Origin of the sequence: Streptomyces sp. MAR4 CNX-425, assembly GCF_048656465.1 — a bacterium.
Taxonomy (GTDB): domain Bacteria; phylum Actinomycetota; class Actinomycetes; order Streptomycetales; family Streptomycetaceae; genus Streptomyces.
The window spans coordinates 340,236-452,966 of record NZ_JBMDLF010000002.1 but is presented as its reverse complement, the minus strand read 5'-3'; the positions used below and the strand labels follow the sequence as shown (position 1 = coordinate 452,966).

Genomic DNA, 112,731 nt, shown 5'->3' with positions numbered 1-112,731 from the left:
CCCCGGTGACCGAGCAGCCGAGGCCGTCACGGCCGTACTCGTGGACCGGCGGCACGTGGTTCGCCGGCTCCTCACCGTCGAAGACCTCCGAGCCCTCCATCCGGCCCCAGCCGTAGTTCTCGCCGCCGGGGCTGCCGGCCGGGGCGTGGTCGATCTCCTCGACCCGGTTCTGCCCGACGTCGCCGATCCACAGGTCGCCCGTCCCGGCGTCGAAGGAGAACCGCCACGGGTTGCGCAGCCCGTACGCCCAGATCTCGCCGCGCGCCTGCGGGTCGCCGGCGAAGGGGTTGTCCTCGGGGATCGCGTACGGGTCGCCGCCGGACGGGTCGATCCGCAGCAGCTTGCCGAGCAGGGTGCCGAGGTTCTGGCCGTTGTCGTGCGGGTCGCCGCCCGCGCCGCCGTCGCCGAGGGCGATGTAGAGCATCCCGTCGGGGCCGAAGGCTATCTGGCCGCCGTTGTGGTTGGAGTACGGCTGCTCCTGGGTGAGGACGGTGCGCCGCGAGTCCGGGTCGAGCGCGCCGTCGGCCGCGACGGCGAACTCGTCGACGGTGCTGGTGCCCTCCCGGTCGGTGAAGGAGAGGTAGAAGTGCTCGAAGGCCGGGTCGAAGGCGATGCCGAGCAGCCCGCGCTCGCCGGTGACGGTCGTCTCGTCCGAGATGTCGAGCACGGGTTCGCCGAGGCCGGAGTCGTCCAGGACCCGTACCGTGCCGGCGCGTTCTGCGATCCAGACGGTGCCGCCGGGGCCCGCGGTGCCCGCGGTCGGGTTCCGGGCCTCGGCCACGGTCGTCAGCTCGACCGCCGCCGGCGCGGTGTCGGCGGGCGGGTCCGCGCTGGCCGCGGACAGCGCCACGCCGGAGACGGCGAGGCAGAACCCGGCGGCGATCGCCGAGATGGTGCGCACTCTCATGGTGACCCTCCTGGGGTGGGGTTGAGGGCGTCGTGGGGGAACGGTGCGTGCGCTCGCACTGGCGGGGGGATGCCCCTGGTGGGCAGGAGGATATCCCGCGCGCCGGTCCCGATGAATACCGCAACCCCGGCCCGGGAGGGCCGAGTCCGCATGCCGTGGTCCGCCGTGCCTGCCGTGGGCGGAGTGGAGCGCCGCGCGCCGCGGGGGACTTCGTACCGACGGGAGGGGCAGGTGGTTCCCGCGGCCCGGCCGCGGCGCGCGGCGCGGTCTCTCGGAGGCTGCCGGTCAGAGGTTGCCGACGCCGGCGCCCTCGGTCACGGCGGCCTTGACGCCCTCGGCCGGCTGCACGTCGTAGTCGTACGGGATGTCCGCGACGGAGCCGCCGGCCTCGCCCGTGCCGGAGCTGGCGAAGTGGTTGTCGCGGGCCTCGATGGTGCCGGGGCCCGAGTCGCCCTCGCCGAGGTGGAAGGGGTCCTCGGTGTTCTCGAAGTAGTTGCCCTCGATCAGCACGCCGGCGTCCTCGGTGGAGGCGACGCCGTAGGAGCCGATGTCGTCGTAGTAGTTGTTGAGCACGTGCACCGGGTTGCCGAAGCGGACCCGCGGGTTGCGCTGGTTGGTTCCGTCGAACCAGTTGAAGGCGTACGTGACGTGCAGGGCGTCCGCGTCCTCGTCGCCGTTGTCGTCGCTGTGGCCGAGCAGGGCGTTCTTGTCCTGGCCGTGGAAGTGGTTCCAGGAGACGGTGATGCCGTCCGACGCGCGCTTGATGTCCAGGTTGCCGTCGCCGGCGTCCGTGAGCGTGTTGTGGTCCAGCCAGACGTCGGTGGCGTACTGGACGTTGATGTTGTCGTCGTCGCTGCCGGAGATCGTCATGTTCCGCACGACGACGTTGCCGACCTCGCTGATGTTCAGCCCGCCGCCGCTGATGCGGCCGCTGGTGCCCACGCCGACGATGGTCTTGTCGGACGCGACCTTGGTCATGCCGTCCAGCTCGACGGTGCCGTCGACCTCGACGACGCGCGGGCCGTCGCCCTGCACCGCCTCGGTGAACGCGGCCGCGTCCGAGACCCTGACGGTCTCGCCGCCGGCCCCTCCGGTGGCGCCGGCGCCGAAGCCGACGGGCGACGCCGCGGCCGGGGCGGGCTCGCCGGCCGTCGCGCCCGGGATCAGCAGGGCGGCGGTGGCGGCGGCGGTGGCCGTCGCGGCGGCGGCGACGAGCCCGGTGCGGGGCTTCCTCCTGTGCGTGCGCATGTGGTGCTCTCCGTCCGGTACGGGTACGGGTGGGGGGATGCGCCCGCCTGCCGGCGGCACGCTCCGGCCGTGGGTCGCCGCCGGACGGCGGGAGGTTGCCGGTCGCCCGGCCCCGGTGCCGCGGGCCCCGCCCCGCCCGGCCCGGCCCGCGGCTCCGGTCCGGGCGGGGCTACGGCCGGGCGGGGGCCTCCGCGGGCGCCGCCGTGCTCTGCCGCACCACCAGCCGGGTGGCCAGCTCCATGCGCAGCTCCCCCTTGCCCGGTTCGCGCGGGCGCAGCAGCATCTGCGCCGCCTCCTCCGCCATCTGCCGCAGCGGCTGGTGGACGGTGGTGAGCGCGGGGCTGGACCACTGCGCGAGGGGCACGTCGTCGTAGCCGACGACCGACAGCTCGTCCGGCACGCTCAGCCCCTTCAGCCGGGCCGCCTCCATGACCCCGAGCGCCTGGAGGTCGCTGCCGGCGAACACGGCGGTGGGCCGGTCGGGCCCGTCGAGCAGCTCCCGGGCGTGGTCGAAGCCGCCCTGCACGTGGAAGTCGCCGTAGCGGATGTGGGCCGGGTCGGCGTCGAGGCCGGCCATGGCCATCGCCGAGCGGTAGCCGTCGAGCCGGGCGAGGGAGCACATCATGTCCTCCGGGCCGGTGATGATGGCGATCCGGCGGTGGCCGCGTTCGATGAGGTGGCGGGTGGCGGCCATGCCGCCGGCCCAGTTGGCGGAGCCGACGGAGGGCACGTCGGGCTCGGGGTCGCCCGCCGGGTCGACGATGACGAACGGGATGGCGCGCGAGCGCAGCTGCTTCTTGACCCGGTCGGGCAGGGTGGAGAAGACCAGCACCACGCCCAGCGGCCGGCGCCGCAGGACGCCCTCGATCCAGTCCGGGTCGGGCGCGTGCCGCGTACCGCTCTCGGTGAGCACGACGCTCGCCTGGTTCTGCTTGGCGACGTTCTCCACGCCGCGGATCAGCTCCATCGCCCAGACGCTCTCGAGCTCGTGGAAGACCAGCTCGATGAGCGGGGCCTGCGGGGCCGCCTGCGCCCGGCGGCGGTAGCCGTGCGTCTCCAGCAGCCGCTCGACTTTCGTGCGCGTGGGCCGGGAGACGTCGGAGCGCCCGTTGAGAACTTTCGAAACCGTCGAGAGTGACACCCCGGCCTGGGTCGCTACCTCGGCCAGGGTCACACGGCCGTCCACGTCGTCGTCTTCACGCATGGTTCGAAGGATAAGGCACGGTCAGCGGTAACGGTTTGGTCGCGCGGCCACGGGCCCGTTGACCGCCCGCGGCGGCTCGCCTACTGTCCAGCCCTACATCGACTTTCGGTGTTCGGGACGAAATTTTCGAGAGGCATACGTATGAAGACTCGAAGGCGGATGCCCCGCATACTCGCCGGCGGCTGCGCGCTGGGACTCGCGCTGACCGTGGCGGCGTGCGGCGACGACGGCGGATCGGGCTCCGGCGAGAACGAGTTCACCGTGCTCGTCTACGGCGACGCCACCAACGAGGTGGAGAAGGAGCTCGTCGCCGAGTTCAACAAGACGTCCGAGGTCAAGGCCCGCTTGGACACCATCCCGGGCGCCGACTACCAGACGAAGCTACAGACGATCATCAGCACCCCGCAGGCCCCCGACGTCTTCTTCCACTGGGGCGGCGGCAGCATCAAGCCCTTCGTCGACGCGGACCTGCTGCTGCCGCTCGACGACTTCATCAAGAAGGACCCGGGCCTGAAGGAGAACTTCCTGCCCTCGGTCTTCGACGCCTCGGTCGTGGACGGCAAGGCGTACGGCATCCCGATGCGCGGAACGCAGCCCGTGCTGCTGTTCCACAACAAGAAGGTGCTCGACGAGGCCGGGGTGCAGCCGCCCGAGACCTGGGAGGACCTGCTGGCCGCGGTCGAGAAGCTGAAGGACTCCGGCGTCACCCCGATCGCGCTCGGCGGCGGCGACCAGTGGCCCACGCAGATGTGGTTCCAGTACCTCTACGACCGCATCGCCGGCCCCGAGCTGTTCCAGAAGGCGCTGAGCGGCGACAAGGAGGCGTGGGCGAGCGAGGACAGCCGGCGGGCGCTCGGCATGATCCGGGAGCTGGTCGACACCGGCGCCTTCGGCGACGCGTACGACTCGGTGAAGTACACCAACAACGGCTCGGTGCAGCTGGTGGCGGAGGGCAGGGCCGCCTTCGAGCTGATGGGCTCCTGGTACTACTCCGCCCAGCAGAGCCTGAACGAGCAGTTCGCCGCCGAAGACCTCGGCTACACCTCCTTCCCGACCATCGAGGGCGGCAAGGGTGACCCGGCGAACCTCGCGGGCAACACCAACAACTACTACTCGGTGATGAAGAAGGCCGAGCACCCCGAGGCGATCGCCGAGTTCCTGAAGCTCATGTACTCCGACAAGTTCGTGAAGGACCAGCTGTCCATCGGCAACCTGCCGACCACGACCAACACCCCGGAGTTCCTCGACGAGTCGGCCAGCCCGGACTACTCGAAGTTCCAGTACGACCTGGTCGAGAAGGCGCCGCACTTCCAGCTCTCCTGGGACCAGGCGTACCCGCAGTCCGCCGCCACCGACATGCACAAGGCCGTTCAGCAGTTCTTCAACGGACAGCTCGACGAGGACGGCTTCATCTCGGCCATGCAGGCCCTGCCGATCTCCTGACGACTCCATGACCATACAGAAGACGCGCGTCCGCCCCGCCGCTCCGCCCGCGAAGCGGCGGCGGACGCCGACCACGAACGTGGCCGACGTGGGCCGCCCGGGATTCCTCTGGGCGGCCCCCGCCACGCTGTTCTTCGGCGCCTTCGCCGTCATACCGCTGATCATGGTCGCGGTGCTGTCCTTCATGTCCTGGGACGGCATCGGCGACCCCGAGTTCGCCGGGCTCGACAACTGGCGGCGCATCCTCGACGACCCCGTGATGATCGAGAGCATCTGGCTGAGCCTGCTGCTCACCGGGCTCGGGGTGGCGCTCCAGACGCCGCTGAGCATCATGCTCGGCGTCTGGGCGGCGGGCCAGCAGCGCAACCGCGCGGTGCTCTCGGCCATCTACTTCGTCCCGCTGCTGCTGTCCGCCACCGCCGTCTCCGTCGTCTGGCGCGCCCTGCTCGACCCCAACTTCGGCGTGCCCGCCGAGGCCACCTGGCTCTTCGGGGACGGCAACCTCTTCGGCGAGCAGGCGTCCGCGATCGGCGTGCTGGCCTTCGTCAGCACCTGGCAGTTCACCCCGTTCCACACCCTGATCTACCAGGGCGCGGCGCGGGCCATCCCGCCGGTGCTCTACCAGGCGGCGGAGATCGACGGGGCCGGGCGCTACCGGCAGTTCTTCCACGTCACGCTGCCGCAGCTGCGCAACGCGATCATGACGTCGATGATCCTCATGGTCGTCGGCGGCCTCACCACCTTCGAGACCGTCCTCATCCTCACCCAGGGCGGCCCGGGGACCGACACCACCATCAGCGCGTACTACATGTACGAGAAGGCGTTCAAGAGCTTCGACTACGGCGCCGGCGCGGCCATCGCGCTCGTCCTGGTCCTGGCCGCGACGGCCATCTCGCTGATCATGGTGCGGCTGTCCGGCTACGACAAGATGCGCAGCACCACGGAGGGCCTGTGATGAGGCGACGTCCCCACTACCTCGCCGGCGCGGGCTCGCTGATCTGGCTCTTCCTCATCGGCCTGCCGCTGTACGTGATGGTCACGGCGACGCTGAAGACCCAGTCGGACTTCGCCGACACCGGCCCGCTGGGCCTGCCCAGCGACGTCACGTTCGACAACTTCACCGGCGCCTTCGACACCGGCTTCGGCCGGTACTTCCTCAACACCCTGATCGTCACCGTCTGCGTCGTCGGCATCGTGCTGCTGCTCGTACCGCCGCTGTCGTACTCCATCGTGCGCAGCCGGGGCCGCATCACCACCGGCGTCTTCCGGCTCTTCCTCCTCGGCCTCGCCATCCCGCTGCAGGCCGTGATCGTCCCGATGTTCTACCTCATCAGCGAGGCCGGGCTCTACGACAACCTCATCGGCGTCATCCTGCCCACGGCCGCCTTCGCCCTGCCCGTCTCCACGCTCATCCTCAGCGGGACCATGCGGGACATCTCCCGGGAGCTGTTCGAGGCCATGGCCATGGACGGCGCCACCCCCCGGCGGATGTTCTTCCAGCTGGTGCTGCCGCTCTCCCGGGGCGGGATCGCCACCATCGTGGTCTTCTCCGCCCTCCAGGCGTGGAACGGCTTCCTCTTCCCGCTCGTCCTGACCCAGTCCGAAGAATCCAAAGTGATCACGCTCGGCCTCTACAACTTCCAGACCGAGCGCGGGATCGACGCGCCCGGGCTGCTGGCCGCCGTGCTCCTGTCGATGATCCCCGTCCTGCTCGTCTACCTGTTCGCCCGCCGGGCCCTCGTCCGGGGCCTCATGGGCGTCGGAGGAAAGTGACCGCGAACGTGGCAGTTGAGACACCCCGGGCAGACGCCCCGGACACGGCCACCCCCGTGTGGAACGACCCGGCCCACGACGTCGACACCCGCGTGGCGGCGCTGATGGCCGCCATGACCGTGGAGGAGAAGGTCGCCCAGCTCTTCGGGGTCTGGGTCGGCGCCTCCGCGGAGGGCGGCGAAGTGGCGCCGTACCAGCACGAGATGGAGGAGGTCGTCGACCTCGACACGCTGCTGCCGGCCGGACTCGGGCAGCTGACGCGGCCGTTCGGCACCGCGCCGGTCGACCCCGCCCTCGGCGCGCTGTCCCTGATGCGCACCCAGGCGCGGGTCGTGGCCGCGAACCGCTTCGGCATCCCCGCCCTCGCCCACGAGGAGTGCCTCGCCGGCTTCGCCACCTGGGGCGCGACCGCCTACCCCGTGCCGCTGTCCTGGGGCGCGACGTTCAACCCGGCGCTGGTGCGGCGGATGGCCGCGGCCATCGGCCGGGACATGCGCGCCGTGGGCGTGCACCAGGGCCTCGCGCCGGTGCTGGACGTGGTACGGGACGCGCGCTGGGGGCGGGTGGAGGAGACCGTCGGCGAGGACCCGTACCTCGTCGGCACCGTCGCCACCGCGTACATTCAGGGCCTGGAGTCCGCCGGCGTGCTCGCCACGCTCAAGCACTTCGTCGGCTACTCCGCCTCCCGCGCCGGCCGCAACCTCGCCCCGGCCGCGATGGGCGAGCGCGAGCGCGCGGACGTGCTGCTGCCGCCGTTCGAGATGGCGCTGCGGGAGAGCGGCGTGGGGTCGGTGATGAGCTCGTACACCGACACCGACGGCGTGCCGGCGGCGGCCGACGCCGCGCTGCTGACCGGGCTGCTCCGGGACACCTGGGGCTTCGACGGCACCGTCGTGGCCGACTACTTCGGCATCTCCTTCCTGCGCACGCTGCACGGCGTCGCGGACGACTGGGCCGGGGCCGCCGGCGCCGCGCTGGCCGCCGGGGTGGACGTGGAGCTGCCCACGGTCAAGACCTTCGGCCCGCCGCTGCTGGCGGCGCTCGCCGACGGCCGCGTCGACGAGGCGCTGGTCGACCGCGCGCTGCGCCGGGTGCTGGCGCAGAAGACCCGGCTGGGGCTGCTCGACGGCGACTGGTCGCCGGTGCCGCCGGCGCTCGCCGCCGCCGGCGTCGGGAGCGCCGCGGCGGCCGACCCGGACGCGCTGCGCGGCAGCGTCGACCTGGACCCGGTCGGCAACCGGGAGCTGGCGCGCGAGGTCGCCGAGCAGGCCGTGGTGCTGCTCGCCAACGACGGCACGCTGCCGCTGCGCCAGCCGCGCCGCATCGCGCTCGTCGGCCCCAACGCCGAGGACCCGCACGCCGTGCTCGGCTGCTACTCCTTCCCCGTCCACGTCGGCGTCAAGCACCCCGAGATCCCCGTCGGGATCGGGCTGCCCACGCTCCACGAGGCGCTGCGCCGGGAGTTCCCCGCCGCCATCGTCACCGTCGCCGCCGGCTGCTCGGTCGACGGGCCGGAGACGGACGGCATCGCCGCGGCCGTACGGGCCGCGCGCGAGGCCGACGTCGTGATCGCGGCGCTCGGCGACCGCGCCGGGCTCTTCGGCCGCGGCACCAGCGGCGAGGGCTGCGACGCGGTGTCGCTGACGCTGCCGGGCGTCCAGCAGCAGCTGCTCGACGCCCTGCTGGACAGCGGGACGCCCGTGGTGCCGGTGCTGCTGGCCGGGCGGCCGTACGCGCTGGGCCGGGCGGCGGACGAGGCGGCGGCGATCGTGCAGTCGTTCTTCCCCGGCGTGGAGGGGACGACGGCGCTGGCCGACGTGCTCAGCGGCCGGACGAACCCGTCGGGCCGGCTGCCCGTGGGCGTGCCGCGCGGCCCGGGGGCGCAGCCGGCGACGTATCTCGCGCCCCGGCTGGGCCAGGCCACCGAGGTGTCCAACGTCGACCCGACCGCCGCCTTCGCGTTCGGCCACGGGCTGTCGTACACGACGTTCGCGTGGTCGGACCTGGCGGTGGTGGCGGCGGAGGCGCCCACGGACGGCGAGTTCGCGCTGTCGTTCACCGTCCGCAACACCGGCGACCGGGACGGCACCGAGGTCGTGCAGCTGTACCTGCACGACCCCGTGGCCTCCGTCGTGCAGCCGGTGCAGCGGCTCGTCGGCTACACCCGGGTGGCGCTGCGCGCGGGGGAGGAGCGCCGGGTGCGGGTGGTCGTGCCGGCCGACGTGGCCGCGTTCACCGGGCGCGACGGGCGCCGGGTGGTGGAGCCGGGCGGGCTGGAGCTGCGGCTGTCGGCGTCGAGCGCGGCGCCGCGGCTCACCGCGGCGGTGACGCTGACCGGCCCGCCGCGGTACGTGGACCACACCCGCCGGCTGCACGCCGAGTTCGACCCGCACCGGGACCCGGAGGCGGACCCCGACGCCCCCGACGAGGCGCCCGGCGGCTGAGCGGCCCCCGACGGCCCGGCCGCCGGCCGGGCAGGCGCGCCGCACCGGACTCCTCCCGGTCCGGTGCGGCGCGCGCCGGCGCTCCGTCACCCCCGCCGCGCGAGGCCGCCGAGCGCCTCCGGCAGCTCGCCGGCGTACACCACCCCGAGGCGCTGCGTCGCCCGGGTCAGCGCCACGTACAGGTCGCTGCCGCCGAACAGCGCCGGCTCCGCCACGACCACCGTGTCGAACTCCAGCCCCTTCGCCTGCCGCGGCCCCAGCAGCACCACCGGCCGCGTCAGGTCCGGCGCCGGGCCCGCCGCCGCGTCGGGCAGCGCCGCCGCCAGCGCCGGCAGCAGCTCCGCCGGCGCGATCACCGCGAGCCGCCCGGCGTCCTCCGACTCCCGGGCCACGGCCGCCGCGACCGCCGCCGGCACGTCGCCGGACGCACCCCCGGCGCGCTCCGCCCAGGGCCGTACCCCCGTGGCCCGCACCGAGCGCGGCGGCGCGTACCCGGGGTCCGCCGCCCGCGCCACCGCGGCCGCGACCTCCATGATCTCGGCGGGCGTCCGGTAGTTGACGCCCAGCGTGAGGTGCTCGTAGCGCTTGTCCACATACGGGCCGAGGATCGCCTCCCACGACCCGCACGCCCCCGGCTCCGCCGTCTGCGCCGGGTCGCCGACCAGCGTCATCGACCGGGTCGGGCAGCGCCGCATCAGCAGCCGCCACGCCATCGGCGACAGCTCCTGCGCCTCGTCGACGATGATGTGCCCGAAGGTCCAGGTGCGGTCCGCCGCCGCCCGCTCGGCCGCCGTCCGGTGGTCGGCCTCCTCCTGGCGCTCGGCCAGCCGCTCGGCGTCGATCAGGTCGTGCGCCGCCAGCACCTCCGCCTCGTCGTCGCCGCGGTCCTCGAACTCCTGGGTGCGCGAGCCGTACGACATCTCCAGCACACCCTGCGCGTACGCGATCCGCTCCTGCCGCTCCGCCTCCGCGCGCGCCCGCGCCGCCGCCCGCGCGGGGCCGTCGTCGCCGAGCAGCTCCGCCGCCTCGTCCAGCAGCGGCACGTCGGCCGGGGTCCAGGGCCCGCCGGCGCGGCGGATCAGCTCCGCGTCCGGCTCCGGCAGGTGCGCCGGCTCGGCGAGGAAGTCCGCGACCAGCTCCTCGGGCGTCAGCAGCGGCCACAGCCCGGCGATGGCCGCGTGCACGTCCTCGTTGGCGGCGACCGCCTTGCCGAGCTGGGCGACGTCGTCCGGGCCGAGCAGGTTCTCGTCGCCGAACGGGTCGTCGCCGAGGCGCTCGGTGAGCTGCCGGGTCAGCCCGTCGATGACGTTGAACGCGAAGTGCGGCCGGGCCGCGTTGTGCGGCAGCCCGGTGGCCCGGGCCCGCTTGCGGGCCGCATTGGCCAGCCAGTGGTCGAGGTGCAGCTCGCCGTCCTCGTGCGGGATGACGACGGTCTCCGCCGGCAGCCGCTGCCGGTCGGTGAGGTACGCGGCGAGCGCGTCCGCCATCGCCGTGCCGCCCTTGACCGCCGCCGCCGCGGGGGTGTCGGTGCCGGTGGCGCCGACGCCGGGGAACAGCTCGCCGGGGGTGGCCAGCAGCACGCCGGTCTCGCCGAGCGCGGGCAGCACCTCGGAGATGTAGCCGAGGAAGGCGGGGCCCGGGCCGACGACGAGCACGGCGCGGCGGGCGAGCTGCTCGCGGTGCGCGTAGAGCAGGTAGGCGGCGCGGTGCAGGGCGACGGCGGTCTTGCCGGTGCCGGGCCCGCCCTCGACGACGAGGACGCCCGCGTGCGGGGCGCGGATGATGCGGTCCTGGTCGGCCTGGATGGTCTGCACGATGTCGTGCATCCGGCCGGTGCGGGCGGCGTCGAGGGCGGCCAGCAGCACCGCGTCGGCGTCGGCGCCCTCCAGGCCGGTGCGCTCGGGGTCGGTGAGGTCGAGGATCTCGTCGTGCAGGGCCGTGACCCGCTGGCGGCCGGCGACGCCCGCGGTGGAGATGTGCCGCCGCCGGCGCAGCCCCATGGGGGTGTGGCCGGTGGCGAGGTAGAAGGGACGGGCCACGTCGGCCCGCCAGTCGACGACGAGCGGGGTGCGATCCTCGTCGTCGGCGCGCATGCCGATGCGGCCGATGTGGTGGTCGCGGCCGTCGCGGAAGTTCAGCCGGCCGAAGCACAGACCGTGCTCGCCGGCGTTGAACGCGGCCAGCAGCCCGGACTGTTCGGCCACGAGGACGTCCCGCTCCAGCCGGGCCTGGAGGGTGCTTCCCCCGTCCCGGGCCAGGGCCGTCCGGACCCCCGCTTCGGCGCCCTCGCGCAGCTCCGCGAGGCGCTGCTGGAGCAGGTCGAGGAATTCCTGCTCGCGCCGCATTTCGTCGTTCGGCACCTCGTTTGACAATTCAGCTCCCGCACGGATAGAATGCCCGCATCGCACTTTCCCCCAACGCCAGTTCAAGAGAGACGAATTCGCGCAGAGAATTCCTCACGATAGCAGTTTCACAGCTCCGGCCGAAAACGGCGGAGCTTTTTTTCGTGCCCGCCCGGGTTACGCTCGGGGCATGAGCACTCCAGACACCCCCGAAGACGTGGCACACCTGCTGGTGCGCTGCCTGGAGGCCGAGGGCGTGACGCACGTCTTCGGCGTGCCGGGCGAGGAGAACATCCGCTTCGTCGACGCCGTCAACGCCTCCCCGTCCATCGACTACGTCCTCGTGCGCCACGAGCAGGGCGCGTCGTTCATGGCGGAGATGTACGGCCGTATCACCGGCCGCGCGGGGGTGTGCTCCGCGACCCTCGGCCCCGGGGCCATCAACCTGCTGCTCGGCGTCGCCGACGGGCAGACCAACAGCACGCCGGTGGTCGCGCTCGCGGCCCAGGGCGGCGAGGACCGGATGCACAAGGAGTCGCACCAGGTCATCGACCTGCCCGCGATGTTCGCGCCGGTCACCCAGTTCTCCCAGCCGGTACGCACCCCCGCCGCGGTGCCGGAGATGGTGCGGCAGGCGTTCAAGACCGCGCAGAGCGAGCGGCCCGGCGCGGTGTTCCTCGCGCTGCCCGAGGACATAGAAGGCGCCGTCCCCGACCCGCCGCTGGACCCGCTGCCCATCAACCGGCCGCGCCCCGAGGCCCCGTCCCCGGCGCAGCTGGAGCGGGCCGCCGAGGTGCTGGCGGGCGCCGCGCGCCCCATCCTGCTGGCCGGCCACGGCGCCACCCGGTCCGGCGCCACCGACGCCCTGGTCCGCTTCTCCGAGCGGCTCGACATTCCGGTGGCGACCACGTTCAACGGCAAGGGCGTCTTTCCCGACGACCACCCCAACGCCCTCGGCGCCGTCGGCTTCATGCGCCACGACTACACCAACTTCGGCTTCGACAACGCCGACGTTCTCATCTGCGTCGGGTACGAGTTGCAGGAGTTCGACCCGGTCAAGATCAACCCGCAGGGCGACAAGAAGATCCTGCACCTGCACCACTTCCCGGCCGAGGTCGACGCCCACTACCCGGTCGCGGTCGGCGTGCTCGGCGACCCCTCCGCCGCGCTCGACGGCCTCGCGGACGCCGTCGGCCGCACGTTCCACGGCGACGGCCGGCTCATCCGCGGGCTGCTCGCCGAGGAGCTGGCGCACGGCCGCCGGAACGCCGCGTTCCCGCTCGCGCCGCAGCGCGTCGTCGCCGACGTCCGCGAGGCGCTCGGCCGCGAGGACGTGGTGCTGGTCGACACCGGCGCCGGCAAGATGTGGATGGCCCGGCTCTACCCCACGTACGAGCCCAACACCTGCCTGATCTCCAACGGCCTGTCCACCATGGGCTTCGCCGTCCCCGGCGCCATCGGCGCCAGGCTCGCCCGGCCGGAGGCCCAGGTGCTCGCGATGACCGGCGACGGCGCGTTCCTCATGAACTCGCAGGAGCTGGAGACCGCCGTCCGCGAGGGCATCGCGATGACCGTGCTGGTCCTCGTCGACGACGAGTACGGGCTGATCACCTGGAAGATGGAGCTGGACATGGGGCGGCACTCCCACACCCGCTTCGGCAACCCGGACCTGGTGACCTACGCGGAGAGCTTCGGCGCCCGCGGGCACGCGGTGAAGTCCGCCGACGAACTGCTGCCCGTCCTGCGCGACGCGCTCGCCCACGACGGCGTGGACGTCATCTCCTGCCCCGTCGACTACACCGAGAACCTGCGCCTGACCGACCGGCTCGGCGCCCTCCAGGGCCCGTTCTGATCGGCCCCGCCCCGGTGGTCCTCAGCCGGCCGGGCTGAGGATCACCGACCGGGTCAGGTGCCGCGGCTCGTCCGGGTCGAGCCCGCGGGCGGCGGCCAGCGCCACCGCGAGCCGCTGCGCCCGCACCAGCTCCGCCACCGGGTCGAGCCCGCCGGTGACCCACAGCGCGCCGGTCGCGTGCACCTCGTCCTGAAGGCCCGTGGGCGCGTCGCCGATCATCCAGGTGGCGGTGCCCGAGGTGGTGATGCTGATCGGCCCGTGCCGGTACTCCATCGCCGGGTACGACTCCGTCCACGCCAGCGCCGCCTCGCGCATCTTCAGCGCCGCCTCGTGCGCCAGCCCCACGGTCCAGCCGCTGCCGAGGAAGGTGAACTGCCGGGCGTCGAGCAACGCCCGCGGCAGCGGCTCGACGAGCGCCAGCTCCGCGTCCTCCACCGCCGTCGCCGGCTGCGCCCCGAGGTGGGCGCGGAGCAGCGTCAGCGCGGTGGTGGCGAAGCGGGTCTGCACCACCGAGCGCTCGTCGGCGAAGTCCAGCACGACGGTGTCGTCCGCCGCCCCGGCCACCGGCGTCGCCCCGTCCGCGACGATCGCGGTGGTACGCACCGAGCCGCCCAGCGCGGACAGCAGCCGCAGCACCTCGGTGGTGGTGCCGGAGCGGGTCAGCGCCACCACCCGGTCGTAGCGCCGGCCGGCCGGGAACGCGGAGGCGGGGAAGGCGTCCGTCTCGCCGTGGCCCGACTCCTCGCGCAGCGCCGCGTACGCCTGCGCCATGAAGTACGACGTGCCGCAGCCGACGGCCGCGACCCGCTCGCCGGCCTGCGGCAGCAGCGCCCCGTACCCTCCCGCCAGCTCCGTCGCCCGGCGCCAGCACGCGGGCTGGTCGGCCAGCTCAGCGGCTACGTACGTCATCTTCATCGCCCGCCCTGTGTGAGAACCATTGTTCAATCATGCATGCTAAGGCAGAATTCCAAGCATCTTCAAGCATCGCCGGGTGGAAGGATTCGGGTTGAACCAGCACGAACGGCACGGCGCGCTGCTGCGGCTGCTCGCCGAGCGCGGCCGGCTCGACGTGGAGTCCGTGGCCGTCGAGGTGGCGGTGTCCGCCGCCACCATCAGGCGCGATCTGGACCAGCTGGCCGAGCAGCAGCTCCTCGTCCGCACCCGCGGCGGGGCCGTGCCGAACGACGTGGCGTACGACCTGCCGCTGCGCCACCGCGCCGGGCGGGACGCCGCGGAGAAGGAGCGCATCGGCCGGGCCGCGGCCGCGATGGTCGAGCGCGGCATGGTGGTCGGCCTCAACGGCGGCACCACCACCGCCGCCGTGGCCCGCGCGCTCGCCGCCCGCGCCGACTGGGGCGACGCCGCCGAGAGCGCCGGCGACGGGCAGCCCGCCGTCACCGTCGTCACCAACGCGCTCAACATCGCCGCCGAGCTCGCCGTGCGGCGCAGCGTGAAGGTCGTCGTCTCCGGCGGGGTCGCCATGCCCTCCTCGTACGAACTCGTCGGCCCGCTCGCCGGCCACATCCTCCGCGAGATCCGCCTCGACATCGCCTTCGTCGGCGCCGACGCCGTCGACGCCGAGCACGGCGCCAGCGCCCGCGACGAGCACGAGGCGAGCATCAACGCGCTGCTGGCCGCGCAGGCCGCCCGGCTGGTCGTGGTCGCCGACTCCACCAAGCTCGGGGTGCGCACCTTCGCCCGGATCTGCCCGCCGGCCGACATCGACGTGCTCGTCACCGACGACCGGGCGCCGGAAGTGGCCGGCGAGTTCGAGGACAAGGGGATGACCGTGGTGCGGGCATGAGCGGGCGCGGCGGCATCGTGACCGACCTCCGGCTGGGGGTCGTCGGCCTCGGGCTGCGCGGCGACCTCGCCGACGCCGCCCACCGGCCCGGCGTGGGCTCCGTCGTCGCCGCCGTCGCCGACACCGACCCGGCGGTGCGGGCGGGCGTCGCCGGGCGCTTCCCCGGCGCCGTCGCCTACCCCGACCACCGCCGGCTGCTCGACGCCGCGGACGCCGACGGCGTCGACGCGGTCGTCGTCGCCACCCCCGACGACACCCACGCGACCGTCGCCCGCGCCGCGCTCGAAGCCGGCCGGCCGGTCTTCGTGGAGAAGCCCCTCGGCATCACCGTCGAGGAGTGCGACGCCATCCTGCGCACGGCGTACGAGACCGGCACGCCGCTGTACGTCGGGGACACCATGCGGCACTCCGCCGTCGTCCGGCTGATGCGCGACATCGTCGCGCGCGGCGACATCGGCGTGCCGCGCACCGTGTGGGTGCGGCACTTCGTCGCGTACGGCGGCGACTACTACTTCAAGGACTGGCACGCCGAACGCCGCCGCACCACCGGGCTGCTGGTGCAGAAGGCCGCCCACGACATCGACGTCGTGCACTGGCTCGCCGGCGGCTACACCAGCCGCGTCCACGCCCTCGGGGCCCTCATGCTCTACGGCGACCTGCCCCGCCGCCCGCCCGGCACCCCGCGCCCCGCCGTCCGGCCCCGGGACGACGCCTGGCCGCCCGCGGCGCGCCGCGACCTGAACCCGGTGGTGGACGTCGAGGACGTCTCCGTGATGAACATGCGCCTCGACAACGGCGTCATCGCCGCCTACCAGCAGTGCCACTTCAGCCCCGACTACTGGCGCAGCTACACCGTCATCGGCACCGAGGGCCGGCTGGAGAACTTCGGCGACCGCCCCGGCGACGAGGTCCGCGTCTGGCACACCGGCCCCTCCGGCTACCGCCCCGGCGCCGACGCCATCCACCGCGTCCCCGCCGCCGACGGCGCGCACGGCCGGGCCGACGAGCGGGTCGTCGCCGAGTTCTGCCGCTTCGCCCGCCTCGGCGGCGCCACCGACACCTCGCCGCTCGCCGCCCGGATGAGCGTCGCCGCGGGCGTGCTCGCGACCCGTTCGCTGCGCTCCGGGGGCATGGCGTACGACGTGCCGCCGCCCGACCCGGCGCTCGCGGCGTACTTCGCCGCGGGCCAGCCCAGGCCCGCGCACCAGCACTGAGGACCGATCACCGCCTTCCCGGAGGGAACCGATGAGCGTGCACCGCAGGCACTTCCTGGCAGGGACGACGATCGCCGGCGGCGCCGCGCTGCTGCCGGCCCTCGGCGCCGCGGCGCCGGCGTCGGCGGCGGCGCGCGGCGGCGGGGCCGGGGACGGCCCGTACGGCGGCGGAGGCGGCGACGGCGGCGGAGGCGGCGACGGCACCGCGGGCGCCCGGCGGGCGCTGGCCCGGCTGCTGCCCCGCCACCACCGGCAGTTCGAGCTGTCGCTGCTCCCCGCCTTGGGCCCCGACCACTACCGCGTCACCGGCACCCCGGGCCGGATCGCCGTCGCCGCCACCGGTACGGGCCCGCTGCTCACCGGCGTCGGCGCCTACCTCAAGCGCACCGCCCGCGCGCACGTCTCCTGGAACGGCGACCAGCTCGACCTCCCCGGCCGGCTGCCCGCCCCCGACCGCCCGCTGGCCGGCGAGGCGCACGTGCCGCACCGCTTCGCGTACAACGACACCCACGAGGGCTACACCGGCGCCTACCGCGACTTCGCCGCCTGGGAGCGCGCCCTCGACGTGCTCGCGCTGCACGGCGTCAACGAGGTGCTGGTGTGCGTCGGCACCGACGCCGTCTACTACGAGACCTTCCGCCGGTTCGGCTACTCCGACGCCGAGATGCGCGCCTGGATCCCCGCCCCCGCGCACCAGCCCTGGTGGCTGCTGCAGAACATGGCCTCCTTCGGCGGCCCCGTCTCCGCCCGCCTGCTGCGCCTGCGCGCCGAGCTGGGCGCACGCGTCACCGCGCGGGTGCGCGAGCTGGGCATGACGCCCGTACTCCCCGGCTACTTCGGCACCGTCCCCGACGGCTTCGCGGAGAAGAACCCCGGCGCCCGCGTCGTCCCGCAGGGCGGCTGGGTCGGCTTCGACCGGCCCGGCTGGCTCGACCCCCGCGACCCGCACTTCGCCGAGGTCGCCGCCGCGTTCTACGGCCACCAGCGCGACCTGCTCGGCCCGGCCGGGATGTACAAGATGGACCTGCTGCACGAGGGCGGCGACCCCGGCGACGTGCCGGTCGGCGCCGCCGCCCGCGCCGTGGAGGCGGCCCTCCGCCGCGCCCACCCGGACGCGCTCTGGGCGATCCTCGGCTGGCAGACCAACCCGGACCGGGAGATCCTGAAGGCCGTCGACCGCGACCGCATGCTCGTCCTCGACGGCCTCTCCGACCGCTTCCCCACCGTCACCGACCGCGAGGCCGACTGGCTCGGCACCCCCTACGCCTTCGGGTCCATCTGGAACTTCGGCGGCCACACCGCCCTCGGCGCCAACACCCCCGACTGGGCCGCGCTCTACCCCGCCTGGCGCGACAAGCCGGGCAGCGCCCTCGCCGGCGTCGCCATGATGCCCGAGGGCGCCGGCAACAACGCCGCCGCCATGTCCCTGCTCACCGAGCTCGCCTGGACCCCCGGCCGGGTCGACCTCGACGCCTGGTTCCGCGAGTACGCGACCGCCCGCTACGGCGCCGACGACCCGCACGCGGCCGCCGCCTGGCAGGTGCTCCGCGAGACCGCCTACGGCACCACGCGCGCCGACTCCTGGAGCGAGGGCGCCGACAGCGTCTTCTGCGCCCGCCCGGGCCTCGACGTCCGCAGCGCCGCCGCCTGGAGCCCGCCGGAGGACCGCTACGACACCGCCGCCTTCGACCGCGCGCTCACCGAACTCCTCGCCGTCGCGCCCGGGCTGCGCCGCTCCGCCGCGTACCGCTACGACCTCATGGACGTCGCCAGACAGGCGCTCGCCAACCGCGGCCGCCCGCTGCTGGCGCGGATCAGGCAGGCGTACGAGGACGGCGACCGGGACCGGCTGCGCGAGCTGACGTCCGCCTGGCTGGGGCTGATCCGGCTGCAGGACCGGGTGGTGGGCACGGACGCGCGGCACCTCCTCGGCCGCTACCTCGCCGAGGCCCGCGCCTGGGGCGCCGACCGTGCCGAGCGCGACCGGCTGGAGTACGACGCGCGCTCGCTGCTCACCACCTGGGGCCCGCGCGCCGGCAGCGAGGCGGGGCTGCACGACTACGCGAACCGCGAGTGGCAGGGCCTCCTCGGCGACTTCTACCACGGCCGCTGGCAGACCTACTTCGCCACCCTCGACGAGGCGCTGCGGACCGGCACCGAACCGGCGGCCGTCGACTGGTTCGCGTACGAGGATGCCTGGGCGCGCCGCACCGACCGCCACCCCGAGCGGCCGCGCGGCGACATCCGCCGGCTGGCCCGGCAGACCGCGCACGTCCTCGCCCGCCACCCGCTCGCCGCGCCCGTCGGCTGAGCGGCGCGGCCCCCGGGGCGCACCGGCCGGCGGCACGGGTACGGGAGCCGCCCCCCGTACCCGTGCCGCCCCTCACACCCGCCGCTGGACGTGCAGCAGGTACTCCTTGCGGTCCAGCGGGTTGTGGTCGGTCCGCGGCCGCTCCGGGGCCGGCCCGCGCACCTCCCGGTAGCGGCCGAAGGCGCTCTCCAGCACGCCCTCGCCGCGGGTCAGCCCCGGCAGCCGCCGCTCCAGCCCGTGCACCCGCGCGGCCGGCACCTCGCCCTGAAGCACCGCGACGCCGCCGCGCACCTCCTGCGCGTCGACCACCGCGTCCAGCGCCGCGAACGCCGGCCACAGCGCCGGCACCGTGTCCTCCGGCGCCTCCAGCCGGAACCGCTGCACCGGCTCGTGCACCCGGGTCCCGGCCCGCTTCAGCGCGTCCGCCAGCACCAGCGGCGTGATGCCGCGGAAGTCGGCGCCGGTGCTCGACATGGCCTTGCTGAAGCCCTGGTGGGCGTGGCTCTGCCGGGGCCAGTAGCCGGAGTGCGTCATGGTCACCCGCACGTCCGGGATCTCCCAGCCGCTCAGGCCCTGGCGCAGCGTGGCGCGCACGGTGTCCTCGACGGCCTTGAAGAACGCGTACGGCATGGAGCCCAGCTCCACGGCCAGTTCGAAGAGCACGCCCGTGCCCGGCGGTGCCGGCTCGACGCGCAGCCCGACGGTGGCCAGGAACGGGTTCGTGTCCGTGTCGCCCTTCTCGTACGCCGCGCCCGCGCCGGCCAGCCGCTCGACGTGGATGACCGACGACTCGCGGAAGGACACCGGCAGGCCGTACTCGTCGGCGAGCGTGGCGCCGATGACCTCCTTCTGCACCTCGCCGTAGAGCGAGACGTACAGCTCCCGCCGGATGTCGTCCTGGCGCAGCGCGATCAGCGGGTCCTGCTCGGCGAGCTGGAAGAGCGCCGCGTGCAGCGCGCCGGTGTCGGACGCCCGGTCCGGCACCACGACCGTCTCCAGCGTCGGCGGCGCGAAGTGGTGCCGCCGCGCCTCACCGGCCCGGCCGTCGCCCGCGCCGGCCGCCGCGCCGACCGCGTCGCCGACGCGCACCCCGGCCAGCCCCCGCACCAGGGCGATGCGGCCGGCCGGCACCCCGGCGGCGGGCACCGCCGCGCCCTGGTCGAAGACCTCGACGCCGGTGACCTTCTCCCTCACCCCAGCGCGGTCGCCGTCCCCGTACGCCAGCTCCCGGCGGGCCCGTACGGTGCCGGCGAGCACCCGCACGTACGCGACCTTCTCGCCGCCCGGCCCGCGCTCGACCTTGAAGACCGTGCCCGCGACGGGCGCGTCCGGGTCCCCGGCCGGCGCCGGCAGCAGCTCGGTGATGCCCGCGGTCAGCTCCGCGACCCCCGCGCCGGTGGCGGCGGAGCCGAAGTACACCGGGTGCACCAGCGCGCCGGCGGTCTGCTCGGCGAGGCTCTTGCGCAGCCGGCGGTACGTCACCGCCGCCTCGTCGGCGACGTAGTCGGCGAGCAGCGCGTCGTCGTGACCCGCGAGGACGTCGGCGAGCCGGCCGGTGAAGCCGGCGTCCCCGGGGCCGTACGGGGTGAAGGCGGCGGCGCGGGTGCCGAGCGCGCGGACGGCGCCCATGGCGACGGCGCCCGGCGCGAGCTTCGCGGCGACGTCCCGGACGAGCGCATCGGCGCGCGCGCCGCGCCGGTCGGTCTTGTTGACGAAGACCAGGGTGGGGATGGCCAGCCGCCGCAGCGTGCGCATGAGCACCCGGGTCTGCGCCTGCACGCCCTCCACGGCGGAGACCACGAGCACCGCCCCGTCGAGCACGTGCAGCACCCGCTCCACCTCGGCGATGAAGTCGGGGTGGCCGGGCGTGTCGATGAGGTTGACGGTGGTGCCGTCGAGCGCGAAGGAGACGACGGCGGACTTGATGGTGATGCCCCGCTGCCGCTCCAGCGCGAGCGAGTCGGTGCGGGTGCTGCCGTCGTCGACACTCCCGACCTCGTCGACGACCCCGGCGGCGTGCAGGAGCCGCTCGGTCAGGCTGGTCTTACCGGCGTCGACATGGGCCAGGATTCCCAGGTTCAGCGTGTGCACGAAGCGTCATGTCCCTTGTGTGGATGGCGATGGCCTGCTGGGTGGACATGAACGCTGCGCGCATGCGCGTTTCCTTTCCGTACGGGGTCACGGGTCTGCCGTGCCCGGCCAGTGCAGCAGCGGACGGCCGGGCACGGCAACCGAATTAGGGCTCAGCGGCGGCCGAGGCGCTCGATCAGCTCGTGCTGGTAGGCCGTTTGGCCCTCCACCCGCGCGTAGCTGCCCACGGCCCACGGGCCGCCGAGCGGGCCGCCCGGCGCCAGGTCGGCGATCTCGTGCGCCTGCGTCTCGCCGGTGGTGACCACGGCGCCCTCGTGCCGGGTCCAGCGGCGGCCGTCGTAGTGCCAGAAGAGCGGCGGCCCTTCCCAGCCGTAGGGGTCGCCGGACAGCCAGATCCCGCCGCGGCCGTCGCCGGTGACGCTCCCGGCGAAGAGCCCGGCGACCGGGCCGGTGACGTCCCGCCAGGTGCGGCCGTTCCAGTGGTGGACCCGGGGCTCGGCGAACCCGTCGCCGCCGGCCGCCGGGACCCGGCCGGCCACCCAGACGCTGCGCTCGGACTCCACGTGGACGTCGGTCAGCCGCAGGTCCGGCCCGCCGGGGGCCGCCGTCTCGGCCCAGGCGCCGTCCCGCCACCGCAGCACCACGGGGCGGCTCTCCTCGCCGACGTGGAAGAAGCCGCCCACGGCCCAGGCGGTGCGGGAGGAGCGCGAGGTGACGTCGAGCACGTCCACGCCCCGCGGCAGCTTCTCCGACGTCCACGAGCCGTGGGCGTACGTGCTCAGCCACTCCAGGCCCGCGACCCAGACGCGGTGCGGCGCGGCGGCGATCTCCGCGAGGCCGTGGTGCGCGCCGCCGGGCAGGCGGGGCATCGGCACCTGCCGCCACCTCCTGCCGTCGTGGCGGACGGCGTACTCGGCCTCGTCGTTCCAGCCGTACGCCCACACGTGGGACGGCGAGGAGGAGTCCACCGAGTTCCAATGGCGGACGGGCGGCAGGGCGGGGTCCCGCTCGTCGCGCCACCGCCTGCCGTCCCACCGCAGCACGACGCCTTCCGGACCGCCCTCGTAGGCGCGGCCGGTGCCCACGGCCCAGGCGCCGGAGCCGGCGGACGTGACCGACGTCAGCCGGGCGCCGTCCGGCAGGCTGCCGGCGAGGGATATCTGCCAGCGGGGTTCGTGCGCGGAGACGGCCGCCGGCTCCGCCGCGGTCGCCGGGGCGGCGAGCGCGGCGGCGGCGAGCGCCGCGGCCACGGCGACGGCGGTGTTTCCCCAAGTCCTCATCCCTGAGTTCCTTCCTGCGGGCGGTCCGACACGGGGTCAGACCGCCCACAGGAGGCGAGGGTTGTCCAGTTATTTCAGTTATGTCCCTACGTCATCCGGGGTGCCCCGTGAGCTCACCGGGTGTTCACCGGGCGCGTACGGCGTCCAGTTCGGCCACCGAGGCGAAGGTGTCCGACGCGCCGTGCTCACTGAGCACCCGCAGCGCGACGTACCTCGCCGTCACCTCCGCGAACGGCACGGTGAACTCGGTGCGGTCCGCGGGGAAGGCGCCGGCGGCCACGGTCCGCCAGTCCTCGCCGTCGGCGGAGACCAGCACCTCGTAGTCCTTCACCCGGCCGTTGATCCCGCCGTCCTGCCGCGGCATGTAGCGCACCCCCGCCAGGCGCCGCTCGGCGCCGGTGTCGACCGACAGCCGCTGCGGCAGCGCGGCGCCGTAGTCGCTGTGCCAGTGGGTGTACGGGTCGTTGTCCACGGCGGCCGCGGCCCGGCCCGGCTCCCCGGCGGTCTCCTCGCTGGTGGCGGTCGCGGTCCAGCCGTCCTGCCCGTACATGCCGGGGTTGGCGCCGATCTGCGACCGGGGGTCGGCCGGGTCGGCGGCCGTGACCGGCAGCGCGTCGCCGACGCGGTCGTAGGCGTCGAGGAACGGCTGCACGGGGGAGCCGGCCGGCTGCGCCCAGGTGCGGTCGGCGACGACGGCGAGCGGGCGGCGGGCGAAGTAGTCGACCCAGCCCATCGAGTACGCGTAGGTGCGGTCGGACCAGCGGGCCATCCGGTAGCCGAGGATGCCGGGCGCGGACTCGAACGGGTAGTCGCGGTAGACGTCGCGCACGTCGAAGAAGGCGTAGTCGCCGGGCGTGGCGCCGAAGCCCGGGCTCATGTACAGCTTGCCCTCCTCCATGCCGACGGTGGGGTAGCCCTGGGCGGCCCGGCCGCCGGGGGGCGAGAGCCACTCGGTGACCGCGGTGCGCTTGTCCGGGTCGATGCTGGTGGGCTGCCGGAAGTCCCACCACTGCCAGACCTGCGCCGTCTTGCCCTCGGCGCGCACGGCGGCGGCCAGGTCGTCGATGAACTCCACCAGCACGTCGCCGGGGTAGGGGTAGCCCTGCTTCTTCTGGTACGCGACGAGTTCGGGGCACGCCTCCTGCGCCGGGCGCAGCGGGACTTCGTCGGTGCCGATGTGCAGGTACGGCCCGTCGAAGATGTCCGCGACCTCGGCGACCAGCTCGCGGGCGAAGCGGCGCGTCTCGGGCTTGGTGTAGTCCAGCGTCCAGTGGCCGCGGTCGGAGCCCTCCCAGCCGTTGTCCGGCCGGGACATCGACTCGCACCGGAACGCCAGGTCGGGGCGGGCGTCGCCGAGGGAGACGGCGTGCCCGGGCAGGTCGATCTCGGGGACGAGCGTCACGCCGTGGCGCGCGGCGTAGTCCTCCAGGTCGCGCAGCTCGCGCTTGGTGTAGTGCTCCTCGGCGACGATGCCGGGGAACCGGTCGCTCTCGATGCGGTAGCCGTTCCAGTCCGTCAGGTGCAGGTGGAAGGTGTTGAGCTTGTACCAGGCGAGCTGGCGGATCTGCTGCTTGAGGTAGTCCACCGGGAAGTACCTGCGGCCCACGTCGAGCATCACGCCGCGCTCGCCGTGGGTGGGGTGGTCGCGCGCGGTGCCGCGGGCGACGGTGTGCGGCTCGGGGCTGGTGCGCAGGGCCTGGAGCAGGGTGCGGGTGCCGTAGAGCACCCCGCGGCGGTCGGGGGCGGTGATCCGGGCGGAGCCGGCGACGTCCAGCTCGTAGCCCTCGGGGGAGGGGGCGGAGCCGCCGAGGGACAGGCCGATGTCGCCGCTGCCGGGGTGGCCGGTGGCGATCCGCGGGCGCAGCCCCTCCTGCATCCGCAGCTCGCGGGCGAGCATGGCCGCGGTGGGCAGCAGCTTCCCGGCGTCGCCCCGGTCCACCACGATCCGGCTGTCGCGGGTCAGCTCCCACTCGCCCCGGCCGCCCTCCCACGAGCGCACGGACGGGACGGTGACCGGCGCGGGGTTGGGCTCGGCGGCCTGGCTCGCGGGCAGGCCGGGGGCGAGCGGGAGCAGTATCCCGGCGGCCGCGGCGAGCCAGAGGGCGCGGGTGCGGAGGCGTCGTGGGCCGCGGCGGGCGTACGGCCCGGCCTGCGGCTTCGTACGCGAGGACGGTCTCTGCGGCACTGGCGCCGGGGTCTTCTGCGGCATGGCGGCTCCCTCGGACGACGGCAACTTCCCAGGCTTACCAACCCGCCTCCGACCGCGGCCATGGACGGAAGCGCGGCGCGGCGTGGACTTCCGCGCCGGCGCGGGAAGTTGCGGCGCCCCCATTCCCATATCGTGTGAGAATCGGTCAAGCTGTTTGTGAACTAATCGCCCGGTCGAGCGAATCTCGACCGGTTGGTTTGCGCCAACCTTGCCCCTGTCCCGACCTGTCGCAGTACGGTTGGCGGTCCACCCAGGACCCCGGTGACTATGACCTCGGCTGCCCGCCCTCCGGCTGGGCGGAACGGGCCCCGTGGGGGGAGCACGTGGTGTACACAGGCGACGTGAGCGGAGTTTCGTGGCGCGCCGGCGGCGACGACCGCGCCGATCGCGGGGAGTCGCGCTTCGCGCGGAGCTACCGGCGGCACGGTTTCACCGTGCTGGAGTTACGCGGCGAGATCGACCTCGCCGCCCAGCTCGACGTCGGGCCGTATCTCGACATGATCACCGGCGTGCCCGGGCCGCGGGTCGTCGTCGACCTGTGCCCTACGGAGTTCCTCGACTGCTCCGGCCTGCGGCTGCTCGTACGCGCCCGCCTGCGCACCGCCGACCGCGACGGTGAGCTGCGGCTGGTCTGCCCCGAGACCGCCGCGGCGCACCGGATCCTGCGGCACTGCGGGCTGCTCGGCGCGCTGGAACCGGTGCCGACGCTGGCCGACGCCCTCTCCGACGACTACCCCGGAGCGGTCGCCCGTCCCGTCTGAGGAGGGTGTCGCTCCCGCGTTCCACCGGGCGGGAGGGCGGCGCCCCGGCCCGGCCGCGCCCCGCCGGGGGCGCGGCCCGGGCGCTAGGCCGCCGCCACCCGCGGCATCCACATCGGCTCCTTGCCCAGCTCCGCCCAGATGTACTTCAGCAGCAGCTCGGACTTCAGCCCCGCGCTGTCCGGGTCGTCCCACAGGTTGCGCGTCTCGCCCGGGTCCGCGCGCAGGTCGAACAGCTCGCCGTAGGTCCGCCCCTGGTAGACCGTCAGCTTGTAGCGGTCGTCGACGTACGTGCGCAGGCTGACCGCCGCCGGCTCGTGCCGGAACTCGCAGATGACGTGGTCCCGCGCGCGCTGCGCCGCGCCGGTGAGGACCGCCGCCTGGCTGACGCCGGTCATCTCCGGCGGCACCGGCAGCCCGGCCAGCTCCAGGAACGTCGGCGCCAGGTCGACCGTCGACAGCAGCGCGGAGGAGGCCCGCCCGGCCGGCACCCGGCCCGGCCAGCGGGCGAGGAACGGCACCCGCAGCAGGTCCTCGTAGTGGAACGCGCCCTTGGCCTGGAGCCCGTGCTGGCCGAAGAAGTGCCCGTGGTCGGTGGTGAACACCACGATCGTGTCCTCGGCCAGGCCCAGCGCCTCCAGCCGGTCCAGGATCCGGCCGACGTACTCGTCCAGCAGGCTGACCATCCCGTAGTACGTGGCCACCAGCCGCCGCCGCTCGGCGGCCGGCAGCCGGTGGGAGTGGAAGCCGTGCACGTAGTGCCCCGACTCCTGCCAGGGCGAGAAGTCCGGCCGGTCCTGCTGGGTGAGGCCGAAGTGCGGCGGGTTGCCGTCGTGTTCGCCCGCGACGGCCTCGGGCACGGTCAGCGCGTCCGGGTCGTACATCCGGTCCCAGGGCTCGGGCACCAGGTACGGGGGGTGCGGGTCGAAGAAGCTGGCCCAGCAGAAAAACGATTCGCCTCGCTCGGCGTACCCGTCGAGGAGCGCGCCGGTGCGCTCGGCGATCCAGGCGTTGTAGTGCAGCTTCTCGGGGATCGGCCAGGTGTGCCGCGTGTCCGGGTCCAGGGTGCCGGTCGGCGGCCGGAACCAGCGCCGCCAGTCCGCGCGCCCCTGCCGCTGGAGCCAGAGCGCGTAGTGCTGCCCCGCGTGCGCCTCCGCGGTGTGGTTGCGGGCCAGCTCCACGTGGTCGAAGCCGTAGTACGGGCCGTGGAAGTCCCGCCAGAAGTCCAGGTCCTGCAACAGCGGGTACGACTCGATCGAGGGGTGCTCCGGCGTGCTCGCGAGCGGCTGGAAGTGCGCCTTGCCGACCAGCGAGGTGGCGTAGCCCGCGGCGCCCAGGTGCCCGCCGAGCGTGGGCTGGTCCTCGGGCAGCTTGGTGCCCAGCGTCCACGCGCCGTGCTGGCTGGGGTACTTGCCGGTGATCATCGAGGCGCGGGTCGGGGTGCACGTCGGGTTGGGGCAGTAGGCGCGCTCGAAGGCGGTGCCCTGGGCGGCGAGCCGGTCGAGGTGCGGGGTGCGGATCTCGGGGTTGCCCCGGCCCAGGGTGTTCCAGTGCTGCTGGTCGCTGGTGATCAGCAGGATGTTGGGGCGGCGGGCGGGCTGCGTCATACGGTCCGCTTCCTGACGGGGGCGTGCGCGGGAGCGTCAGCGGTCATGGCACCTTTCTACCCCCGGGACCGGCTGCCGCACGCCGCCCGGGTACGGGCCGCCGGCCGCGTCCGGCGCCGGCCGCCCCCGGGTGACGATCCGGCCGCCGGCCGCGTCGATCGTCCGCATCTGCAGGGAGCCGCACTGGCACCGGGTCCAGATCGTCATCCCGCCGGCGGTGCGGTGCCGCGAGACCGTGTGGAACGGCGTGCTGTCCGCCCAGCCGCAGTGGGGGCAGTGACCCTCGAACAACTCGGATGTCCTCTCTCCGCCGCGCGTTCCGGCGGCGCCTGTCGTCGTGACCGCGTTTCCTGCTCCCCAGCATGGAAGCTGTGTTCGTTCAGGTCTAGGTTGGATTTATGGACGGCATCGTGAAGGAGGGTCTACATGATTGATCTGCGCCGGCTCCGCGTGCTGCGCGCGGTCGCGTACTACGGCACCGTGACCGCCGCCGCCGAGTCCCTCCACCTCACCCCCTCCGCCGCCTCCCAGCAGATCCGGCAGCTGGGCCGCGAACTCGACGTCCGGCTGCTGGAGCCGCAGGGCCGCCGGGTGCGGCTCACACCCGCGGCGCGCGGGCTGCTCGCGCACGCCGACGCCATCGAGGCGCGGTGGGAGGAGGCGGAGTCGGAGCTGCACGCGCTGGACGGCGAACCGGCCGGGGAGCTGCGCATGGCCGGGTTTCCCAGCGCGATGTGCCGGCTGCTCGCGCCGGTCGCCGGCGGGCTGCGCGCGCAGTTCCCGCGCCTGGACGTACGGCTGCGCGAGGCCGAACCGGCGGACTGCTACGACCTGCTCTTCAACGGCGAGACCGACCTCGCCGTCGTCGAGGCCTCCGCCGACGCCCCGGCCCACGGGGACCGGCGCTTCGAGCAGCAGACGCTCATCGAGGACCCGTTCGACCTGCTGGTGCCCGAGGACCACCCGCTGGCCGGGCGGGCGGAGATCGGGCTCGCCGAGGCGGCGGGGGAGCGGTGGATCATCGGCCCCCCGGGCGTCTGGTCGCGGCAGCACGTGCTCGCCGCGTGCAGCGCCGCGGGCTTCGGGCCGAACGTGGCCAACGAGGCGTGCGACTTCACCGTGACGGGCGTGATGGTCTCGCACGGCCTCGGCGTCGCGCTCGTCCCCCGGCTCGCGCAGCTCTCCGGCGTGCCGTCGGTCCGCCGGCTGCGGGTGACCGGGACCCCGACGCCGTCCCGGACGTTCCTGACGGTCACCCGGCGCGGCGGCACCGGCAGCCCGGCGGTGCGGGCGGCGCTGGACGCGCTGCGCGTACGGGCCAAGGAGACCGTCGGGTAGCCCCAAGGGTCCGCGGGCCCGCGGGGCACGGACCCCGCGGGCCCGCGGAAGGGGGGGGGGGCGGGGCGGGAGGATACCCCGCCCCCCGGGGAGGGGGGTTGGTGACGGCCGGACGGCAGGCGCTCGGGCACCGCCGGCCGGCCGCCGCTCCGGGTCCCGGCCGGAGCCGGGTGGCCGGGCGGGCCGTTGTGGGGACGGCCCACCCGGCCGGCGGCGGCGCGGCTAGTGGGCGCCCGCGCCGGTCAGGGAGCGGACCTCCAGCTCCGCGTACTTCTTCCCGGTGGCGTCCTCGTCCTTGGACAGGATCGAGCCGAGCCAGCCGAGGAGGAAGCCGGCCGGGATGGAGATCAGCCCCGGGTTCTCCAGCGGGAACCACTGGAAGTCCACCCCGGGCCACATGCTCTTCTCCTCGCCGGACACCACCGGCGAGAACAGCACCAGGAAGACCGAGATGAACAGGCCGCCGTAGATCGACCACAGCGCGCCCCGGGTGGTGAACCGCTTCCAGAACAGGCTGTAGAGGATCGTCGGCAGGTTCGCCGACGCCGCCACCGCGAACGCCAGCGCCACCAGGCCGGCGACGTTGAGGCTGCCCGCGAAGACGCCCAGCAGGATGGCGACCGCACCGATCGCGATGGCGGCGATCCGGGCCGCGGCGACCTCCTCCTTCTCGGTGGCCTTGCCCTTGCGGATGACGTTCGCGTACAGGTCGTGCGCGAACGACGACGACGAGGCCAGCGTCAGCCCGGCGACGACCGCGAGGATGGTGGCGAACGCGACCGCGGAGATCAGCGCCAGCAGGATCGCCCCGCCGGTGGATCCCGATCCGCCGCCGATCTCCTCCGCCAGCAGTGGTGCCGCCGTATTGCCCGCCGGATTGGACTCGATGATCGTCTCTTGTTTGATCAGCGCCGCGGCGCCGAAGCCCAGCGCGATCGTCATCAGGTAGAAGCCGCCGATGATGCCGATCGCCCAGAGCACGGACTTGCGCGCGGTCTGCGCGGTGGGCACGGTGTAGAAGCGGATCAGGATGTGCGGCAGACCGGCGGTGCCCAGCACCAGCGCGATGCCCAGCGAGATGAAGTCGATCTTCGAGGTGGTGTCCACCCCGTACTTCAGCCCCGGCTCCAGGAACGCCGAGCCCTTGCCGGAGTTGTCCGCGGCGGCGCCCAGCAGCTGCGAGATGTTGAAGTCGAACTTCGCCAGCACCAGTATCGTGATCAGCAGCGTGCCCAGGATCAGCAGCACGGCCTTGATGATCTGCACCCAGGTGGTGCCCTTCATGCCGCCGACGGTCACGTAGACGATCATCACCAGGCCCACGAGCACCACGATGAGGTTCTTGCCGGCCTCGCCGGTGATCCCCAGCAGCAGGGCGACCAGCGCGCCGGCGCCGACCATCTGCGCCAGCAGGTAGAAGATCGAGACGACGATCGTCGACACCCCGGCCGCGGTGCGTACGGGACGCTGCCGCATCCGGTACGCCAGCACGTCGCCCATGGTGAACCGGCCCGAGTTGCGCAGCGGTTCGGCGACCAGCAGCAGCGCGACCAGCCAGGCCACGAGGAAGCCGATGGAGTACAGGAACCCGTCGTAGCCCGACAGCGCGATGGCGCCGGCGATGCCCAGGAAGGAGGCCGCGGACATGTAGTCCCCGGAGATCGCCAGCCCGTTCTGGAAGCCGGTGAACGAACGGCCGCCCGCGTAGAAGTCGGTGGCGTCCTTCGTCTTGCGCCCCGCCCACACGGTCACCGCCAGGGTGAACGCGACGAACACCGAGAACAGCGTGACGATCAGCGTGCGGTGCTCACCCGGCTCCGACTGGGCGAGCACCTGCACGGCGCTCGTGGTGGCGCCCGTCATTTCCCGACCTCCGTGCTGTTGCCGGACAGGCGGCCCTCGACCTCGGCCTTGAGACGCTCGGACTGCGGGTCGAGCTTCGCGGCGGCGTGCCGCGCGTACCACCAGGCGATCGCGAAGGTGGTGGCGAACTGCAGGACGCCCAGCACGAACGCCACGTTGATGTTGCCGACGACCTCGGTGCCCATGAAGCCGCCCGCGTAGTTGGACAGCAGCACGTACAGCAGGTACCAGGCAATGAATCCGACGGTCAGCGGAAACGCGAACGAACGGTGCGTGCGCCGCAGCTCCCCGAACTCCTCGCTCTGCTGTACGTCCTCGTACACGTCCGGCGGCCTGCCGGTCGGGGGTGTGCTGCTCATCGCGGCCTCCATGGGGCGCCTCGGGGGACGGGGGTGTCCGGACGGGCCGGGCGCGGCAACCGTAGAAGCGGGTGCGCCGCGGCGCGAGCCGCCGCGCGGCGGTGGTGCCGTGAACGGCGGCGCGGATGCGCCGAGCGGTAGCGGCGGCACGACGAGCGGTAGACGAGCGGGCGGGGCCGCTGCCCGGCGGGGGCCGGGTCTGCGGGCGGGTCTGCGGGCGGGGTCTGCGGGCCGGGTCTGTTGCGGGGGCGCGGGCGAGTCGGGGCGGGTCCGGGGACCGGGCCGGGCCGCCGGGACCGCCGGGCGCGTCAGCCCGTCGTACGGCCCGGGCGGCGCGGCAGGTCCAGCGACTCCGGCGCGTGCAGCCGCAGCAGGGCGTGTGCCGTACCGCTGGGCACGCTGCGCCGCGTCAGCCACGACACCCCCACCATCACCGCGAACGCCAGCGGCACCGTCCACGCCGCCGGCCGCATCAGCAACGCCCCCGGCCAGCCGCCGAGCTGCACCCCGAACATCGTCGCCGCCACCGTCACCAGCGCCGCCCCGCCGCCGGTGAACAGCCCGGCCGCCGCGCCCTGCGGCGTCAGCCCGCGCCACCAGATGCCGAGCAGCAGCAGCGGGCAGAACGACGAGGCCGCCACCGCGAACGCCAGCCCCACCACGTCCGCGACCGGCCGCTCCACCACCACCAGCGACAGCACGCACGGCACCGCCGCCGCGGCCACCCCCGCCAGCCGCAGCCGCCGCACGGTCGCCCGCACCTCCGCCCGCGCGTCGGCCGCCTTGCCCGGCGAGGCGGTCGCCCGCCGCGCCCGTCTGCGCTCCAGCTCCTGCCCCAGCACCCCCGCCACCGACATGGTCAGGCCGGAGGCCGTGGACAGGAACGCCGCGAACGCGCCGGCGGTCAGCAGGGTGCCGAGGGCCGCGGCCCCCGGGCCGCCGCCGAGCAGCCGGTCGGGGAGCAGCAGCAGGGTGGCGTCCGTGCGGCCGGTCATGAGGAGCTCGGGGGTGTACAGGCGGCCGAGGGCGCCGTAGAGCGGCGGCAGCAGGTAGAAGGCGGCCAGCAGCCACAGCACGGTCCAGGTGGTGCGGCGGGCGGCCGCGCCGTCGGGGTTGGTGTAGAAGCGGACGATGACGTGCGGCAGGCCCATCGTGCCCAGGAGGGTGGCGATGAGCAGCGAGTACGTGCCGTAGCCGGGGTGCTCCGTACCGGACAGCGGGCGTGTCCAGTTCAGGCCGTCGACGGGCTCCTCGTCCACCGGGTGCGGCACGTCGGCGCCCGCCGGGAACGTCACCCGGGTCTCCGCGCCGATCGCGTGCTCGCCGCCGCCGAGCCGCACCCGCTCGCCGTCCAGCCGCTCGCCGTCGAGCCGGCCGCGCACCGTGACCCGTACCGGCTCCTCGACCCGCACGTCGATCGCCTGGTGCACGGTCACCGTCGTGGTGTCGCGGAACCGCGGCGGCGCGTCGGCGTCCGGCCACGGGGCGCCGTCCGCGCGCCAGGCGAGCAGCAGGAAGATCACCGGCACCGCGAGCGCCGTCAGCTTCAGCCAGTACTGGAACGCCTGCACCGCCGTCACGCTGCGCATCCCGCCGGAGGCGACCGTGGTCATCACCACCGCCGCCACGGCCACCGGGCCGACCCACAGCGGCGCGCCCGTCACGGTGCGCAGGGTCAGCCCGGCGCCCTGCAACTGCGGCAGCAGATAGAGCCAGCCGATGAGGACGACCAGCACCGAGGCGATCTGCCGCACCCGGGCCGACTGGAGCCGTGCCTCGGCGAAGTCCGGCACGGTGTACGCGCCGGAGCGGCGCATCGGCGCGGCGACGAAGGCGAGCAGCACCAGGTAGCCGGCGGTGTAGCCGACGCCGTACCAGAGCATGTCGGCGCCGTACGCGAGCACCAGGCCGGCGATGCCGAGGAAGGACGCGGCCGACAGGTACTCGCCGCCGATGGCGGAGGCGTTGCGCAGCGGCGTCACGGCGCGGGAGGCGACGTAGAAGTCGGAGGTGGCGCGGCCGGGGCGCAGCCCGTACACGCCGAACAGGGCCGTGGCGACGCAGACGACGGCCACGGCGACGGCGGGCTGGACGGTGTTCACGTGCCGTGCCCGGTGACCACCGCTGCTCCGGGCGCTGCCACGACCGCCGTCACGACCGCTCGACGAGGTCCGCGAACTCGGCCTCGTTCTTGCGCGCCTGGCGCTGGTACACCCACGCCAGCGCGAGGATCACCGGGTGCACCGCGACCCCGATCACCAGCCAGGGCAGGGGCACGCCGGCCACGGTGGTGTCGCGCACGCCCGGCTCGGTCGCCAGCAGCACCGGCAGCAGCCCGAGGACGACGGCGAGCGTGCCGACGACGAGGGCCGCGAGGCGCAGTTGGGTGCGTATCAGGGAGCGCAGGTACACGTCGCCGAGCGGGGTCTGCCGGCCGAGGTCGTCGGCGACGAGGGCGCGGCTGCCGGGCAGCGGGTGGGAGCTGCGGGCCGCGAGGGTGCGCGGGTGGGCGACGGTCACCCGCGGCGGCGGGCCGGCGGGCCCGGGCGCGGCGGCGCCCTCCGCGGCAGCGCCCTCCGCGGTGGGGCCCGTGGGCGCGGCACCCGCGGGTGCGGAGGTCCCCCGGTCGTCCGTCACCCCGACACCGCCGCCGTCGGCGGATGCCGGACCAGCATCTCGCGGACCTGCCGGGTGTGCCGCCGGCTGACCGGCAGCACGTGCCCGCCGAGGACGACGTACGTACGCCCCGCCTCCATCCGCAGCTCGCGCACGTGGTGCAGGGCGACGAGGTGGCTGCGGTGGATGCGTACGAACCCGGCCGCGCCCCACCGCTCCTCCAGCGTCGCGAGCGGGATGCGCACGAGGTGGCTGCCGCCGCCGGTGTGCAGCCGCGCGTAGTCGCCCTGGGCCTCGGCGTAGAGGACCTCGCGGCGCTGGACGAAGCGGGTCACGCCGGCGAGCTCGACGCTGATGACCTCGTCCGGCACCGCCGCGCGCTCCGGCGGCGCGGCGCCCGGCTCCGGCGGCTCGCGCACCCCGGGCGCCTCGGGCGGCTCCCCCGGCACCGGCTCCGCGGCCGACTCGGCGCACCGCCGCACCGCCTCGGCGAGCCGCTCCGGCGCGACCGGCTTCAGCACGTAGTCCGCGGCGCGCAGCGCGAACGCCTCCACCGCGTGGTCCTCGTGCGCGGTGACGAACACCACCCGCGGCGGGTGCGCGAAGCGGGAGATCAGCCGGGCCAGCGCCAGCCCGTCCAGCCCCGGCATGCCGATGTCCAGGAAGACCGCGTCCACCGAACGCCCCGCGGCCAGCGCCCGGTCCAGGGCCAGCAGCGCCTGCTGCCCGTCGCCGGCGGTCTGCACCTCGGCCACCCGCGGGTCGCGGCGGAGCAGGTACGCCAGCTCCACCAGGGCTGGCTCCTCGTCGTCGACGGCGAGAGTGTGCAGCATGCGGGCACCCTATGCGGGGCGCGGCGGCAGCGGAACCCGTCTCCCGCTCACAGCCCGCCGGGGCCGGACTGCACCGCGTCCGGATGGAACTTCGGCACCCGGACGTGCACCGTCGTCCCGGCGCCGGGGGCGGTCTCGATGACGAGCCCGTAGGCGTCCCCGTACACCTGCCGCAGCCGCTCGTCGACGTTCCGCAGCCCGATGCCCGGCGCCCGCGGCGCGTCCCCCGCCAGCTCGGCCAGCTCCGCCAGGTCCCCGGCGAGGGTGCGGGCCAGGGCCTCCGGCTCCATGCCCGCGCCGTCGTCCTCGACGCTGATCAGCGCCTCGCTGCCGCCGTCCGCCGCGGTGATGGTGAGCCGGCCCGGGCCCGGCTTCTTCTCCAGCCCGTGCCGTACGGCGTTCTCCACGAGCGGCTGGAGGCACAGGAACGGCACCACCACGCTCAGCACCTCCGGCGCCACGCGCAGCGAGACCTCCAGCCGGCCGCCGAAGCGGGCGCGCTCCAGCAGCAGGTAGCGGTCGATGCAGCGCAGCTCCTCGGAGAGCGAGGTGAAGTCGCCGTGCCGGCGGAAGGAGTAGCGGGTGAACTCGGCGAACTCCACGATCAGCTCGCGGGCCCGCTCCGGGTCGGTGCGCACGAAGGAGGCGACGGTGGACAGGGAGTTGTAGATGAAGTGCGGGGAGATCTGCGCGCGCAGCGCCCGCAGCTCCGCCTCGCTGGCCGCGGCCCGGGAGCTGTCCAGCTCGGCCAGCTCCAGCTGCGCGGAGACCCAGCGGGCCACCTCGGAGGCGGCGCGCACCAGGCCCGCGGACGGCTGGGAGGTGAAGACGGCGAGGACGCCGTCGATCCGGCCGGCGGCCGTCAGCGGCACCGCGACCGCGTGCCGCAGCGGGCAGTCCGGCCAGGTGCACGCCACCTCGCGGGGGCCGATGACCTGCGTACGGCCGCTGTCGGTCACCTGCGCCGCGGCGCCCGGGACGGCCTCGGAGTGGTCGTGGCCCGGCCTGCCCTCGGGGCCGTCCCAGGCCAGCAGCTCGCCCTTGCCGTCGGCGAGCGCGAGCGCGGGCGCGCCGAGCAGGGCGCGCAGGTGCGGGGCGGCGCGGTGGGCGCTGTCGTCGGTGAGGCCGGCGCGCAGCGGGGGCGCGGCGAGGGAGGCGGTGTGCAGGGTCTCGTACGCGGCGCGCTCCTGCGGCGTGCCGTACTGCCGGTTGCGCGCGACGTACACGCCGATGAGCGCCGCGGCGGCGCAGAGCACCACGACGGCGCCGAGCAGCAGCGCGGCGGTCGCGGCCGACATCCCGGGCATGGACGGACGCTACCGCGCCGGGGCCGGTCGGCGGCAGCCCGCGGCGGCAGCGGCGGCCGGTGGCGGCAGCGGCGGACGGGGGGGACGGGCGGCGGACGGGGGAGCGGGGGCGGCCGGCGGGTCAGCCGGAGGTGCCCGCCGCGGAGCGCGGCAGCACGTTCGCGACGTAGTCGGCGACCGCGGCCTCCAGCCCCACGTCGTGCTCCGCCTGCTCGGCCAGCAGCCACCGGTGCTCCAGCACCTCGTGGTACACCTGCGCCGGGTCCAGCTGCCCGCGCAGCTCCAGCGGCACCGCGCGCACCGTCGGCCGGAACACCTCCCGCACCCAGCGGTGCGCCAGCACCTCCGGCCGGGCCCCGAGGGGGTCGCCGGGCGCGTAGTCGTCCTGGGTGGCCATCCAGCCCTCCAGGTCGTTGAGCAGCCGGCGGGCCTGGTTCTCCTCGGTGTCCATGCCGGTCAGCCGCAGCAGCTGGCGCTGGTGGTGCCCGGCGTCCACGACCTTGGGCACGAACGAGACGGTGTCGCCGCCCGGCGAGTGCGTGATCTGCATCTCGGCGACGTCGAAGCCGAGGTCGTGCAGGCGGCGGATGCGGCGCTCGATGTAGTGCCGCTTGTCGGCGGGGTAGACCGACTCGCGGGTCAGCTCGTGCCACAGGTCGCCGTACCGCCCGGCGATGGCCGCGCCGAACGGGATCGGGTCGATCGACGGGTGCAGCGCCCCGGAGGCCTCCAGGTCCATCAGCTCGCCCGAGATGTTCATGCGGGCCAGCTCGATGTCGTACTCCCGCTGGCCGTGGCTCAGCCGCGGCTGGATCTGCCCGGTCTCGGCGTCCACCAGGTACGCGGCGTACGCGCCGGCGTCCCGGCGGAAGAGCGTGTTGGACAGCGAGCAGTCGCCCCAGGCGAAGCCCGCCAGGTGCAGCCGCACGAGCAGCACGGCCAGCGCGTCCATCAGCCGGTTCACCGTGCCCGGGCGCAGCGTCGTCTCGAACATCGCCCGGTACGGCCGGGAGCCCACCAGGTGCCGGGTGACCAGCGCGGGCTCCAGCGCCTCGCCGTCGGGCCCGGTGCGCCCGGTGACGACCGCGAGGGCGTCCACGGCGGGGATGCCGAGCCGGTCGAGGTCGCGCAGCAGCTCGTACTCCCGGCGCGCGGCGCGCTCCGGGACCTCCTTGATCGCCACCACCTCGGCGCCGGCCTCGGCGAAGCGCACCACGTGCCGCGAGATGCCGCGCGGCAGGTCCACCAGGCAGCTCTCCGGCCAGGCGTCGAGCGGCAGCTCCCACGGCAGGTCGAGCAGCGCGGCGGGGTGCTCCGGGTTGGTGGCGCTGATCTGCAGCTCCGGGCGCACGGCGGGCCTCCTTCGTCGTCCGCTGTCCATCATGCGGGGCCGGTCGCGGCGGCGAGGAACTGGGTGGTGGCCAGCTCGGCGTAGAGCGGGTCGCCGGCGACCAGCTCGGCGTGCGTGCCCACGGCCCGCACCCGGCCCGCGTCCATCACCACGATCCGGTCGGCGCTGGTGACGGTAGACAGCCGGTGCGCGACGACGAGCACCGTGGTGCCGCGCGCCACCTCCGCGACGGTGTCGCGCAGGGCCGCCTCGTTGACCGCGTCCAGCTGCGACGTGGCCTCGTCGAGCAGCAGCAGCCGGGGCCGGCGCAGCAGCGCGCGGGCGATCGCGACGCGCTGGCGCTCGCCGCCGGACAGCCTGGTGCCGCGGTGCCCGACCAGGGTGTCCAGGCCGTCCGGCAGCCGGGCCACCAGACCGTCGAGCCGGGTGGTCTTCAGCACCGCCCGCACGTCGTCCGCGCCGGCCGCCGCGTTGCCGAGGAGCAGGTTGTCGGCGAGCGAGCCGGAGAGCACGGGGGCGTCCTGCTCCACGTACCCGATCGCGGCGCGCAGCTCGGGTATCGGGTAGCGGGTGACGTCGGTGCCGTCGAGGAGTATCCGCCCGGCGGTCGGCTCGTAGAACCGCTCGATCAGCGAGAAGACGGTCGTCTTGCCCGCCCCCGAAGGGCCGACGAACGCCGTCATGCCGCGCGGCGGCACCCGGAAGCTGACGCCGTGGTGCACGTACGGCAGGTCGTCGGCGTACCGGAAGCGGACGTCCTCGAACGCCAGCGCCGCCGGCTCGGCGCCCGGCTCCGGCAGCGCCGCCGGCTCCGCGACGGGCTCGGCCGGCAGCTGCTGCGCCTCGCGGATGCGCTGGAGCGCGGCGGCCCCGGACTGGTACTGCGCGACCGCGCCCACGACCTGCTGGATCGGCGACATCAGATAGAACACGTAGAGCAGGAACGCGACCAGGGTGCCGACGTCGATCGACCCGGTCGCCACCCGGGCGCCGCCCACCGCCAGCACGGTGATGAACGCGACCTGCATGGACAGCCCCGCCGTGTTCCCGGCCAGCGCCGACCACTTGGCAGCCCGGACGCTCTGCCGCCACGACTCCTCCGCCGCGGCGTGCACCGCCCGCTCCTCGCGGTGCTCGGCGCCCGACGCCTTGACCGTGCGCAGCGCGCCGAGCACCCGCTCCAGCGCCGCGCCCATCAGGCCCACGGACTCCGCCGCCCGTTTCGCCGCCCGGTTGATGCGCGGCACGATCACGCCGATCACCGTGCCGGCGGCGCCGATCACCCCGGCGGTCACCGCGAGCAGCACCGGGTCCACGACGCCCATCAGCACCAGCGTCGCCACGGCGGTCAGCCCGCCGGTGCCGAGCCCGACGAGGGTGTCGGTGGTGACCTCGCGCAGCAGCGTGGAGTCGGACGTCACCCGGGCCATCAGGTCCCCGGGCTCCGTGCGGTCCACGGCGGCGATGCGCAGCCGCAGCAGATACGAGCTGAGCCGGCGCCGCGCCGTCAGCACCACCGACTCGGCGGTGCGCCGCAGCACGTACGAACCCAGCGCCCCGACCCCGGCGTTGGCGACCACCAGCACCGACATCACCACCAGCGCCCCGGTGATGGACCGGTCCTCGGACAGGTCGTCGATGAGCGACCGCGCCACCAGCGGCAGCGCCAGCCCGGTCGCCCCCGTCGCCAGCGACAGCAGCGCGCCGGCGAGCAGCGCCCAGCGGTGCGGACGCGCGTAGGCGAGGAGCATCCGCCAGGGCGGCATGCCTGCTTCGGGGGTCTCGTCCACGGCCACTTCGCACCTCCGGCGATCTCACCGAGATCCTACGGCGCCGCAACGACGGTGCCGGAAGTTGTCCACAGGCCCCGCGGCGGCCCGCCGGCCTCCGGCCGACACACCCGGCCCCGGGCCCGGGTGTCAGCCCGCGGCGTAGATGTCGTTGTAGTGGCCCAGCGCCCGGCGCCGCAGCTCCCCGGCCGGCTCGCCGGCGAAGCGGTCCGGCGCCAGCGCCGCCGGGCCCGGCTCGCCGCCGTCGATCGCCTCCGCGAGCGCCGCCGCCGCGCCCGCGGCGTGCGTCACCCAGACCGCCGTCGCCGACCACAGCCCGGGCAGCCCCTCGAACGGGCCGAGCAGCGGCATGTTGTCCGGCGTCACCGAGAACACCCCGTTCAGGCGGACGTCGGGCGCGAAGCGGTGCGCGGGCGGCAGCAGGGCGAGCGCGGCGGCCACGGCGCCGTCGAACTGCCCGCCCGGCCAGGGCTCCTCCGCCCGCACCCCGAGGTCCGCGGGCGCCACCGGCCGCGGTTCGTGGGCGTACGTGCCGATGCCGTCCCGGTCGCCGTGGTCGCGGGCGTAGACGTGGCGCCCGGGCCAGCGGACGAACGGCCCCCGCGGGTGCCGCGCCGGCCGCGGCCCGCCGTAGACGTACGGGTGCGACACCGGCGTCAGCGGCAGCTCCACGCCCGCCCGCGCGGCGAGGAGCGGGCCCCAGACGCCGGAGGCGAGCACCGTGTCGTCGGACGGCACCAGGGTGCCGTCGGCCAGCCACACGCCGTGCACCCGCCCGGCGCGTATCTCCAGGCCCGTCGCCTCCGTGCCGTCCGCGAACTCCGCGCCCGCCGCCTCCGCGAGGCGCCGCTGCGCGGCGGTCAGCAGCCCGGCGCGCGCGGTGCCGTCGCCGGGGAAGTGCAGCCCGGCCACGGCCGTCGCGGGGTCGACGAGCCGCGGCGCCAGCGCGGCGGCCTCCCCGGCGTCCACCAGCCGCGCGGCCAGGCCGGCTTCGCGGGCCAGGGCGGCGCGCCTGCGCAGCGTGCCGTACGCCGCGGGTGAGGTGGCGACCTCCAGGCAGCCGGTCTCCTCGAAGCCGGCGCCGCCGCCCGGCCGGGCGCGGCCGGGCGCGTCGTCGCCGAGACTCCGGTAGATCCGGACGGTGGCGCGGGCCAGCTCCGTGAGGACGGGGGTCTCGCCGAGCACGCCGATGTAGCCGGGTGCGTGGCCCGTGGACCCGTGGAGCCGGCCGGCGGGGGAGCGGTCGAGGACCGTGACCTGGCACCCGTCCCGCCCGGCGAGCTCCCGGGCCAGCGACGAGCCGACGATTCCGGCCCCGACGATCACGATACGGCGCGTCATGCGGTGATCGGACCACGGCTCCCGCGCGGACGGCAACGCCGTCTCATCACCCGGGCACCCCGGCGGGGCCCGCTGTCACATCGGGCGCGCTTGGCTGGTCACGGTGGTGACGCGGTGAACGGAGGAAGGCCCCGATGGACGAGCACGATTTCCTGGCCCGGCGCTTCGAGGAGCAGCGCGCGCACCTGCGCGCGGTGGCCCACCGGGTGCTGGGATCGGCCGGCCAGGCCGAGGAAGCCGTCCAGGAGGCATGGCTGCGGGTGAGCGGCGCGGGACCGGACGGGGTGGAGAGTTTCGGCGGCTGGCTGCGGACCGTCGTGGGCCAGGTCTCCCTGGACATCCTCCGGGACCGGGCGGCGCGGGGGGAGGACCCGCTGCACCCGCCGGAGCCGGGCGGCCGGGCGTGCGTGCGCGCGGCGGACGACGACCGCGGCGCGGCCGCGGCCGGGGCGAGGACGACGGACGGGCGCGAGCGGGACCAGGAGGTGTTCCGCGGCGACTCCGTCGGGATCGCGCTGCTCGCCGTGCTCGACTCGATGGCGCCCGCGGAGCGGCTGGCGTTCGTGATGCACGACCTGTTCGCGGTCCCCTACGACGAGATCGCCCCGATCGTGCGCCGCTCGCCCGCCGCGACCCGGCAGCTCGCCGCCCGCGCCCGGCAGCGCATGCGGGGCACCGGGGACGAGGGCGCCGGGGAGGACCGCTGCGACGCGGAGGAGCCCGGCGTACGCGCCTGCCCCCCGGGCGCCGCCGGGACCACGGCCACCGGCCCGTACGACGTCCCCACCGCCCGCTGGCGCGCGGTCGCCGGCGCGTTCCTCACCGCCTCCCGCGAGGAGGACTTCCACACCCTCCTGGGCCTGCTCGCCCCCGACGTGGTGCTCCGCGCGGACGCGACCGCGGTGGCCGCCGGAGCGGCGGAGGAGGTCCGCGGCGCGGTGGCGGTCGCGGAGGTCTTCACCGGACGGCTCCGAGCCGCCCGCCCGGCGCTCGTGGACGGGGCGCCCGGGCTGGTGTGGATGCACCAGGGGCGGCCGAAGATCGCGTTCGCCCTCGCCGTCGCCGCCGGCACGATCGTCGGCATCGAGGTGGTCGCCGACCCGGAGCACCTCGGCCGGCTCGAACTGCGGCCCCTCGACGGCTGAGCCCCCGCCCCGCCCCCCGCCGCACCCGCTGTGACCGCGGGCTTATGCCGTACCCGCGATAATCTGACGCCGGTTCGAAGCGCTGTGACGGCAGGTGCCGCTGATGAGGGTTCTGGTAGTCGACGACCACGCCCAGCTCGCCGACTCGGTGGCGCGGGTGCTGCGCCGGGAGGGCATGGCCGTCGACGTCGTGTACGACGGATCCGGGGTGCTGGAGCGTACGTCGGCCGTCGCCTACGACGTCGTCGTCCTCGACCGCGACCTCCCCGGCGTCCACGGCGACGACGTGTGCCGGGGCCTGGTCTCCCAGCCGCACCACGCCCGCGTGCTGATGCTCACCGCCTCCGGGACGACCGTCGACCGCGTCGAGGGGCTCAACCTCGGCGCCGACGACTACCTCCCGAAGCCCTTCTCCTACGCCGAGCTGGTCGCCCGGCTGCGGGCCCTCGCCCGGCGCGCCCAGCCCGCCGTGCCGCCGGTCCTGGTCCACGGCGACCTCCGGCTCGACGCCGCCCGGCGCCTCGCCACCCGCGCCGGCGAGCGGCTGACGCTCACCCCCAAGGAACTCGCCGTCCTGGAGTGCCTGCTCGCCGCGCAGGGCCGGGTGGTGTCCGCGGAGGAACTGCTCGAACGGGCCTGGGACGAGGCGGCCGACCCGTTCACCACCACCGTGAAGACCACGATCAACCGCCTGCGCACCAAGCTCGGCCCGCCCCCGGTGATCGAGACGGTGCCGCGGAGCGGCTACCGGATTTGAGGTGCGCCCATGGGGCCGTCGCGACCGCATCTGGCCCTCCTGAAACGCGCCGGCGCACTGTCGGCGCGGCTCACGCCCCGCCGGGTCCGGGTCCGCCTCACGCTTCTCTACGGCGCCCTGTTCGTCCTGTCCGGCGCCGTGCTCCTGGCGATCACCTACCTGCTCGTCGCCCGTCCCGCCGGCGCCCTCGTCACGTTCAAGGGCGTACGGGACGGCTCCTCCGGGTCCGCCCGGCCCGAAGCCCGCACCTACCGGCTGGACGAGGACCTCGACCTGCCGGACGGCGGCCTCGGCGAGGAGGTGCGCCGGCACGCGGCCCAGCAGCGGGAGGCGATGCTCGACCGGCTGCTCATGCAGTCCGGGCTCGCCCTCGCCCTCATGTCCGTGCTCGCCATCGGGCTCGGCTGGGTGGTCGCCGGCCGCGTCCTGCGCCCGCTGCGCACCATGACCGGCACCCTCCGCCACATCTCCGCCCGCAACCTGCACGAGCGCCTGGCCGCCGACGGCCCCCCGGACGAGTTGCAGGACCTCGCCGGCACCGTCAACGGGCTGCTCGGCCGGCTGGAGACGGCGCTGGAGTCGCAGCGGAGATTCGTCGCCAACGCCGCCCACGAGCTGCGCACCCCGCTGACCCTGGAGCACGCGCTGCTGGAGGAGTCGCTCATGGACCGCGACGCCACCGTCGAGTCGTTCCGGACCAACTTCGAACGGCTGCTGACCATCAGCAAGCAGCAGGCCACCCTCCTGGAGTCGCTGCTCACCCTCTCCAGCAGCGACCGCGGGCTGACCGGCGCCGAACCCCTCGACCTCGCCGCGCTCACCGGCGAGGTGCTGACCGCCTTCGGCCCGGAGACCGGCCGGCGCGCGCTGACCGTCGCGGCGGCCACCGAACCGGCCCCCCTCGCCGGCGACCCCGCACTCGTCCGCCGCCTGCTGGCCAACCTGCTCGACAACGCCATCGAGTACAACGTCCCCGGCGGCAGCGTCGAGATCGCCACCGGGGTACGGGACAAAGGCGCGTTCCTCTCCGTCCGCAACACCGGCCCTACCGTGCCCCCGGACCAGGTCGAGCGGCTCTTCAACCCCTTCCAGCGACTCCGCCGCGCCGCCGGCGACGGGCATCACGGGCTGGGACTGTCGATCGTGCGCTCCATCGCCACCGCCCACGGCGCCACGCTCAGCGCCGAGGCCGGGGCACGGGGCGGGCTCGCCGTGACCGTCACCTTTCCGGCCCGTACCGGCGAGCCGGGCGACGGCGGCCCGCCCGCCGCGCTCGCGGAACCCGGAAAGGCCCCCGCCCTTTCGTGAAGTTCTCCTGAGGACGAGGAGCGCTGGAGCGCTCGCCGCGGCGCGCTGAACACCGCCGACGGGATCCTCTTCATGGAACTCTTAACAAAGCCGCCTCCGGGGGCCACCGGCGGCCGCTTTCTGTATCCGCCGTGTGACCGCCCCCCGCGTAGAACGTGGGCCATGTCCACCACACACAAACGCGCACGTGCGCAGACCCTCCTCGCCTCCTCCGCCCTCGTCGTCGGCGTCGTGCTGGCGGGGTGCTCCGGCGACTCCGGGGCCGACTCCGCCGACGGCGGCACGTCCGCCTCCCCGGGCGGGATGTTCGACCAGGCGGTCGCGTACGCGCAGTGCATGCGCGACAACGGCGTACCCGGCTTCAAGGACCCGGTGCAGGACACCGGCGGCGTCATGTTCCAGCAGGACCAGGGCGCCATCGACCCGGATTCGGCCGAGTTCAAGGCCGCCGAGGAAGCCTGCCGCGACAAGCAGCCGCAGCGCCAGGGCGGCCCCAACGGCGGCGAGCCCCTGGACTCCGAGAAGGTCGCGGCGTGGGCGGAGTGCATCCGGCAGAACGGCATGCCCGACTTCCCCGACCCGGAGATCGAGGGCAACAGCATGGTCGTCGAGATGGGGGCGGTCGACCCGGAGAAGTTCGAGCCGGCCCGGCAGGCATGCCAGGACAAGTACCCCGGCGGCGGCATGCGGATCGGCGGGGGTATGCGATGACCGGCCGGGAGACGACGGAGGAACCGGCCACCGGCCACCGGTCTCCGGGCGCGCCGGGCCCGGTCGCCGCCGGCGCCCCCGCCGGCGCCGGAACGGCCGGCGACCCCGGCACGGACACCGCCGCCGCGTCCGCCGCCACTGCCGCCACGCCCGCCGCCACGCCCGCCGCCACCGGTGCCGACGCCCCCGCGCCGGCGCCCCGGCGCCGCAGGGCGCGCACGGCGCTGGTCGTCGTGGCCGCGATCGGCGTCGCCGCGGCCGCGGGGCTCGCCGCCACCGGAGCGCTCGGCGGCGAGAACCCCCGGGCGCCCGCGGCCGGCCCGTCCGGCCCCGCCGCGACGGCCCGGGTCGAACGTACGACCCTCACCAGCAGCGAGACCGTGCAGGGCACCCTCGGCTACGGCGACGTCACCACGGTCCAGGCCATCGGACCGCCGGGCGGCGACGCCAGCGCCGACGCCGGCACCGGCGCCCCGGCGCAGAACGGCGCCCCCGAGCCGGACCCCGGCGGCGACGCCGCCGGCGAAGGCGCCGGCATCGTCACCTGGATGCCGGACGAGGGCACCACGATCGAGCGCGGCGACACCGTGTACGCCGTGGACGGCGCCGAGATCCCGCTCTTCTACGGCGAAACCCCGCTCTACCGCACGCTGGCGGACGGCAGCGAGGGCGGCGACGTCGAGATGCTCGAACGCAACCTCGCCAAGCTCGGCTACACCGGGTTCACCGTCGACGCGACGTACACCCCGGGGACCGCCGCCGCGGTGTCCGCCTGGCAGGCGGACACCGGCCGGGAGGAGACCGGCGCCGCCGGGCCCGGCGACGCCGTGACCGCCGACGGCGCCCGCCGCGTCGCCGGCGTGCAGACCTGGCCGGGCGCCCGCGCCGAGGGCGCGGTACTCGACTGGACCGGCACCGAGCGCGTCGTCACCGTGGAGCTGGACGCGCAGTTCGAGGATCTCGTACGCGTCGGCACCCAGGCCGCGATCGAACTGCCCAACGGCACCGCGGTGGACGGCGAGGTGACCGCCATCGGCACCCCGCCCACCGCCGGAAGCCCCGCCTCCGGCGGCGCCGGAGGCGGAGGCGGCGAGGGCGAGGAGGACGAGGCGGCCGCCCTGCCGCTGCGGCTGGAGGTCGCGCGGCAGGACGAACTCGGCCGCTACCAGGCCGCGCCCGTCGACGTCGTGCTCAGCGCCGACACCCGCGAGGACGTCCTCGCGGTGCCGGTCAACGCGCTCGTCGCCCGGCAGGGCGGCGGCTACGCGGTGCAGAAGGTGACCGCCGGCGGCACCGAGTACGTGCCCGTCGAGCTGGGCATGTTCGCGGACGGGCTGGTCGAGGTCTCCGGCGACGGCGTCGCGGAAGGCATGTCCGTGGGGGTACCGAAGTGACCGTCCCGACCCGCCCGGTGGTCGAGCTGACCGGGGTGACCAAGACCTACGGCGACGTCGTCGCGCTCCGCTGTGCCGGCGTCGTCATCCGGCGCGGCGAACTGCTGGCCGTCGTCGGGCCCTCCGGCTCGGGCAAGTCCACCATGCTCAACATCATGGGGACGCTCGACCGCCCCTCCGCCGGCACCGTCCGCATCGACGGACACGACGTCGGCCGGCTCGGCGACCGCGAGCTGTCGGCGCTCCGCGCCGGCACCATCGGCTTCGTCTTCCAGCAGTTCCACCTCGCCCCCGGCGTCCCGGCGCTGGACAACGTCGCCGACGGGCTGCTCTACAGCGGCCGGACCCGCGCCGAGCGGCGCCGGCTCGCCGAGCGGGCCATGCGCCGCGTCGGCCTGGGCCACCGGCTCCACCACGAGCCGCACCGGCTGTCCGGCGGTGAGAAGCAGCGCGTCGCCATCGCCCGCGCGGTCCTCGGCGACCCGCCGCTGCTGCTCGCCGACGAGCCCACCGGCGCGCTCGACTCCCGCTCCGGGGCGGTCGTGATGGAGCTGCTGCACCAGCTCCACGAGGCGGGCACCACCGTCGTCGTCATCACCCACGACCGCGACATCGCCGGCTCCCTGCCCCGCGAGGTCCGCCTCAGGGACGGCGGCATCGAGCACGACTCCGACCCCGCCCCCGACCCCGAGTCCGTCCCCGGCGCCGCCCTCCCGGCGGCCCGGCTCCCCGGGGAGGCCGTCCGATGACCGCCCCGCAGGCGCCGTACGCGACGCGCGAACCCGGCCGCGCCCGTCCGCCCGCGCCGCCCCCCGCGCCGAAGCCGGCCCGGATGCCCGCGGCGGACGTGCTGCGGACCGGCGGCTCCGGGCTGCGCTCGCGGCCCGTACGGGTGTTCCTCTCCGCGCTCGGCATCGCCATCGGCATCGCCGCGATGACCGGCGTCGTCGGCATCTCCACCTCCTCCACCGAGGACCTGGACCGCCGGCTGAACGCGCTCGGCACCAACCTGCTCACCGTCACACCCGGGCAGTCGTTCTCGGGCTCGCGGGCCAGCCTGCCGGAGGAGTCCGTGAGCATGATCGGAGCCATCCCCGACGTCGAGGACGTCTCGGCCGTCGGGCGCACCGACGCCCACGTCTTCCGCAACGACCGCATCCCCGAGGAGCAGACCGGCGGCCTGACCGTCAGCGCGGCCCGCCTCGACCTCCCCGAGTCCGTGGGGCTGCGGGTCACCGACGGCCGCTGGCTCAACGCGGCCGACCGCCGCTACCCCGCCGTCGTCCTCGGCCCCGGGGCCGCCGAGCAGCTGGGCGTGTACGAGGCGGGGCCCGACGCGCAGGTGTGGCTGGGCGGTAGGTGGTTCACGGTCGTGGGCCTCACGGCGTACAACGGGCTGGTGCCCGAGCTGGACTCGGCCGCGCTGGTCGGCTGGGACGTCGCCGAGGACGAGCTGGACTTCGCGGGCAGCCCCACGACGATCTACACCCGCGCCCGGGACGGCGCGGTCGCGGACGTGCAGTCCGTCCTCGGCGCCACCGCCAACCCGGAGAACCCCGGCGAGGCCACCGTCTCCCGCCCCTCCGACGCCCTGGCGGCCAAGGAGGCCACCGACGAGGCGCTCAGCGGCCTGCTGCTGGGCCTCGGCGGGGTGGCGCTGATCGTCGGCGGCGTCGGCGTGGCGAACACCATGGTCATCTCGGTGCTCGAACGCCGCTCCGAGATCGGCCTGCGCCGTTCCCTCGGCGCCACCCGCGGCCAGATCCGCGGCCAGTTCCTCTGCGAGGCGCTGCTGCTGTCCGCGCTCGGCGGCCTCGGCGGCGTGGTGCTGGGCATCGGCGTGACCGCCGGCTACGCGACCTCGCAGGACTGGGCGACGGTGGTGCCGCTGTGGGCGATGGGCGGCGGCATCGGCGCGACGCTCCTCATCGGCGGGCTCGCCGGGTTCTACCCGGCCGTACGCGCCGCCCGGCTGCCGCCCACCGAGGCGCTGGCGAACGCCTGACCCGCCGCCGGCCGCACGGCCCCCGCCGGCGTACGGCGGGGGCCGCGCGGTCCGTGCGGTCCGCGGCGGTCAGCTGGCGCCGATCATCTCGACCTCGCCGCCGAGCTGCTGCACCTTGCCCTCGGCGGGGACGTGCGCCGCGTTCTGCACGGCGTAGTACTCGCGCACCCCCAGCGGCTCCTTCTCCTTCACGTACAGCCTGGTGGCGTCGCCCGGGATGATGTGGAAGCCCGGGCGGGTCGCGAAGTCCACCCGCGCGTCGTACGAGTTGAAGACGGCCAGCGCGCCGCCGTCGGCCGTGCGCAGCGCGTAGACGTCCGGGAAGGCGGGCTTGTACGCGTCGTCCCACTTGCGGTTCTCGGACTCGAACTCGGTCTCGAAGAAGCCGTCGTGCTCGGGCCTGATCCAGTCCCGGCGGGTGGTGTAGTCCTTGACCATGTTCTTGCGCACCTCGCTGTCCGCGAGGATCCTGCCGTCCTTCTTGCCGCCCGAGATGTAGAGGTCGTTGACCGCGTCGTCGAGGCCGTCGAGCGCGGTGGTGCCGACCTCGGCGCCGGCGGGCAGCACGGTCGGCAGGCCGCCCTCGCCGCGGGCGACCTCGGGCAGCCGGCCCTGGATGCCGACGGAGGCGACGTTCTTCCACGTGTCGCCGGCCCGCTCGAAGACCAGCAGGCTGCGGTCCCCCTCGTCGAAGCCGGGCCCGGCCACGGGCGCGTCGACCATGTACCAGTCGCCGCGGGCCGGGATGTGGTACTCGGCCTTGTCGGCGAGGTAGCGGAACGGCTTCTTGTAGAGCTTCTGGTACTTCTTCTCGAACGTCGGGTACTGCCGGTACTGCGCCCGGCTCTGCTGGAACAGCGCGCCGCCCTCGACCTCGCCGAGCGTCTCGCGGTCGAGTGCGGCGTTGGCCGCGTTGTTGGCCTCGACGTAGTTCTCCAGCACCGTGCGCGCCCGCGACTCACTGATCACCGGGCGGGGCCCGGCCGCGTCGTCCCCCCGGTCGTCCGCGTCGTCGTCCGAGCCGCCGCTGCACGCCGTGGCCAGCAGCAGCGCGACCAGCCCCGAAGCGGCGGCGGATATGGCGGTCTTGGTCGTGCCCATGGGCGGAACCCCCCGATGCGGTCAAGATCAGTGGTCGTGGCGAGTCTAAGCACAGGCCCCGCCGCCCCCGCGCCCACCCCCGGACGCCGTGGCGCGCGCCGGCTCACGCGTCACCCGCGCCCGCGCACACCCGCCCGAGCTTGTCGGGGTTCAGCACCGCGAAGATCCCGCGGATCCGCCCCTCGTGCGCGTCCAGGACCACCACCCGGTACGAGCCGGCCACGCTGATCGACAGCGCCGGCGCGCCGTTGACGTCGATGACCCGCCCGTTCGTCAGCGGGTAGCGGGTGACCAGCCCGCGCAGGAACGCCGTCACGTTCGCCCGCCCCACCACCGGCCGCAGCGCCGCGCGGATCTTGCCGCCGCCGTCGTTCCAGGCCACGACGTCGTCGCTGAGCAGCCGGGTGAGCGCGTCGAGGTCCCCGCCGCGCGCGGCGTCGAGGAACCGGGTCACCAGCCGCTCGTGCTCCTTCGCGGACAGCTGGAACCGCTCCGCGCCGCCGGCCAGCCGCTGCTGCGCCCGGCGGTACAGCTGCCGGGCGTTCGCCGGGCTCACCCCCACCGTCCGCGCGATCTCCTCGTGCGCCAGCTGGAACGCCTCCCGCAGCACGAAGACCGCCCGCTCCGGCGGCGTCAGCCGCTCCAGCAGGTGCATGGTCGCGTACGCGACGGTGTCCTTGAGCTCCGCGGTGTCCAGCGGCCCCAGCTCGTCGGTCGGCACCGGCTCCGGCAGCCACGGCCCGGGGTACGCCTCGCGCGTGACCCGGGCGGAGCGCAGCTGGTCGAGCGCGAGCCGGGAGACGACGGTGGTGAGGTACGCGCGCGGCTCGCGCACCGCGCCGCGATCCGTGCGCTCCCAGCGCAGCCACGCCTCCTGGACCACGTCCTCGGCGTCCCACATGCTGCCGAGCAGCCGGTAGGCGAGGCCCAGCAGCAGCGGCCGGTACCGCTCGAACTCGGCGGTGCTGTCCATACGTCCTCCCGCACGACGTGCGTGGTGCGTGGTGCTCGGTGCTGTGGTTCTCCGGTGCGGTGCCGCCCGTCAGGCCGAGGCGACGCTGCCCGCCGCCTCGGCCTCGAAGCCCGTGCGCCACGAGGCGTGCCGCGGCCGCCAGTCGAGGGCGAGCTTGGCGCGGGCGTTGTCCGCGCCGCGCAGCCGGGTCAGGAAGTCGACGCCGTAGCCGCCGACCGCGAGCCGGGCGAGCGCCGCCGGGACCGCCTTCGGCGGCCGGGCGCCGAGGAGCCCGGCGAAGACCGGCAGCCAGACGCGTACCGGGGCGGGGTCGTCGTCGACGATGTTCAGCGCGCCCCGCGCCGGCTTGTCCAGCGCCGCGACCACGGCGGTGGCGGCGTCGTGGGCGTGGGTGAAGGAGAACACCGCGGTGCCGCCGCCGACGAGCGGGACCCTGCCGGCCCGCACCTGCGCCGTGAACGCGCCGTCGCCCGCGCCGGCCGCCGCCGCGCCGATCGCGTAGCCGGAGCCCGGCCCGTACAGGTGCCCGTAGCGCAGGACGAGGCCGCCGGCCTCCCCGGTCAGCCGCTCCAGCTCGGCCAGCGCCCGCAGGTTCGGCGCGAACTGCCGGGCGGGGCGCGGCCAGAACGGCACGTCCTCGTCGGCGGGGCCGGCGCCGTCCGGGTCGTAGCCGTAGGCGAGGCCCTGGGCGATCACGCGCCGGGCGCCGGCGGCGCGGGCGGCCTCGTACAGGTTGCGGGTCCCCTCGGTGCGCAGCCGGTTGGTCGCCGCGAACTGCCTGGCCAGCCTGCGCGGATCGGGGGCGGGCGGGATGGCGGTGAGCATGTTGACGACCGCGTCGGGCGCCGCGTCCTGCACGGCCCGGGCCAGGGCCGGGGGGTCCAGCGCGTCCGCGACCGCGACCTCGGCCCCCGCCTGCCGGGCCCCGGCCGCCCGGTCGGCCGACCGGGCCAGCGCGATCACGTGGTGCCCCACCGAGGTGAGCAGCGGCACCAGCGGTGTCCCGACGACTCCGGTCGCTCCTGCCACGAGTACGCGCATGACTCCTCCTCGGTCCCGGGGCCCGGCTCGCCCCGGCCGCCCGCGTCATGCCCACTGGACGGGTGGGTGCGCACGCCCGTGACAGCCGGCGCGGGTGAGCCGCGTCACATCACCGGGGCGGGCCGGAGGGCGTCACCCGCCGGTGGACAGCTGCCGCTCGGCGGCGGCGAGGATCTCGGTCACCCGCAGTCCCAGGCGCACGTCGCGCGGGTCCGGCCGGCCGCTGCCGGCCGCCTCCAGCAGCGCGTCCACGGCCCGTACGAAGGCGGGCACGGGCCCTTCGTCGTCCCGGTCCGGCGCCGTCCGCACGCCGGACGATCCGTGCAGCTGCACGGTGACGCCGGCCGCCGGCGCCGGCATGGTGTGGGTGAGTGTGCACGTGCTGGACGCGCCCGCGTCGTGCCGCAGCGTGAGGTGCACGGTGTCGCCCGGCCCCCGCGCGGCCGTGACGGCGCCGGGCGCCGCCGGGTCCACCTCGCCGAGCACCGGCAGCAGCATCGACAGGGCGTGCGGCCCGACGTCCCAGAGCGCCCCCTTCTCGCCCCGCCACGGCGAGGCGGCGAACGGGCTGTCCGAACCCGCGAAGACCGGCGAGAGCCAGTCGGCACGGCCCAGCTGCCAGCCCTCCTCGCCGGCCCGCTCGGCCAGCCAGCGGGCGGTCTCCTCGCGGAAGCGCAGCGTGAAGAAGACGACGGAGGCCACCCCGGCGCGCTCCACCGCCTCCACCACCCGCCGGGCCGCGGCCACGTCGGTGGCGACCGGCTTGTCCAGCAGCAGGTGGCAGCCCGCCGCCGCGGCCCGCTCCGCCAGCGGCGCCTGCACGTCCGGCGGCAGCGCCACCGCCACCGCGTCGCACTCCGCGAACAGGGCGTCCACGTCGTCGTACGCGCGCGTGGAGAAGCGGTCGGCGACCGCCCGGGCCGCCTCGGGACGCCGGCCCCACACGCCGGCGATCTCCGCCCGCGGGTGTGCCTGGAGTCCGGGGCCGTGCGCACGCTCTGCCCAGGGGCCGGTGCCGAGGAGTCCGAATCGCATGCGCCGAGTCTACGATCACCGGGTACGCGGCGGGCCGGGCGCCCCGCGCGGGGAGGCGACGCCCGGCGCGGGCCGGCTCACTCCTCCGGGCGCGCCCGGCTGGGCTGCACGCGCTTCGGCTCGCCCGCCATCTTCGGGTGGTCCGGCGGATAGGGCAGGTCGCCGTGGCCGTGGTCCTGCTCCTGCCGCTCGGACAGCTCCAGCAGCGGCGTGATGTCGAAGGCGTGCCCGTCCATGTCCGCGTGCACGTCGCCGACCTCGGCGAAGCGTTTCGGCATGGTGACGAGGTCGAAGTCGTCCGGCTCGGCGTCGTCCACCTCGTCCCACGTGAGCGGCGCGGAGACGGGCGCGTGCGGGTGCGGCCGCACGGAGTAGGCGGAGGCGATGGTCCGGTCGCGCGCCATCTGGTTGTAGTCGACGAAGACCTTCTCGCCGCGCTCCTCCTTCCACCACGCGGTGGTGACCTGCTCCGGCATCCGCCGCTCCAGCTCCCGCCCGGCGGCGATCACCGCGCGCCGCACCTGCACGAACGTCCAGCGCGGCGCGATCGGCACGAACAGGTGCATCCCCCGCCCGCCGGAGGTCTTCGGCCAGCCGGTGAGCCCGTGGTCGCCGAGGACGGCGCGCATCTCGTGCGCGGCGCGCACCGCGTCGTCGTAGTCCGTGCCGGGCTGCGGGTCGAGGTCGATGCGCAGCTCGTCGGGGTGCTCGGTGTCGCCGCGCCGCACCGGCCAGGGGTGGAACGTCAGCGTGCCGTACTGCGCCGCCCACACCACCGCCGCCGGCTCGGTCGGGCACATCTCGTCCGCGTACCGCCCGCTGGGGAACGTGATGCGGGCGGTGGGGATCCAGTCGGGCGTGTTCTTCGGCGCCCGCTTCTGGTAGAAGGACTCGCCGCTTATCCCCTCCGGGTAGCGCTCCAGGGTCGTCGGCCGGTCCCGCAGAGCCCGTACGATGCCGTCGCCGACGGCGAGGTAATACCGCGCGAGGTCGAGCTTGGTGTATCCCTTCGCCGGGAAGAACACCCGGTCGGGGCTCGACAGCCGCACCGTCCTGTCGCCCGCCTGGAGCTGAATCGCTGCACCCATGTGCGCAACGGTAAGGCGGATGTCCGAATCCCGCCTTACCGTGGCGCACATGGACCTGCCGGTGATGCCCCCCGTGAAGCCGATGCTCGCCAAGCCGCAGAAGAAGCTCCCGCCCGGAATGCTCTACGAGGCCAAGTGGGACGGCTTCCGCGCCATCGTCTTCCGCGACGGCGACGAGGTGGAGGTCGGCAGCCGCACCGGCAAGCCGCTCACCCGCTACTTCCCGGAGCTGGTGGCGGCCATGAAGGCCAACCTGCCCGAGCGGTGCGTCGTCGACGGCGAGGTCGTCATCGTCCGCGGCGACCGGCTGGACTTCGACGCCCTCACCGAGCGCATCCACCCCGCGGACTCCCGGGTGCGGCTGCTCGCCGAACAGACGCCGGCGAGCTTCGTCGCCTTCGACCTGCTCGCCCTCGGGGACGAGTCGCTGCTGGACACCCCGCAGTCCGAGCGCCGCGCGGCGCTGCTGCGCGCGCTGGCGGACGCGGCGGCGCCGGTGCACATCGCGCCGGCGACGACGGACCTGGCGGTCGCCGAGTCGTGGTTCGAGCAGTACGAGGGCGCCGGGCTCGACGGGATAATCGCCAAGCCGGCCGGCCTGCCGTACCGGCAGAACGAGCGGGTGCTCGTCAAGGTCAAGCACGAGCGCACGGCCGACGTGGTGCTCGCCGGCTTCCGCTGGCACAAGTCGGGCCCCGTTATCGGCTCCCTCCTGCTCGGCATCAACGACGACCGGGGCGTGCTGCAGCACGTCGGGGTGTGCGCGGCGTTCTCGATGAAGCGGCGGGCCGAGCTGGTGGAGGAGCTGGCGCCGCTGCGGATGGACACGCCCGAGGAGCAGGCGGAGCACCCGTGGGCGGACTGGGCGAACGAGGACGCGCACGAGTCGGCGCGGCTGCCGGGAGCGCCGAGCAGGTGGAGCGGGCAGAAGGACCTGTCGTGGGTGCCGCTCAGACCCCAGCGGGTGCTGGAGGTCGCGTACGACCACATGGAGAACGGGGCCCGCTTCCGGCACACCGCGCAGTTCCGCCGCTGGCGCCCGGACCGTACGCCGGAGAGCTGCACGTACGAGCAGCTGGAGGAGCCGGTGAAGTACGACCTGAACGAGGTGCTGACCACCCGCCCGCGGGAGTGAGCGGGCGGGTGCGCGGCCGCCGCCGCGGGTGCCGCTTCCGGCTCCCGGGGGCGGCGTAACGGAACCTGCCGGTCAGCCGGAGTTGGCCTCCCGGACCCGCCGCCTTCGCCGGCCGCCGCCACCATGTCCCCATGGATGCCTCCGCCCTGGCCCGCTCCCTCTTAGAGCCCGTCCCCGCCCACCGCACCGCCGGCCTCACGGTGCTGCGCGCCCTCGACGGCGCCGCCGAGGTCGCCGTCGAGTCCCCCGGCGTGCTCGGGAACGTCATCGGCTCGCTGCACTCCAGCGGCCTCGCCACCCTCGTCGACGCCGCCGGGCTGGCCGCCATCCTCTCCGCCGGCGACGCGCCCGGCGAGCTGGAGGGCGTGCTGCCGCTCGGCGCCTCCGCCTCCTTCGAGTACCTGGCGCCCGCCCGCGGCCGGCTCATCGCGTCCTGCAAGCTCAGCTCGTCGACCGTCCAGGTGCTGCGCCCCGTCCTCGCCGGCACCGCCGACCGCGCGCGCATCAGCACGCAGGCCGTCGTCACCGACGAGCGGCACACGGTGGTGTGCCGCGGCGGCTTCGAGTGGAGCGTCCGCCGCGTCACGCGCGCCGCCGCCCTCCGCCCGCGGCTCTGAACCGCCCGAGGCGGCCCGCGCTCAGCCGCCGGCGGACGCCGCGAACTCGGTGAGGAACGCGTCGCAGAACGCCTTGAGGTCGTCCGGCTTCCGGCTGGTGACCAGCGTGGCGGGCCCCTCGCGGCAGACCTGCACCTGCGCGTCGACCCAGGTGCCGCCGGCGTTGCGGATGTCCGTCTGCAGGCTCGGCCACGAGGTGAGCGTGCGCCCGCGGACGACGTCCGCCTCGACCAGCAGCCACAGCGCGTGGCAGATCGCCGCCACCGGCTTGCGGGCCTGGAAGAACCCGCGGGCGAACCACACGGCGCCGGGGTCCATGCGCAGGAAGTCCGGGTTGGCGACGCCGCCGGGCAGCACGAGGGCGTCGTACTCGTCGGTGGTCGCCTCGGCGACGGTCTGATCGACCTCGAACGTGTCCGCCTTGTCCAGGTGGTCGAACGCCTGCACCCGCCCCGGCCGGGTGGAGACCAGCCTCGGGGTGTGGCCGGCGTCCACGACGGCCTGCCACGGCTCCGTCAGCTCGACCTGCTCGACCCCCTCGGGGGCGACGAGGAATGCGATGCGCATGGCTACGTCCTTTCCGTGGTCACGGTGTGTGACGGCGCACCGGACGCGCCGCCGGCGAAACCCCGTCCGGTCCTGTTCCGGAGCGCCACCTCCGGGTACCCGCGCCGCGTAGCCGGACACGTGCCGAAAGCCGAGGAGGAACCCCATGACCACCACGCCGAGCCGGGCGGCCCCGGTGCGCAGCCCGCTGCCGGAGACCACGGGCCGCGCGACGGCCGCCGCGCTGCAAGGCGCCCTCGTGGATCTGCTGGACCTGTCCCTGGTCGCCAAACAGGCGCACTGGACGGTCGTCGGCCCCCGGTTCCGCTCCATCCACCTGCAACTGGACGAGGTGGTGACCACCACCCGCGGCCACGCCGACACCGTCGCCGAGCGCTCCGCCACCCTCGGCCAGGCCCCCTCCGGCACCGCCCGGACCGTCGCCGAGACGTCCGCGCTGCCGCAACCGGAGCCCGGCTGGATGCGTGACACCGCGGTCGTGGAGCTGATGATCCACGCGCTCGGCGACGTGATCGGCAGGATGCGCGAGCGCATCGACCTGACCGCGAAGACCGATCCCGTCACGCAGGACGTGTTCGTGAACCTGACGGCGGAGCTGGAGAAGCAGTCCTGGATGTTCCAGGCCGAACACGTCGGCTGAGGCCGGAGCGCTTGAACTCGGGCTGACCTGCACATCGACGTGTGACAACGCGTTCATCCGTGTTCGTGCACCTTCCGCCGTGTGACGGATGTCCGGGCGGTGGCAGCGCGACCCTCCAGGCGCCAGATGCAGGATGGTGCCGGGGCGCCCGCGGCGGGGGACGACGGGTGCGGCCGCGTGCACCCGGGGTCGCACGGGAGCAGGGGGTACCGCCCACGTGCGCAGCGCTGTGGGGGATCCCGGCGCGCCGTGGACCCGGGGGGCCGGCCGCCGGGAGGATGGGGGCATGGGAGCCACGACGCCGCGGGTCATGCGGGCCTGGGCCGTCACCGGGAGGGGCCGGCTGGAGCCGGTGGAGCTGCCGGTGCCCCGGCCCGGCCCCGACGAGCTGCTCGTCCGGGTGGAGGCGTGCGCGGTCTGCCGGACGGACCTGCACGTGCGCGACCACGACCTGCCGCCGCACCGGACGCCGGTCGTGCCCGGCCACGAGGCGGTGGGGGAGGTGGTCGCGGCCGGGGCCGCGGCGGAGCGGCGGGTCGGGTCCCGGGTCGGGATCCCCTGGCTGCGCCGCACGTGCGGCCGCTGCCGCTGGTGCGAGCGGGGCCGGGAGAACCTGTGCCCCGGGTCGCGGTACACCGGCTGGGACGCGGACGGCGGGTACGCCGAGTACGCCGTGGTGCCCGCCCCGTACGCGTACGCGCTGCCCAAGGAGCCCGCCGCCGAGGACCTGGCGCCGCTGCTGTGCGCCGGGATCATCGGCTACCGCGCGCTGCGGCTCGCCGACCTGCCCGCCGGCGGGCGGCTCGGCGTCTACGGCTTCGGCGGCTCCGCCCACCTGACCGCCCAGCTCGCCGTCGCCCAGGGCGCCGAGGTGCACGTGCGCACCCGCTCGCCCGCCGCCCGGCGGCTCGCGCTGGAGCTGGGCGCCGCGACGGCCGCGGCGGTCGACGAGCCGGCGCCCGAGCCGTTCGACGCGGCGGTGCTGTTCGCGCCCGCCGGCGGGCTGGTGCCGGTCGCGCTGGCGGCGCTGGACGCCGGCGGCACGCTCAGCGTGGCGGGCATCCACCTCACCGCGATCCCGGAGCTGTCGTACGACCGGCACCTGTTCCGCGAGCGCGTGCTGCGCAGCGTCACCGCCAACACCCGCGCGGACGGCCGGGACTTCCTCGCCGCCGCGACCGCGCACGGCGTCCGCCCGACCGTGACCCCGTACTCCTTCGACCGCGCGGACGCCGCGCTGGACGACCTGGCGGCGGGGCGGGTCAGGGGCGCGGCGGTGCTGCGGATGCCCGGCTGAGGGCCCGTACGCCGCGGGCCGCGGCCCGCGCCGCGGTCAGCCGCGCGGTACGTACACCACCCACACCTGCCCCGTGGCCAGCGGCATCGCCTCGCCGTCCGGCGTCGTGAACACCGTGCGGTCCGCCGCCGTCGGCCGGTCCCACTCCGCCGCGTACGCCCGGCCGTCGCGCAGCACCGTGGCGTCGCCGGTGCCGACGGTCTCGGTGAACGGCGAGTTGTTGCCCCACCGGTCGCCGAACGCGCCCTTGCGGATCGTCGTCTCCTGCAGCACCACCGTCGGCGGCGCGAGCCGTTCGCCGCCGCTGGTGGCCGGCGCGCCGTCCATGGAGACCTCCCAGCCGCGCCGCGCGGACGACCAGTCGAAGGTGAAGCTCGCGCCGGGCATCCGGACCGTGCGCGCGCCGGTCTTCCGGCCGCCGGCCGGGGCCGCGCCGTCCTCGTAGAGCGACGGCGCGTCCATCCCGGCGAGTTCGGGGGCGGCGTCGGTGACGCGGTCGGGCCGCAGGTAGAGGTTGTGCGGCATGGGCCGGTCGGTGCCGCGGAAGTACGCGCCGGGCAGCTGCTCGGGCGGCACCGGGCGCAGCGGGGCGCGGTTGATGTGCGGTTTGAGCCTGCCCTGCGCGCCGGAGTACGCGAGCACCGGATCGTCGTACTGCGCCAGCAGCTCCAGGTCCGTCTCGCGGGCGCTGCGCACCGGCCCGACGACGTCGGGGAGCCCGGAGGCGTAGACGGCGAGGAAGCGGCTGATGCCGGCCTCGACGCGCTCCACGTGCACGACGTCGGCGTGTTCCAGGCCCGTGTGCGGCCGCGCGGCCGCCGCGTTGTCCACCTTCACGCCCAGCACCGGCCCCTCGGGCGCCGGCGGCTCGTCCGCGGGCGTGGCCGGGGGGCTGCCGGACGGGGCGGGGGAGGCGGGGGAGGAGCGCGCCGGGGGGCGCTGCCGCGCCTGCTCGTCCGTGCCGCCGTGCGACCGGGCGAGCAGCACCGCGGTGACGGCGACCGCGGGCACCAGGAGCGCCGCCGCGGCGGTCGCGTGCTTCTTGTTCAACGAACCCCCCCACTGAACCGGACTGCCGGTGACCTACCCGCCCCGGCCGCCCGCTACCGCCGCGGCCGTCAGCGCAGCAGCCGGTCGGCGACCACGAACGCGAAGCCGGCCGCCAGCACCGCCATCGCGACCCGGGTGCGGCCCGCGCGGCTGAGCATGATCGCGGTGCCGGAGAGGATCAGCGCGCCGCCGTAGAGCGCGAACGTCAGCAGCGACGGCTCGCTGCGGAACTGCACCACCATGGCCACGCCCACCGCCACCATCACGCCGGCGGAGGTCAGCGCCCGGACGCGGCGTGCCTGCCGCGGAGTCAGGCGGGGCGGCGGCGGTTCGTCGCCGTCGGGTGCGAGCGGGTCGCCCGGGTCGCCGGCGCCGGGCGTGTGGGGGCCGCCCGCGTCGGCGCCGGGCGGGCCGGCCGCGGCCGGCCCGGCTATCCCGGTCTTCCCGGTGTCTTCGTCGAGGCCGGTGTCGTCGAGGTCCGTGTCGTCGCGGGAGGTCATGTGCGCCGAGCGTAGTGGCCCGGCCGCGCGGGGGAAGGGGCGGGCCGCGATCCCGCCGGGATTCGGGTGCCCGCGCCGCGCGGAGCGGTCCGGGAGCCCGGCGCGGGCCGCGCGGCCCGGGGGCGGCCCCCGGAAACCCCGCCCGCCGCGCTACGTTCGGCCTTCGTCCTCCTGCGCCGTGCGCAGCGTCTCCGCGGGCGGCATCCAGTCGGCCCGTACGACCGTGAAGCCCGCCTTCTCGTACGCCGCGCAGACCGGCTCGTCGTCGTCCACGACCACCGCCACCGTGCGCCCGCGGGCCACCCGGCGCAGCAGCTCCGGCTTCGCCACCCGGGCCGGCCGCCGGTCGCCGGCGCGCCGCATCCACAGCGGGCCCTCGGGCAGGCCGTGCGCGGCGAGCCAGGCCACGGTGTCCCGGCGGGTGCGCTCCGGGCGGCCCGTCACGTAGCAGACCTCGCAGGTCTCGGCCCACCGCAGGGCCAGCGCCACGCCCTCGGGCAGCGGCGGGTCGCGGGGGGCCGCGCGGAAGAAGGCGTCCCAGTCCTTGGGGGCGGACCGGACGTGGTGCAGCCGGTGCCGGGTGTCGGTGAGGGTGCCGTCCAGGTCGAACACCGCCAGGTCTCGCTTCGCCACGCCGCCAGCCTACGGGCGGCGGGCGCCGTCCCACCGGGCGGCTTACGGATCACCGGCCCCGCCCGTTACCGTGCCCCGATGGATCGACGCCAGACCGCCGGCGCCGGGATGGCGCTGGCCCTGCTGCTCGTCGTGGGCCTCGTCGTCGTGCTCACCGACGACGACCGCGGCGGCGGCGCCTGCACCGGCCTCGCGGTCTCCGGCTGGACCGCGGACGCCGCGACGACCGGCGAGTTCGAGCGCTACGGCGACGACGGCGCCCGCACCGACGACTGGACCGGCGGCGACGGCAACCACTCGGTCCGGCTGCCCGACGGCCGCACGCTGTGGCTGGCCTCCGACCCCTACCTCGGCCAGGTGCGGCAGCCGCCCAACCGGCAGGGCCAGCCGCACGCCTGGCGCGACACCTCGCTCGGCACCCCCGCCTGGACCCGCAACGCCGCCCTCGTCATGTCCCCGGACGGCCGCCTCGAACGCACCCTTCTCGGCGGCACCCCCGGCGCGCCCGCCTCGCTCTTCCCCGAGCCCGGCGCCCCGGTGCGGCAGTGGCGCTGGCCGGTGCACGCCGTGGTGGAGCCGCGCGCGCCCGGCTCGTCCGAGCAGGTGCTGCGGGTGCTGCTGTGGCACCGGCAGGAGGCGGGACAGCCGTGGATCTACGGGGTGCCGCTGGCCACCGAGGTCGCCACGCTGTCGCTGCCCGACCTGCGTCTGGAGGGCATCACCCAGGTCAACGACCAGTCCCGGGTGGCCGACCCCGCCGACCGCCTCGTCTACGGCACGGCGGCGGTCCGGCGGGGCGACTGGACGTACGTCTGGGGCGGCACCGACGGCCGCACCCCCGAGCAGGCCGAGCGCAGCTCCCGCGCGCACCTCGCGCGCGTGCCCGCCGGGCGGCTCGCGGACCGGTCGGCGTGGCGGTACTGGGACGGCGGACGCTGGGTGCGGGACGCGGCCCGCTCGGAGCCGGTGCTGGGCGACGGCGGCCGCAGGGGCGTCGGCAGCGCGTTCAGCGTGGTGCGCCGGGACGGCACCTGGGTGCTCTTCACCATGGACGCGGGCGGGCCGCGCGGCAGCGGGCTGACGAACGTCGTCTCGTACTGGGCGTGCCGCCCCGAGGGGCCGTGGCACGGGCCGGACGAGGCGTTCACCGCGCCGCTGCCGGACGACGCGGGCGGCGGCGCCGGCGCCGCGGCGTACAACCCGCAGGCGCACCCCGGCGCCGGCGGCGGCGACGGGCTGCTGGTCGGCTACGACGTGAACTGGCTGGACGCCTCCGCGGACACCGTCTCGGCCCACGTCCACCGCAACGTCGCCCTGTACCGCCCGCGGTTCGTGCGCGTACAGCTGGATCCGGTGGAGTGACGGCCGCCGGGCGCCCGTAGCGGGTGTTCCCCGTCCGGCCGCCGGACGGGCACGGAACAATGCCGTCCCATGCAGCCTCACGCCGACGACCTCATCCGCGCCCTCGACCCGCTCCCGTACCCGCAGCGCCTGCGCGAGCTGGCCGCGGCCGCCCGCGCGGCCACCGGGCGCGGCGACCTGCCCGCGCTCCTCGACGGGCTGGCCGGGCACGGCGCCCACGGCCGCCGGCTCGCGGCCTTCGCGGCGCTCGTCGGGTGCGACGGCGGATACCTCGCCGCCCGGCTGGCCGCCCCCGACCCCGCGGTGCGCGCCCAGGGCGCGAAGGCCGTACGGCGCGGGCTGGTGCCCGACGACGCGGTCGTCGCCGCCTTCGACGACGCGCCCGCCGCCGTCCGCGGGCAGCTCGTCCGCGCCGTGGTCCGCGGCCGGCGCACCGCGGTCGCCGAGGCGCTGGTCGGTCCCGTCGGCGAGCGGTGGGGCGACGCCGAGGCCGCGCGGCTGCTGCCCGCCTGCACGGAGGAGACCGTACGCCGCCTGCTGCCGGCGCTCTGGCCCGCGCTCCGCGCCCCCGCCGGCCTCGCCGGCCGGCACCCCGGGCCCGTACTCGACGAGGCGGAGCGGCAGCTGGAGCCGCTCAAGCCCGGCGGCCGGGCGGCGTGGTGGCTCCGGCACGCCGACGTCGTCGCGCCGCTCGCCGACCGCGCCCCGGACCGCGTGCTGGACCTGCTGGAGCGGTACTGCGACGGCGGGCTCCAGCCGCCCGTGCACGACCGGCTGAACCGCCTCGTGGCCGCCGACCCCGGCCGCACCCTGCGGCTGCTGCTCGCCCCGGAACGCCGCCGGGCCACCGCCTCGGGCCGGCTCCCGCGCACCGTGCTGCGGCGGCTCGTCGACGCCGCCCCGCCGGAGCTGCCCGAACTTGCCCGGCTGTGGCAGGAGAACACCACCGCGCTCACCGACCTGCTGCGCCGCACCGCACCGTCCCGCCGCGAGGCGCTCTTCGACGCCGCCATGGCCGAACGCGACACCGCCCGCGACGACTTCCCGCCCGCCCTGCTCGACGCGCTGCCCCGGGACCGCCGCACGGCGGAGGCGCGCCGGACGGCGGCCCGGCTCCGCGAGCGCGGCGCGCCCCGCGCGGCCGTCCTGCGCGCCGTGGCCTGCCTGCCGGTGGCCGAGGCCCGCGGCGAGCTGCTCGCCGCGCTGCGCCGCCCCGACCCGGACGAACGCGCGGGCGCGTACCTCCAGCTCGTCGCCAACGCCGCCCGCTCCGGCCACCCCGAGGACGTCACCAGCGCCGTCCGGCTGCTCGCCGAGCGGATGGGCAACGACCAGGACCCGGTACGCGCCACCGCCCTGCGGCAGCTCGCCGAGACCCACCCCGCGCTCTTCAACGACGACGCCGCCGACCACCTCCACCGCATAGCCGCCGACGCGATCGACGCCCGCGACTCATCCCCGGCCACCCGCGGGGCGCTGCGCACGCTGGCCGTCGCGCTGCTCCGCGAACACGCCGCGGGCGGCCGGCGCGAGCTGGTGAGCTTCTCGCTGCGCACGATCACCCGGCTCACCGGGCACACCGGCGGCGCCGACCTCGGCCGGCTGGACACCTCGCTGCGCCGCGGCCAGGAGCACGCGGTCTTCGCCGCCCTCGAACCCTGGCTGGAGGCGGGCGCGGACAAGGTCGACCACGGGCTGACGTTCGCGCTCACCCGGGCGCTGGGGCGGCGCGCCTGGGGGATGCCCGCGCTCCAGGAGTACCTGTGGCAGGCGGTCCAGTTCGGCAACGACGCGACCGCGCGCACCGCCGTGGCGCTGTGGCTGGAGCCGCGCGCGGGCCGCGGCGAGCGCGTCGGCCGGCTGCTGGCGCTGGAGCCGTCCGCGGCGGTGCTCCCCGCGGTGTACGAGGTGCTCGCCCGCACCCGCACGGACCTGCTGGACACCGTGCTCGGGGACACCCCGCCGTACGGCCGGTTCCTGCTCCGCGACACCGCCTGGACCCCGCCGGTGGTCACGCCCGAGCGCTGGACCCCCGCCCAGCAGGCCGCCGCCGCCCGGCTGCTGGCCCGCGCCGCGGGCGACGCCGGGCTGCCGCGGCACGCCCGCGTCCGCGCCCTCGCCGCAGCCGCCCGGATCCCCGGCCACGGCTTCGACGCCGCCTTCCGGCACACCGGCTCCGCGGACGTCGCCCTCGCCGAGGCCGCGCTCGTCGCCCTGGTGTGGACCGACCGGCCCGAGGAGGCGCTGCCGCTGCTGCTCGCCCACGCGGGCGGCGACCGCGCGCGCGTCGCCGTGTACGCCGCCACCCGCGCCACCCGGCACACGCCGCCCTCCCGCGTCGAGGCGGCCCTGCGCCCGCTGCTGCTGCCCGGCCCCGAGGGGCCGGCGGCCGGCGCGAAGGTCACCAGCCGCAAGGAGGCCGTCCGCCTCGCCGCCACCCGGCTGCCGGCCGCGCGGGCGGCGGAGCTGGTGGTCGGCGCGTACGAACTGCCGGACCAGCACCGCGACGTACGCGCGGCGTGCGTGGCGTTCGCCGCCGGGCTCCTCGGCCGGCCGGAGGTCTGGCGGATGCTCCAGGCGGCCGCGGCCGACGACCCGGACGTCCGGCTGGCGCTGCTCTCGCCGCAGCCGCGCGACCTGCGCGAGGAGCACCGGCCGCGGTACGCCGGGCTGGTGGAGGCCGCGGGCCGCACCGACGACCCGCACGTCGCCCGGGCCGTGTACCCGAGCCTCGCCGCCTGGGCGCCCTGGTCCCCGGGGGCCGCGGACGTGCTGTGCCGGGCGGTCACCGACCTCGACGGCCGCGGCACCTGGAAGGCCGCCGCCCACGCCCTCGTCACCCTGGCCGCCGACGCCCCCGCCGACGACCCGGTCCAGGAGCCCGTCGTCCGCGCCGCGCGGGAACTCCGCCTCCGCGCCCCCGGCCAGCCCGACGCGGAGCGGGACCGCGACCTGCCCGCACGCCGGCGGATCGTCTCCCTCGTACGGTGGCTGACCGGCTGGTCGCCGGGGCGGCGCAGCCGGCTGCGGCCGGTGCTGCACGCGGTCGCGGACGTGCTCGCGGCGGACGACGACTTCGTACCCGAGGCGGCGGTGCTGCGGTCGGCGGCGGTCGACCTGCGGGCCGGGGCCGCGGAGCTGACGGCGGCGCTGCGGAGCCTCGCGGCGCTGCACGAGGACCGGCCGATGCTGGCGGGGACCACGGCGACCGCGCTCCACGGCGCGCTGGAGGGGGCCGCGCGGGCGGGCGCGCCGGACGCCTGGGCGGAGACGGCCCGCGCGCTGGCGGCCGGGGGCGGACACGCGGAGGGCCTGTTCGCCGTCGCCCTGACGGAGGTCACCGGCGAGCGGGCCGGCTGGCCGGAGCCGTGGCGCGGCACGCTGCGGTCGCTGCGGACGCATCCGCGGCGGGAGGTGCGGGACGCGGCCCTGGCGGTGGAGGTGGCGGACGAGTAGCGGGTACGGACCGGGCCCGGCGGGCCCGTACGCGCCGGGCGGCGGCGCGCCCACGGTGCCGCTCCCCTCCGGCGCAGGGGCCGGTCGTGCGGCCCGGCCCGGACCGTACGCGCGCCGGTGCCCCGCGCGCCCGCCCGGGGGAGGCCGCCTCGGGTACGGTCCCCGCACCCGGCCGCGCCGGTCGAGGACGCTCGGTCGAAGGCGCCCCCGGTCTCCCGCTACGCCGACACGCTCCGTACCCGGAAGCCCATCCCCGCCGCCACCAGCCGCTCCGTCAGCGCCCCGCCCATCGCCTGCGCCGTCGTGACCTGTCCGGACGTCTCCGGCAGCGGGTCGTACGCCAGGCACATCGCCGCCTCCGCCAGGATCTTCGCCGTCTCGTCGTACGCCGGGTCGCCGCCGCTGACCTCCGTCAGCACCCGCCGGTCGCCTCCCGTGCCCACGAAGCGGGCCGAGAACCAGCTGCGCGCCCGGCGCTCCTCGCCCGGCCCGGTGCCCGGCGCCAGCCGGGAGGCCATGAGCCTCCGCAGCGGCGGCAGCTGCGCCGCCGCGCCGAACGCCCCCGCGCCCAGCACCAGCCCCGCGGCGACGGGCAGCCGCTTGACGGCGGCGTAGTGGCGGTAGCGGAAGTCCGGCCCGTACCGGGGGAGGGCGGCGGCCGAGCGCGCCACCACCCGGGACTCCAGCGTCGGCACCGGCAGCCCCCAGCTCCGCAGCGCGCCGCTGCGCGTCGGCGCGCCCAGGGGCGCGCGCACCCGGCGCCCGCGCGCCGGCGGCTCCGCCAGCCGGCGGGCCCGCGCCGCGCGCGCCGCCGGCAGTGGGCGGGAGACGGCCCCGAGGACGGACGCCAGCGTGCCGCCGGAGATCCGGCCCGCGGCGCGCAGGAAGCCGTCGACCCGCAGCGGCACGTCCTCCGGCAGCTGCCCGACGGTGAACCGCACCCCCAGGTCGAACGGCACGCACTCGAACCCGCAGGCGTGCACGAGCCGGGCCCCGGTCTCCCGGGCCCGCTCGTGGTGGCGCAGGTACACCCGGTCGACGAACTCCGGTTCGCCGGTCAGGTCCGCGTAGTCCGTCCCGGCCGCGGCGCACGCGGCGGCGAGCGGCTCGCCGTGGCGCAGGAAGGGCCCCACCGTCGTGGCCACCACCCGGGTCCGCTCGGCCAGCCGGCGCAGCGACGCCGGATCCGCCGCGTCGGCGGCGAGCAGCGGCAGGTCGCCCCACTCCGGCCGGACCGCGGCCACCCGGTCGCGTACGTCCGCCAGCTTGCCGGTGTCCCGCCCGGCCAGCGCCCAGCGGCACCCGGGCGGCGCGTGCCGGGCCAGGTACTCGGCGGTGAGGCCGCCGGTGAAGCCCGTGGCGCCGAACAGGATGAGGTCGTACGGCCGGGACTCGTCTGCCATGGCTCCCAGGGTGGTCCATCGGCGCCGTCCCGTCGACGCGACGGAGGCGGATTCCGCCCGCGCGTCCCCGCGGGTTGTGCCCACTGAAACGTGTTCTTATCATCTCTGGTGTTACACAGTTGGTGTCACACACTGCTGGGGGCTTGATGGGGAGCACGGGGCACGGCCCGCTGCACGGGGTGCGCGTGGTCGAGCTGGCCGGCATCGGGCCCGGGCCGTTCGCCGCCATGCTCCTCGCCGACCTCGGCGCCGACGTCGTGCGCGTCGACCGGCCCGGCGGCCCCGGGCTCGGCGTCGATCCCGCCCGCGACCTCACCAACCGCAACAAGCGCTCCGTCGTCCTCGACCTCAAGTCCGCGGCGGGCGCCGCCGCCGCGCTCGACCTCGCCGGGCGCGCCGACATTCTCGTCGAGGGCTACCGCCCCGGCGTCGCCGAGCGCCTCGGGGTCGGTCCGGAGCAGTGCCTCGCCCGCAACCCGCGGCTGGTGTACGGCCGGATGACCGGCTGGGGCCAGGACGGCCCGCTCGCCCGGACCGCCGGCCACGACATCGGCTACGTCGCCGTGACCGGCGCGCTCGGCATGATCGGCCCGGCCGGCGGCCCGCCCGCGGTCCCCGCCAACCTCCTCGGCGACTACGCCGGCGGCTCCCTGTACCTCGTCGTCGGGGTGCTGTCCGCACTGCAGCACGCCCGCAGCACCGGGGAGGGCCAGGTCGTCGACGCCGCCATCGTGGACGGCACCGCCCACCTCACCTCGATGATCCACGCCATGCTCGCCGCCGGCGCCTGGCAGGACCGCCGCGGCGCCAACCTCCTCGACGGCGGCGCGCCGTTCTACGGCGTCTACGAGACCGCCGACGGGCAGTACATGGCCGTCGGCGCGCTGGAGCCCGCGTTCTACGAGGAGTTCGTCCGGCTCCTCGGCCTCTCCGGCGCCGGGACCGGGACCGAGGCCGGGACCGGGACCGGAACCGGGACCGGCGCCCTCCCCGACCGGAGCGACCCCGCCGCCTGGGACGAGCTGCGCGCGCTGCTGGCCGCCCGCTTCCGGACGCGTACGCGCGCGGAGTGGACCGAGGTCTTCGCCGGGTCCGACGCCTGCGTCGCCCCCGTGCTGTCCCTGCGCGAGGCCCCGGACCACCCGCACCTCGCCGCCCGCGGCACCCTCGCCGAGCACCACGGCACCGTCCAGCCCGCCCCCGCGCCCCGGTTCTCCGCCACCCCCGGCGCCGTACGCCGCCCGCCCCCGCGCCCGGGCGCCGACGCCGCGGAGGTCGCCCGCGACTGGCACCTGACCGACCTGCCCGCCGCACCCACCCAGGAGGAGCGTTGAAGCGCCGGCTGTACGGGCCCGACCACGGGGCCTTCCGCGAGACCGTGCGGACCTTCCTGGCCAAGGAGGTCACCCCGCACTACGAGAAGTGGGAGGCCGACGGCGTCGTCTCGCGCGACGCCTGGCTCGCCGCCGGCCGCCAGGGGCTGCTCGGCCTCGCCGTCCCCGAGGAGTACGGCGGCGGGGGCCACGGCGACTACCGCTTCGCGGCCGTGCTCGCCGAGGAGTTCGCCCGCGCCGGCGTCGCCGGCCTGGCCGTCGGGCTGCACAACGACGTCGTCGGCCCGTACCTGACCTCCCTGGCCACCGACGAGCAGAAGCGGCGCTGGCTGCCCGGCTTCTGCTCCGGCGAGCTGGTCACCGCCATCGCCATGACCGAGCCCGGCGCCGGCTCCGACCTCCAGGGCATCCGCACCACCGCCGAGGACCGCGGCGACCACTGGCTGCTCAACGGCGCCAAGACGTTCATCTCCAACGGCATCCTCGCCGACCTGGTCGTCGTGGTGGCCAGGACCACCCCCGAGGGCGGTGCCCGCGGGCTGAGCCTGCTGGTCGTCGAGCGCGGCGCGGCGGGCTTCGAGCGCGGCCGCAACCTCGACAAGATCGGCCAGAAGGCCCAGGACACCGCCGAGCTGTTCTTCACCGACGTCCGGGTGCCGAAGGAGAACCTCCTCGGCGAACGCGACGGGGCGTTCGGTCACCTCATGGCCAACCTGCCGCAGGAGCGGATGGTCATCGCCGTCGCCGCGGCCGCCGCCGCCGAGCACCTGGTCGAGGCCACCACGGCGTACGTGAAGGAGCGGGAGGCGTTCGGCCGGGCGATAGCCCGCTTCCAGCACATCCGCTTCGAGATCGCCGAGATGGCCACCGAGTGCGCCGTGACCCGCGCGTTCGTCGACCGCTGCATCGAGGACCACGCCGCCGGGCAGCTCGACGCCGTGCACGCCTCGATGGCCAAGTGGTGGGCGACGGAGCTGCAGAAGCGCACCGCCGACCGTTGTCTCCAGCTGCACGGCGGGTACGGCTACATGAACGAGTACCCCGTGGCCCGCGCCTTCACCGACGGGCGCGTCCAGACCATCTACGGCGGCACCACCGAGATCATGAAAGAGATCATCGGCCGCTCCCTGCTCTCCTGAGAGGCTGACCCACCGTGACCACAACCGCCAGGCCGTCCGTCACCGACGCGTACGTCTACGACGCGATCCGCACCCCGCGCGGCCGCGGGAAGGCGAACGGCGCCCTGCACGGGACCAAGCCGATCGACCTCGTCGTCGGCCTCGTCCACGAGCTGCGCCGCCGCTTCCCCGGCCTCGACCCGGCCGCGATCGACGACGTCGTGCTCGGCGTCGTCAGCCCGCACGGCGACCAGGGCTCCGACATCGCCAAGGTCGCGGCCATCGCCGCCGGGCTGCCCGACAGCGTCGCCGGCGTACAGGAGAACCGCTTCTGCGCCTCCGGCCTCGAAGCCGTCAACATCGCCGCGGCGAAGGTCCGCTCCGGCTGGGAGGACCTGATCCTCGCCGGCGGCGTCGAGTCGATGTCGCGGGTGCCGATCGGCTCGGACGGCGGCGCCTGGTTCAACGACCCGATGACCAACGCGGAGGTCGGCTTCGTCCCGCAGGGCATCGGCGCCGACCTGATCGCCACCCTCGGGGAGTACGGCCGCCGGGACGTGGACGAGTTCGCCGCGATGTCGCAGGAGCGGGCCGTCCAGGCGTGGAAGGAGGGCCGCTTCGAGCGGTCCGTGGTGCCGGTCACGGACCCCGCCGGGCTGACCGTCCTGGACCGGGACGAGCACGTCCGGCCGGGCACGACGGCCGACAGCCTGGCGAAGCTGAAGCCGGCGTTCGCGGACATCGGCGAGCTGGGCGGCTTCGACGCCGTGGCGCTGCAGAAGTATCACTGGGTGGAGAAGATCGACCACGTCCACCACGCCGGCAACTCCTCCGGCATCGTCGACGGCGCCGCGCTCGTCGCCGTCGGCTCCGCCGAGGTCGGCCGGCGGTACGGGCTCACCCCCCGGGCCCGTATCGTCTCCGCCGCCGTCACCGGCTCCGAGCCCACCATCATGCTCACCGGGCCCGCGCCCGCGACCCGCAAGGCGCTCGCCAAGGCCGGCCTCGGCATCGACGACATCGACCTGATCGAGATCAACGAGGCGTTCGCCGCCGTCGTGCTGCGCTTCGCCGACGACATGGGCATCGGCCTGGACAAGGTCAACGTCAACGGCGGCGCCATCGCCATGGGCCACCCGCTCGGCGCCACCGGTGCGATGATCCTCGGCACCCTCGTCGACGAGCTGGAGCGCCGTGACCTGCGCTACGGCCTCGCCACCCTCTGCGTCGGCGGCGGCATGGGCATCGCCACCGTCGTCGAGCGCCTCTGACCCGTCCCGCCCCCGCCACACGGAGATCACCCCACCACCATGAGCCACACCGACACGATCCGCTGGGAGCAGGACGACACCGGCCTCGTCACCCTCGTCCTGGACGACCCCCGCCAGTCCGCCAACACCATGAACGCGGACTTCATCCAGTCGCTCACCGCCGTCGCCGACCGGCTGGAGGCCGAACGGGACGGCGTGCGCGGCGTCGTCTTCACCTCCGCCAAGAAGACCTTCTTCGCGGGCGGCGACCTCAACGACCTCATCCGCATCGACCGTGAGCACGCCCGTGAGGCGTTCGAGACGGGGATGGCCGTCAAGCACGCGCTGCGCCGCATCGAGACGCTCGGCGTGCCCGTCGTCGCGGCGATCAACGGCGCGGCCCTCGGCGGCGGCTACGAGATCGCGCTCGCCTGCCACCACCGCGTGGCCCTCGACGCGCCCGGCTCGAAGATCGGGCTGCCCGAGGTCACCCTCGGCCTGCTGCCCGCGGGCGGCGGCGTCACCCGCACCGTACGGCTGCTGGGCGTCACCGACGCGCTGCTGAAGGTGCTGTTGCAGGGCACCCGGTACCGGCCGCGGCGGGCGCTGGAGAACGGGCTCGTGCACGAGGTCGTCGGGACCGAGGAGGAGCTGCGCGCCGCCGCCCGCGCGTTCGTCGACGCCCACCCGGAGTCCCGGCAGCCCTGGGACGAGCCCGGCTACCGGATCCCCGGCGGCACGCCCGCGCACCCGAAGTTCGCCGCCAACCTCCCCGCGTTCCCCGCCACCCTGAAGAAGCAGCTGAACGGCGCCCCGTTCCCCGCCCCGCGCAACATCATGGCGGCGGCCGTCGAGGGCTCCCAGGTGGACTTCGAGACCGCCCAGGTCATCGAGGCCCGCTACTTCGTCGACCTGGCCGTCGGGCAGACCGCGAAGAACATGATCCAGGCGTTCTTCTTCGACCTCCAGGCCGTCAACGCCGGCCGCTCCCGCCCGGACGGGACCGCCGAGCGGCGGGTGTCGAAGGTCGCCGTGCTGGGCGCCGGGATGATGGGCGCCGGCATCGCGTACGCCTGCGCCCGCGCCGGCATCAAGGTGGTGCTGAAGGACGTCTCGGTCGAGGCGGCCGAGAAGGGCAAGGCGTACTCCGCCGGGCTGCTCGACAAGCAGCTCGCCCAGGGCCGTACGACGCAGGAGAAGCGGGACGCGCTGCTCGGCCGCATCACCCCGGTCGCCGACCCCGCCGAGCTGGCCGGCTGCGACGCCGTCATCGAGGCCGTCTTCGAGGACCCGGCGCTCAAGCACAAGGTGTTCCAGGAGATCCAGGACGTCGTCGCCCCCGACGCGCTCCTGTGCTCCAACACCTCCACCCTGCCCATCACGCTGCTCGCCGAGGGCGTCGCCCGCCCCGCGGACTTCGTCGGGCTGCACTTCTTCTCGCCCGTCGACAAGATGCCGCTGGTCGAGATCGTCCGGGGCGAGCGGACCGGGGACGAGGCGCTGGCCCGCGCCTTCGACCTCGTACGGCAGATCTCCAAGACCCCGATCGTCGTGAACGACTCGCGCGGCTTCTTCACCTCCCGCGTGATCGGGCACTTCATCAACGAGGGCGTCGCCATGGTCGGCGAGGGCGTCGAGCCCGCGACCGTCGAGCAGGCCGCCGCGCAGGCCGGATACCCGGCCAAGGTGCTGTCCCTGCTCGACGAGCTGACGCTCACCCTGCCGCGGAAGATCCGCAACGAGACCCGCGCGGCGGTCGAGGCCGCCGGCGGCAGCTACCCCGTGCACCCGGCGGAGGCCGTCATCGACCGCATGGTCGACGAGTTCGGCCGCACCGGGCGCTCCGGGGGAGCGGGCTTCTACGACTACGAGGACGGCAAGCGGACCCGGCTGTGGCCGGGGCTCCGGGAGCACTTCACCGAGCCGGACCAGGAGCCCCCGGCGCTGCGCGAGCTCCAGGAGCGGATGCTGTTCGCGGAGGCGCTGGACACCGTGCGGCTGGTCGAGGAGGGCGTGCTGACGTCGGTCGCGGACGCGAACATCGGCTCGATCCTCGGCATCGGCTTCCCGGCCTGGACCGGCGGCGTGCTCCAGTACATCAACGGCTACGAGGGCGGGCTGCCCGGCTTCGTGGCGCGGGCCCGGGAGCTGGCGGCGGCGTACGGCGAGCGCTTCGAGCCGCCGGCGCTGCTGCTGGCGAAGGCGGAGAAGGGCGGGCGCTTCACCGACGACGCCTGAGCCCCAGGCCCCCGTCCCCGCCGGACCCCGGGCCGGGGACGGGGGTCACTCCGCGGGGAAGGACTCCCGCAACTCCGCCTTCATCGACCGCTGGAAGGCCGTCACGAGCGCCTGCACCACCATCGGCTGCATGTGCGCCGACAGCGACTTCATGGTCTCCACCTGCTCCGGGTCGGGACCCGCCTCGCCGAACGGCTCCCACACCTCGTCGCGGAAGAGCCGGGTCAGCTCCCGGGCCACCGCGCGGGAGTGCTCCTGCACCACGTCGCGGGCGGCGAGGATGGTGTCCAGCCGGATGGGCACGTCGAGGAGCCGCACCCCGAGGTGGAGGACGGCCGGGTCGACCCGGAAGGCGTCGCCGTCGCCCCGGTCCCCGGCGGCGCTCCCGTCGCCGGTCCGGGCGCCGTACGCACCGCCGCCCCCCGGCGTACGCTCCAGCACCCCCATCGCGGCCAGCCGCGCCACGTCGTCGTCGGTCAGCGACCGCCCCGCGCGCCGCTCCAGCTCCGCCCGGCTCACCTCCGCCGCCGCGTCCGGCACCCAGGTGGCCACCAGCGCGCGGTGCAGCGCGTGGTCCTCGGCGCTCAGACCGGACGGGAGCTGCTGCACGTACCGCTCGATCGCCGCCAGCGTCAGGCCCTGGTGCTGGAGCTCCTCGATCAGCGCCAGCCGGGACAGGTGCTCCGGGCCGTAGCGCCCGACGCGCCGCGGGCCGATGACGGGCGGGGGCAGCAGCCCCCGGGTGGAGTAGAAGCGGACCGTGCGCACGGTGACGCCCGCGCGCGCGGCCAGCTCGTCCACGGTCAGCCCGGCCGCCGCCTCCGTCTGCTGGGTCATGGTCCAACAATATTGCTGTCTCACCGGTCCTGTGAAAGTGCGCGGTGCCGGCGGGCGTCGCCGGTTGCGGCGACTTCCCGCGCGAAGGGTTCTGCGGCGCGTGACGCTCCGCTATCTTCTGGCCACCCTCTTCGCGCTCCGCCTCCGGGAGACCGCCACATGCTCGTTCGCGCTCCGCGCGCGCCGCGCCCCCCGCGCGCCGCCCGCCGCGTCGCGGTGCTCCGCACGGCGACCCTCGTGGCCTGCGCCGTGGCCGTCGTGCTGGCGCCGTTCGCCGGGCCGCCGGCGGAGGCCGTCAACCCGCCGCGTACCGGCTTCGAGCGGAGCGGCGGCACGCGCTGGACGAGCCCGCGGGAGGAGGCGGAGTTCCTGGCCACCGTGGACGAGGAGAGCCCGCGCGTCGCCGTCGACCGGATCGGCACCACCGAGCAGGGCCGCCCCCTCGACCTCGTACGCATCGGGGCCCCCGGCCCGCCCACGCCCGCCCGCGCCGCGCGCGGCAGCGTGGTCCTGCTCGTCTGCGCCCAGCACGGCGACGAGCCCGCGGGCCGCGAGGCGTGTCTGACCCGGCTGCGCGACCTGGCGTACGCCAAGGACGCCGCGACCCGCCGCTTCCTGGCCGGCACCGCCGTCCTCGTCATCCCCACCGCCAACCCCGACGGCCTCGCCGCCGGCACCCGCGGCAACGGCGACGGCACCGACGTCAACCGCGACCACCTCGCCCTGGAGACCGCCGAGGGCCGCGCGATCGCCGCCGTCATCCGCGACCACCGCCCGGACGTCATCCACGACCTGCACGAGTTCGACTCCACCGCGCCGTACTACGCCAAGGACGTGCTCACCCTCTGGCCGCGCAACCTCAACACCCGCCACGGCGTCCACCGCGAGGCCCGCCACCTGGCCCGGGACCACGTCCGCGGGGCCGTCGAGGACGCCGGCCACACGAGCGGCGTCTACGGCTTCTGGACCGACCCGCGGACCGGCGCACGCGGCCGCCAGATCGCCGGCGACGGCCAGGAGCGCATCCTGCGCAACACCGCGGGCCTCAAGCACGCGGCCGGGCTGCTGGTCGAGTCGCGCGTCGGCGCGCTGACCGACGACGAGCGCGACGACCCCGCCGCAGGCCGCCGCCGTCGCGTCACCTCCCAGCTCACGGCGCTGGACGCCACGTTCGACTACGCCGCCGACCACCGCGGGCGGCTGGCCACCGCCACCGCCGCGGCCCGCCGGCACGGCCTCGCCGACACCGGGCCCGTCTTCCTCGGCGGCGCCGACAACGAGCCGCCCGAGCCGGGCGAGGTCATCGCCGACCCGCCGTGCGGCTACGCGCTCGACGCCGGGCAGTACGAGGCGGTCCGCGACGAACTCGCCCTGCACGGTGTCGAGGCCCGCGAACGGCCGGGCGGCGGCGCGCTGGTGCGGCTGCGGCAGCCGCTGCGCGCGCTGGTGCCGCTGCTGCTGGACCAGCGCGCGGGGTACGAGCTGACGGACGGCCGCCCGGTCGAACGCTGCCGCTGAGCGGGACGCGGGCGGCCGTTCGGGCCGCGTGCGACGGCGGTGGCGGTGGCTGGGACGGGGACGGAGGCGTGAGTTGTCGGTGGGGACGCCTACCCTGGGGCGGGCGTGAGGGAAAGCCCAGGCGAAGCAGGATTCCGGGGCCGCGGGGCTTCTGACCCGCGCTACGCCGCCTCCAGCAGCTCCGCGGCCTCCTCGGCGCAGCCCCACGCCACCGTCACCCCGGCGCCCCCGTGCCCGTAGTTGTGCACGCACCGCGCCCCGCCCGGCAGCAGCTCCGCCTCCAGCCGCACCGCCGGCCGGGCCGGGCGCAGCCCGACGCGGTGGGCGAGGACCTCGGCGTCGGCGACCTCGGGGACGATGCGGGCGCAGCGCGCCACGATGCCCGCGGCCGCCGCCGGGTCCGGGTCGGTGCCCCAGGCGTCCTCGACGGCCGTGCCGCCGAGCACCAGCCCGTACGGCTGCGGCAGCGCGTACAGCGTCGCGGTCGCGTCCTTGTACGCCGAGACCACCCACTCCGTCACGCCCGGGTTCGCCACGACGACGAGCTGCCCCTGCACCGGGCGCACGCTCTCGTCCGGCACCAGCTCGCGCGCGCCGAGGCCGGTGCAGTTGACGACGTACGGGGCCGACCGCCCGGCCTCGGCGAGCGAGCCCGCGGCGCGCCGCTCGATCTCGCCGCCCGCCGCGGCCAGCCGGTCGCGCAGGTGGGCCAGGTGCGTGGCCGTGTCGACGATCGGCACCGTCGCGCGCACGCCCGCGGTGTACTCCCCGGGCAGCTCCGCGGGCTCCGCGGGCCGCACCTCCGGCAGGGCTCGCCGCCACGGGCCGAGGCCGTCGACGTCGGCGCCGAGCTGGAGCCCCGTCCGCATCCGCACGCCCGTCACCGCCGCGCGCTCCGCCTGCTCCGCGTACACCTCGAAGGACCGCACCGACCAGTCCGCGACCCGGTGTTCCGGCTCGATCCGGTACGGCCACCACAGTCCGCCCGCGACCGCGGACGTCGTCTCCTCCGCCGGCTCCCGCGCCCACACCGTGACCCTCCGGCCGCCCTCGGCGAGGACGACCGCGCTGGTCAGGCCGATGATGCCGCTGCCGAGCACGATGACTTCCGATTCCATCCCGGCAGTCTGCCGCACCGTCCCGGATCATGTGGAGGGTGGGTGGTGCCCGGCCGATGTTGATCGCTACCCTGTTCGCATGTCGAATCACGTGTGTACTGCAAGCGTTCGGGGGGCGCGCGCCCCGCGCCGATGAGCGCCCGCCCGGGGACCCGCCGGCCCGGGAGGGACGCGCCGGCCATCCGCACCCGCACCCCCCGCGAGCTGAAGCGCAGCCGCCGCCCCCGCGCCCACTCCTGCTGGGACCACCTCTACGCCGCCCCGCTCTGGCCGCTCCACGGCGCCAACCTCGGCACCCTGCTGCGCACCTGCGACGCCGTCGGCGCCTGCCTCGCCGTGCCGCGGTTCTCCTGGGTGCCGGAGGCGCTGGCCCGCGGCAATACGCTGCGCCGCCCGGTCTGCGTGCACTGGACCGGCGACCCGCTGGGCTGGCTGGAGCGGCAGCGCACGGCGGGCCGGAGCGTCGTCGGCGTCGAACTCGCCGACGAGGCCGTACGCCTCGCCGACCTGCCGGCCGCGCGCCGCCCCACGGTGATGGTCCTCGGCCACGAGCAGTACGGCATCCCGCCCGAAGCGCTCGACCTGCTCGACGAGGCCGTCGAGATACCCATGGTCGGCACCGGCGCCAGCCTCAACGTCGCCGTGGCCGGCTCCCTCGTCCTCTACCGGCTGGCCGGGCTGCTGTGACCGGTGATGTCCTGCTCATGGCCGGAGCGCTGCTGCTCGGCGCATCCGTGCAGCGGCTCGCGGGCATCGGCCTCGCGCTGGTCGCCGGGCCGGCGCTGGCACTGGTCCTCGGCCCGGCCGAGGGCGTCCGGCTGGCCAACTGCGCGGCCGGCGCCATCAGCCTGTTCGGGGTGGTCACCATCTGGCGGCAGGTCCGGCCGCGCGCCATGGTCCCGCTGCTGACCGCCGCCGTCTGCACGGTGCCCCTGGGCGCCTGGACGGCGGCGCAGCTGCCCGAGCCGGTGCTGCTGACCGGCATGGGCGCGATGGTGTGCGGCGCCGTCGGGCTCGTCATGGCCGGGGCCCGCGCCGACGCGCTGCGGGGCACCGGCGGCGCGGTCACCGCGGGCGCGGTGAGCGGCTTCATGAACTCCTCCGCGGGCATCGGCGGCCCGGCCGTCTCGCTGTACGCCGTGAACGCGGGCTGGACGGTGCGGGAGTTCGTGCCGAACGCGCTGTTCTACGGCGTCGTCGTCAACATCGTCTCGGTCGCGGCGAAGGGGCCGCCGGACCTGGCGGCCGGGGCCTGGCTGCTGTGCGCGGCCGCGGTCGCGGCGGGCGCGCTCATCGGCCGCGCCCTCGGCGACCGGGTGCCCGAGGCGCCCGCGCGCCGCCTCGTGCTGCTGCTCGGGCTGGCCGGCGGGGCGGCGACCGTGGCGAAGGGCCTGCTGGGGCTGTGACCCCGCGGGCGCCGGGAGCCGCGGGCGTCACCGTACCGGAAGCCCCTGGTCCGCCTTGACGGTCTTCATCGTCAGATGCGACGTCACCCGGGCCACACCCGGCAGCGCGAGCAGCACCTCGGTGTTGAACCGCTCGTACGCGGGCAGGTCCGCGACCGCGACGCGCAGCAAGAAGTCGGTGTCGCCGAAGACGCGGTGCGCCTCCACGACCTCGGCGCGCTCCGCCATCGTGGCCTCGAACCCGGCCACCGTCTCCCGGTCCTCCTGCGCCAGCGCCACCGTGACGAACGCCTGGAAGCCGCGGCCGACGGCGTCGCCGTCGAGCAGCGCCCGGTAGCCGCGGATCACCCCGTCCCGCTCCAGCTGCCGCACCCGCCGCAGACAGGGGGAGGGCGTCAGGCGGACCCGTTCGGCCAGTTCGGCGTTGCTGAGGCGGCCGTCCCGCTGGAGTTCGCGCAGGATCGCGCGGTCTATGGCGTCCATGGCGCCATATTCTGCTACGGAACGGGCCGCTGACGCCGGGATCGGCCATCGGCTGCTCCGGCTCCGGGGCTAGCGTCGCCGGTATGGACACCCACCTGCTGGTGCTGTTTCTCGGCGTCGACCTTCTGCTCGTCGCCACCCCCGGTCCCGACTGGCTCTACATCGTCGCCCGCGGGCTCGGCCAGGGCCGCCGGGCGGCGCTGTACGCGGTCGGGGGCATCGGCACCGGGTACGCGGCGCACACCGTGCTCGCCGCCGTCGGCCTCGCGGCGGCGCTGGGGGCGGTGCCCGGGGCCCTGCCGGCGCTGCGCTACGCGGGGGCGGCGTACCTGGTGTTCCTCGCCGTCCAGCTGCTGCGGTCGCTGCGGCGCACGGGCGGCCCGCGGGGCGCGGCGGACGTCCTCGTCGAGGCCGGCGCGGGGCCGAGCGCGGCGACGGTGCTGCGGCAGAGCCTGCTCACGGCGCTGCTCAACCCCAAGGGCCTGCTGCTGTACCTGGCGCTGATCCCGCAGTTCATCAACCCGGACGCGGCGCTGCCGGTCGGCGTGCAGACGGCGGTGCTGGGGCTGCTGCACGTCGTCAACTGCACGCTCGGCTACCTGCTGGTGGCGCTGCTCTCCGCCCGCGCCGGCAGCGCCTTCGGCAGGAATCCGCGCGCGGCCCGCCGGCTCGGCACGGTCTCGGCGGCGATGCTGCTCGCCACCGCCGGCTTCACGGCCGGCGCCCACTGACGCCGGCGCACGGCCGGCGACCGCGCACGACGGTCGCCGTGCCGGGTGCACCGGCGAGGGCGGAGGCCCGGGGCGCAGCCGGGCCTCCGCCCGCCCCCGGCCCCGCGGGCGGGGCCGGCAGCGGGCGTACCGCCCTCAGCGCTTGCCGCGACGGCCGCCACCGCCACCGCGGCCGCCGCCCTGGCCGCCGCCGAGCAGGCCCGCGCGGCGCAGCGCGTCCGCCATCTCGCTGTTCTCCGGCTGCGTCTCGCGGCGCCGGCCCCCGCCGCCGCGCGGCCGCCCGCCGCCCCCGGGCTGACCGCCGCCGTCCGGGCCGCTGCCGCCCCGGCCGCCGCCGTTCCCGCCGCCGGGGCCGCCGCCGCGCTGCCGCGGCGGACCCTGGCGGTCGCGCTCGCGCCCGCCGCCCCGGCCGCCGCCGCCCGCCGGGCGGCCCGGCTCGTCGTCCAGCCGCAGCGTCAGCGAGATCCGCTTCCGCGGCACGTCCACGTCCAGCACCTTGACCTTGACGATGTCGCCGGGCTTGGCCACCTCGCGCGGGTCCTTCACGAACGTCCGCGACATCGCCGACACGTGCACGAGCCCGTCCTGGTGCACCCCCACGTCCACGAACGCCCCGAACGCGGCCACGTTCGTCACCACGCCCTCCAGCACCATCCCCTGCTGCAGGTCGCCGATCTTCTCCACGCCCTCCTTGAACACCGCCGTCCGGAACGCCGGCCGCGGGTCGCGCCCCGGCTTCTCCAGCTCCTTCAGGATGTCCGTCACCGTCGGCAGCCCGAACCGCTCGTCGGTGAAGTCCTGCGGCTTCAGCGACCGCAGCGTCTTCGTGTCGCCGATCAGCGCGGCCACCTCGGCGCCGCCCGCCTTCACCATCCGCCGCACCACCGGATACGCCTCGGGGTGCACGCCGGAGGCGTCCAGGGGGTCCTCGGCGCCGCGGATGCGCAGGAAGCCCGCGCACTGCTCGAAGGCCTTCGGCCCCAGCCGCGGCACGTCCTTGAGCGCCGCGCGGCTGCGGAACGGGCCGTGGGAGTCCCGGTGCGCCACGATGTTCTCCGCGAGGCCCGCGCCGATGCCGGAGACGCGCGCCAGCAGCGGCGCGGAGGCGGTGTTGAGGTCGACGCCCACGCCGTTGACGCAGTCCTCCACGACCGCGTCCAGGGAGCGCGACAGCTTCGCCTCCGAAAGGTCGTGCTGGTACTGGCCGACGCCGATCGACTTCGGGTCGATCTTCACCAGCTCGGCCAGCGGGTCCTGGAGCCGGCGGGCGATGGACACCGCGCCGCGCAGCGACACGTCCAGCTCGGGCAGCTCCTGGGAGGCGAAGGCGGACGCCGAGTACACCGAGGCGCCGGCCTCCGAGACCATGACCTTCGTCAGCTTCAGCTCGGGCTGCGCGGCGATGAGTTCGGCGGCGAGCTTGTCGGTCTCGCGCGAGCCGGTGCCGTTGCCGATGGCGACCAGCTCCACCGCGTGCACCCGGGCCAGCTCGGCGAGGACGGCCAGCGCCTCGGCCCACTTGCGCTGCGGCGGGTGCGGGTAGACGGTCGCGGTGGCGGCGACCTTGCCGGTGGCGTCGACGACGGCGACCTTCACGCCCGTACGCAGCCCGGGGTCCAGGCCCAGCGTCGCGCGCGTGCCCGCGGGGGCGGCCAGCAGCAGGTCGCGCAGGTTGGCGGCGAAGACGTCGACCGCCTGGTCCTCGGCGGCCGTACGCAGCCGCAGCCGCAGGTCGATGCCGAGGTGGACGAGGATGCGGGTGCGCCACGCCCAGCGCACCGTCTCGGCGAGCCAGGTGTCGCCCGGCCGGCCCCGGTTCTCCACCCCGAACCGGGCCGCGATGGCGCGCTCGTACGCCGACGGGCCCTCCTGCTCCACGTCGCCGGGCGCGTCGGGCTCCAGGGTGAGGTCCAGGACCTCCTCCTTCTCGCCGCGGAAGAGGGCGAGGATGCGGTGCGACGGGAGGTCGGTCAGGGGCTCGGCGAAGTCGAAGTAGTCCGAGAACTTCGCGCCCTCCTCCTCCTTGCCCTCGCGCACCTTCGAGGCGGCGCGGCCGTGCGTCCACATCCGCTCGCGCAGCTCCCCGATCAGGTCGGCGTCCTCGCCGAACCGCTCGGTGAGGATGGCGCGCGCGCCCTCCAGGGCCGCGGCCTGGTCCGCCACGCCCTTCTCGGCGTCCACGAACGCGGTGGCCGCGGCGAGCGGCGCCACCGACGGGTCGGCCAGCAGCCCCTCCGCCAGCGGCTCCAGACCGGCCTCGCGGGCGATCTGCGCCTTGGTGCGCCGCTTGGGCTTGTACGGCAGGTAGACGTCCTCCAGCCGGGCCTTGGAGTCGGCGGCGCGGATCTGCGCCTCCAGCTCCTCGGTCAGCTTGCCCTGCCCGCGCACGGACTCCAGGATCGCCGCCCGCCGTTCCTCCAGCTCCCGCAGATACCGCAGCCGCTCCTCGGCGGTCCGCAGCTGGGCGTCGTCGAGCAACTCCGTCGCCTCTTTGCGGTAGCGGGCGATGAACGGCACGGTGGCACCGCCGTCGAGCAGCTGCACCGCCGCCGTGATCTGCCGCTCGCGTACGCCGAGCTCCTCGGCGATCCTGGCCTCAATCGATACCGACGCCGTCACGTCCGCCCCGCTTTCTGTCATCTGTGGCGGAGTGCATTGTGGCAGGTCCGGCTGACAGCCGGGCGCCCGGACGGGACGGCGCCGGTCGCCCGGCGGGTCGGAACGGCTCGCGGCGGCGGTCAGACGGTGCGGCGGCGGGACCTCCGGGTGCCCCGGGAGGCGCCGCTGAAGAGCCGCGCGAGCAGTCGGAAGGGGAGCGTCACGATCGTGGCGAGGGCGCCGCCGATCATGCGCAGGACGTCGGCGATGGCTCGCATGGCCGTCCTCCTCGCTGGTCGGGTGGAGAACCGCGGGTAGCCGCCGGGGCGTTGCCCAAACGTCCGCCCCGCCGCCGCACCGCCCCGCAGGCACACCGCCGCGCCGCGTGTCTCACCCCTTGCCGAAGATGTCCTTCGGCAGCGCGCCCGCCGCCAGCGCGGTGGTCGTGTAGCCCGTGGCCAGCTCGGTCAGCCGGGCCACGCCCGCGGCGCCCAGGTACTCGTACGGGGCGAGGTCCACCCGGTCCGTCTCGTCCTCCAGCCCCTTGCGCAGCGCCGTGCCCGCCTCCGTCAGCTCCCCGTCTGCGGTCAGCAGCCCGCGGGCGCGCAACCGCTCCTGCGCCGCCGCCCACTCGTCGGCCTCCCAGCCGCGGGACCGGCGGGCGAACTCCGGGGTGAAGCCGAAGCCGGAGGCGGTGTGGGTGACCTGGGACTCCAGGCCGTCGAGCCCGGCGTGGGCCAGCAGCGCGTTGTGGCTGTCGCCGCGGTGTTCGCGCAGCAGGGTGGCGGCCTGCCAGAGCGCCAGGTGCGGGGCGTCCGGCTCCGGCAGTCCGGCCTCGGCCGCGTACAGCGGCCGCCCGGCGCGCTCGCCGCCCGCGGCCGCCTGCTGCGCCAGCCACGCGGCCTCGGCCAGCTCCGGCGAGGCGATCGTCTCCTCGCCGAGCAGCCGCCGCAGCACGGCGTCGGCGACGCGCAGCCGGGCCGCCAGCACGGTCGCGGGGTCCGCCGCGGACCAGGCGGCGGGCACGTGCTCGGCGACCAGCCGGTGGCTGTAGTTGTAGAAGGTGGCGGTGACCACGCCGGCCCCGACGGGGCCCATGGCGGCGGCCCGGGCGGTGAAGTACGCGGCGTGCCAGCCGTGGATGCCGATGGCGGCGAACTCCTCGTCGAACTCCGGAGAGAAGTAGATGGCCGAGTGCAGCGGGTTGAGGACCTGGTGGCAGCGGCGGCCGGCGCGCGGCGGGAGTGACGTCATCCGGTCAGGCTACTGAGCGGACGCTTAGCCGCGGAAGGGGCGGACCGAGGTGGCCGGAAAGGTGGGATCTTCGTCATTGCTGCCGTCCCCGCCGGGACCCACGATGGAGCCATGACAGCCCGCACCGTCCTGTTCGTCCTCTTCGACGGCATGCAGAGCCTCGACCTGACCGGCCCGCTGGAGGTCTTCACCGGCGCCGAGCGGGCCGCCCCCGGCACGTACGAGATCCGCACGGCCGCCGTCGGCGGCGGGCCGGTGCGCACCTCCTCCGGGCTCACGCTGACGCCGGACGGCCCGCTGGCGGACGCTCCCGCGCCGCACACGCTCGTGGTGCCCGGCGGGGATGGGGGTACCCCCGCCAGTGAGGGCGTAGCCGGCGGGGGAGGCACCCGCCGACCGCAGCCGGAGATCACCGCCTGGCTGCGCGACCGGGCGCCCGCCGCCGGGCGGGTGGTCTCCGTGTGCACCGGCGCCGAACTGCTCGCCGGCGCCGGGCTGCTGGACGGCCGCCGGGCCACGACCCACTGGGCACACTGCGCCGGCCTCGCCCGGCGCCACCCGGCCGTCGACGTCGACCCCGACCCGATCTTCGTCCGCGACGGCGCCGTGGCCACCTCCGCCGGGGTGACCTCCGGCATCGACCTCGCGCTCGCCCTCGTCGAGGAGGACCTGGGCCGCGACCTCGCGCTCACCATCGCCCGTCACCTGGTGGTGTTCCTGCGCCGCCCGGGCAACCAGGCGCAGTTCAGCGCCCAGCTCGCCGCCCAGACCGCGCAGCGGGAGCCGCTGCGCGAGGTGCAGCGGTGGATCGACGAACACCCCGGCGGCGACCTGTCCGTGGACGCCCTCGCCGGCCGCGCCGGCCTCTCGCCGCGCCACTTCGCCCGCGCCTTCCGGGCCGAGACGGGCGTGCCGCCCGGGCGGTACGCCGACGGGGTGCGGCTGGAGGCGGCCCGCCGGCTGCTGGAGGACAGCGCCTACGGCGTCGAGGAGGTCGCCCGGCGCTGCGGCTACGGCACGCCGGAGGCGATGCGGCGCGCCTTCACCCGCGCCCTCGGCGCCTCACCCGCCGAGTACCGCCGCCGCTTCGCCGCCGCCTGAACATCCCGCCCGAACACCCCGATCACCCGCCGCACCGGAAGAGGAACCATGCAGATCGCCATCGTGCTCTACGACCGGCTCACCGCCCTCGACGCCGTCGGCCCGTACGAGATCCTCGCGCGGCTCACCGGCGCCGAGGTCGTCACCGTCGCCGAGACCCGCGGCCCGGTGCGCAACGACGTCGGCAGCCTGTCGATGACCGCCGACGCCGCGCTGGACGAGGTCCCGCGCCCCGGGATCGTCGTCGTCCCCGGCGGGCCGGGCCAGGTGGCCCAGATGGCCGACGGGCCGCTGCACGAGTGGCTGCGGGACGCCGGCGAGCACGCCCTGTGGCTGACGTCGGTGTGCACCGGCTCGCTGATCCTCGGCGCCGCCGGGCTGCTGCGCGGGCGCCGCGCCACCTCGCACTGGCTGGCCCTCGACCAGCTCCGGGCGTACGGCGCCGAGCCGGCCCGCGAACGGGTCGTCTTCGACGGCGGGGTCGTCACCGCCGCCGGGGTCTCCGCCGGCATCGACATGGGCCTGGCCCTCGTCGGGCGGCTCCAGGGGGACACGATGGCGCAGGCCGTCCAGCTCGCCGCCGAGTACGACCCGCGGCCGCCCTACGACGCGGGCGCGCCGGAGAAGGCGCCGGCGGAGGTCGTGCGGCTGCTGCGGTCCCGCAGCCGGTTCGTCCTCGAAGGCGTACGGGACTGACGGCCCCGCCCGGGACCGCGGGCGCGGCCGGGGGCGAAGGCGGGGGCGGGGCTGTCAGACGGTCCAGGTGAAGCGCGGCTCGCGGCGCTCCAGGAAGGCGGCGACGCCCTCCGCGGGGTCGCCGGCCGCGTGCGCCTGCCGGGACCAGTGCGCGACCCGCGCCGCGTCCGCGCCGCCCGCCGGGTCCCCGTCCCCGTACGGCTCCCCGTGCCCACCGGCGGTGTCGGCGAACTCCTTGGCCGCCGCCTGCGTCAGCTGCGAGCGCGCCGCCAGCACGGCGGTGAACTCCGCCACCCGCGCCGCCAGCTCCGCCCCCGGCAGCACCTCGTCGACCAGCCCGGTGCGCAGCGCCCGCGCCGCGCCGACCAGCTCCGCCGAGAACAGCAGGTACTTCGCCATCGCCGGGCCCACCAGCCGCACCAGCCGCCGCGTCGCGCCGGCCGGGTAGACGAGGCCCAGCTTGGCCGGGGTCACCCCGAACACCGCGTCCTCGGCGGCGAACCGCAGGTCGCAGGCGGCCGCCAGCTGGCAGCCGCCGCCCACGCAGTGGCCCCGTACCGCCGCCAGGGTCGGCTTGGGGAAGGCGGCGAGGGCCGCCTCGGCGGCCTCGGCCAGCCCTTGTGTGTCCGCGCCGCCCGTCCGCAGCGAGCCGATGTCGGCACCGGCGCAGAACGTGCCGTCCGCGCCGGTCAGCACCACCGCGCGGACGGCCCGGTCGGCCGCGAGCCCCGCCAGCAGCCCGGGCAGCGCCCGCCACATCCCGGGCGTCATCGCGTTGCGCTTGGCGGGGTTGCTGATGACCACGGTCGCCACGCCGCCGTCGGTGCCGCACCGCAGTTCGCCTTCGCTCATGGCCGGACCCTACAGGGGTTCGATGTCGGCCAGGTCGCCGTCCAGCGCCAGCCAGCGCGTGATCCCGATGTCGCGCAGGAACGGCACGTCGTGGCTGGCGACCACGAGCGCGCCCTCGTACGAGGCCAGCGCCTTCACCAGCTGCTTCACGCTGGCCATGTCGAGGTTGTTCGTCGGCTCGTCCAGCATCAGCAGCTGCGGCGCCGGCTCCGCCAGCATCAGGGCCGCCAGCGTGGCGCGGAACCGCTCCCCGCCGGACAGGGTGCCCACGATCTGGTCCGCCCGGCCCTGCCGGAACAGGAAGCGGGCCAGCCGGGCGCGGATCTGCTGGTTGGACGCCGCGGGCGCCAGCCGGGCGACGTTGTCGACGATGCTCAGCGCGTCGTCCAGCACGTCGAGCCGCTGCGGCAGGTAGCGCACGGGCACGTGCGCCGTCGCCTCGCCCGCGACCGGCGCCAGCCGGCCGGCGACCGTCCGCAGCAGCGTCGACTTGCCGGCGCCGTTGCGCCCGGTCAGGGCGATCCGCTCCGGGCCGCGCACCTGGAACGCCCCGACCCGCGCGCCGTAGCGCAGCTGAAGGTCGCGCAGCAGGAGCACGTCCCGGCCGGCGGGCACGGCGGTGTACGACAGGTCGACGCGGATCTCGTCGTCGTCCCGTACCGCCGCCTCCGCCTCGCCGAGCCGCTCCCTGGCGTCCTTGAGCCGCTCCTCGTGCATGATGCGGTGCTTGCCGGCGGAGACCTGGGCCTCCCGCTTGCGCGCGTTCATGACGATCTTCGGTTCGCGCTTGTTCGCGAACTGCTTGTCGGCGTAGCGCTTGCGCTTGCTCAGCTTCTCGTGCGCCTCGGCCAGCTCGCGCTTCTGCCGCTTGAGGTCCGCCTCCGCGGAGCGCATCGTCCGCTCGGCGGCCTCCTGCTCGACGGCCAGCGCCTCCTCGTACGCCGTGAAGTTGCCGCCGTACCAGGCGACCTCGCCGTCCCGCAGGTCGGCGACCTGGTCGACGCCGTGGAGCAGCTCGCGGTCGTGGCTGACGATCACCATCACCCCCGGCCAGGCCGCCACGGCCGCGTACAGCCGGTGGCGGGCGCGCAGGTCGAGGTTGTTCGTCGGCTCGTCCAGCAGCAGCACGTCCGGCCGCTCCATCAGCAGCGAGGCCAGCCGCAGCAGCACCGACTCGCCGCCGGAGACCTCCCCGATGGTGCGGTCGAGGCCGACGTGGCCGAGGCCGAGCTGGTCGAGGGTGGCGCGGGCGCGCTCCTCGACGTCCCAGTCGTCGCCGACGGCGGTGAAGTGCTCCTCGGCGACGTCGCCCGCCTCGATGGCGTGCAGCGCGCGCCGCGTTCCGGCGACGCCCAGCACCTCGTCGACGCGCGCGGCGGTGTCGAGGACGAGGTTCTGCGGCAGGTACCCGACGGTGCCCCCGGCCCGGACGGTGCCCGCGGCCGGGGTCAGCTCCCCGGCCAGCAGCCGCAGCAGCGTGGACTTGCCCGTGCCGTTGCGGCCGATCAGCCCGGTGCGGCCGGGGCCGACCGCGAGGTCGAGGCCGTCGAAGACGACGGTGCCGTCGGGCCAGGCGAAGGTCAGCCCGGTGCACCTGACGGAGGTGGCGGCGTGCGGGGTGGAGGGGGATGACATGGCTACTCCCGGTGAGGTCGGAGGGGTGCGACGGGCGGCGTCGGCACCGGACGGCGACCTGGGAGAGCCGGGTGGAACGAAAGAGCGGGGTCGGGTGCCCTGCAGAGGCGGGAAAGGCGGCTCAAGCCATGAGGTCGCACGTGCCGCACGCGGGCGATGCCGCGGGCACGGTGCCTGGGAGACCTCAGACGAGCAACACCTTCTCCAATCGTCGACTGCAGGGCACTGTGAAGGTACGACGCCGCCGAGGGCACCGGCAACCGGTTTTTTCGGTCTCAACACTCGACGGTGCTGGCGCAGCCGGTCGGAAGGTGACGAAAGCCGGTCAAGTTCTGCTCGTTGGGGGGTTGAGCCGAAGGTGATTGCCAACACTCGGAGTGTGAGTGGTGGAAAAGGCAGGTGCCGGCGGTGAACGACGGCGGAAGCCTGAGACCCGAGCCCGGCCAGGTGGTCCCCGCGGCGTACGAGGGGACCTGGAAGTTCGACGCCCCGGCGCTCGACTCCTCCGTGCCCCAGTCCCGGCACGCGGTACGCGACCTCCTCGTCCGGCAGCGGGTGCCCATCGGCGACGAGCTTTTGCAGGGGGTGCTGCTGATCGTCTCGGAGCTGGTGACCAACGCGGTCCGGCACGCCGGCGTGCTCTCCCCCCAGCTCGGCGTCGAGCTTTCGGTCAGCGCCGGCTGGGTCCGCGTCGCCGTCGAGGACCAGCACCCGTACCGCCCGAAGGCCCTCCAGGCGGACGACGACGAGACGGGCGGCCGGGGGCTGCTGCTGGTCAAGACGATCACGAACGAGGCCGGCGGCACCTGCGACGTGCAGCACACCGTCGACGGCGGGAAGGTGATCTGGGCCTCCCTCCCGCTCGCCGGGGTCACCAGCCCGACGCCGGCCCCGTCAGCTCCCGGATGGCCGGCCTTGCCGCGTCGAGCACCGTCATGAACCACGCCGAGAACGGGTCCTCGGCGTGCCGCTTCGCCAGCTCGTCCGCCGTGACGAAGGCGACCGCGCCCACCTCGTCGGCGTCCGGCCGCGGCGTGGTCCGCAGCAGCCCGGCGAACAGGTGGTTGTACTCGTGCTCCACCAGCCCCGAGGCCGGGTCCGGGTGCCGGTAGGTGACGGTCCCGGCCTCGGCGAGCAGCGCCGGCGAGACCCCCAGCTCCTCGTGGGTGCGGCGGGCCGCGGCGGCGAGCGGCGACTCGCCGGGGTAGGGGTGGCCGCAGCAGGAGTTGGACCAGACGCCGGGGGAGTGGTACTTGCCCGGGGCCCGCTGCTGGAGCAGCATCCGGCCGGCGGTGTCGAAGAGGAACACGGAGAACGCCCGGTGCAGCGCGCCGGGCGCCCGGTGCGCGGACAGCTTCTCGGCGGTGCCGATCGTGGCGCCGTCCTCGTCGACGAGCTCCAGCATGATCTCTTCGGTGGTAGCGGCCGGCATGACCATCCTTTGCGTACGGGCTGCGGCGTCCGGTGCGGGCGCGCCCCGCCTGCCCGCGGCGGGCGGAGGGCGGGACGCCGCACCCAGTCTGCCCCACCGGCGACGGCTCAATGGCAGAGATGTGCCTCGTGCTCGGCGTGTCCGACCGGCTCGATCTGGAACGTGCAGTGGGCGACGTCGAAGTGATCGCCGAGGCACCCCTGCAGATCGTGGAGCAACTTCTCCTGACCCACGGCCTCCAGCACGTCGCCCCTGACCACGACGTGCGCCGATATCACCGGCATCCCCGAGGTGATCGTCCACACGTGCAGGTCGTGCAGCTCCACCACGCCCGGCAGCGCGAGGATGTGCGAGCGCACCTCGGCCACGTCCACGTCCTTCGGCGCCGCCTCCAGCAGCACGTCGAGCGCCTCGCGCAGCAGCCGGAACGTCCGCGGGATGATCATCGCGCCGATGGCGAGCGAGGCCACCGGGTCCGCGTACTGCCAGCCGGTGGTGACGATGACCAGCGCCGAGATGATGACCGCGACCGACCCCAGCGCGTCCGCCAGCACCTCCAGGAAGGCGCCGCGCACGTTCAGGGACTCCCGCCGGCCGCCCATCAGCAGGGCCAGCGAGACGAGGTTGACCACCAGGCCCGCGGCGCCGAACGCGAAGGTCAGCCCGCCCTCGATCTCCGGCGGGTCCATGAAGCGGCGCACCGCCTGGTACAGGATGTAGCCGCCGACGCCGAAGAGCAGCAGACAGTTGGCCAGCGCGGCCAGGATCTCGGCGCGCGCGAAACCGAAGGTGCGGCGCTCGCTCGTCGGCCGGTTCGCGAAGTGGATCGCCAGCAGCGCCATGGAGAGCCCGACCACGTCGGTCGCCATGTGCCCGGCGTCCGCGACGAGCGCCAGCGAACCGGTGATCACCCCGCCGACCACCTGGAGCCCCAGCACCGACAGGGTGAGGACCAGGGCCGTACGCAGCCGGCCGCGGTGCGCGGCGGAGGCCGTCCCTCCGGCCGCCCCGTGGGAGTGGTCGTGCCCTGCGCCCATGCCGCGTGCCCTCCGGATTCCGACGACGGTCCCGGACAGCCCCTCGCATCTGCCCGGCGATCTCAGTGAACTACGGGCAGGGGGTATTCGCCAAACCTTGACATGAAGTCGGTTTTCATCGTCTGACCTGCGGAAACGCTACTTCTGGCGTCTGGGCTGGTCAGGCGCGCCGGGCGGCGGCGGGAGTTACCGCGGGTGGCCGTGCAGCCAGCCCGCCCAGGCGGACTCGACCATCGCGCGCACGTCCAGCCGGGGGAGCCAGCCCAGCTCCTTGGCGGCCAGCTCGTACGACGCGACCACCCGGGCCGGGTCCCCGGGCCGCCGGGGGTGCACGACGGGGGCGTGCTCGCGCCGGCCCGTGACGTCGGCGACGACCTCGGCCAGCTCCCGCACGGACACCCCGGTGCCGCTGCCCAGGTTCACCGTCAGGTCGCCCGAGACCGCCGGGGCGGCGACGCGGCGGGCCGCCGCCAGGTGGGCCTCGGCGAGGTCCACGACGTGAACGTAGTCGCGGACGCAGGTGCCGTCGGGGGTGGGGTAGTCGTCCCCGAAGATCCGCATCGGCTCGTGCGCGGTCAGCCGCTCGAAGAACATCGGGACCACGTTGGACACGCCGGTGTCCGCCAGCTCCGGGGCGGCGGCGCCGGCCACGTTGAAGTAGCGCAGGCAGGCGGTGGCCAGGCCGTGCGCGCGGCCGGTGGCGCGCAGCAGCCACTCGCCGGCCAGCTTCGTCTCGCCGTACGGGTTGATCGGCCGGCAGGGCGTCTCCTCGGTGACGAAGCCGGCGTCCGGCATGCCGTAGACGGCGGCGGAGGAGGAGAGGACGAAGCGGCGGACACCGGCGGACACGACGGCCTCCAGCAGCACGCCGAGCCCGTGCACGTTCTCCCGGTAGTACGTGAGCGGCTGCTCCACGGACTCGCCGACCTGCTTCTTCGCCGCCAGGTGCACCACACCCGTGACGTCGTACTCGGCGAAGGTGCGGTCGAGCAGCAGCCGGTCCAGGAACGTGCCGCGCACCAGCGGCACGTCCGCGGGCAGCCGCGCCGGGTTCCCGGTGGACACGTCGTCCAGCACGACGATCCGCTCCCCGGCACCCGCCATGGCCCGCACGACATGCGCGCCGATGTAACCGGCCCCGCCGGTGATCAACCACGTCATGCGGGCACACTACCGCCCCGGTTTGGAGCACGGGCGCGGGCTGCGAAATGATGATCGCCACCCGGTCGAGGCGAACGGGCGGTGAACCCCGGGTTCCAGGGATCCGCTAACCTCTGCCGACAGCCGCCCGGCCGGACGGGGGAGGGGCGGTCCCGCCTGCCGCCCCGCTGCCAAGGAGTGAGTTCGACTGCGGACCGCAATCCTGATCGGCCCGCCCGTCCCCGGGTCACCCTTGGAGCGCGACCTGGAGTCGCTGGGATACGACGACGTACGCACCGCCGCGGACGTGGCCGACGCCGCCACCGTCCTCGCGCTGCTGCCCGGGGACGGCCGGGTCGCCCTCGTCGACAGCCGCTTCGTCGGCCACCGGCACAGCCTGCGGCTGACGCTCACCGACCCCCGCTGGCCCGCCGCCGCCGCACCCGGCGTGGTCGCGGTGCGCACGCCCGCGGCCCGCGCCGCGCTCGCCCGCGCGGTGATGCGCAGCCGCACCCTCGACGGCGTGGCCGAGGAGACGGCCGCGCAGCTGGCCGACGGCGACGGCCCGCTGACCCGGCCGGAGCTGGGCGTGCTGGTGGCCGCCGTACCCGAGGACGCGCTGGCCCGGGCGAAGGCGGCGGACGCGGTCGCCGCCGTCGACGAGGAGAAGGCCCGGCTGCGGGCCGCGGTCAAGAGCCGCGACGGCTTCTTCACCACCTTCTGCGTCAGCCCCTACTCGCGCTACCTGGCCCGCTGGTGCGCCCGCCGCGGCCTCACCCCCAACCAGGTCACCACCGCCTCCCTGGCCACCGCCGTGCTCGCCGCCGGCTGCGCGGCCACCGGCACCCGCGGCGGCTTCGTCGCCGCCGGCCTGCTGCTCCTGCTGTCCTTCGTGCTCGACTGCACCGACGGCCAGCTCGCCCGCTACTCGCTCCAGTACTCGACGATGGGCGCCTGGCTGGACGCCACCTTCGACCGCGCCAAGGAGTACGCCTTCTTCGCGGGCCTGGCCCTCGGCGCCGCCCACGCCGACGGCGACGACGTGTGGGCCCTCGCGCTGGGCGCCATGGTGCTCCAGACCTGCCGGCACGTCGTGGACTTCGCCTTCAACGAGTCCATCGCCGGCACCGCCGCCGCGTCGGCCAACACCAGCCCCACCGCCGCGCTCTCCGACCGGCTCGACCGGCTCGGCTGGACGGTCTGGCTGCGCCGCATGATCGTGCTGCCGATCGGCGAGCGCTGGGCGCTGATCGCCGTGCTCACCGCCCTCACCACCCCCCGCGTCGTCTTCGTCGTCCTGCTCGCCGGCATGGGGCTGGCCGCCTGCTACACCACCGCCGGCCGCGTGCTGCGCTCGCTCAGGCGCCGCGTCCCCCGCAGCGAGCAGGCCCTGAAGGCGCTGGACGAGCTGACCGACACCGGCCCGCTCGCCGGGGCCGCCGCCCGCTCCCTGCGCGCCTCCGCGCGCTCCCTTCCGTCGCACGCCGCGCCGGCCGTCGCCGCCGCGGGCGGCGCGCTCCTCGCGGCGCTGGCGCTGTTCACCCCGTACGGCACCTGGTGGCCGGTGCTCGGCGCCCTCGTGTACGTCCTGACCTCGGCGTTCGCCATATCCCGCCCGCTCGCGGGCCCGCTGGACTGGCTCGTTCCGCCGGTCTTCCGGGCCGCCGAGTACACCACCGTCCTCGTGCTCGCCGCCCGCGCCGAGGTGAACGGCGCCCTTCCCGCGGCTTTCGGCCTGGTTGCCGCGGTCGCCTACCATCACTACGACACCGTGTACCGCATCCGCGGCGGCACGGGTGCGCCCCCGCGCCTGCTGGTGCGGGCGATCGGCGGGCACGAGGGACGGACGCTGGCGGTCACGCTGGCGGCAGCCCTGCTGACCGGCACACGCTTCACGTTCGCGCTCGCGGCCATCGCCGTGGTCGTGGCGCTGGTGGTGCTCACCGAGAGCATCCGCTTCTGGGTCTCCTCCGGAGCCCCCGCAGTACACGACGAAACAGGAGAACCCGCATGATCGGCCTCGTGCTGGCGGCCGGCGCCGGACGGCGTCTGCGCCCCTACACCGACACCCTGCCGAAGGCCCTCGTGCCCGTGGGCCCGGAACGGGGCGGGAAGGCGGCCACGGTGCTCGACCTCACCCTCGGCAACTTCGCCGAGATCGGGCTCACCGAGGCGGCGGTCATCGTCGGCTACCGCAAGGAGGCCGTGTACGAGCGCAAGGAGGCGCTGGAGCGCGCGTACGGGCTGAAGCTCACCCTGATCGACAACGACAAGGCCGAGGAGTGGAACAACGCCTACTCCCTGTGGTGCGGCCGGGACTCCGTCAGACACGACGTGATCCTGGCCAACGGCGACACCGTCCACCCCGTCTCCGTCGAGAAGACCCTGCTCGCCGCCCGCGGCGGCGGCAAGAAGATCATCCTCGCCCTCGACACGGTCAAGCGGCTCGCCGACGAGGAGATGAAGGTCGTCGCCGACCCCGGCAAGGGCGTGGTGCGGATCACCAAGCTGATGGACCCGGCCACCGCCACCGGCGAGTACATCGGCGTCACCCTCATCGAGGGCTCGGCCGCGGACGAGCTGGCCGACGCGCTGAAGACCACCTTCGAGCGCGACCCCGACCTGTACTACGAGGACGGCTACCAGGAGCTGGTCGACCGCGGCTTCCGGATCGACGCCGCGCCGATCGGGGACGTCGACTGGGTCGAGATCGACAACCACGACGACCTCGAAAAGGGCAGGGAGATCGCGTGCCGGTACTGACCCGCCTGATCCCGTCGCCGCTGACGGTCGACATCCGGGCCGGGGCGCTGGACGACCTCGCGGACCTCCTCTCCGACCAGCGCGTCGCGCCGTCCGGCCGGCTTGCCTTCGCCATCAGCCCGCGCTCCGGGCAGGCGCTGCGCGACCGCTTCGCGCCGGCGCTGCCCGGCGCCGACTGGTTCGCCGACGCCGACGGCACCATCGACGGCGCCGTCCGGCTCGCCGACTCCATCAAGTCCACGGGCCGCTACGACGCCGTCGTCGGCCTCGGCGGCGGCAAGGTCATCGACTCCGCGAAGTACGCCGCCGCGCGCGTCGGCCTGCCGATGGTCGCCGTGGCCACCAACCTCGCCAACGACGGCCTCTGCTCGCCGGTCTCCACCCTCGACAACGACGCGGGGCGCGGCTCGTACGGCGTGCCCAACCCCATCGCGATCGTCATCGACCTCGACGTCATCCGCGAGGCCCCGGCGCGCTTCGTCCGCGCCGGCATCGGCGATGTGACGTGCAAGGTCTCCGCCGTGGCCGACTGGGAGCTGTCCCACCGCGAGACCCGCGAGCCCATCGACGGGCTGGCCGCCGCGATGGCCCGCAGCGCCGGCGACTCGGTGCTGCGCCACCCCGGCGGGATCGGCGACGACGACTTTCTCGTCATCCTCGCCGAGGCGCTGGTCCTCTGCGGCATCTCGATGTCGGTGGCCGGCGACAGCCGCCCGGCCTCCGGCGCGTGCCACGAGATCAGCCACGCCTTCGACCTGCTGCACCCGCGGCGCTGCGCGCTCCACGGCGAGCAGTGCGGCCTCGGCGGCACCTTCGCCACGTTCCTGCGCGGCGACCGGGAGACGGCGCTGCTGATGGCGCAGGTGCTGCGGCGGCACGACCTGCCCGTGCTGGCCGGCGACATCGGCTTCACGGACGACGAGTTCGTGAAGGCCGTCGAGTTCGCGCCACAGACCCGGCCCGGCCGCTACACGATCCTGGAGCACCTCGACCTGTCCACCGACCAGATCAGAGACGCCTACGCCGACTATGCCAAAGCCATCGGTAGCTGAGCTACGGCCCGTGGTCCACCCCGAGGGGGTGAAGGACCGGCGCAGCGGGGAGCACTGGGCCGGCCGCCTGTACATGCGCGAGATCTCGCTGCGCGTGGACCGGCACCTGGTGACCACCCGGGTGACGCCCAACCAGCTCACATACGTGATGACCGTCGCGGGCGTCCTCGCCGCCCCGGCGCTGCTCGTCCCCGGGATCACGGGCGCCCTGCTGGGCGTGCTCATGGTCCAGCTGTACCTGCTCCTCGACTGCGTCGACGGGGAGGTCGCCCGCTGGAAGCAGCAGTTCTCCATCGGCGGCGTGTACCTCGACCGGGTCGGCGCGTACCTCTGCGACGCGGCCGTGCTCGTCGGCTTCGGCCTGCGCGCCGCCGACCCGTGGGGCGACGGATCCGTGGACTGGCTCTGGGCCTTCCTCGGCACCCTCGCCGCGCTCGGCGCCGTGCTGATCAAGGCGGAGACCGACCTCGTCGGCGTGGCCCGGCACCAGCAGGGGCTGCCGCCGGTCAAGGAGTCCGCCGCGGAGCCGCGTTCGTCCGGGGTGGCGGTGGCCCGCAAGGCCGCCGCGGCGCTGAAGTTCCACCGGCTGATCCTGGGGATCGAGGCGTCACTTCTCGTCCTCCTGCTGGCGATCCTCGACCTGATCAAGGGGGACCTGTACTTCTCCCGGCTCGGTGTCGCCGTGCTCGCCGCGATAGCGATGGTCCAGACCCTCCTCCACCTGGTCAGCATTCTGGCCTCCAGCAGGTTGCGGTGAGCCGAATGACATATGAACACCAGCCCCGCCGGCGGGAGCCGGCGAGCCCGGAGGACGTCCGCCTCGGCGCCGTCGTGATCACGATGGGGCAGCGCCCCGGGGAGCTGCGCGCGCTGCTGGAGTCGATCGCCAAGCAGGACGGCGCCCCCGTCGAGGTGGTCGTCGTCGCCCAGGGCGTCACGGTGCCGAACATCCCGCAGGGCGTACGGGTCGTGGAGCTGCCCGAGAACCTGGGCATCCCCGGCGGGCGCAACGTCGGCATCGAGGCGTTCGGCGACGGCGGCCGCGACGTCGACGTGCTGCTCTTCCTCGACGACGACGGTCATCTGCCCCATCAGGACACCGCCCGGCTGGTGCGCGAGGCGTTCGCCGCCGACCCGCGGCTCGGCATCGTCAGCTTCCGCATCGCCGACCCCGAGACGGGCGTCACCCAGCGCCGGCACGTGCCCCGGCTGCGCGCCTCCGACCCGATGCGCTCCTCCCGCGTCACCACGTTCCTCGGCGGCGCCAACGCCGTGCGCACCGAGGTGTTCCAGGAGGTCGGCGGGCTGCCGGACGACTTCTTCTACGCCCACGAGGAGACCGACCTCGCCTGGCGGGCGCTGGACGCGGGCTGGCACATCGACTACCGCGCCGACATGGTGCTGCACCACCCGACGATGCCGCCCAGCCGGCATGCCTCGTACCACCACAACGTGGCGCGCAACCGGGTCTGGCTGGCCCGCCGGAACCTCCCCGCGGTGCTCGTTCCGGTCTACCTCGGTGTCTGGTTCCTGCTCACCGTGGCACGCAGCCCCTCCCGGGCTGTGCTGAAATCATGGCTCGTAGGCTTCCGGGAAGGCTGGCGCGCGCCGTGCGGGCCGCGCCGGCCCATGAAGTGGCGTACGGTGTGGCGGCTGACCCGGTTGGGACGACCGCCCGTGATCTGACAAGCTCGTACCGTTGAGTGTCTGAGGACGAAAGTAACCGACTGTGAGCGATACGGCAGTGGGCGCTCCGCCCAAGCGCCACCCCGACGACGGGCTGTCCCCGGCCGAGCTGGCCGCGAAGTACGGCCTGACGGTGAGCGGCGCGCGCCCCGGACTGCCCGAGTACGTACGGCAGCTGTGGGCGCGCCGCCATTTCATACTGACCTTCTCGCGCGCCAAGCTCACCGCGCAGTACAGCAAGGCGAAACTCGGCCAGCTGTGGCAGGTGCTGACGCCGCTGCTGAACGCCACGGTCTTCTTCTTCATCTTCGGCATCCTGCTCGGCGGCCGCGGCGGGATGGAGATGAGCGAGTACATCCCGTTCCTGGTGACGGGCGTGTTCGTGTGGACGTTCACGCAGCAGTCGGTGATGTCGGGGGTCCGCTCGATCTCGGGGAACCTGGGTCTGGTGCGGGCGCTGCACTTCCCGCGCGCGGCGCTGCCGATCTCCTTCTCGCTCCAGCAGCTCCAGCAGCTGCTGTACTCGATGATCGTCATGGGCGCGTTCCTGCTGGGCTTCGGCTTCTTCCCGCGCTGGACGTGGCTGCTGGTGCCGGTGATCCTCGCGCTGCAGTACGTCTTCAACGCCGGGCTGGCGATGGTCTTCGCCCGGCTCGGCAGCGACTCGCCGGACCTGGCCCAGGTGATGCCGTTCATCCTGCGCGCCTGGATGTACGGCTCCGGGGTGATGTTCCCGCTGCACCACATGCTGGTGGACCGGGCGGACGCCCCGCGGTGGGCGGCCGACCTCATCGCGATGAACCCGGCCGCGGTATACATGGACCTCATGAGGTACGTCCTCATGGGGGACTACACCACCAACAACATGCCGCCGTTCGTCTGGCTGCTGGCGCTGGGCTGGGCCGTGGTGATCGGGGTGTTCGGTTTCGTGTTCTTCTGGAAGGCGGAGGAGCGTTATGGCCGTGGCTGAGCATCCGACGAGCCGGGCCGAGGCGGACGCCCCCGACGACGGGCGGGTGCCGACGGTCATCGCGGAGGACCTGCACATCGTCTACCGGGTGCAGGGCGGGGGCCGCGGCAAGGGCAGCGGCTCCGCCGCCCTGAACCGCATCGTGCGCCGGGAGCGGAAGAACCGGGTGCGCGAGGTGCACGCGGTGCGCGGGGTCAGCTTCACGGCGTACCGGGGCCAGGCCATCGGCCTGATCGGCTCCAACGGCTCCGGCAAGTCGACGCTGCTGAAGGCCATCGCCGGCGTGCTGCCGGCGCACAGCGGCAAGGTGTACACCAACGGCCAGCCCTCGCTGCTCGGCGTGAACGCGGCGCTGATGAACGACCTCACCGGCGAGCGCAACGTGATGCTCGGCGGGCTCGCGATGGGCATGACCCGGGAGCAGATCCGCGAGCGGTACCAGAGCATCGTCGACTTCTCCGGCATCAACGAGAAGGGCGACTTCATCACCCTCCCCATGCGGACGTACTCCTCCGGCATGGCGGCGCGGCTGCGGTTCTCCATCGCCGCGGCCAAGGACCACGAGGTGCTGATGATCGACGAGGCGCTGGCCACCGGCGACCTGCGGTTCCGCAAGCGCTCCGAGGCGCGGCTGCGCGAGCTGCGCAAGCAGGCCGGCACGGTGTTCCTGGTCAGCCACACCAACAAGTCCATCCGCGACACCTGCGACCGGGTGCTGTGGCTGGAGAAGGGCGAGCTGGTGATGGACGGCCCGACGGACGAGGTGCTGAAGGCGTACCAGGAGTTCGCCAAGCGGTAGCCGGGCCCACGCGCCCGCGCGCCTGCCGACGACGAGGCGAGGGCCCCGCCGCGGATCGCGGCGGGGCCCTCGTCGTACGTGCCGCGGGTCAGACCCCGGCCGGGGCGCGCCCGGGCTCCCGCTCCGCCGCGGCGCCGGGCCCCGCCTCGCTCAGCCCCACCCGGCGGTGCACCCGGCGCAGCGGGCGCGGGGCGTACCAGGCGCGCTCGCCCAGCAGCCGCATCGCGGCCGGCACCAGCACGCCGCGCACCGCGACCGCGTCGATCAGGATGGCGAGCCCGGAGCCGAGGCCGAACATCTGGAGGAAGCTGACCTCGCCGGTGCCGAAGGCGAAGAAGCTGACGGCCAGCAGCCCGGCGGCCATCGTCACGATCCGGCCGGTGCGGGCCAGGCCGCGCGTCACCGCGGTGGCGGTGTCCGCGCCCGCGTCGTGCAGCTCCTTGATCCGGCTGGTGAGGAAGACCTCGTAGTCCATCGACAGGCCGAAGGCGATGCAGAACATCAGCACGGTCATCGCCGTGTCCATCGGCTGCGGCGTGAAGCCCAGCAGCCCGCTGAGGTGCCCGTCCTGGAAGATCCACACCATCGCGCCCATGGCCGCGGCCAGGCTGACGGCGTTGAGGACGATCGCGCGCAGCGGCTGGACGACGCTGCCGGTGAAGAGGAACAGCAGGACGAACGTGGTGAGCAAAACCATCCCGACGGCCAGCGGCAGCCGGCCGCCGATGCTGTCCCGGGCGTCGACCAGCTCCGCGTCGGTGCCGCCGACCAGCGTCTCCACGCCGTCGGGCGCGGGCACCGCGCGCACGTCCGCGACCAGCTCCCGCGCCGCGGCCGACTTCGGCGCGGGCGAGACGGAGACCGTCAGCCGCTGGGCGTCGGGCCGGCCCAGCCCGGCCGCCGCCGGGCTCGCGGGGCCGGCCGCGCCGCCGGCGTACGAGCCGTTGCTCGCGTCGACCCGGACGACGCCGTCCAGCCGGGACAGCTCGGTGGCGTAACGGGCGAGGGCGGGCCCGGTGACGGGGCCGGTGGTGACGACGTCGACGGCGGTGGAGTCGTCGACCGGGAAGTCCTCCCGCAGCGTGGTGGCCACCTGGCGGCTCTGCGCGCTCTCCGGGAGCACCCGCTCGTCCGGGGTGCCGTAGCTGACGCCCAGCAGCGGGGCGGCGGCCAGCAGCAGCACGCCGAGCACCGGCAGCGCGGTGAGCGCGGGCCGGCGCATCACGGCGCCCGCGACCCGGCCCCACAGCGGCGCGTCGGTGCGGCGCATGGCGCGGGCGCCCGGCACCCGGCCGCGGTTGACGCGGTGGCCGAGGACGGCGAGCAGCGCCGGGATGACGAGCAGCGCCGAGACCGCGGCGATGGTCACGACGCCGATGCCGGCGTAGGCGAAGGAACGCAGGAAGTACTGCGGGAAGACCAGCAGCGCGGCGAGCGCGGCGACGATCGTCGCCGAGGAGAACGCGATCGTCCGGCCCGCGGTCGCCACCGTGTGCCGGACGGCCCGCGGCACCGCGTCGCCCGCGGCCAGCTGCTCGCGGAACCGGCTGACCAGCAGCAGCCCGTAGTCGATGCCCAGACCCAGGCCGAGCGCGATGGTGAGGTTGACCGAGAAGACCGAGACGTCGGTGAGGCTGCCCAGCACCCACAGCTCGGCGAACGTGCCCAGGATGGCCACCAGCCCGATCGCCAGCGGCAGCAGCGCCGCGACGACGCTGCCGAAGGCGAGGACGAGCAGCACGAGGGTGACGGGCACGGCGATCGACTCGGCCAGTGCCAGGTCGGCGGCGACCTGCGCGGACACGTCGTTGCTCACCGCGGCCCCGCCGCCGGCCCGGACGGTGACGCCGTCGCGGGTGCCGGTGTACTCGTCGGTCAGCTCCTTCGCGTGCTCGGCCTCCTTCTTGTCGCCGCCGGCGACGTGCGCGAGCACGAGGGCCTGGCTGCCGTCCTTCGAGGTCAGGCCGGCGCCGCCGCGGTCGAAGTACGACACGACGTTGCTGACGGCGGGCTCCGTCCGCAGCCGCTCGGTCACCGCCTGCCCGCGCTCGCGCGCCGCGTCCCCGCCGAGCCCCCCGGACCCGGCGGAGACGAGCAGGACCAGGTTCGTATCGCCGCCGAACCTGTCGTCGATCACCTCCTGCGCCCGGCTCGACGGCGAGTCCGGATCGCTGAAGCCGCCCGCGCTGAGCTTGCCGAAGGCGCCGAAGCCGAGCGCGGCCATGGCGACGACGGCCACGGCGGCGAGCGTGAGCACCAGCCGGGTCCTGCGCAGTACGAGCTCCGCAATGCGAGTCAGCACGGTGCTCCCCTTCCCTGATGTTTATAGCGTTAACATTGAGCCTCGCAGGCGATGTTAATGCTGTCAACATGAGGCATGATGCGCGTATGAGCGAGGTCAGGGGCGCCAAGGCCGGGTACCACCACGGAGACCTGCGGAACGCGCTGGTCGAGGCCGCCGCGGAGCTGGCCCGCGGCGGCGGGCCCGAGGCGGTCGTGCTGCGCGAGGCCGCCCGGCGCGTCGGCGTGTCGCCGACGGCCGCGTACCGGCACTTCGACGGCCAGGCCGATCTGCTGCAGGCCGTCAAGGACGACGGCCAGCGGCGGCTGGCCGAGTCCATGGAGGCGGTGATCGCCGAGGCCGGGCCGCCCCCCGGCGGCGACCCGGCCGACGCCGCCAGGGCCCGGCTGATGGCCCTCGGGCTCGGCTACGTCCGCTTCGCGGTCGGCGAGCCCGGCATGTACCGCACGGCCTTCTGCCGGGTCGGAGCCGAGCACGAGAAGTGGACGCGCGAGGGCGGGGCCGCCGAGCTGCGGCCGGGCGACGCCCGCTCCTTCCGGCTGCTCGTCGGCGCCATGGACGCCCTCGACGCCGCCGGGGTGATGCGGCCGGGCTCGCGGACCGGCGCGGAGTTCGCCGCCTGGTCCGCGGTGCACGGGCTCGCCATGCTGATCCTCGACGGGCCGCTGCACGACGCGCCGCCCCCGCAGCGGGACGCGATCATCACCCGCACGCTCACCACGGTCCTGGACGGCCTCACCGTGTGACCGGCAAACCCCTTGCGCACGACGGCGTTTCGCGTTTCTCCGGACGCGTGGGAACCGAGGTGACCACCGTATGCCGCGTCTTCGTCCTGTACGGCGTACGCTGGACCGGTGCTGTTTGGCGGCATGTGGGCGATAAGGGAGCTTGGGGGGCGCCCGGACCTGCCCGCGGTCACGACGCCGGCGGCGGCGTGTCCGGAATGGGCACATCTGGGTCCGCGGTGTAGAACGGGAGGCGTGACGGCTATGGCGAAGACGGAACTCCAGCTCGAAGGTGCGCCCGCCGTCTGCACCCCGGGGGCGGCAGCCCAGGGCAGCCGACGGTGACCGCGGCGGACGACGCTCCGTCGCGCGCCGTACTCGGCCAGGCCGCCGACGAGAACTTCCCCGTGGCACCGTTCTTCCTGCCCCGCGCCTGGCGCGCCGACCTCATGGCGATCTACGGCTACGCCCGGCTTGTCGACGACATCGGCGACGGCGACCTGGCCCCCGGCGGCGCCGACGCCGCCGCCCTCGGCCTGGGCCCGGACGAGGCCGACGACCCGCTCGCCCTCCTCGACGCCCTGGAGGCCGACCTCGAACGGACCTTCGACCCCGGCGCCGTCCCCGGCCACCCCCTGATGCGCCGGCTGGAGCACACCGTCCGCCGCCACCGGCTGTCCCGGCAGCCGTTCCTCGGCCTGCTCCAGGCCAACCGGCAGGACCAGAAGGTCCGGCGCTACGAGACGTACGCCGAGCTGGCGGGCTACTGCGAACTGTCCGCCAACCCCGTCGGCCGGCTCGTCCTCGCCGTGACCGGCACCGAGAGCCCCGAGCGCATCCGGCGCTCGGACGCGATCTGCACCGCCCTGCAGATCGTCGAGCACCTCCAGGACGTGACCGAGGACCTGGGCCGGGACCGCATCTACCTCCCGGCCGAGGACATGCGCCGCTTCGGGGTCACCGAGGCCGACCTCGCCCGCGCGCACGCCGGCGCGCCCGTCCGCGCCCTGATCCGGTACGAGGCCGACCGCGCCGCCCGGCTCCTCGACGAGGGCGCGCCCCTCGTCGGCAGCGTGCGCGGCCGGCTGCGGCTGCTGCTCGCCGGCTTCGTCGCCGGCGGGCGCGCGGCGCTGGCCGCCGTCGCCGCCGCGGACCACGACGTGCTCCCCGGCCCCCCGAAGCCCACCCGGCGCAGGCTGCTGCGCGAGGCGGGGTCGACCCTGCGACGAGAGGGGTGACCGCACCGTGACCACGTCGTCGCGCGCGGCCTACGCATCCGCACCGGTGCTCACCGCGTACCGGTACTGCGAGGCCGTCACCGGCCGGCAGGCCCGGAACTTCGCGTACGGCATCAGACTCCTGCCGTACGACAAGCGGCTCGCGATGTCCGCGCTGTACGCCTTCTCGCGCCGCGTGGACGACATCGGCGACGGCGACCTGGCGCCCGGCGAGAAGCGCGCCCGGCTGGAGGACACCCGGCGCCGGCTCGACCGTATCCGGGCGGGCCGGGTCGCCGAGGACGACACCGACCCCGTCGCCGTGGCGCTCGCCCACGCCGCGCGCCGGTTCCCCATCCCCCTCGGCGCGCTCGACGAGCTGATCGACGGCGTCCTCGCGGACGTCCGCGGCGAGGAGTACGAGACCTGGGAGGACCTGAAGGACTACTGCCGGTGCGTGGCCGGCGCCATCGGGCGGCTCTCCCTCGGCGTGTTCGGCACCGTGCCCGGCGCGCGGCACGCCGAGCGCGCTCCCGACTACGCCGACACGCTCGGGCTCGCGCTGCAACTCACGAACATCCTGCGGGACCTGCGCGAGGACGCCGCCGAGGGCCGCAGCTACCTGCCGGCCGTCGACCTGGCCAAGTTCGGCTGCTCCGCGGGCTTCCACGGCGCCACGGCGCCGCCCGGTTCGGACTTCCCGGGCCTCGTGCAGTACGAGGTGCGCCGCGCCCGCGCGCTGTTCGCCGACGGCTACCGGCTGCTGCCCATGCTGGACCGGCGCAGCGGCGCCTGCGTCGCGGCGATGGCCGGCATCTACCACCGGCTGCTGGAGCGGATCGCCGCGGACCCCGAGGCCGTGCTGCGGGGCCGGGTGTCGCTGCCGGGCCGGGAGAAGGCGTACGTCGCGGTCCGCGGGCTGGCCGGCGTCGACGCCCGGCAGGCGAGCCGGAGGGCCCGGTGAGCCCGCGCGGAGCGGTGCGGCCGGCGCCCGCCGCGCCCGGGACCCCGCCGTACGTGCCCGCCGCCCGGCCGGTAAACGCCGCGCGCCGCACCGGCCGGGGGCGCCCGGCAGCGCCCGCGGCGTGCGCCGCGGCGCACGGGGCGCAGGAGCGCGCGCCGCGGCGCCGCCAGGTGTGCGGAACGGTCGCGCGGGCCAGACATAGTGGGTGCGCCGCGGGTGGAGAGGTGGTCGGTGATGGCTGACTCCGGTCCCGGCCGGCCGCGCGCCGTGGTCGTCGGCGGCGGGCTGGCCGGGATGACCGCCGCCATGGGACTCGCCGACGCCGGTCTCGACGTGACGCTCGTCGAAGGCCGCCCGCGGCTGGGCGGGCTCGCCTTCTCCTTCCGCCGCGGCGACCTCACCGTCGACAACGGCCAGCACGTCTACCTGCGTTGCTGCGCCGCGTACCGGTGGTTCCTCGACGAGGTCGGCGGCAGCGGGCTCGCCCCGCTGCAGCGCCGCCTGGACGTGCCCGTGCTCGACGCCGCCAGGCCGGCCCGCCGCGGCCCGGGGCCGCGCGGCGGCCGGCTCGGCCGGGCCGACCTGCCGGTGCCGCTGCACCTCGCCACCAGCCTCGCCCGCTACCCGCACCTGTCGCTCGCGGAGCGGGCGAGCGTGGGCCGCGCCGCGCTGGCGATGAAGCGGCTCGACCCCGCCGACCCCGCCCTGGACGGCGTGGATTTCGCCGGCTGGCTGCACCGGCACGGGCAGTCCCCGCGGGCCGTCGAGGCGCTGTGGGACCTGGTCGGCGTCGCCACCCTCAACGCCTTCGCGCCGGACGCCTCCCTGGGACTGGCCGCGATGGTGTTCCGGACCGGGCTGCTCACCGAGCGCGGCGCCGCCGACATCGGCTGGGCGCACGTGCCGCTCGGCGAGCTGCACGACACCCTCGCCCGCCGCCGGCTGGAGCGGGCCGGCGCCCGCATCCTGCTGCGCAGCCGGGTCACCGGGCTGCGCCGTACGCCGGCCGGCGGCTGGCAGGTCGGCGTGGCCGCCGGACCGGAACGCGCGGGCCGGACCGCCACGACGACGCTCGCCGCCGACACCGTGGTCCTCGCCGTACCGCAGCGCGAGACGCACGGGCTGCTGCCGCCCGGCGCGCTCGACCACAAGGACCGGCTGCTGGAGATCGGCACCGCGCCGATCCTCAACCTGCACGTCGTGTACGACCGCAAGGTGCTGCACACCCCGTTCACCGCCGCGGTCGGCACCCCGGTGCAGTGGATCTTCGACCGCACGGACGCCTCCGGGCTGGCCGCCACCCCCGCCGGCCGGGGCAGCCAGTACGTGGCCGTGTCGCAGTCCGCCGCGCAGGACGACATCGAACGGCCGGTCGCCGAGCTGCGCGAGCGCTACCTCCCCGAACTGGCGAAGCTGCTGCCCGACGCCCGCGGCGCCGGGGTGCGCGACTTCTTCGTCACCCGCGAGCGCACCGCGACCTTCGCCCCGGCCCCGGGCGTGGGCCGGCTTCGCCCGGGGCCCAGGACGCAGGCGCCGGGCCTCGCGCTCGCCGGCGCGTGGACCGCGACCGGGTGGCCCGCGACCATGGAGAGCGCCGTTCTCAGCGGCCTCGCCGCGGTCCGCGAGACGCTCGGCGACCTGGGCCGCGAGGTGCCGCGGAACCTGCTGGCAGCAGTGTGAGATCCGTCATCGGAGGAGAGAACGTGCCCCGTCCCGAACCGGACACCGACAACGCGGCCACCCCGGGCGCCGCCGCCGTGCTGGCCCTGCTGGACCAGGCCCGGGCGCTGACGAACCCCGTGCTGCGGTCCGTGGTCGGCCGGCTCGTGCCCCCCATGGACACCGTCGCCGCCTACCACTTCGGCTGGATCGACGCCCGGGGCAACCCCGCGGACGCGGACGGCGGCAAAGCCGTCCGGCCCGCGCTCGCGCTGCTCGCCGCCGAGGCCGCCGGCGCCGCCCCCGAGACCGGCGTCCCGGGCGCCGTCGCCATCGAGCTGGTGCACAACTTCTCCCTCCTGCACGACGACCTGATGGACGGCGACGAGCAGCGGCGCCACCGGGACACGGTGTGGAAGGTGCACGGCCCGGCGCAGGCCATCCTCGTCGGCGACGCGCTCCTCGCGCTCGGCGGCGAACTCCTCCTGCAGCCGGGCACGCCCGAGTCGGCGCGCGCCGCCCGCCGCCTCAACGCCGCCACCCGCAAGCTCATCGACGGCCAGGCGCAGGACATCGCGTACGAGCACCGCGAGAGCGTCACCGTCGCCGAGTGCCTGGAGATGGAGGGCAACAAGACCGGGGCGCTGCTCGCGTGCGCCTGCTCCGTCGGCGCCGTGCTCGGCGGCGCCGGCGACGAGGCGGCCGACGCGCTGGAGCGCTACGGACTCCATCTGGGCCTGGCCTTCCAGGCCGTCGACGACGTGCTGGGCATCTGGGGCGAGCCGGCCGTCACCGGCAAGCAGACCTGGAGCGACCTGCGCCAGCGCAAGAAGTCGCTGCCGGTGTGCGCGGCCCTCGCCGCCGGCGGGGCGGCCTCCGCGGAGCTGGCTTCGGTGCTCGCCGCCGACGCCAAAAACGCCGATGACCGAAATACCGGTGCGGAAAACGGCTTCGACGAGGAAGAATTCGCCGCCCGGGCCGCGTTGATCGAAGAAGCCGGCGGCCGCCGGTGGACCCAGGAGGAGGCACGAAGGCAGCACGAAAGCGCTCTCGCCTCGCTGGACGAGGTCAAGATGCCCGACGACATCCGCGAACGGTTCACCGCCCTCGCCGACTTCGTCGTCGTACGCCGGCACTGAATCCGACGCCCGGGCCGCACGTCCGGACGTTCCTTCGAAAAGGGGTGTGCATGAAAGCCACTGCCGATGGCGGCCACGCAGCCGACACCGCCCCCCGGGGAGCGGCGGCTTTACTGGCCGCGACGCGGGCGGTCGAGCGGGCGAGCGCCAACCTCCTAGGCCGGCAGGACGCCGAGGGCTGGTGGAAGGGCGACCTGGAGACCAACGTCACGATGGACGCCGAGGACCTGCTGCTCCGTGAGTTCCTGGGGGTGCGGGACGAGCACACCACCCGGGCCGCCGCCCGCTTCGTCCGCGGCCGGCAGGGCCCGGACGGCGCCTGGGCGACGTTCCACGGCGGCCCCGGCGACCTGTCCGCCACCGTCGAGGCGTACGTCGCGCTGCGGCTCGCCGGCGACGCGCCCGACGAGGAGCACATGGCCCGGGCCGCCGCCTGGGTGCGCGCGCAGGGCGGCGTCGCCGCCGCCCGGGTCTTCACCCGTATCTGGCTCGCGCTGTTCGGCTGGTGGCGCTGGGAGGACCTGCCGGAGCTGCCGCCCGAGCTGATCTACCTGCCGTCCTGGTTCCCGCTGAACATCTACGACTTCGGCTGCTGGGCCCGGCAGACGATCGTGCCGCTGACGGTGGTCTCCGCCAAGCGCCCCGTACGCCCCGGTCCGTTCACCCTCGACGAGCTGCACGCCGACCCCGCGGCCCCCGCCCCGCCCCGGCCGCAGGCGTCCCCGGTGACCTGGGACGGCGTCTTTCAGCGGCTGGACCGGGCGCTGCACGCCTACCGCAGGGTCGCGCTGCGCCCGCTGCGCAAGGCCGCGCTGCGCTCCTGCGCCCGCTGGATCATCGAGCGGCAGGAGAGCGACGGCTGCTGGGGCGGCATCCAGCCGCCCGCCGTCTACTCGGTGATCGCCCTGCACCTGCTGGGCTACGACCTCGACCACCCGGTGCTGAAGGCCGGCCTGGAGTCGCTGGACCGCTTCGCGGTCTGGTCCGACGGCGCGGGCACCGCGGTGGGCACGGGGGCGGCGAAGCCGGCGGCGGACGACGACGGCGCGCGTGGGACGGGAGACACGCGCGACGACGGCCCGGTCCGCATGATCGAGGCGTGCCAGTCCCCGGTCTGGGACACCTGCCTGGCGACCATCGCGCTGGTCGACGCGGGCGTTCCCGCCGACCACCCCCAGCTCGTCAAGGCCGCCGACTGGATGCTCGCCGAACAGGTGCTGGCCACCGGCGACTGGTCCGTACGGCGCCCCGGGCTCACCCCCGGCGGCTGGGCGTTCGAGTTCCACAACGACAACTACCCCGACACCGACGACACCGCCGAGGTCGTGCTCGCCCTGCGCCGCGTGGTGCACCCCGACCCGGCGCGCGTCGACGCGGCCGTGGAGCGCGCCGTCCGCTGGCTGGCGGGCATGCAGTCGAAGAACGGCGCCTGGGGCGCGTTCGACGTGGACAACACCTCGATCCTCCCCAACAAGCTGCCCTTCTGCGACTTCGGCGAGGTCATCGACCCGCCCTCGGCCGACGTCACCGCGCACGTCGTGGAGATGCTCGCCGGCGAGAAGCTCGGCCAGGACCCGCACGCCAGCCGCGGCGTCGCCTGGCTGCTCGCCGAGCAGGAGGCGGCCGGCGGCTGGTTCGGCCGCTGGGGCGTCAACCACCTGTACGGCACGGGGTCGGCGGTGCCGGCGCTCGTCGCCGCCGGGCTGCCCACGTCGCACCCGGCGATCCGGCGGGCCGTCGCCTGGCTGGAGAGCGTGCAGAACGACGACGGCGGCTGGGGCGAGGACCTGCGCTCCTACCCCGACCCGGAGTGGATCGCCCGCGGCGACTCCACCGCCTCGCAGACCGGCTGGGCGCTGCTCGCGCTGCTCGCCGCCGGCGAGCACGACAGCGCGGCCGTCGAGCGCGGGGTGGCCTGGCTGGCCCGTACCCAGCTGCCCGACGGATCCTGGGACGAACCGCAGTTCACCGGCACCGGCTTCCCCTGGGACTTCTCCATCAACTACCACCTGTACCGGCTGGTCTTCCCGCTCACCGCACTCGGCCGCTATCTGTCCGCGACCGCCGGCCGCGAGCCGGCCGCCGGGACCGGCCGGGGGGCCTGATGCCCGACTCACCCGCGCCGCTGCTCGTCGTCTGCGCGCTCGGCATCGAACGCCGGGCGCTCAGGGCGGGCACCGGCCGCGCCGAGGGCGCGGCCGGCGGCGCGGGACCGGTCGCCGTGCTGCGCACCGGGATGGGCCCCGAGCGGGCGCAGCGGGCCGTGGCCCGCCGGCTCGCGGAGGACCCGTACCGGGGCGCGCCGGTGATCGCCGCCGGATTCTGCGCCGGGCTGCTGCCGGACATGCGCCCCGGCGACGTCGTCGTCGCCGACGCCGTCCGCGCGGATGGGGACGGCGCCGGGGCCACCGGCTGCCCGGACAACGGGCCGCTCCTCGACGCCCTCGCGCTCCTCGACGCCCGGGTGCACACCGGGCTGCTGCTCGGCACCGACCGCGTCGTACGCGGCGCCGCCGGCCGGGCCCGGCTGCGCGAGCGCGGCGCGGTCGCCGTCGACATGGAGTCCGCCGCCACCCTGCGCACGGCCGCCGCGGCGGCCGGACCGCGGCCGGTTGCCGCCGTCCGGGTGGTCGTGGACGCGCCCGAGCATGAACTCGTCCGATTCGGAACGCTGCGCGGCGGCATCGCCGCGTACCGCGTGCTCAGCTCAGTTCTTCCGGCATTTTTCGAATGGCACCGACATGTGAAGATTCCCAGGAGGCGAACCTGATGGCCATGCCACTGCGCCAGTCGCTCAAGGTTGCCAGCTATCTCTTCTCGCAGCGGACGATCAAGCGGCGGGACAAGTTTCCGCTGATCGTCGAGCTCGAACCCCTCTTCGCCTGCAACCTCAAGTGCGAAGGCTGCGGGAAGATCCAGCACCCCGCGGGCGTGCTCAAGCAGCGCATGCCGGTGGCCCAGGCGGTCGGCGCCGTGCTGGAGTCCGGTGCGCCGATGGTCTCCATCGCGGGCGGCGAGCCGCTCATGCACCCTCAGATCGACGAGATCGTGCGGCAGCTCGTGGCCCGCAGGAAGTACGTCTTCCTGTGCACCAACGCGATGCTGCTGCGCAAGAAGCTCGACAAGTTCGAGCCCTCGCCCTACTTCGCCTTCGCCGTGCACATCGACGGGCTGCGCGAGCGGCACGACGAGTCGGTCGCCAAGGAGGGCGTCTTCGACGAGGCCGTCGAGGCGATGAAGGAGGCGAAGCGGCGCGGGTTCCGGGTCACCACCAACTCCACCTTCTTCAACACCGACACCCCGCAGACCGTCGTCGAGGTCCTCGACTTCCTCAACGACGACCTCCAGGTCGACGAGATGATGATCTCCCCGGCCTACGCCTACGAGAAGGCGCCCGACCAGGAGCACTTCCTCGGCGTCGAGCAGACCCGCGAGCTGTTCAAGAAGGCGTTCGCCGGCGGCAACCGCAAGCGGTGGCGGCTCAACCACAGCCCGCTCTTCCTCGACTTCCTGGAGGGCAAGGTCGACTTCCCCTGCACCGCCTGGGCCATCCCCAACTACTCGCTCTTCGGCTGGCAGCGCCCCTGCTACCTGATGAGCGACGGCTACGTGCCGACGTACCGGGAGCTGGTCGAGGACACCGACTGGGAGAAGTACGGCCGCGGCCGGGACCCCCGGTGCGCCAACTGCATGGCCCACTGCGGGTACGAGCCCACCTCCATCCTCGCCACCACCTCCTCCCTGAAGGAGTCGCTGCGCGCCGCGCGGGAGACGGTCGGCGGCAACCGCGCCCGAGGGGGTGCGCGAGGGGGAGGCGAATGAGATGTCCCTCCTGGAGAGCATCGGCGGCCCGCGCGACCTGAAGGCGGTGCCGCCGGAGCGGCTGGGCGAACTGGCCGGGGAGATCCGCGCGTTCCTCGTCCCGGCCGTCGCCCGCACCGGCGGCCACCTCGGGCCGAACCTCGGCGTGGTGGAGCTGACCATCGCCCTGCACCGGGTCTTCGACTCGCCGGCCGACCGCGTCCTGTGGGACACCGGGCACCAGAGCTACGTGCACAAGCTGCTCACCGGCCGCCGGGACTTCTCCGGACTGCGCGGCCGGGGCGGCCTGTCCGGCTACCCCTCGCGGGCCGAGTCCGAGCACGACGTGATCGAGAACAGCCACGCCTCCACGGTGCTCGGCTGGGCGGACGGTCTGGCCAAGGCCAACGAGGTACGCGGCAGGGACGACGCCGTCGTCGCCGTCATCGGCGACGGCGCGCTGACCGGCGGCATGGCCTGGGAGGCGCTGAACAACATCGCCGCCGCCCGGGACCGCCCGCTGGTCATCGTCGTCAACGACAACGAACGCTCCTACTCGCCGACCATCGGCGGCCTCGCCGACCACCTCGCCACCCTGCGCACCACCGACGGCTACGAGCGTTTCCTGTCCTGGGGCAAGGACCTGCTCGACCGCACCCCGGTGGTGGGCAAGCCGCTGTACGACTCGCTGCACGGCGCGAAGAAGGGCTTCAAGGACGCCTTCGCCCCGCAGGGCATGTTCGAGGACCTCGGGCTGAAGTACGTCGGTCCCGTCGACGGCCACGACATCGCCGCCGTCGAGTCCGCCCTCCGCCGCGCCAGGCGGTTCCGCGGGCCGGTCCTCGTGCACTGCCTCACCGAGAAGGGCCGCGGCTACCAGCCGGCGCTGGACGACGACGCCGACCGCTTCCACACGGTCGGCGTCATGGACCCGGCCACCTGCGCGCCGGTCGCGCCGCCCGGCGCGCCGTCGTGGACGTCGGTCTTCTCCGACGAGCTGGTACGCATCGGCGCCGAGCGCGACGACGTGGTGGCGATCACCGCCGCCATGCTGCACCCGACCGGGCTCGCCGCCTTCGCCGCGGCACACCCCGGCCGGGTCTGGGACGTGGGCATCGCCGAGCAGCACGCCGCGGTCTGCGCCGCCGGCCTGGCCACCGGCGGGCTGCACCCCGTCGTCGCGGTCTACGCCACGTTCCTCAACCGCGCCTTCGACCAGGTGCTGATGGACGTCGCGCTGCACCGCTGCGGGGTGACGTTCGTGCTCGACCGGGCCGGCGTCACCGGGCCGGACGGCGCGTCGCACCACGGCATGTGGGACATGTCGGTCCTCCAGGTCGTCCCGGGCCTGCGGATCGCCGCCCCGCGCGACGGCGACCAGCTGCGCGCCCAGCTGCGCGAGGCGGTCGCCGTCGACGACGCGCCCACCGTCGTGCGCTTCCCCCGGGGCACGGTGTCCGAGCCGATACCCGCGACCGGGCGGGTCGGCGGCATGGACGTGCTGCGCCGCGACGAGCGTGAGCACGTGCTCCTCGTCGGCGTCGGCGCCATGGCGCCCGTCTGCCTGGAGGCCGCCGGGCTGCTCGCCGCGCGGGGGCTGGGCTGCACCGTCGTCGACCCCCGCTGGGTCAAGCCCGTCGACGGGGAACTGCCGGCGCTCGCCGGCCGGTTCCGCGTCGTCGCCGTGGTCGAGGACAACAGCGCCGCCTCCGGCGTCGGCGCCGCCCTCGCGCGGGCGCTGCGGGACGCCGACGTCGACGTGCCGCTGCGCACCTTCGGCCTGCCGGAGCGGTTCCTGCCGCACGGCAGCCGGGCCGGGGTGCTCGCCGGGGCCGGGCTGACCCCGGAGCGGATCGCCGCCGCCGTCGGCTCGGTGCCCGCCGCCCGGGCCGGGGAGCCGGGCCGTACCGGGGAGCGGGCCCGTACCAGGGAGAGGGAAGAAAGCAACCGATGAGCTTCGACATCGCGGCGCTGCTGGCCGAGCGCGGGGGAGAGCGCTACGACCTGCACGCCCGGTACCTCAACCACCAGCTGCCGCGGATGCTGCACACGCTGGGCTTCGACAAGACGTACGTGCGCGGCCAGGGCGCGTACTTCTACGACGAGGAGGGCCGCGACTACCTCGACCTCCTCGCCGGCTTCGGCGTCATGGGCCTCGGCCGCAACCACCCGGTCGTCCGCAAGGCCCTGCACGACGTGCTCGACCTCGACCTCGCCGACCTCACCCGCTTCGACTGCCAGCCGCTGCCCGGGCTGCTGGCGGAGAAGCTGCTGGCGTACGCGCCGCACCTGGACCGGGTGTTCTTCTCCAACAGCGGCACCGAGGCGGTGGAGACCGCGCTGAAGTTCGCCCGCTACGCCACCGGCAAGCCCCGCGTCCTCTACTGCGACCAGGCGTTCCACGGGCTGACCACCGGCTCGCTGTCCGTCAACGGCGTCGGCGCCTTCCGCGACGGCTTCGCGCCGCTGCTGCCGGACACCGCGGTCCCGCTCGGCGACCTCGACGCGCTGGCGCGCGAGCTGCGCGCCGGCGACGTCGCGGCGCTCGTGGTCGAGCCGATCCAGGGCAAGGGCGTGCACGCGCCGCCGCCCGGGTACCTGCGCGCGGCCCGGGAGCTGCTGCACCGGCACGGCGGGCTGCTGGTCGCCGACGAGGTGCAGACGGGCATGGGGCGTACCGGCGAGTTCTTCGCCTACCAGCACGACGAGGGCGCCGAGCCCGACCTCGTCTGCGTCGCCAAGGCGCTGTCCGGCGGGTACGTGCCCGTCGGCGCCACCCTCGGCCGGGAGTGGATCTTCAAGAAGGTCTACTCCTCGATGGACCGCGTGCTGGTCCACTCGGCGAGCTTCGGCACCAACGCGCCCGCCATGGCCGCCGGGCTCGCCACCCTGCACGTGCTGGAGGACGAGCGGCTCGTCGAGAACGCCCGGCACACCGGCGACCTGCTGCGGACCGAACTCGCCGCCCTGGTCGACCGGTACGAGCTGCTGCACGACGTCCGCGGCCGCGGGCTGATGATCGGCATCGAGTTCGGCAGGCCGGAGTCGCTGAAGCTGCGCGGCCGCTGGACGTTGCTCCAGGCCGCCCGCAAGGGGCTGTTCTCGCAGCTGATCGTGGTGCCGCTGCTCCAGCGCCACCGCATCCTCACCCAGGTCTCCGGGGACCGGCAGGAGGTCATCAAGCTGCTGCCGCCGCTGGTGATCGGGGAGGCGGAGGTGCGGCGGTTCCTGGACGCGTTCACCGCCGTGATGGACGAGGCGCACGCCGGCGGCGGGCTGATCTGGGAGTTCGGCAGGACCCTGGCCAAACAGGCGGTCTCCGGCCGCTGACCGGCCGTTGTTACGCTGCCCGGATGGGCGAGGAGATCCCGCGGCCGACGGTGCTCGCGGTGGGGGCGATGACGGCGCGCTGGGCGCGGGCGGCGGTACGGGACGGCCGCGGCACGGTGCTCACCGCCGCGGGCCTGTGGCCGCCGGCCGCGCTGCTCGCGGGGGCGGCCGACGGGCCCGCCCGCGCGGAGCTGGCGGAGGCCCTCGGCGTACCCGCGCAGGACGCGGTCGCCGCCGGGCGCGAACTCCTCGGCGCCCTGGACCGGATGCCCGGCGTGGACGCCGCACTCGGGCTCTGGTTCCGCGGCGACCTGATCGAGCCGCGCCCGCAGTGGGCGGCGCAGCTGCCGCCCGGCGTCCGCGGGCTCCTCAGCGGCGACGCCGCCGCGGACCGGGCGGCGCTGGACGCCTGGGCGGCCGGGCGCACCGACGGGCTGATCCCCGCGATGCCGGTGGCGCTCTCCCCGCGGACCCGGCTGGTGCTGGCCTCGGCGCTGCTCGTACGGACCGACTGGACCGTTCCGTTCGACCAGCAGCGGGCGGCGCCGCTGCGCCACGGGCCCTGGCGCCGCCGGCGGGTGAACAAGCTGCTGCACGCCCACGGCGCCACCGACCGGCTGCGCGTCGCCGAAACCCCGCTGGGCCCGCTGACGCTCTACGAGGTCCAGGGCGAGCACGGCATCGACGTCCACCTCGCGCTCGGCCCCGAGTCGGCGCCCGGCGGCGCGGTCACGGGCGCCGCCGTCGAGGCGGTCGGCGGCGGGTACGGGCTGACGCCCGGCGGCGAGCTGCCCGAGGGCGAGCCGGCGCCGGGGGTGGCCGTCTCGTACGAGGCGTCGACGAGCCCGGAGCCCCGGCTCGTCGTGACCACGGTCCCCTTCACCGTGGCCGGCGACCACGACCTGCTGGCCGACCCGAGGCTGTTCGGCCTGGCGGCCGCCTCCGACGACAGCCGCGGCCACTTCCCCGGCGTCACCGGCAGCGAGCCACTCGCGGTCACCTCCGCGCGGCAGGCCGCGACCGCCACCTTCACGGCGGTCGGCTTCCGGGCCGCGGCGGTGTCCGCGCTGGGCGCGACGCCGGGCGCGGTGCCGCAGCGGGAGGCGAAGTTGGTGACGGCCCGCTACGACCGGCCCTTCGCTTTCGTCGCCGTGCACCGCGCCTCGGGGCTGGTGCTCGCGGCGGGCTGGGTGGCCGAGCCGGAGCCGGCGGACGCGTAACCGCGCCGCCTGGGGAAGCGCCGCGTCACTGCGGCTGCGGCGACCGGAGCTCAGCCGTCGAGCAGTTGTGCGCGCAGCCGCTCGCGGGTCGCGTCGCTCAGCTCCAGCGCCTCGCGGAGGTAGCCGTCGATGCCGCCCCAGCGCTCGGCGATCGTGTCGAAGGCCGCGCCCAGGTAGCTCGCCCGCGCGTCGAACAGCGGGCTCAGCAGCTCCATCACCTCCGGCGACGTGCCGCCCTGGGCCTGCTCGCCGCGCTGGACCCGGTAGCGCCGGTGCTGCGCGTTGGACTCCAGGTAGTCCGTCTCGATCGCCTCCCGCTCGACGCCCACGGCGAGCAGCGCGAGCGCGACGGTCAGCCCGGCCCGGTCCTTGCCGGCCGCGCAGTGGAGCAGGGCGGGCGTGCCGCCGTCGGCCAGGGCGTGCAGCACCCGGGAGTGCTCCGCGTTGCGGTTGAGGATCATGTCGCGGTACGAGTCCTCCATGCGGGCCGCGGCCTTGCCGTCGCCGAGCAGCGACCGGAGGGTCGGTATGTCGCCGTCGCGGACCAGCTTCCAGAACTCCTTGCCCTCCGCGGGGTCGTTGAGCGGCAGGTTGACGTGCCGTACGCCCGGCAGGTCGACGTCGGGGCCGTCGAGGCGGATGTCGGCGGCGTTGCGGAAGTCGAAGACCGTGTGCAGGCCGAGCGAGCCGAGGAAGGCGGTGTCCTCGGCGGTGGCGTGGGCGAGGTGCCCGCTGCGGTAGAGCCGGCCGTGCCGGGTCCGGCCGCCGCCCGCGGCGGGCAGCCCGCCGACGTCGCGGAAGTTGCGGACACCCGTCAGCTCGG

At 75.2% G+C, this 112,731-nt stretch carries 94 protein-coding genes (2 of these 94 running past the window's edge); 53 read left to right on the top strand and 41 right to left on the bottom strand.

Going from position 1 to position 112,731, the window contains the following annotated elements; all coding sequences use genetic code 11:
* The 3 genes from ACHZ99_RS07260 to ACHZ99_RS07250 all read right to left on the bottom strand — a co-directional run.
* Window positions 1-907: the 5' portion of a PQQ-dependent sugar dehydrogenase gene (locus tag ACHZ99_RS07260; RefSeq protein WP_420303547.1), read on the bottom strand. Its footprint begins 230 nt before the window's first position; 907 of the gene's 1,137 nt are visible here — the first part of the coding sequence; the start codon lies at window positions 905-907; its stop codon lies beyond the left edge, outside the window.
* A gap of 285 nt (window positions 908-1,192) precedes the next feature.
* Window positions 1,193-2,155 (bottom strand): pectate lyase family protein, encoded by a 963-nt coding sequence (locus ACHZ99_RS07255; protein ID WP_420303546.1) that lies wholly within the window; start codon window positions 2,153-2,155, stop codon window positions 1,193-1,195.
* A 169-nt stretch (window positions 2,156-2,324) separates the two neighbouring features.
* Window positions 2,325-3,359 carry a LacI family DNA-binding transcriptional regulator gene (locus ACHZ99_RS07250; RefSeq protein WP_420303545.1) on the bottom strand — a complete coding sequence of 345 codons (1,035 nt, stop codon included), beginning with the start codon at window positions 3,357-3,359 and terminating at the stop codon, window positions 2,325-2,327.
* A gap of 141 nt (window positions 3,360-3,500) precedes the next feature.
* Between ACHZ99_RS07250 and ACHZ99_RS07245 the strand changes: the two genes are divergently transcribed.
* The 4 genes from ACHZ99_RS07245 to ACHZ99_RS07230 are packed head-to-tail and all read left to right on the top strand — an operon-like array spanning window position 3,501 to window position 9,019.
* Entirely contained in the window at window positions 3,501-4,802 is a 1,302-nt protein-coding gene (locus ACHZ99_RS07245) for an ABC transporter substrate-binding protein (protein ID WP_420303544.1), read from the top strand.
* Window positions 4,803-4,809: 7 nt separating this feature from the next.
* Window positions 4,810-5,757: a carbohydrate ABC transporter permease gene (locus tag ACHZ99_RS07240; protein ID WP_420303543.1), complete on the top strand. Its 948-nt coding sequence runs from the start codon at window positions 4,810-4,812 to the stop codon at window positions 5,755-5,757.
* Entirely contained in the window at window positions 5,757-6,575 is an 819-nt protein-coding gene (locus ACHZ99_RS07235; RefSeq protein ID WP_420303542.1) for a carbohydrate ABC transporter permease, read from the top strand. The genes ACHZ99_RS07240 and ACHZ99_RS07235 overlap by 1 nt, the downstream gene beginning before the upstream one ends.
* A complete protein-coding gene (locus tag ACHZ99_RS07230) occupies window positions 6,572-9,019 on the top strand; it encodes a glycoside hydrolase family 3 N-terminal domain-containing protein (RefSeq protein WP_420303541.1) in 2,448 nt (815 codons plus the stop codon). The genes ACHZ99_RS07235 and ACHZ99_RS07230 overlap by 4 nt, the downstream gene beginning before the upstream one ends.
* Before the next feature lie 86 nt (window positions 9,020-9,105).
* Here ACHZ99_RS07230 and ACHZ99_RS07225 read toward each other — a convergent pair whose 3' ends face one another.
* The gene (locus ACHZ99_RS07225; RefSeq protein WP_420304008.1) at window positions 9,106-11,364 is read right to left on the bottom strand and encodes a HelD family protein; all 2,259 of its coding nucleotides are present in this window, start codon (window positions 11,362-11,364) and stop codon (window positions 9,106-9,108) included.
* 187 nt (window positions 11,365-11,551) lie between these two features.
* Here ACHZ99_RS07225 and ACHZ99_RS07220 point away from each other — a divergent pair, with 187 nt between their 5' ends.
* Entirely contained in the window at window positions 11,552-13,213 is a 1,662-nt protein-coding gene (locus tag ACHZ99_RS07220) for an acetolactate synthase large subunit (RefSeq protein ID WP_420303540.1), read from the top strand.
* 21 nt (window positions 13,214-13,234) lie between these two features.
* Here ACHZ99_RS07220 and ACHZ99_RS07215 read toward each other — a convergent pair whose 3' ends face one another.
* Window positions 13,235-14,122: an SIS domain-containing protein gene (locus ACHZ99_RS07215; RefSeq protein WP_420303539.1), complete on the bottom strand. Its 888-nt coding sequence runs from the start codon at window positions 14,120-14,122 to the stop codon at window positions 13,235-13,237.
* 97 nt (window positions 14,123-14,219) lie between these two features.
* On the opposite strand from ACHZ99_RS07215, the gene ACHZ99_RS07210 reads away from it, so the two are divergent.
* From ACHZ99_RS07210 to ACHZ99_RS07200, 3 genes are read left to right on the top strand one after another with little or no spacing between them, the layout of a single operon-like run.
* The gene (locus ACHZ99_RS07210; RefSeq protein WP_420303538.1) at window positions 14,220-15,017 is read left to right on the top strand and encodes a DeoR/GlpR family DNA-binding transcription regulator; all 798 of its coding nucleotides are present in this window, start codon (window positions 14,220-14,222) and stop codon (window positions 15,015-15,017) included.
* Complete coding sequence (locus ACHZ99_RS07205) at window positions 15,014-16,231, top strand: Gfo/Idh/MocA family protein (protein ID WP_420303537.1); 1,218 nt, start codon at window positions 15,014-15,016, stop codon at window positions 16,229-16,231. Before ACHZ99_RS07210 ends, ACHZ99_RS07205 begins: the two co-directional genes overlap by 4 nt.
* A 31-nt stretch (window positions 16,232-16,262) precedes the next feature.
* Complete coding sequence (locus tag ACHZ99_RS07200; protein ID WP_420303536.1) at window positions 16,263-18,542, top strand: alpha-N-acetylglucosaminidase; 2,280 nt, start codon at window positions 16,263-16,265, stop codon at window positions 18,540-18,542.
* A gap of 72 nt (window positions 18,543-18,614) precedes the next feature.
* Here the strand turns inward: ACHZ99_RS07200 and ACHZ99_RS07195 are convergent, their stop codons facing one another.
* From ACHZ99_RS07195 to ACHZ99_RS07185, 3 genes are all read right to left on the bottom strand, one after another.
* On the bottom strand, window positions 18,615-20,633 hold the full coding sequence (locus ACHZ99_RS07195; protein WP_420303535.1) for a GTP-binding protein: 2,019 nt from the start codon (window positions 20,631-20,633) through the stop codon (window positions 18,615-18,617).
* A 152-nt stretch (window positions 20,634-20,785) separates the two neighbouring features.
* A complete protein-coding gene (locus ACHZ99_RS07190; RefSeq protein WP_420303534.1) occupies window positions 20,786-21,913 on the bottom strand; it encodes a hypothetical protein in 1,128 nt (375 codons plus the stop codon).
* Window positions 21,914-22,037: 124 nt separating this feature from the next.
* Complete coding sequence (locus ACHZ99_RS07185) at window positions 22,038-24,122, bottom strand: family 20 glycosylhydrolase (RefSeq protein WP_420303533.1); 2,085 nt, start codon at window positions 24,120-24,122, stop codon at window positions 22,038-22,040.
* 326 nt (window positions 24,123-24,448) lie between these two features.
* Here ACHZ99_RS07185 and ACHZ99_RS07180 point away from each other — a divergent pair, with 326 nt between their 5' ends.
* Window positions 24,449-24,883 (top strand): anti-sigma factor antagonist, encoded by a 435-nt coding sequence (locus tag ACHZ99_RS07180; RefSeq protein WP_420303532.1) that lies wholly within the window; start codon window positions 24,449-24,451, stop codon window positions 24,881-24,883.
* 83 nt (window positions 24,884-24,966) lie between these two features.
* Here the strand turns inward: ACHZ99_RS07180 and ACHZ99_RS07175 are convergent, their stop codons facing one another.
* A complete protein-coding gene (locus ACHZ99_RS07175) occupies window positions 24,967-26,487 on the bottom strand; it encodes a sulfatase (RefSeq protein WP_420303531.1) in 1,521 nt (506 codons plus the stop codon).
* Window positions 26,488-26,617: 130 nt separating this feature from the next.
* Between ACHZ99_RS07175 and ACHZ99_RS07170 the strand changes: the two genes are divergently transcribed.
* Complete coding sequence (locus ACHZ99_RS07170) at window positions 26,618-26,767, top strand: hypothetical protein (protein WP_344290013.1); 150 nt, start codon at window positions 26,618-26,620, stop codon at window positions 26,765-26,767.
* Between the two features lie 146 nt (window positions 26,768-26,913).
* Window positions 26,914-27,825, top strand: coding sequence for a LysR family transcriptional regulator (locus ACHZ99_RS07165; RefSeq protein ID WP_420303530.1), 912 nt, complete (start codon window positions 26,914-26,916; stop codon window positions 27,823-27,825).
* Between the two features lie 222 nt (window positions 27,826-28,047).
* Here the strand turns inward: ACHZ99_RS07165 and ACHZ99_RS07160 are convergent, their stop codons facing one another.
* The 9 genes from ACHZ99_RS07160 to ACHZ99_RS07120 all read right to left on the bottom strand — a co-directional run bounded on the left by ACHZ99_RS07160 (window position 28,048) and on the right by ACHZ99_RS07120 (window position 39,285).
* Window positions 28,048-29,688 (bottom strand): cation acetate symporter, encoded by a 1,641-nt coding sequence (locus ACHZ99_RS07160; protein ID WP_420303529.1) that lies wholly within the window; start codon window positions 29,686-29,688, stop codon window positions 28,048-28,050.
* Window positions 29,685-30,059 carry a DUF485 domain-containing protein gene (locus tag ACHZ99_RS07155; protein WP_420303528.1) on the bottom strand — a complete coding sequence of 125 codons (375 nt, stop codon included), beginning with the start codon at window positions 30,057-30,059 and terminating at the stop codon, window positions 29,685-29,687. The genes ACHZ99_RS07160 and ACHZ99_RS07155 overlap by 4 nt, the downstream gene beginning before the upstream one ends.
* Window positions 30,060-30,355: 296 nt before the next feature.
* A complete protein-coding gene (locus ACHZ99_RS07150) occupies window positions 30,356-32,149 on the bottom strand; it encodes a cation acetate symporter (protein WP_420303527.1) in 1,794 nt (597 codons plus the stop codon).
* Window positions 32,150-32,198: 49 nt separating this feature from the next.
* Complete coding sequence (locus ACHZ99_RS07145) at window positions 32,199-32,684, bottom strand: hypothetical protein (RefSeq protein WP_420303526.1); 486 nt, start codon at window positions 32,682-32,684, stop codon at window positions 32,199-32,201.
* Window positions 32,681-33,496 carry a LytR/AlgR family response regulator transcription factor gene (locus tag ACHZ99_RS07140; RefSeq protein ID WP_420303525.1) on the bottom strand — a complete coding sequence of 272 codons (816 nt, stop codon included), beginning with the start codon at window positions 33,494-33,496 and terminating at the stop codon, window positions 32,681-32,683. The genes ACHZ99_RS07145 and ACHZ99_RS07140 overlap by 4 nt, the downstream gene beginning before the upstream one ends.
* A 47-nt stretch (window positions 33,497-33,543) precedes the next feature.
* The gene (locus ACHZ99_RS07135) at window positions 33,544-34,794 is read right to left on the bottom strand and encodes a sensor histidine kinase (protein WP_420304007.1); all 1,251 of its coding nucleotides are present in this window, start codon (window positions 34,792-34,794) and stop codon (window positions 33,544-33,546) included.
* A 130-nt stretch (window positions 34,795-34,924) separates the two neighbouring features.
* The gene (locus tag ACHZ99_RS07130; protein ID WP_420304006.1) at window positions 34,925-36,184 is read right to left on the bottom strand and encodes a DUF4032 domain-containing protein; all 1,260 of its coding nucleotides are present in this window, start codon (window positions 36,182-36,184) and stop codon (window positions 34,925-34,927) included.
* Window positions 36,184-37,920: an ABC transporter ATP-binding protein gene (locus ACHZ99_RS07125; RefSeq protein WP_420304005.1), complete on the bottom strand. Its 1,737-nt coding sequence runs from the start codon at window positions 37,918-37,920 to the stop codon at window positions 36,184-36,186. The genes ACHZ99_RS07130 and ACHZ99_RS07125 overlap by 1 nt, the downstream gene beginning before the upstream one ends.
* A 153-nt stretch (window positions 37,921-38,073) precedes the next feature.
* The gene (locus tag ACHZ99_RS07120; RefSeq protein ID WP_420303524.1) at window positions 38,074-39,285 is read right to left on the bottom strand and encodes an NAD(P)/FAD-dependent oxidoreductase; all 1,212 of its coding nucleotides are present in this window, start codon (window positions 39,283-39,285) and stop codon (window positions 38,074-38,076) included.
* A gap of 134 nt (window positions 39,286-39,419) precedes the next feature.
* On the opposite strand from ACHZ99_RS07120, the gene ACHZ99_RS07115 reads away from it, so the two are divergent.
* From ACHZ99_RS07115 to ACHZ99_RS07085, 7 genes are all read left to right on the top strand, one after another.
* On the top strand, window positions 39,420-40,430 hold the full coding sequence (locus tag ACHZ99_RS07115) for a sigma factor (protein ID WP_420303523.1): 1,011 nt from the start codon (window positions 39,420-39,422) through the stop codon (window positions 40,428-40,430).
* Window positions 40,431-40,533: 103 nt separating this feature from the next.
* A complete protein-coding gene (locus ACHZ99_RS07110) occupies window positions 40,534-41,187 on the top strand; it encodes a response regulator transcription factor (protein WP_420303522.1) in 654 nt (217 codons plus the stop codon).
* Window positions 41,188-41,196: 9 nt separating this feature from the next.
* The gene (locus ACHZ99_RS07105) at window positions 41,197-42,495 is read left to right on the top strand and encodes a sensor histidine kinase (RefSeq protein WP_420303521.1); all 1,299 of its coding nucleotides are present in this window, start codon (window positions 41,197-41,199) and stop codon (window positions 42,493-42,495) included.
* A 162-nt stretch (window positions 42,496-42,657) separates the two neighbouring features.
* Window positions 42,658-43,206, top strand: a complete 549-nt coding sequence (locus ACHZ99_RS07100; protein WP_420303520.1) for a hypothetical protein — start codon at window positions 42,658-42,660, stop codon at window positions 43,204-43,206.
* Complete coding sequence (locus tag ACHZ99_RS07095) at window positions 43,203-44,600, top strand: peptidoglycan-binding protein (protein ID WP_420303519.1); 1,398 nt, start codon at window positions 43,203-43,205, stop codon at window positions 44,598-44,600. The genes ACHZ99_RS07100 and ACHZ99_RS07095 overlap by 4 nt, the downstream gene beginning before the upstream one ends.
* Complete coding sequence (locus ACHZ99_RS07090; protein WP_420303518.1) at window positions 44,597-45,349, top strand: ABC transporter ATP-binding protein; 753 nt, start codon at window positions 44,597-44,599, stop codon at window positions 45,347-45,349. Before ACHZ99_RS07095 ends, ACHZ99_RS07090 begins: the two co-directional genes overlap by 4 nt.
* A complete protein-coding gene (locus ACHZ99_RS07085; protein ID WP_420303517.1) occupies window positions 45,346-46,605 on the top strand; it encodes an ABC transporter permease in 1,260 nt (419 codons plus the stop codon). Before ACHZ99_RS07090 ends, ACHZ99_RS07085 begins: the two co-directional genes overlap by 4 nt.
* A gap of 69 nt (window positions 46,606-46,674) precedes the next feature.
* Here the strand turns inward: ACHZ99_RS07085 and ACHZ99_RS07080 are convergent, their stop codons facing one another.
* The 5 genes from ACHZ99_RS07080 to ligD form a co-directional block, all read right to left on the bottom strand.
* Window positions 46,675-47,706, bottom strand: coding sequence for a hypothetical protein (locus tag ACHZ99_RS07080; RefSeq protein WP_420303516.1), 1,032 nt, complete (start codon window positions 47,704-47,706; stop codon window positions 46,675-46,677).
* 103 nt (window positions 47,707-47,809) lie between these two features.
* Entirely contained in the window at window positions 47,810-48,679 is an 870-nt protein-coding gene (locus ACHZ99_RS07075; protein ID WP_420303515.1) for an RNA polymerase sigma-70 factor, read from the bottom strand.
* A 69-nt stretch (window positions 48,680-48,748) separates the two neighbouring features.
* Window positions 48,749-49,720, bottom strand: a complete 972-nt coding sequence (locus tag ACHZ99_RS07070) for an NAD-dependent epimerase/dehydratase family protein (protein ID WP_420303514.1) — start codon at window positions 49,718-49,720, stop codon at window positions 48,749-48,751.
* 132 nt (window positions 49,721-49,852) lie between these two features.
* Window positions 49,853-50,755 (bottom strand): Gfo/Idh/MocA family protein, encoded by a 903-nt coding sequence (locus tag ACHZ99_RS07065; RefSeq protein ID WP_420303513.1) that lies wholly within the window; start codon window positions 50,753-50,755, stop codon window positions 49,853-49,855.
* Window positions 50,756-50,832: 77 nt separating this feature from the next.
* Window positions 50,833-51,843, bottom strand: coding sequence for a non-homologous end-joining DNA ligase (gene ligD, locus ACHZ99_RS07060; protein WP_420303512.1), 1,011 nt, complete (start codon window positions 51,841-51,843; stop codon window positions 50,833-50,835).
* Between the two features lie 49 nt (window positions 51,844-51,892).
* Between ligD and ACHZ99_RS07055 the strand changes: the two genes are divergently transcribed.
* Together ACHZ99_RS07055 and ACHZ99_RS07050 are read left to right on the top strand one after the other, a co-directional pair.
* Window positions 51,893-52,978, top strand: a complete 1,086-nt coding sequence (locus ACHZ99_RS07055; RefSeq protein ID WP_420303511.1) for an ATP-dependent DNA ligase — start codon at window positions 51,893-51,895, stop codon at window positions 52,976-52,978.
* 131 nt (window positions 52,979-53,109) lie between these two features.
* Window positions 53,110-53,595, top strand: a complete 486-nt coding sequence (locus ACHZ99_RS07050; RefSeq protein WP_420303510.1) for a DUF4442 domain-containing protein — start codon at window positions 53,110-53,112, stop codon at window positions 53,593-53,595.
* A gap of 21 nt (window positions 53,596-53,616) precedes the next feature.
* Here ACHZ99_RS07050 and ACHZ99_RS07045 read toward each other — a convergent pair whose 3' ends face one another.
* Window positions 53,617-54,162 (bottom strand): type 1 glutamine amidotransferase domain-containing protein, encoded by a 546-nt coding sequence (locus ACHZ99_RS07045; RefSeq protein WP_420303509.1) that lies wholly within the window; start codon window positions 54,160-54,162, stop codon window positions 53,617-53,619.
* A gap of 145 nt (window positions 54,163-54,307) precedes the next feature.
* Here ACHZ99_RS07045 and ACHZ99_RS07040 point away from each other — a divergent pair, with 145 nt between their 5' ends.
* Both ACHZ99_RS07040 and ACHZ99_RS07035 read left to right on the top strand, forming a co-directional pair.
* Window positions 54,308-54,802 (top strand): Dps family protein, encoded by a 495-nt coding sequence (locus ACHZ99_RS07040; protein WP_420303508.1) that lies wholly within the window; start codon window positions 54,308-54,310, stop codon window positions 54,800-54,802.
* A gap of 310 nt (window positions 54,803-55,112) precedes the next feature.
* Window positions 55,113-56,099 (top strand): zinc-binding alcohol dehydrogenase family protein, encoded by a 987-nt coding sequence (locus tag ACHZ99_RS07035; RefSeq protein ID WP_420304004.1) that lies wholly within the window; start codon window positions 55,113-55,115, stop codon window positions 56,097-56,099.
* Between the two features lie 36 nt (window positions 56,100-56,135).
* Here ACHZ99_RS07035 and ACHZ99_RS07030 read toward each other — a convergent pair whose 3' ends face one another.
* From ACHZ99_RS07030 to ACHZ99_RS07020, 3 genes are all read right to left on the bottom strand, one after another.
* Window positions 56,136-57,149: a DUF3048 domain-containing protein gene (locus ACHZ99_RS07030; protein ID WP_420303507.1), complete on the bottom strand. Its 1,014-nt coding sequence runs from the start codon at window positions 57,147-57,149 to the stop codon at window positions 56,136-56,138.
* A 68-nt stretch (window positions 57,150-57,217) separates the two neighbouring features.
* Window positions 57,218-57,649: a hypothetical protein gene (locus tag ACHZ99_RS07025; RefSeq protein WP_420303506.1), complete on the bottom strand. Its 432-nt coding sequence runs from the start codon at window positions 57,647-57,649 to the stop codon at window positions 57,218-57,220.
* 150 nt (window positions 57,650-57,799) lie between these two features.
* Entirely contained in the window at window positions 57,800-58,282 is a 483-nt protein-coding gene (locus tag ACHZ99_RS07020) for an LNS2 domain-containing protein (protein WP_420303505.1), read from the bottom strand.
* A 78-nt stretch (window positions 58,283-58,360) separates the two neighbouring features.
* Between ACHZ99_RS07020 and ACHZ99_RS07015 the strand changes: the two genes are divergently transcribed.
* Complete coding sequence (locus ACHZ99_RS07015; protein ID WP_420303504.1) at window positions 58,361-59,644, top strand: DUF4185 domain-containing protein; 1,284 nt, start codon at window positions 58,361-58,363, stop codon at window positions 59,642-59,644.
* Window positions 59,645-59,713: 69 nt separating this feature from the next.
* Window positions 59,714-63,100 carry a hypothetical protein gene (locus ACHZ99_RS07010; RefSeq protein WP_420303503.1) on the top strand — a complete coding sequence of 1,129 codons (3,387 nt, stop codon included), beginning with the start codon at window positions 59,714-59,716 and terminating at the stop codon, window positions 63,098-63,100.
* A gap of 218 nt (window positions 63,101-63,318) precedes the next feature.
* On the opposite strand, the gene ACHZ99_RS07005 is transcribed toward ACHZ99_RS07010, so the two are convergent.
* The gene (locus ACHZ99_RS07005; protein WP_420303502.1) at window positions 63,319-64,503 is read right to left on the bottom strand and encodes a saccharopine dehydrogenase family protein; all 1,185 of its coding nucleotides are present in this window, start codon (window positions 64,501-64,503) and stop codon (window positions 63,319-63,321) included.
* A 146-nt stretch (window positions 64,504-64,649) separates the two neighbouring features.
* Between ACHZ99_RS07005 and ACHZ99_RS07000 the strand changes: the two genes are divergently transcribed.
* Genes ACHZ99_RS07000 through ACHZ99_RS06985 form a run of 4 tightly spaced genes read left to right on the top strand, consistent with a single transcriptional unit; the run spans window position 64,650 to window position 70,443 of the window.
* The gene (locus tag ACHZ99_RS07000) at window positions 64,650-65,837 is read left to right on the top strand and encodes a CaiB/BaiF CoA transferase family protein (protein ID WP_420303501.1); all 1,188 of its coding nucleotides are present in this window, start codon (window positions 64,650-64,652) and stop codon (window positions 65,835-65,837) included.
* Complete coding sequence (locus ACHZ99_RS06995) at window positions 65,834-66,976, top strand: acyl-CoA dehydrogenase family protein (protein ID WP_420303500.1); 1,143 nt, start codon at window positions 65,834-65,836, stop codon at window positions 66,974-66,976. Before ACHZ99_RS07000 ends, ACHZ99_RS06995 begins: the two co-directional genes overlap by 4 nt.
* Before the next feature lie 14 nt (window positions 66,977-66,990).
* Window positions 66,991-68,226 carry an acetyl-CoA C-acetyltransferase gene (locus ACHZ99_RS06990; protein ID WP_420303499.1) on the top strand — a complete coding sequence of 412 codons (1,236 nt, stop codon included), beginning with the start codon at window positions 66,991-66,993 and terminating at the stop codon, window positions 68,224-68,226.
* A gap of 39 nt (window positions 68,227-68,265) precedes the next feature.
* Window positions 68,266-70,443 (top strand): 3-hydroxyacyl-CoA dehydrogenase NAD-binding domain-containing protein, encoded by a 2,178-nt coding sequence (locus tag ACHZ99_RS06985; RefSeq protein ID WP_420303498.1) that lies wholly within the window; start codon window positions 68,266-68,268, stop codon window positions 70,441-70,443.
* Between the two features lie 45 nt (window positions 70,444-70,488).
* On the opposite strand, the gene ACHZ99_RS06980 is transcribed toward ACHZ99_RS06985, so the two are convergent.
* A complete protein-coding gene (locus ACHZ99_RS06980; RefSeq protein ID WP_420303497.1) occupies window positions 70,489-71,280 on the bottom strand; it encodes a MerR family transcriptional regulator in 792 nt (263 codons plus the stop codon).
* A 159-nt stretch (window positions 71,281-71,439) separates the two neighbouring features.
* Between ACHZ99_RS06980 and ACHZ99_RS06975 the strand changes: the two genes are divergently transcribed.
* Window positions 71,440-72,798, top strand: a complete 1,359-nt coding sequence (locus tag ACHZ99_RS06975) for a M14 family metallopeptidase (RefSeq protein ID WP_420303496.1) — start codon at window positions 71,440-71,442, stop codon at window positions 72,796-72,798.
* Window positions 72,799-72,959: 161 nt separating this feature from the next.
* Here the strand turns inward: ACHZ99_RS06975 and ACHZ99_RS06970 are convergent, their stop codons facing one another.
* The gene (locus tag ACHZ99_RS06970; RefSeq protein ID WP_420303495.1) at window positions 72,960-73,916 is read right to left on the bottom strand and encodes an FAD-dependent oxidoreductase; all 957 of its coding nucleotides are present in this window, start codon (window positions 73,914-73,916) and stop codon (window positions 72,960-72,962) included.
* A gap of 132 nt (window positions 73,917-74,048) precedes the next feature.
* Between ACHZ99_RS06970 and ACHZ99_RS06965 the strand changes: the two genes are divergently transcribed.
* Together ACHZ99_RS06965 and ACHZ99_RS06960 are read left to right on the top strand one after the other, a co-directional pair.
* On the top strand, window positions 74,049-74,603 hold the full coding sequence (locus ACHZ99_RS06965) for a TrmH family RNA methyltransferase (RefSeq protein WP_420303494.1): 555 nt from the start codon (window positions 74,049-74,051) through the stop codon (window positions 74,601-74,603).
* A gap of 17 nt (window positions 74,604-74,620) precedes the next feature.
* Window positions 74,621-75,322, top strand: a complete 702-nt coding sequence (locus ACHZ99_RS06960) for a TSUP family transporter (RefSeq protein WP_420304003.1) — start codon at window positions 74,621-74,623, stop codon at window positions 75,320-75,322.
* Window positions 75,323-75,349: 27 nt separating this feature from the next.
* On the opposite strand, the gene ACHZ99_RS06955 is transcribed toward ACHZ99_RS06960, so the two are convergent.
* On the bottom strand, window positions 75,350-75,805 hold the full coding sequence (locus ACHZ99_RS06955; protein ID WP_420303493.1) for an Lrp/AsnC family transcriptional regulator: 456 nt from the start codon (window positions 75,803-75,805) through the stop codon (window positions 75,350-75,352).
* An 83-nt stretch (window positions 75,806-75,888) separates the two neighbouring features.
* Between ACHZ99_RS06955 and ACHZ99_RS06950 the strand changes: the two genes are divergently transcribed.
* Window positions 75,889-76,536, top strand: a complete 648-nt coding sequence (locus tag ACHZ99_RS06950) for a LysE family translocator (RefSeq protein WP_420303492.1) — start codon at window positions 75,889-75,891, stop codon at window positions 76,534-76,536.
* A 135-nt stretch (window positions 76,537-76,671) separates the two neighbouring features.
* Here ACHZ99_RS06950 and ACHZ99_RS06945 read toward each other — a convergent pair whose 3' ends face one another.
* The 3 genes from ACHZ99_RS06945 to ACHZ99_RS06935 form a co-directional block, all read right to left on the bottom strand.
* Complete coding sequence (locus tag ACHZ99_RS06945; RefSeq protein ID WP_420303491.1) at window positions 76,672-79,176, bottom strand: Tex family protein; 2,505 nt, start codon at window positions 79,174-79,176, stop codon at window positions 76,672-76,674.
* Window positions 79,177-79,274: 98 nt separating this feature from the next.
* Window positions 79,275-79,412 (bottom strand): LPFR motif small protein, encoded by a 138-nt coding sequence (locus tag ACHZ99_RS06940; protein ID WP_420303490.1) that lies wholly within the window; start codon window positions 79,410-79,412, stop codon window positions 79,275-79,277.
* A gap of 112 nt (window positions 79,413-79,524) precedes the next feature.
* Window positions 79,525-80,388 carry an SCO6745 family protein gene (locus ACHZ99_RS06935; RefSeq protein WP_420303489.1) on the bottom strand — a complete coding sequence of 288 codons (864 nt, stop codon included), beginning with the start codon at window positions 80,386-80,388 and terminating at the stop codon, window positions 79,525-79,527.
* 111 nt (window positions 80,389-80,499) lie between these two features.
* On the opposite strand from ACHZ99_RS06935, the gene ACHZ99_RS06930 reads away from it, so the two are divergent.
* Together ACHZ99_RS06930 and ACHZ99_RS06925 are read left to right on the top strand one after the other, a co-directional pair.
* Entirely contained in the window at window positions 80,500-81,489 is a 990-nt protein-coding gene (locus tag ACHZ99_RS06930; RefSeq protein ID WP_420303488.1) for a GlxA family transcriptional regulator, read from the top strand.
* 48 nt (window positions 81,490-81,537) lie between these two features.
* Window positions 81,538-82,185, top strand: coding sequence for a DJ-1/PfpI family protein (locus ACHZ99_RS06925; protein WP_420303487.1), 648 nt, complete (start codon window positions 81,538-81,540; stop codon window positions 82,183-82,185).
* 54 nt (window positions 82,186-82,239) lie between these two features.
* Here ACHZ99_RS06925 and ACHZ99_RS06920 read toward each other — a convergent pair whose 3' ends face one another.
* A complete protein-coding gene (locus ACHZ99_RS06920; protein ID WP_420303486.1) occupies window positions 82,240-83,037 on the bottom strand; it encodes an enoyl-CoA hydratase/isomerase family protein in 798 nt (265 codons plus the stop codon).
* Window positions 83,038-83,046: 9 nt separating this feature from the next.
* Window positions 83,047-84,672, bottom strand: coding sequence for an ABC-F family ATP-binding cassette domain-containing protein (locus ACHZ99_RS06915; protein WP_420303485.1), 1,626 nt, complete (start codon window positions 84,670-84,672; stop codon window positions 83,047-83,049).
* 408 nt (window positions 84,673-85,080) lie between these two features.
* Here ACHZ99_RS06915 and ACHZ99_RS06910 point away from each other — a divergent pair, with 408 nt between their 5' ends.
* The gene (locus ACHZ99_RS06910) at window positions 85,081-85,611 is read left to right on the top strand and encodes an ATP-binding protein (protein WP_420303484.1); all 531 of its coding nucleotides are present in this window, start codon (window positions 85,081-85,083) and stop codon (window positions 85,609-85,611) included.
* Here ACHZ99_RS06910 and idi read toward each other — a convergent pair.
* The 3 genes from idi to galE form a co-directional block, all read right to left on the bottom strand.
* Window positions 85,544-86,104: an isopentenyl-diphosphate Delta-isomerase gene (idi, locus tag ACHZ99_RS06905; RefSeq protein WP_420303483.1), complete on the bottom strand. Its 561-nt coding sequence runs from the start codon at window positions 86,102-86,104 to the stop codon at window positions 85,544-85,546. The two genes, ACHZ99_RS06910 and idi, sit on opposite strands and share 68 nt — an antisense overlap.
* A 107-nt stretch (window positions 86,105-86,211) precedes the next feature.
* Window positions 86,212-87,141, bottom strand: coding sequence for a cation diffusion facilitator family transporter (locus ACHZ99_RS06900; RefSeq protein ID WP_420303482.1), 930 nt, complete (start codon window positions 87,139-87,141; stop codon window positions 86,212-86,214).
* Window positions 87,142-87,327: 186 nt separating this feature from the next.
* Window positions 87,328-88,302, bottom strand: a complete 975-nt coding sequence (gene galE / locus ACHZ99_RS06895; RefSeq protein WP_420303481.1) for a UDP-glucose 4-epimerase GalE — start codon at window positions 88,300-88,302, stop codon at window positions 87,328-87,330.
* 187 nt (window positions 88,303-88,489) lie between these two features.
* On the opposite strand from galE, the gene ACHZ99_RS06890 reads away from it, so the two are divergent.
* Genes ACHZ99_RS06890 through ACHZ99_RS06860 form a run of 7 tightly spaced genes read left to right on the top strand, consistent with a single transcriptional unit; the run spans window position 88,490 to window position 95,551 of the window.
* On the top strand, window positions 88,490-90,295 hold the full coding sequence (locus tag ACHZ99_RS06890) for a DUF5941 domain-containing protein (RefSeq protein WP_420304002.1): 1,806 nt from the start codon (window positions 88,490-88,492) through the stop codon (window positions 90,293-90,295).
* The gene (locus ACHZ99_RS06885) at window positions 90,292-91,044 is read left to right on the top strand and encodes a sugar phosphate nucleotidyltransferase (protein ID WP_420303480.1); all 753 of its coding nucleotides are present in this window, start codon (window positions 90,292-90,294) and stop codon (window positions 91,042-91,044) included. Before ACHZ99_RS06890 ends, ACHZ99_RS06885 begins: the two co-directional genes overlap by 4 nt.
* Window positions 91,032-92,096, top strand: a complete 1,065-nt coding sequence (locus ACHZ99_RS06880; RefSeq protein ID WP_420303479.1) for an iron-containing alcohol dehydrogenase family protein — start codon at window positions 91,032-91,034, stop codon at window positions 92,094-92,096. The genes ACHZ99_RS06885 and ACHZ99_RS06880 overlap by 13 nt, the downstream gene beginning before the upstream one ends.
* A complete protein-coding gene (locus ACHZ99_RS06875; protein ID WP_420303478.1) occupies window positions 92,074-92,853 on the top strand; it encodes a CDP-alcohol phosphatidyltransferase family protein in 780 nt (259 codons plus the stop codon). The genes ACHZ99_RS06880 and ACHZ99_RS06875 overlap by 23 nt, the downstream gene beginning before the upstream one ends.
* Before the next feature lie 5 nt (window positions 92,854-92,858).
* Entirely contained in the window at window positions 92,859-93,782 is a 924-nt protein-coding gene (locus tag ACHZ99_RS06870) for a glycosyltransferase family 2 protein (protein WP_420303477.1), read from the top strand.
* A gap of 58 nt (window positions 93,783-93,840) precedes the next feature.
* Window positions 93,841-94,752 carry an ABC transporter permease gene (locus ACHZ99_RS06865; protein ID WP_420304001.1) on the top strand — a complete coding sequence of 304 codons (912 nt, stop codon included), beginning with the start codon at window positions 93,841-93,843 and terminating at the stop codon, window positions 94,750-94,752.
* A complete protein-coding gene (locus tag ACHZ99_RS06860; protein ID WP_420303476.1) occupies window positions 94,739-95,551 on the top strand; it encodes an ABC transporter ATP-binding protein in 813 nt (270 codons plus the stop codon). The genes ACHZ99_RS06865 and ACHZ99_RS06860 overlap by 14 nt, the downstream gene beginning before the upstream one ends.
* 88 nt (window positions 95,552-95,639) lie before the next feature.
* On the opposite strand, the gene ACHZ99_RS06855 is transcribed toward ACHZ99_RS06860, so the two are convergent.
* Window positions 95,640-97,853: an MMPL family transporter gene (locus ACHZ99_RS06855; RefSeq protein ID WP_420303475.1), complete on the bottom strand. Its 2,214-nt coding sequence runs from the start codon at window positions 97,851-97,853 to the stop codon at window positions 95,640-95,642.
* A gap of 86 nt (window positions 97,854-97,939) precedes the next feature.
* Between ACHZ99_RS06855 and ACHZ99_RS06850 the strand changes: the two genes are divergently transcribed.
* The 11 genes from ACHZ99_RS06850 (at window position 97,940) to ACHZ99_RS06800 (ending at window position 111,908) form a co-directional block, all read left to right on the top strand.
* Window positions 97,940-98,599, top strand: coding sequence for a WHG domain-containing protein (locus ACHZ99_RS06850; RefSeq protein ID WP_420303474.1), 660 nt, complete (start codon window positions 97,940-97,942; stop codon window positions 98,597-98,599).
* A 320-nt stretch (window positions 98,600-98,919) separates the two neighbouring features.
* Entirely contained in the window at window positions 98,920-99,816 is an 897-nt protein-coding gene (hpnC, locus tag ACHZ99_RS06845) for a squalene synthase HpnC (RefSeq protein ID WP_420303473.1), read from the top strand.
* A gap of 7 nt (window positions 99,817-99,823) precedes the next feature.
* Entirely contained in the window at window positions 99,824-100,759 is a 936-nt protein-coding gene (gene hpnD, locus ACHZ99_RS06840; RefSeq protein ID WP_420303472.1) for a presqualene diphosphate synthase HpnD, read from the top strand.
* 234 nt (window positions 100,760-100,993) lie between these two features.
* The gene (hpnE, locus tag ACHZ99_RS06835; protein ID WP_420303471.1) at window positions 100,994-102,439 is read left to right on the top strand and encodes a hydroxysqualene dehydroxylase HpnE; all 1,446 of its coding nucleotides are present in this window, start codon (window positions 100,994-100,996) and stop codon (window positions 102,437-102,439) included.
* Between the two features lie 23 nt (window positions 102,440-102,462).
* The gene (locus tag ACHZ99_RS06830) at window positions 102,463-103,557 is read left to right on the top strand and encodes a polyprenyl synthetase family protein (protein ID WP_420303470.1); all 1,095 of its coding nucleotides are present in this window, start codon (window positions 102,463-102,465) and stop codon (window positions 103,555-103,557) included.
* A gap of 50 nt (window positions 103,558-103,607) precedes the next feature.
* Window positions 103,608-105,662, top strand: coding sequence for a squalene--hopene cyclase (gene shc / locus ACHZ99_RS06825; protein WP_420303469.1), 2,055 nt, complete (start codon window positions 103,608-103,610; stop codon window positions 105,660-105,662).
* On the top strand, window positions 105,662-106,327 hold the full coding sequence (locus ACHZ99_RS06820) for a 1-hydroxy-2-methyl-2-butenyl 4-diphosphate reductase (RefSeq protein ID WP_420303468.1): 666 nt from the start codon (window positions 105,662-105,664) through the stop codon (window positions 106,325-106,327). Before shc ends, ACHZ99_RS06820 begins: the two co-directional genes overlap by 1 nt.
* Window positions 106,327-107,379, top strand: coding sequence for an adenosyl-hopene transferase HpnH (gene hpnH, locus ACHZ99_RS06815; protein WP_420303467.1), 1,053 nt, complete (start codon window positions 106,327-106,329; stop codon window positions 107,377-107,379). The genes ACHZ99_RS06820 and hpnH overlap by 1 nt, the downstream gene beginning before the upstream one ends.
* A 1-nt stretch (window position 107,380) precedes the next feature.
* Window positions 107,381-109,312, top strand: coding sequence for a 1-deoxy-D-xylulose-5-phosphate synthase (gene dxs, locus ACHZ99_RS06810; protein ID WP_420303466.1), 1,932 nt, complete (start codon window positions 107,381-107,383; stop codon window positions 109,310-109,312).
* The gene (locus ACHZ99_RS06805; protein ID WP_420303465.1) at window positions 109,309-110,688 is read left to right on the top strand and encodes an aspartate aminotransferase family protein; all 1,380 of its coding nucleotides are present in this window, start codon (window positions 109,309-109,311) and stop codon (window positions 110,686-110,688) included. Before dxs ends, ACHZ99_RS06805 begins: the two co-directional genes overlap by 4 nt.
* A 23-nt stretch (window positions 110,689-110,711) precedes the next feature.
* Window positions 110,712-111,908, top strand: coding sequence for a hypothetical protein (locus ACHZ99_RS06800; protein WP_420303464.1), 1,197 nt, complete (start codon window positions 110,712-110,714; stop codon window positions 111,906-111,908).
* 50 nt (window positions 111,909-111,958) lie between these two features.
* Here the strand turns inward: ACHZ99_RS06800 and ACHZ99_RS06795 are convergent, their stop codons facing one another.
* Window positions 111,959-112,731, bottom strand: partial view of a tyrosine-protein phosphatase gene (locus ACHZ99_RS06795; protein WP_420303463.1) — the 3' portion only. The gene runs 19 nt beyond the window's last position; 773 of the gene's 792 nt are visible here — the last part of the coding sequence; the start codon falls outside the window, past its right edge; it ends in the stop codon at window positions 111,959-111,961.

Bases quoted from the DNA above. Each gene is read 5' to 3' on its own strand.
- ACHZ99_RS07255 (WP_420303546.1), bottom strand. From the start codon at position 2,155: ATGCGCACGCACAGGAGGAAGCCCCGCACCGGGCTCGTCGCCGCCGCC.
- ACHZ99_RS07250 (WP_420303545.1), bottom strand. From the start codon at position 3,359: ATGCGTGAAGACGACGACGTGGACGGCCGTGTGACCCTGGCCGAGGTA.
- ACHZ99_RS07245 (WP_420303544.1), top strand. From the start codon at position 3,501: ATGAAGACTCGAAGGCGGATGCCCCGCATACTCGCCGGCGGCTGCGCG.
- ACHZ99_RS07240 (WP_420303543.1), top strand. From the start codon at position 4,810: ATGACCATACAGAAGACGCGCGTCCGCCCCGCCGCTCCGCCCGCGAAG.
- ACHZ99_RS07235 (WP_420303542.1), top strand. From the start codon at position 5,757: ATGAGGCGACGTCCCCACTACCTCGCCGGCGCGGGCTCGCTGATCTGG.
- ACHZ99_RS07225 (WP_420304008.1), bottom strand. From the start codon at position 11,364: ATGCGGCGCGAGCAGGAATTCCTCGACCTGCTCCAGCAGCGCCTCGCG.
- ACHZ99_RS07220 (WP_420303540.1), top strand. From the start codon at position 11,552: ATGAGCACTCCAGACACCCCCGAAGACGTGGCACACCTGCTGGTGCGC.
- ACHZ99_RS07215 (WP_420303539.1), bottom strand. From the start codon at position 14,122: ATGACGTACGTAGCCGCTGAGCTGGCCGACCAGCCCGCGTGCTGGCGC.
- ACHZ99_RS07205 (WP_420303537.1), top strand. From the start codon at position 15,014: ATGAGCGGGCGCGGCGGCATCGTGACCGACCTCCGGCTGGGGGTCGTC.
- ACHZ99_RS07200 (WP_420303536.1), top strand. From the start codon at position 16,263: ATGAGCGTGCACCGCAGGCACTTCCTGGCAGGGACGACGATCGCCGGC.
- ACHZ99_RS07190 (WP_420303534.1), bottom strand. From the start codon at position 21,913: ATGAGGACTTGGGGAAACACCGCCGTCGCCGTGGCCGCGGCGCTCGCC.
- ACHZ99_RS07185 (WP_420303533.1), bottom strand. From the start codon at position 24,122: ATGCCGCAGAAGACCCCGGCGCCAGTGCCGCAGAGACCGTCCTCGCGT.
- ACHZ99_RS07175 (WP_420303531.1), bottom strand. From the start codon at position 26,487: ATGACGCAGCCCGCCCGCCGCCCCAACATCCTGCTGATCACCAGCGAC.
- ACHZ99_RS07165 (WP_420303530.1), top strand. From the start codon at position 26,914: ATGATTGATCTGCGCCGGCTCCGCGTGCTGCGCGCGGTCGCGTACTAC.
- ACHZ99_RS07160 (WP_420303529.1), bottom strand. From the start codon at position 29,688: ATGACGGGCGCCACCACGAGCGCCGTGCAGGTGCTCGCCCAGTCGGAG.
- ACHZ99_RS07155 (WP_420303528.1), bottom strand. From the start codon at position 30,059: ATGGAGGCCGCGATGAGCAGCACACCCCCGACCGGCAGGCCGCCGGAC.
- ACHZ99_RS07140 (WP_420303525.1), bottom strand. From the start codon at position 33,496: ATGCTGCACACTCTCGCCGTCGACGACGAGGAGCCAGCCCTGGTGGAG.
- ACHZ99_RS07135 (WP_420304007.1), bottom strand. From the start codon at position 34,794: ATGTCGGCCGCGACCGCCGCGCTGCTGCTCGGCGCCGTCGTGGTGCTC.
- ACHZ99_RS07130 (WP_420304006.1), bottom strand. From the start codon at position 36,184: ATGGACAGCGGACGACGAAGGAGGCCCGCCGTGCGCCCGGAGCTGCAG.
- ACHZ99_RS07125 (WP_420304005.1), bottom strand. From the start codon at position 37,920: ATGCCGCCCTGGCGGATGCTCCTCGCCTACGCGCGTCCGCACCGCTGG.
- ACHZ99_RS07120 (WP_420303524.1), bottom strand. From the start codon at position 39,285: ATGACGCGCCGTATCGTGATCGTCGGGGCCGGAATCGTCGGCTCGTCG.
- ACHZ99_RS07115 (WP_420303523.1), top strand. From the start codon at position 39,420: ATGGACGAGCACGATTTCCTGGCCCGGCGCTTCGAGGAGCAGCGCGCG.
- ACHZ99_RS07110 (WP_420303522.1), top strand. From the start codon at position 40,534: ATGAGGGTTCTGGTAGTCGACGACCACGCCCAGCTCGCCGACTCGGTG.
- ACHZ99_RS07105 (WP_420303521.1), top strand. From the start codon at position 41,197: ATGGGGCCGTCGCGACCGCATCTGGCCCTCCTGAAACGCGCCGGCGCA.
- ACHZ99_RS07100 (WP_420303520.1), top strand. From the start codon at position 42,658: ATGTCCACCACACACAAACGCGCACGTGCGCAGACCCTCCTCGCCTCC.
- ACHZ99_RS07095 (WP_420303519.1), top strand. From the start codon at position 43,203: ATGACCGGCCGGGAGACGACGGAGGAACCGGCCACCGGCCACCGGTCT.
- ACHZ99_RS07085 (WP_420303517.1), top strand. From the start codon at position 45,346: ATGACCGCCCCGCAGGCGCCGTACGCGACGCGCGAACCCGGCCGCGCC.
- ACHZ99_RS07080 (WP_420303516.1), bottom strand. From the start codon at position 47,706: ATGGGCACGACCAAGACCGCCATATCCGCCGCCGCTTCGGGGCTGGTC.
- ACHZ99_RS07075 (WP_420303515.1), bottom strand. From the start codon at position 48,679: ATGGACAGCACCGCCGAGTTCGAGCGGTACCGGCCGCTGCTGCTGGGC.
- ACHZ99_RS07070 (WP_420303514.1), bottom strand. From the start codon at position 49,720: ATGCGCGTACTCGTGGCAGGAGCGACCGGAGTCGTCGGGACACCGCTG.
- ACHZ99_RS07065 (WP_420303513.1), bottom strand. From the start codon at position 50,755: ATGCGATTCGGACTCCTCGGCACCGGCCCCTGGGCAGAGCGTGCGCAC.
- ligD (WP_420303512.1), bottom strand. From the start codon at position 51,843: ATGGGTGCAGCGATTCAGCTCCAGGCGGGCGACAGGACGGTGCGGCTG.
- ACHZ99_RS07055 (WP_420303511.1), top strand. From the start codon at position 51,893: ATGGACCTGCCGGTGATGCCCCCCGTGAAGCCGATGCTCGCCAAGCCG.
- ACHZ99_RS07050 (WP_420303510.1), top strand. From the start codon at position 53,110: ATGGATGCCTCCGCCCTGGCCCGCTCCCTCTTAGAGCCCGTCCCCGCC.
- ACHZ99_RS07045 (WP_420303509.1), bottom strand. From the start codon at position 54,162: ATGCGCATCGCATTCCTCGTCGCCCCCGAGGGGGTCGAGCAGGTCGAG.
- ACHZ99_RS07040 (WP_420303508.1), top strand. From the start codon at position 54,308: ATGACCACCACGCCGAGCCGGGCGGCCCCGGTGCGCAGCCCGCTGCCG.
- ACHZ99_RS07035 (WP_420304004.1), top strand. From the start codon at position 55,113: ATGCGGGCCTGGGCCGTCACCGGGAGGGGCCGGCTGGAGCCGGTGGAG.
- ACHZ99_RS07025 (WP_420303506.1), bottom strand. From the start codon at position 57,649: ATGACCTCCCGCGACGACACGGACCTCGACGACACCGGCCTCGACGAA.
- ACHZ99_RS07015 (WP_420303504.1), top strand. From the start codon at position 58,361: ATGGATCGACGCCAGACCGCCGGCGCCGGGATGGCGCTGGCCCTGCTG.
- ACHZ99_RS07010 (WP_420303503.1), top strand. From the start codon at position 59,714: ATGCAGCCTCACGCCGACGACCTCATCCGCGCCCTCGACCCGCTCCCG.
- ACHZ99_RS07005 (WP_420303502.1), bottom strand. From the start codon at position 64,503: ATGGCAGACGAGTCCCGGCCGTACGACCTCATCCTGTTCGGCGCCACG.
- ACHZ99_RS07000 (WP_420303501.1), top strand. From the start codon at position 64,650: ATGGGGAGCACGGGGCACGGCCCGCTGCACGGGGTGCGCGTGGTCGAG.
- ACHZ99_RS06985 (WP_420303498.1), top strand. From the start codon at position 68,266: ATGAGCCACACCGACACGATCCGCTGGGAGCAGGACGACACCGGCCTC.
- ACHZ99_RS06980 (WP_420303497.1), bottom strand. From the start codon at position 71,280: ATGACCCAGCAGACGGAGGCGGCGGCCGGGCTGACCGTGGACGAGCTG.
- ACHZ99_RS06975 (WP_420303496.1), top strand. From the start codon at position 71,440: ATGCTCGTTCGCGCTCCGCGCGCGCCGCGCCCCCCGCGCGCCGCCCGC.
- ACHZ99_RS06970 (WP_420303495.1), bottom strand. From the start codon at position 73,916: ATGGAATCGGAAGTCATCGTGCTCGGCAGCGGCATCATCGGCCTGACC.
- ACHZ99_RS06965 (WP_420303494.1), top strand. From the start codon at position 74,049: ATGAGCGCCCGCCCGGGGACCCGCCGGCCCGGGAGGGACGCGCCGGCC.
- ACHZ99_RS06960 (WP_420304003.1), top strand. From the start codon at position 74,621: ATGGCCGGAGCGCTGCTGCTCGGCGCATCCGTGCAGCGGCTCGCGGGC.
- ACHZ99_RS06955 (WP_420303493.1), bottom strand. From the start codon at position 75,805: ATGGACGCCATAGACCGCGCGATCCTGCGCGAACTCCAGCGGGACGGC.
- ACHZ99_RS06950 (WP_420303492.1), top strand. From the start codon at position 75,889: ATGGACACCCACCTGCTGGTGCTGTTTCTCGGCGTCGACCTTCTGCTC.
- ACHZ99_RS06945 (WP_420303491.1), bottom strand. From the start codon at position 79,176: ATGACAGAAAGCGGGGCGGACGTGACGGCGTCGGTATCGATTGAGGCC.
- ACHZ99_RS06940 (WP_420303490.1), bottom strand. From the start codon at position 79,412: ATGCGAGCCATCGCCGACGTCCTGCGCATGATCGGCGGCGCCCTCGCC.
- ACHZ99_RS06935 (WP_420303489.1), bottom strand. From the start codon at position 80,388: ATGACGTCACTCCCGCCGCGCGCCGGCCGCCGCTGCCACCAGGTCCTC.
- ACHZ99_RS06930 (WP_420303488.1), top strand. From the start codon at position 80,500: ATGACAGCCCGCACCGTCCTGTTCGTCCTCTTCGACGGCATGCAGAGC.
- ACHZ99_RS06925 (WP_420303487.1), top strand. From the start codon at position 81,538: ATGCAGATCGCCATCGTGCTCTACGACCGGCTCACCGCCCTCGACGCC.
- ACHZ99_RS06920 (WP_420303486.1), bottom strand. From the start codon at position 83,037: ATGAGCGAAGGCGAACTGCGGTGCGGCACCGACGGCGGCGTGGCGACC.
- ACHZ99_RS06915 (WP_420303485.1), bottom strand. From the start codon at position 84,672: ATGTCATCCCCCTCCACCCCGCACGCCGCCACCTCCGTCAGGTGCACC.
- idi (WP_420303483.1), bottom strand. From the start codon at position 86,104: ATGCCGGCCGCTACCACCGAAGAGATCATGCTGGAGCTCGTCGACGAG.
- ACHZ99_RS06900 (WP_420303482.1), bottom strand. From the start codon at position 87,141: ATGGGCGCAGGGCACGACCACTCCCACGGGGCGGCCGGAGGGACGGCC.
- galE (WP_420303481.1), bottom strand. From the start codon at position 88,302: ATGACGTGGTTGATCACCGGCGGGGCCGGTTACATCGGCGCGCATGTC.
- ACHZ99_RS06885 (WP_420303480.1), top strand. From the start codon at position 90,292: ATGATCGGCCTCGTGCTGGCGGCCGGCGCCGGACGGCGTCTGCGCCCC.
- ACHZ99_RS06875 (WP_420303478.1), top strand. From the start codon at position 92,074: ATGCCAAAGCCATCGGTAGCTGAGCTACGGCCCGTGGTCCACCCCGAG.
- ACHZ99_RS06870 (WP_420303477.1), top strand. From the start codon at position 92,859: ATGACATATGAACACCAGCCCCGCCGGCGGGAGCCGGCGAGCCCGGAG.
- ACHZ99_RS06860 (WP_420303476.1), top strand. From the start codon at position 94,739: ATGGCCGTGGCTGAGCATCCGACGAGCCGGGCCGAGGCGGACGCCCCC.
- ACHZ99_RS06850 (WP_420303474.1), top strand. From the start codon at position 97,940: ATGAGCGAGGTCAGGGGCGCCAAGGCCGGGTACCACCACGGAGACCTG.
- hpnE (WP_420303471.1), top strand. From the start codon at position 100,994: ATGGCTGACTCCGGTCCCGGCCGGCCGCGCGCCGTGGTCGTCGGCGGC.
- shc (WP_420303469.1), top strand. From the start codon at position 103,608: ATGAAAGCCACTGCCGATGGCGGCCACGCAGCCGACACCGCCCCCCGG.
- ACHZ99_RS06820 (WP_420303468.1), top strand. From the start codon at position 105,662: ATGCCCGACTCACCCGCGCCGCTGCTCGTCGTCTGCGCGCTCGGCATC.
- hpnH (WP_420303467.1), top strand. From the start codon at position 106,327: ATGGCCATGCCACTGCGCCAGTCGCTCAAGGTTGCCAGCTATCTCTTC.
- dxs (WP_420303466.1), top strand. From the start codon at position 107,381: ATGTCCCTCCTGGAGAGCATCGGCGGCCCGCGCGACCTGAAGGCGGTG.
- ACHZ99_RS06805 (WP_420303465.1), top strand. From the start codon at position 109,309: ATGAGCTTCGACATCGCGGCGCTGCTGGCCGAGCGCGGGGGAGAGCGC.
- ACHZ99_RS06800 (WP_420303464.1), top strand. From the start codon at position 110,712: ATGGGCGAGGAGATCCCGCGGCCGACGGTGCTCGCGGTGGGGGCGATG.